The sequence below is a fragment of the Enterobacter sp. MGH119 genome (assembly GCF_001037675.1).
Taxonomy (GTDB): Bacteria; Pseudomonadota; Gammaproteobacteria; order Enterobacterales; family Enterobacteriaceae; genus Enterobacter; species Enterobacter hormaechei_C.
This window is the reverse complement of record NZ_KQ089931.1, coordinates 377,420-474,469: the sequence shown is the minus strand read 5'-3', so window position 1 is coordinate 474,469 and position 97,050 is coordinate 377,420. Positions and strand designations below refer to the sequence as shown.

Sequence of the window (97,050 nt, the reverse complement as noted above, 5' to 3'; positions counted from 1 at the left end):
TCCAGTAGTTATCCCCCTCCATCAGGCAGTTTCCCAGACATTACTCACCCGTCCGCCACTCGTCAGCAAAGCAGCAAGCTGCTTCCTGTTACCGTTCGACTTGCATGTGTTAGGCCTGCCGCCAGCGTTCAATCTGAGCCATGATCAAACTCTTCAATTTAAAAGTTTGATGCTCAATGAATTAAACTTCGTAATGAATTACGTGTTCACTCGTTGAGACTTGGTATTCATTTAGCGTCCGAGGACGTTAAGAATCCATGTCACTTTGAGTGCCCACACAGATTGTCTGATAAATTGTTAAAGAGCAGTTGCGACGCGCTTCAGCGCTCTGTCGCGAGGTGGCGTATATTACGCTTTCCTCTTTCAGAGTCAACCCTGATTTTCAGGATTTTTTCTCTTCAACCGACCGGGTTGTTTGTGAAGTGATTCACATCCGCCGTGTCGATGGAGGCGCATTATAGGGAGCCGCCGAGGAATGACAAGCGGAAAAATGCATTTTTATTTCAACCGCTCACCTTTTCGCCAAAACGCCTATTTTTGGTGCTTTTTAATCTCTTTTGGCAGTTCTGCCAGACTAGTTATCACCCAGTCGGCTGCATTTTCTGCTTCTGGGGTGACCGGTTTACCGGTACGCACTAATACTTTGGTACCTACACCTGCCGCCGTTGCTGCCTGCATATCTTCCAGTTTATCGCCCACCATATAAGATGCGGCCATATCAATGTGCAGGAATTCCTGTGCAGAGATAAACATGCCCGGGTGTGGCTTACGGCAATCGCAGGTCTGACGATACGCCTCTACACTTCCCTGCGGGTGATGCGGACAATAATAGATGCCATCAAGATCGACGCCGCGATCGGCCAGAGACCAGTCCATCCATTCCGTCAGCGTCTCGAACTGCGCTTCGGTAAATTTACCCCGGGCGATACCGGACTGGTTAGTTACCACCACCAGCGCATAGCCCATCTCTTTCAACTGGCGCATGGCATCTATTACGCCCTCGATAAATTCGAACTCATCAATCTCATGGACGTAACCGTGATCCACATTAATAGTGCCGTCACGATCGAGAAAAATTGCGGGTACAGATTTTGCCACCGGTTTGCTCCTGAAAAAGGCTTGTTCAGCTAGTATCTCATGAATCGCAGCGCAATAAAGTGCTCATCGCAAAGAGGTGGATTGATTTAGACGTCTGGATGCCTTAACATCCATTTTGTTTACGGTCATTCCCCGTATCTGGCAGAAGAAAATGCCACGGCTAACTTACTTACGATAAAAATAATCTAATGATTAAACTTTCCAATATCACCAAAGTGTTCCAGCAGGGGAACCGAACCATTCAGGCGCTGAACAACGTCAGCCTGCATGTGCCTGCTGGTCAGATTTATGGCGTCATTGGCGCATCGGGTGCAGGTAAAAGTACGCTGATCCGTTGTGTTAACCTGCTTGAGCGCCCAACCCAGGGCAGCGTAGAAGTTGGCGGCCAGGAGCTTACCGCTCTCTCAGAAAAAGAACTCACCAAAGCGCGTCGCCAGATTGGCATGATTTTCCAGCACTTTAACCTGCTGGCCTCACGCACCGTTTTCGGTAACGTTGCGTTACCCCTGGAGCTGGATAACACACCAAAAGAAGAAATTACGCGTCGCGTCACCGAACTGCTCGATCTGGTTGGTCTGGGTGATAAACATGACAGCTACCCGGCAAATTTGTCCGGCGGGCAAAAACAGCGAGTAGCAATCGCTCGCGCGCTGGCAAGCAACCCAAAAGTGCTGCTGTGCGATGAAGCCACCAGCGCATTAGATCCGGCTACCACGCGCTCTATTCTGGAACTGTTAAAAGACATTAACCGTCGTCTGGGCCTGACTATCCTCCTTATTACGCATGAAATGGATGTAGTGAAACGTATCTGCGACTGTGTAGCAGTCATCAGCAACGGTGAGCTGATTGAGCAGGACACGGTGAGCGAAGTCTTCTCGCACCCGAAAACGCCGCTGGCTCAGCAGTTCATTCAGTCCACACTGCATCTTGATATTCCGGAAGATTATCTGGAACGACTGAAAACAGAAGCCGTTGCAGACAGCGTTCCAATGCTGCGCATGGAGTTTACGGGTCAGTCCGTTGACGCACCGCTGCTTTCCGAAACCGCGCGTCGCTTTAACGTTAATAACAACATTATTAGCGCGCAGATGGATTACGCCGGTGGCGTGAAGTTCGGCATTATGCTGACGGAAATGCACGGCACACAGGAAAAAACCCAGGCGGCAATTGCCTGGCTGCAAGAACATCACGTAAAAGTAGAGGTACTGGGTTATGTCTGAGCCGATGATGTGGCTACTGGTTCGCGGCGTTTGGGAAACGCTGGCAATGACCTTCGTATCGGGCTTCTTTGGTTTTGTGATTGGGCTGCCGGTCGGCGTGTTGCTGTACGTCACGCGCCCGGGTCAAATTATTGAAAACGCGAAGCTGTATCGCACGCTCTCTGCGCTGGTGAACATTTTCCGGTCTATTCCGTTCATTATTCTGCTGGTGTGGATGATTCCGTTTACTCGCGTGATCGTCGGGACGTCGATTGGTTTGCAGGCGGCAATTGTCCCGCTGACAGTAGGCGCGGCACCGTTTATCGCCCGTATGGTGGAAAACGCCCTGCTGGAAATCCCAACAGGCCTGATTGAAGCTTCCCGCGCGATGGGTGCAACACCAATGCAGATCGTTCGCAAAGTTCTGCTGCCAGAGGCGCTGCCTGGGCTGGTGAACGCAGCAACCATCACGCTTATCACGCTGGTCGGTTATTCCGCAATGGGCGGCGCCGTAGGTGCTGGCGGTTTAGGCCAGATTGGATATCAGTACGGCTATATTGGCTATAACGCTACCGTAATGAATACCGTTCTGGTATTGCTGGTTGTGCTGGTTTACTTAATTCAATTCTCTGGCGATCGTATCGTCCGGGCTGTTACGCATAAATAACGTTACAAACAACACAAACTCGACGAGTTAAGGATATAACATGGCGTTTAAATTTAAGACCTTCGCAGCAGTAGGCGCACTGATTGGCTCGCTGGCACTGGTGGGTTGCGGTCAGGACGAAAAAGATCCAAACCACATCAAAGTAGGCGTTATCGTCGGTGCAGAACAGCAGGTTGCTGAGGCCGCGCAGAAAATCGCTAAAGAGAAATATGGCCTGGACGTTGAACTGGTGACCTTCAACGATTACGTTCTGCCGAACGAAGCGCTGAGCAAAGGCGACATTGACGCTAACGCCTTCCAGCATAAACCGTACCTGGATCAGCAGATCAAAGATCGCGGCTACAAACTGGTTGCTGTCGGTAACACCTTCGTTTACCCGATTGCCGGCTACTCCAAGAAAATTAAATCTCTGGATGAACTCCAGCCGGGTTCACAGGTTGCCGTCCCTAACGACCCAACCAACCTTGGCCGTTCCCTGCTTCTGCTACAGAAAGTGGGCCTGATTAAACTGAAAGAAGGCGTTGGCCTGTTACCGACCGTTCTGGACGTAACCGAAAACCCGAAAAATCTGAAAATTGTTGAGCTGGAAGCACCACAGCTGCCACGTTCTCTGGACGATGCGCAGATCGCCCTGGCCGTGATCAACACCACTTACGCCAGCCAGATCGGCCTGACCCCAGCGAAAGATGGCATCTTCGTTGAAGATAAAGATTCCCCGTACGTCAACCTGATCGTGACTCGCGAAGACAACAAAGACGCGGAGAATGTGAAGAAATTCATACAGGCATATCAGTCTGAAGAAGTGTACCAGGAAGCCAATAAGGTGTTTAACGGCGGCGCGGTTAAAGGCTGGTAATCTCCCGGCAGTGTAATATCATCAAGACGGGCATTTGCCCGTCTTGTCATTTGTGCGGTCAACTGCTTCAATATCTGACGTTTTGATTATCCACTGAGGAATTATTATGCGTGCTTTACCGATCTGTCTTTTAGCACTGATGCTGAGCGGCTGTTCTATGCTAAGCAGATCTCCTGTTGAACCTGTTCAAAGCACTGCAACCCCGCCAAAAGCGGAGCCAGCAAAACCGAAAGCGCCTCGCGCTGCGCCGGTACGTATTATTACCAAAGCCGACGAGCTGGTCGGTAAGCCATTCCGTGAACTGGGCGAAGTGAGCGGCGAATCCTGCCAGGCAACGAATCAGGACTCTCCACCCAATATTCCGACAGCCCGCAAGCGTATGCAAATCAACGCGTCGAAAATGAAAGCCAACGCGGTGTTGCTGCACAGCTGTGAAGTCACCAGCGGCACACCAGGTTGCTATCGTCAGGCGGTATGTATCGGTTCTGCGCTTAACATTACGGCGAAATGAGTTCATTTCAGTTCGAGCAGATAGGCGTTATCCGCTCCCCTTATAAAGAAAAGTTCGCCGTGCCGCGTCAGCCGGGTCTGGTCATTCACGGCGGCGGCGAGCTTCATCTTGTCGCGCCGTATAACCAGGCCGATGCAGTGCGCGGGCTTGAGGCGTTCAGCCATTTATGGGTGGTCTTTGTGTTTCACCAGACCATGGAAGGCGGCTGGCGTCCCACTGTGCGTCCTCCTCGTCTGGGCGGAAATGCCAGAATGGGGGTCTTTGCCACCCGCTCAACCTTTCGTCCCAACCCCATCGGAATGTCGCTGGTCGAGCTGAAAGGCATACGTTGTCAGAGAGATCAGGTGATCCTGGAGTTAGGTAGCCTTGACCTGGTTGATGGCACACCGGTCATAGATATTAAGCCTTACCTGCCCTTCGCCGAAGCGCTGCCGGATGCCCGGGCAAGCTATGCTCAGGACGCACCGCAGGCAGATATGCCGGTTCACTTCACATCTGAAATAACGACGCAAATCAGCGAGCTGGAAAAGCGTTATCCACGTCTGCGTGACTTTATCGTTGAAGTGCTGGCGCAGGACCCCCGTCCCGCCTACCGCAAAGAAGAGGAAGCCGGGAAAACGTACGCCGTCTGGCTGCTGGACTTTAACGTGCGCTGGCGCGTGACTGCGGCGGGTTTTGAAGTGTTTGCCCTGGAACCCAGGTAATTTTGTTCTCCTCTCTTTTGGCATCTTTGCCACACTGGTAAACTAAACCACTTTTTTTGTGTCAGGCTGGTGTTTCAGCCTGTTCCAATCGTCGAAATGGAACCGTAACAACATGCGTACTAGCCAATATCTGCTCTCCACTCTGAAGGAGACACCTGCCGACGCCGAGGTGATCAGCCACCAGCTGATGCTGCGCGCCGGGATGATCCGCAAGCTGGCCTCCGGGTTATACACCTGGCTGCCGACCGGCGTGCGCGTCCTGAAAAAAGTCGAAAACATCGTGCGTGAAGAGATGAACAACGCCGGTGCTATCGAGGTGTTAATGCCGGTCGTTCAGCCCTCTGAACTGTGGCAGGAGAGCGGTCGCTGGGAGCAGTACGGTCCTGAACTGCTGCGTATTGCCGATCGTGGCGATCGTCCATTCGTCCTCGGCCCAACGCATGAAGAAGTGATCACCGATCTGATCCGTAACGAGCTGAGCTCTTACAAACAGCTGCCGCTGAACTTCTTCCAGATCCAGACCAAGTTCCGTGACGAAGTGCGTCCACGCTTTGGCGTCATGCGTTCTCGCGAGTTCCTGATGAAAGATGCTTACTCTTTCCATACTTCTCAGGAATCGCTGCAAGAGACCTACGACAAAATGTACGCGGCCTACAGTAAAATCTTCTCCCGCATGGGGCTGGATTTCCGTGCTGTACAGGCTGATACCGGTTCAATCGGCGGTAGCGCCTCCCATGAATTCCAGGTTCTGGCGCAGAGCGGCGAAGACGATGTGATCTTCTCTGACTCCTCTGATTACGCCGCGAACATCGAATTTGCAGAAGCGCTGGCACCAAAAGAACCACGCGGCGCGGCAACGCAAGAGATGACGCTGGTTGATACGCCAAACGCGAAAACCATCGCCGAGCTGGTTGAGCAGTTTACTCTGCCGATCGAAAAAACCGTGAAAACCCTGCTGGTGAAATCGGCTGAAGGTAGCGCTTATCCACTGGTTGCCCTGCTGGTACGAGGCGATCACGAGCTGAACGAAGTGAAAGCCGAGAAGCTACCGCAGGTTGCCAGCCCGCTGACCTTCGCAACGGAAGCGGAGATCCGCGCCGTGGTGAATGCAGGTCCTGGTTCTCTGGGCCCGGTGAACATGCCTGTTCCGGTGGTCATTGACCGCACCGTTGCGGCGATGAGCGACTTCGCTGCGGGCGCAAACATCGACGGTAAACACTACTTCGGCATCAACTGGGATCGGGACGTGGCGACGCCGGAAGTGGCTGACATCCGTAACGTGGTCGCAGGCGATCCAAGCCCGGACGGCAAGGGTACCCTGATGATCAAACGCGGTATCGAAGTAGGCCACATCTTCCAGCTGGGCGATAAGTACTCACGCGCAATGAACGCTGCCGTTCAGGGCGAAGATGGTCGTAACCAGGTTCTGACCATGGGCTGCTACGGCATTGGCGTAACGCGCGTTGTTGCTGCTGCTATCGAGCAGAACTATGACGAACGCGGAATCGTCTGGCCGGATAACATCGCGCCGTTCCAGGTAGCGATCCTGCCAATGAACATGCACAAGTCTTACCGCGTGCAGGAGCTGGCTGAGAAACTCTACGCTGAGCTGAGCGCGAAAGGTATCGACGTGCTGATGGATGACCGTAAAGAGCGTCCTGGCGTGATGTTTGCTGACATGGAACTGATCGGTATTCCACATACCATCGTCATTGGCGACCGTAACCTCGACAGTGACGAGATTGAATACAAGTACCGTCGCAACGGCGAAAAACAGATGATCAAGACGGGCGATATTCTTGATTACCTGGTGAAAGCCATCAAAGGTTAAGAAACAAAAAACCCCGCCAGTGCGGGGTTTTTTAATGGCTATATCTTATTTGCTTTCGCAGTCTTTCCCCGCAGCAAACTTCGCGTCTTTATCAGCCACCAGCGTTTTCACCAGCTCGCCGCTATCCGGGTTTGGCTCCAGCGTAAAATGCCCTTCAACCGTCAGCAACACTGGCTTACTGTCGTTGCCGCGCGCGACGGCATAGTCTCGCTCCAGCTGGGCATTGTTCGCCACGCTGACTTTCTTCCCGGTTGCACAGTCAGTGAAGATCGCCGCATCCGCCATGTAGAAATACATTCCTCGCATCGCCATTGGGGTGGCTGGCAGGGTCGCTTTCACCGGGGCCAACGTGTAGTTGAACTGGGATTCAATCGGATTGCCTTCGCGATCGAGCATCTCCATCCCCTCGCCTTTGGCGCGGAAGAAGGTTTTATCGCCCGTGGTATCCGTCAATACCAGCTTCTCAGCCGTACGCGCCCATGTTCCGTAAGATGCAAAAGAAGACGGTTCTTTCGCCCCCTGGTAACGCTGGTTCATGACCCAGGTGCCATCTTTTTGCAGGAACAGAGAGGTTTCGATGCCCTCGCAATCTGCACACGGTAATACGCCGCGCCAGCTTTGCTGCATCGGCTTTAATTCTTCATTTTGCGTTGGCTGTAGTACCTGCGTTTCCGAACGGTTATTACAGCCAAAAAGCGCAAACAGGCTTGTCACGGCCAGCGCTGATAATAATGCTTTTTTCACAATACTTTCCTTATGAAAAGGGTATCCCTTTCGTCACATTATGGGTGACGGACTTTGCCACGCAGTGATTTTACGGTGGATTTCTGCGCCTTCGATGACAACCGACGTTCTTTCGATGCCCGCGTTGGACGTGTTGCCCGGCGACTTTTTTGTACAGCCGTCAGCTCTTTGATGACCGCGACCAGCCGGGCAATTGCCGCTTCCCGGTTAAGCTCCTGGCTGCGATACTCCTGCGCTTTAATCACTATCACACCCTCGCTGGTGATCAGGTGATGGCTGGCGGCAAGCAGGCTTTCTTTATAATACTCTGGCAGGCTGGAGGCCCGAATGTCAAAGCGCAAATGGATAGCCGTTGAGGCCTTGTTAACGTGCTGCCCCCCTGCGCCCTGGGCCCGGATAGCGGTGATCTCCAGCTCGTTATCAGGGATGCTGACATTTCGGGACAATACAATCATGATGCGGGCTGCCAGGCCGTGAGATGAATTTCCAGATTATTCTGAGAATCGGAAAGCCAGATGGCACCGTCCTGAATTGTTGCCTGTAGCGCCATCGTCCGGCTGGCGAACGCACTCAGCTGCGCCAGCTGTTCATCATCCAGATACCAGACGGTAAGATTTTTGAACTGCGCACATTTATTTTTATTTTGTTGCCACCAGATCTCCGCCGCGCGCTGGTTGTAGGCAAACAACGCCACTTCAGCAGACTGGGTGCAGGCCTTTTTGATCCGGCGTTCATCCGGCAGGCCAAGCTCAATCCATAAATCGATACCCAGATGATCGTTGCGCAACCAGGCTTCCGGTTCATCTTCCGCGCTTAAACCACGGGTAAATTGCAGACGCTCGTCGGCATACTTAATCCACGCCAGCAGGCGCAGCATCATGCGCTCCTGGGTTTCAGAAGGGTGACGCGCCAGCGTCAATGACGCATCCAGAAACTGGTTACGGTCAAGATCCGCCACATTGACCACAGCTTTATAAATAGTCGCTTTCAGCGCCATGAGAGAACTCCTTTTGAATCAGGCGTACATTGTAGCGAAAACCGCGGCAAAAGGCTGTTACGAGGTGGTGGCTCACTCTTATCAAGGCGCTGATATTGCTTAAATGAGTATGGTATAGTCACCTTGCTAAACCGAGTTTAACTTCGTAGGCTTAATGATATCTCACAGTAAGTCAGTACGCTGGCAGGAGGTGATGTGAATAATTATTGTGAGTTGATTCGCAGACGGTATGCGGAGATCGCCAGCGGAGATCTGGGGTACATTCCGGATGCGTTGGGCTGTGTATTGAACGTGCTAAATGAAGTGGCCTCTGATGAGAGCCTTTCTGAATCGGTCAGGGAAAAAGCAGCGTATGCTGCGGCGAATTTACTGGTGAGCGATTATGTCGATGAATGATACTTATCAACCCATCAATTGTGATGACTATGACAACCTCGAACTCGCCTGCCAGCATCATTTAATACTGACGCTGGAGCTAAAAGATGGCGAAGTGCTAAAGGCAAAGGCCAGCGATCTGGTTTCCCGTAAAAATGTGGAATACCTGGTTGTGGAAGATGCAGGTGCAACGCGTGAGCTACGCCTCGACAAAATTGCCAGTTTCAGCCATCCGGAAATCGGCACCGTCGTGGTGAGCGAATCCTGATAACCAACGGGCAGCCAGGCTGCCCGTTACGCTTTCCATTCAAAATTAACACCCGCTTCAGCCCACCCCTCTTCAGTGATGAACACCCCTGCCGCCGCGATGAGCGTGTCGCCGTAAAACAGAAGCGGCGTGGTATCACGTCGCCAGGGCGGAACGTTCTGTTCCTGCCAGATTTTCTTCAGCTTACGCCCGCCGTTACGACCGACGATATGCAGCATGCCGCTGGCCCTGAAGCGTATGGTAACGTTCTCGTCCGGCTCAGGTAGACGCACATTGCCCGAATGACTTAACGCAACGACACCGGCATTCATCGGTAGCGTTAACGCTTTTTCCGGCGACGGCCAGCCGAGCACAACGTCAGCCAGCGACGGCACAGATTTTACCCACCAGAGTTGCCCTTTATAACGCCTGACGTCATAACCATTCAGGTGTATACACGGTGCGGCATCTTCCCTCGCCTGTGCAACTTCCTCCCAGATACGGTTGAGCATCGCCCTGGACGGCATAACCGCACGGTGGTAAGCCAGCCAGCGGCGAATCAGAGCAGCCCGACGCACGGGGCTCATCACCTTCAACGGCGCAACGTTCAGGGCACCGTCAGCGGTAATCAGTGTATTCAGCTCCCCGCTCAGCAACTCATCCAGCAAGCTTTCCTGTTCAGCACACAGCATGGCGCTTCTGGCCGCCGCTTCGGAAAAATGCGCCCAGCGCTCACTCAGCAGCGGTAAGACGCGCAGGCGCAGGAAGTTACGGTCGTAACTGTCGTCCTGATTGCTGTCGTCTTCAATCCAGCACAGATGATGCTGCTGCGCCCAGGCTTCCAGTGATGCGCGCGTCTCACCCAGCAGCGGGCGGATGAGCTCTGTTTCAGCAAAATCAGCGCGCTCAGGCATGGCGGATAAACCCGCAGGCCCGCTGCCCCGCTTGAGCGCCAGTAAAAACGTCTCGCACTGGTCGTCCAGATGCTGCGCGGTGACCAACGCTTCTCCAGGCTGTAATGCGCCAGAAAACGCGGCGTAGCGGGCTTTCCGCGCCTGCGCCTCAATACCCAGCCCCTCATCCTCAAGCGTGACGCGTTCAACGATCAGCGGGATCTCCCACCCTGAGCACACCGCTTCGCAGTGCGCCACCCAGTCGTCGGCATGGGGGCTTAAGCCGTGATGGATATGCATCGCCCGCAGCTGGACGTCAGGCTCACGGTCGCGCCAGAGCTTAAGGCGGTGCAGCAAAACGGTGGAATCCAGGCCACCGCTGAACCCCACCAGCAGCTGGCGGTAGGGTGAAACGGCGTGCGCGATAGCGGGTAAGGTCATAGGAAATTACACATAAAAAATGCCCGAACTGAACGGGCATTATCACACATGACGGCGATTACTGCTGATAAAGCTCCAGCGGCAGGCCGTCCGGATCGTTGAAAAAAGTGAAACGTTTATCGGTAAAGGGATCGACACGAATCGCTTCGCAGGCCACGCCGTGGGCTTCCAGATGTTTTACCGCGCTGTCCAGGTCATCGACGCTGAAGGCCAGGTGGCGCAGGCCGCAGGCTTCCGGGCGTGAAGGACGCGCTGGCGGGAAAGGAAAAGAGAACAGCTCAATCACATATTGACCGTTTAACGCCAGATCGCCTTTCCAGGAGTCGCGCTCCTCACGGTAGGCCTCGCTCAACAGCGTAAAGCCGAGAACGTCGCAGTAGAATGCCTTACTTTTCGCATAATCGGTGGCAATGATCGCAATATGATGAACCGCTTTTAAACCCAGCATAGTTTCTCCTTTTTATGATGTCCTGAACGTTACAACCGACAACCCGCCCCTGGCAAGCGGCCCCTTTTATTTTAGGACTCTCACCCAGTACACGCCGTTATCGTCGCGTTTCGCGCCATGAATATCCGTTTCAAAGCCGGGATAGTGGCGCCCCACCGAACAGAGCATCAGCAGGAAATCGAGCACCGCCCGGCTCTCCTCAGTGATCATTTCACCCGGCATCAGCAGCGGCACGCCCGGCGGATAAGGCAGGATCATGTTGGCCGATACCCGCCCGACCAGGTTCTCCAGCTCAACGGTTTCAACCTCCCCTTTCACCTGGCGCTGCCACGCCCTGTGCGGCGTCAGCTTCATTTCAGGCAGAACATCAAATGCCTGCAACATCAGGCGCGGCAGATCGTGCTGGCGGATCAGCCTGTGAATCCCCTGGGCCAGATCCTGAATACGCATATTGCGGTAGAAGTCAGGATCTTCCGCGTAGAGATCCGGCAGCATGTTCTTCACCCGCAGGTTCAGATCGTATGCGCGCTTAAACTCCATCAGTCCCCGGAGCAGCCCCATCGCGCGGGTTTTATCGATCCCGATGCTGAACAGGAACAGCAGATTATAGGGGCCGGTTTTCTCCACCACCACGCCGCGCTCATCAAGGAACTTCGCCACCAGCGCTGCCGGGATCCCTTCCTCACCCATCACACCCTGCTCATCCATGCCCGGCGTCAGGATTGTCACCTTAACCGGATCGAGGAACATGTGGTCCGCATCAGCATCCCGAAAACCGTGCCAGCTCTCCCCCGGCGCGACGGGCCAGCATTCTGCCTCATCAATCTCTTCCGGCTGCCAGATATCAAAGAACCAGCCGTCCGCTTCATCTTTAAGTCGCTGAACCTCTTTTCGGAAATGCAACGCCCGCTCCACCGAACGATTGATCAGGCGTTTACCCGGATTACCGCGCAGCATCGCTGCCGCCGTTTCGATGGACGCCACCAGCGGGTAGCTTGGCGACGTGGTCGTGTGCATCATGAAAGCTTCGTTGAAGGTGTCCTCGTCGTACTCACCCTTGATGTGAATGAGAGACGCCTGGGAAAACGCGGCCAGCATTTTGTGCGTCGACTGCGTTTCGAAGAACACCTTGCCCGGCACCCGCTCGCCGCTCATCCCACTTTTACCCGAGTAAATCGGGTGGAAATTAGTGTAAGGCACCCACGCGGAGTCAAAGTGAATCGACGGCACGTCCAGCGTCTGCTTGATCCAGTTCGTGTTGTAAAGCAGCCCGTCATAGGTGGAGTTGGTGATCACCGCATGCACAGGCCAGCTTGCCTCGGGGATAGCCGCGATCTTATTCTCAATGGCTTCATGCGCGAACTCACGGCGAGGAATGCCGCCGAGAATACCCAGCGCATTACGAGTAGGCGACAGCCAGAGCGGCACCACATCGCTCATCATCAGCAAATGCGCCAGTGATTTATGGCAGTTTCGGTCAATCAACAGCGTACTGCCGGCAGGCGCGGCATACATCCCGACGATTTTGTTCGAGGTTGAGGTACCGTTGGTCACCATGTAGCTTTGCTCGGCGCCAAAGGTCCGGGCGATGTATTCTTCAGCTTCCAGATGCGGGCCGGTATGATCCAGCAGAGAGCCTAACTCGGTGACCGAAATCGACACGTCCGCCTTCAGCGTGTTACCGCCGAAGAAATCGTAGAACAGGCATCCCACCGGGCTTTTTTGATAGGCCGTTCCCGCCATATGGCCTGGCGTACAGAAGGTGTACTTCCCTTCTTTCACATAGGTGAACAATGCGCGCGTAAACGGCGGTGTGATGTTATCGAGGTATTCACCGGTGTACTGCTGAATGCGGGTCGCAATGTCCTCGGCAACGCCGAGTGAGTATTCGAAGAACCACAGCGCCATACGCATATCGTGCGCACTCACGTCCATGGTCGAGTGAGTGTTGATAAAGGCGTACAGCGGAAGATATTCGTTGAGCTTATTGATATCGCTGCACAACTCCATGTCGTATTCGTCCCAGTCGAATATCACGCCACAGATGCGCGGATTGTGTTCGATAAATTTCAGCAGGTCGGCGCTGTTTTGCGGCCAGATCAGCTGATATCCGCGTGCTTTAAGGGCTTGCTCCAGCTCCTTGATGGGTTCGTCTTTATAAAAGACGCCGTGTGGCCCCATGATGGCAATGATGTTCATGGTTTACCTCCTTGAAAAACATCAGATAAGCATAGTTAAGGTAAACGGCAGGTATAAAAAAAGCCGCAACAATGTGCGGCTTTTAGGATAATTGTGAGGCTTACGCGTAACCGTAGGTCATCAGACGCTGATAACGACGGTTGAGCAGATCTTCTGTGCTCAGCACGTCCAGGTCCGCCAGGTCTGCCAGCAGCTGCGCTTTCAGGGAAGCAGCCATCACTTCCGGCTTACGATGCGCGCCACCCAGCGGTTCAGGGATAACGGTGTCGATCAGCTTCAGCTCTTTCAGACGTGGGGCAATGATGCCCATCGCTTCAGCAGCCAGCGGCGCTTTATCGGCACTTTTCCACAGGATGGAGGCACAGCCTTCCGGAGAGATAACGGAATAGGTACTGTACTGTAGCATATTCACTTTATCGCCCACGCCAATTGCCAGCGCACCGCCGGACCCACCTTCACCGATAACGGTACAGATGACCGGCACTTTCAGGCGAGACATCTCGCGCAGGTTGCGTGCGATGGCTTCAGACTGACCACGCTCTTCGGCACCAACCCCCGGGTAAGCACCCGGCGTGTCGATGAAGGTGATGATTGGCATATTGAAACGCTCAGCCATCTCCATCAGACGCAGGGCCTTACGGTAGCCTTCTGGTGCTGGCATACCGAAGTTACGACGGATTTTCTCTTTGGTTTCACGGCCTTTCTGATGACCAATGATCATCACCGGACGTCCATCCAGACGCGCGATACCGCCGACGATAGCTTTATCGTCAGCGTATGCGCGGTCGCCTGCCAGTTCGTCAAATTCGTCAAACGCCAGGCGGACATAATCCAGGGTGTACGGACGCTGTGGATGTCGCGCCAGCTGGGCGATCTGCCATGCGCCGAGATCGGCAAAGATTTTCCGCGTCAGTTCTACGCTTTTTTCGCGCAGACGATGCACTTCTTCGTCGATGTTAATATCCAGTTTTTCATCCTGACGGCTCACGGCTGTCAGAGAATCGATTTTCGCTTCCAGCTCTGCAATCGGCTGTTCGAAATCAAGGAAATTCAGACTCATAGTATTCCTGTATTAGTCAAACTCCAGTTCCACCTGCTCCGAACCAATGAGGCCACGGAGATCGTTCAGTAAACGATCGCTCGGAGAGACACGCCACGTTGCACCAAAGCGCAACCGCGCGCGTGCATCCGCCCTCTGATAGTAGAGATGTACTGGAATGGTCCCCGAGCGGTGGGGTTCCAGAGACTGACGGAGTCGGTTTAAAAGCTGGTCATCAATTTGCCTGTCCGTCAGCGAGATAGCAAGCCCGCGAGCATATTTTTCCCGGGCTTCGTCAATGTCCATCACTTCGCGGGCGGTCATTTTAAGCCCCCCGCTGAAGTCATCAAAGCTGACCTGTCCGCTGACGATAAGTATGCGGTCTTTTTCCAGCAATTGCTGGTATTTATCCAGCGCGTCGGTGAACAACATCACCTCCAGACGCCCGGAACGGTCATCCAGGGTACAGATGCCGATACGATTGCCGCGCTTGGTGACCATTACCCTTGCAGCAATCACGAGCCCCGCAGCCGTGGTGATTTTACCACGTTCTGTCGGATGCATGTCTTTAAGCCTGTGGCCGCCGACATAGCGCTCAATTTCTTTAAGATACTGGTTGATCGGGTGTCCCGTCAGGTACAGACCTAACGTTTCCCGCTCTCCATCCAGCACTACCTGTTCTGGCCACGGCTGGCAGTTGGAATAGGACTGCTCGATCTGCTCTGGCTCTTCCGCCAGCACGCCGAACATATCCGCCTGGCCAATGGCTTCCGCTTTCGCATGCTGATCGGCCGCCTTCAGCGCATCGCCGAGCGAGTTCATCAGCGCGGCGCGGTGTGGCCCCAGACGGTCAAACGCGCCGGACATGATCAGTTTTTCCAGCACGCGGCGGTTCAGTTTTTTGGTATCGGTACGGGCGCACAGATCGAACAGCTCACGGAAGTAGCCGCCGTTGTTACGCGCTTCAATGATCGCCTCGATCGGCCCCTCACCCACGCCCTTGATCGCGCCGATCCCATAGACGATTTCCCCGTCATCGTTAACGTGAAAATGATACAGGCCCGAGTTAATATCCGGCGGCAGGATCTTCAGCCCCATGCGCCAGCACTCGTCCACCAGGCCAACCACCTTCTCGGTGTTGTCCATATCGGCAGTCATTACCGCTGCCATAAACTCAGCGGGATAGTGAGCTTTCAGCCACAGCGTCTGATACGAAACCAAAGCATAGGCGGCGGAGTGAGATTTGTTAAATCCGTACCCGGCGAATTTCTCCACCAGGTCGAAGATTTTCATCGCCAGTTCGCCATCGATGCCGTTTTTCTTCGCTCCATCTTCAAAGATGGAGCGCTGCTTGGCCATCTCTTCCGGCTTTTTCTTACCCATCGCACGACGCAGCATGTCTGCGCCGCCAAGGGTATAACCCGAAAGTACCTGGGCGATCTGCATCACCTGTTCCTGATACAGGATGATGCCATAGGTTGGCTCCAGTACCGGTTTCAGGCTTTCATGCTGCCACTGAACGTCCGGGTAGGAAATTTCTTCGCGCCCGTGCTTACGGTCGATAAAGTTATCCACCATCCCCGACTGCAACGGCCCCGGACGGAACAGGGCCACCAGCGCGATCATATCTTCGAAGCAGTCGGGTTGCAGACGCTTAATCAAATCTTTCATGCCGCGGGATTCAAGCTGGAAGACGGCTGTCGTCTCCGAGCGTTGCAGCATGTCGAAACTTTTCTTGTCATCAAGCGGGATAGCCGCGATATCCAGCGGCGGTTCGCCGTTCTTCTCGCGACGGGCGTTGATCATCTCCAGCGCCCAGTTGATGATGGTGAGCGTACGCAGGCCGAGGAAGTCAAACTTCACCAGCCCGGCGTATTCCACGTCGTTCTTGTCGAACTGGGTGACCGGATGCTGGCCCGCTTCATCGCAGTACAGCGGCGCGAAGTCGGTGATTTTGGTCGGGGCGATAACCACGCCCCCCGCATGCTTACCGGCGTTACGCGTGACGCCTTCCAGCTTGCGCGCCATGTCGATCAGCGCTTTCACCTCTTCGTCGGCTTCGTAGATTTCCGGCAGCTGAGGTTCGGCTTCAAAGGCTTTCGCCAGGGTCATGCCCGGATCGGGCGGGACCAGCTTAGAGATACGATCGACAAAACCGTACGGGTGGCCCAGAACGCGGCCCACGTCGCGGATAACCGCTTTCGCCGCCATCGTCCCGAAGGTAATGATCTGTGAAACCGCATCACGACCGTACATATCGGCCACGTGCTCAATCACCTGGTCGCGTTTTTCCATGCAGAAGTCGACGTCAAAGTCGGGCATGGAGACACGTTCCGGGTTGAGGAAACGTTCGAACAGCAGGTCGAATTCCAGCGGATCGAGGTCGGTGATTTTCAGTGCGTACGCCACCAGCGAGCCGGCACCGGAACCACGGCCCGGGCCTACCGGCACGCCGTTATCCTTCGACCACTGGATGAACTCCATCACGATCAGGAAGTAGCCAGGGAACCCCATCTGGTTGATCACCTGGAGTTCAATATCCAGGCGCTCGTCATATTCAGGACGCTTCTCTTTACGGACCGCTTCATCCGGGAAAAGGAATTCCAGACGCTCTTCCAGACCCTCTTTCGATTTCATGACCAGGAAATCTTCGGTGGTCATGTCGCCCGTCGGGAACTGCGGCAGGAAGTATTCGCCGAGACGCACGGTGACGTTACAGCGCTTGGCAATCTCTACGCTGTTTTCCAGCGCTTCCGGGATGTCCGAGAAAAGCTCACACATCTCCTCTTCGCTGCGCATGTACTGCTGCGATGAGTAGTTGCGCGGGCGTTTCGGATCGTCGAGGGTGAAGCCGTCGTGGATAGCGACGCGAATTTCATGCGCGTCAAAATCGCCCGCCTCAAGGAAGCGCACATCGTTGGTGGCCACTACAGGCAGGCCACGCGCTTCCGCCAGGGCGACGGCCGCATGCAGATAGCTCTCTTCGTCCGCACGCCCGGTACGGATCAGCTCCAGGTAATAGCGATCCGGGAAATACTCTTCGTAGAACGAGACGCACTGATCCACCAGCGCGTTGTTACCGCGCAGCAGACATTTGCCGACATCCCCCATACGACCACCGGAGATCAGCAGCAAACCTTCGTTCAGCTCTGCCAGCCAGTCGCGGTCAATCCATGGGCCCAGTGCGCCGTAGCCGCGCTGGTAGGCTTTTGAGATCAGCAGAGTGAGGTTCTGATAGCCCGTGTTATTCATGGCTAACACGGAAATTTGCGTCATCTCATCGCCGAGCAGGTCGCTCTGCACATGAAAATCCGCACCGACGATGGGCTTTAATCCTGCGCCATGCGCCGTTCCGTAGAACTTCACCAGGCCACACAGGTTGGTAAAATCGGTGATCGCCAGCGCAGGCATGCCAAGCGAGGCCGCCTTTTTTACCAGCGGCCCGGTCTTTGCCAGCCCATCGATCATGGAGTAGTCGCTATGCACCCGCAGGTGTACGAAACGTGGTTCAGCCATCTTCAAATCCCGCGTTACTTAATTGCTTGCGTCTTGATTCAGGACACCAGTCCCAGCGCGCGTTTCACCGGGCCAAAGCTGCGCCGATGATGTTCAGTTGCGCCATGTTCAGCCAGCTTTTCCAGATGGAAAGCCGTTGGATATCCCTTGTGCTGGGCGAAACCATACGCGGGATAAGTGAGGTCCAGCGCGGCCATTTCAGCATCGCGCGTCACTTTGGCAATGATTGACGCCGCACTGATTTCTGCGACGCGGCTATCGCCTTTAACAACAGCCATGGAAGGCATCGGCAGCGCCGGGCAACGGTTACCGTCGATCAGTACATACTCAGGCACAATCTTCAGGCCCGCAACGGCACGCTGCATCGCCAGCATGGTAGCGTGCAGAATGTTTAGATCGTCAATCTCATGCGGTTCTGCGCGCCCGAGACTCCAGGCCAGCGCTTTCTCTTTAATTTCATCGAACAGCGCTAAACGACGCTTTTCGCTCAGTTTTTTCGAGTCGTTCAGGCCAACGATCGGGCGGGCTGGATCGAGGATCACCGCCGCGGTCACAACGGCACCCACTAACGGGCCACGACCGACTTCATCCACACCGGCAACGAGGTGGGTATGGGGATAAATAAATTCCATCATTGTGCTAACTCCAGCACCGCATCGGCCGCCTGCTCATCAGCATTACAGCGGATCAGTTGATGCAGTTCACGGAAGGTATCATGCATCTGGTGGCTGGTTTTACCGTTGGCCAGCAGCGGCAGCAGCGCATCTGCCAGCGCCTGCGGCTGGCATTCATCCTGCAAGAGCTCTTTCACCAGCTCGCGACCCGCAAGCAGGTTTGGCAGAGATACGTAATCTGTTTTTACCAGACGTTTTGCCAGCCAGAAGGTAAACGGCTTCATGCGATAACCGACCACCATTGGGCATTTTGCCAGCATACACTCCAGCGCAGCCGTGCCGGAAGCCAGCAGTGCGGCATCGCTCGCAAACATAGCTTGCCGCCCTTTTCCGTCCAGCAGGCGGACGTGAAGATCCGGGGCGACGTCGGCTTTGATACGCTCAAACTGCTCCCGGCGTTTGGCATTCACCAGCGGCACGACCACTTCAAGATCGGGGTAAGTCTTGCGAAGAATTTGCGCCGTTTTCAGGAAATCAGCACTGAGCATTTCAACTTCCGCACCCCGGCTTCCTGGCAGCAGCGCCAGACAATGCACATCATGCGGGATGCCCAGTTCGTCACGCGCCGCGTTTTTATCCGGATCCAGTGGCATGGCATCCGCCATGGTATGACCGATAAAACGGCACGGGACATTAAATCTGTCGTAAAACGCTTTTTCGAAAGGCAGAAAAGCCAGCACCAGATTGGTGGACCGTCCGATTTTGAAAACGCGTTTCTGTCGCCACGCCCACACGGACGGGCTGACGTAATGGATCGTTTTGATCCCCTGCTTTTTCAGGTTCCCTTCAAGGGTAATATTGAAATCAGGCGCATCAATGCCGACAAATACATCGGGCTTGAGGTCGGTAAAGCGGCGGGTAAGGTCGGCGCGGATATGCAGCAGGCGACGCAAGCGGCCCAGCACCTCGACGATGCCCATCACAGCCAGCTCTTCCATTTCATACCAGGCTTCGCAGCCTTCGGCCTGCATTAGCGGCCCAGCCACGCCCACAAAGCGGGCGTTGGGTACACGGGCTTTAAGCGCGCGGATAAGACCTGCACCAAGAATATCGCCGGAGGTTTCTCCGGCGACCAGGGCGATGGTAAGCGGACGACTGTCGACCATTAACGAATCAGACCACGGGTTGAACGTTCAAAGAATTCCATGAACGTTTTCACTTCAGGGTGCTTATTCGCCAGCTCGGCAATTTCCGGCTTAGCCTCTTCCAGCGTTTTACCGCTACGGTACAGCAATTTGTACGCGTTGCGGATCGCGGTAATCGCTTCGCGGCTGAAGCCACGACGCTTGAGACCTTCAATGTTCACGCCAAACGGCGTGGCATGGTTGCCCTGCGCAATCACAAACGGTGGGACGTCCTGCGCCACACCGGAGCATCCGCCGACCATCACGTGTGCACCAATGATGCAGAACTGATGGACTGCGGTCATGCCGCCAATAATGGCGAAATCATCGACCGATACGTGTCCCGCCAGCGTTGCGTTGTTGGCGAGAATACAGCGGCTACCCACGGTACAGTCGTGCGCAATGTGCGCATTAACCATAAACAGGTTGTCGCTGCCCACCTTCGTCAATCCACCGCCTTGCGTTGTACCACGATGAATGGTGACGCTTTCGCGAATGCGGTTACGATCGCCGATTTCCACGCGGGTCGGTTCGCCAGCATACTTGAGATCCTGGTTAACTTCGCCGATGGAGGCGAACTGATAGATCTCATTGTTGCAGCCAATGGTGGTATGACCATTCACGACAACGTGAGATTTCAGTACTGTACCCTCACCAATTTCGACATGGGGTCCAACAATACAAAACGGGCCGATGTGGACATTGGCACCAATGATGGCACCCGTTTCCACAATGGCGGTAGGATGAATAAAGGCGGATTTATCAATCACGTATCAGGCCTCCCGGCTACGCGCACACATCATTGTCGCTTCGCAAACAACTTTGCCGTCAACCATAGCTACGCCTTTGAAGCGAGTCAGGCCGCGACGCGTTTTTTCAAAAGTGACTTCCATGATCATTTGATCACCAGGCACGACCGGACGCTTGAAGCGCGCTTCATCGATACCCGCGAAGTAATAGAGTTCACCCGGTTCCAGTTTACCTACGCTTTTAAACGCCAGAATACCGGTAGCCTGTGCCATCGCTTCCAGGATCAATACCCCCGGGAAGATAGGCTTACCAGGGAAGTGCCCCTGGAAGAACGGCTCGTTAACGGAGACATTTTTCACTGCGCGCAGAAAACGACCTTCTTCAAAATCCAGCACACGGTCTACCAGTAAAAACGGATAGCGGTGCGGCAGAAGTTCTAAAATCTCTTCAATATGCAGAGTATGAGTGTCAGTAGTCAAAATACTCTTCCTGTCAAATGTACTAAGTAGCAATAATAACACGGCCTGCCGGTTTATAAACAAAGCCGACAGGCCGGGAAATTTAGCGTTAAACGGATGAACGCTTAGTCTTGTTGATCGATTTTGCGCTCAATCGCTTTGAGTCGCTTGCTCATATCATCAATATTCATCACCAGTGCAGCTGTTTTACGCCAGACCTTGTTCGGTTGCAGCGGAATACCGGAGGAATAAACGCCAGGCTCAGTGATTGGACGCATCACCATGCCCATCCCCGTCACCGTGACTTTGTCGCATATTTCCATATGGCCATTGATCACGCTGGCACCGCCAATCATGCAGTAACGGCCAATTTTCAGGCTGCCTGCCATGATAACACCACCCGCCACTGCGGTATTGTCGCCAATCACAACGTTATGTGCAATCTGGCACTGGTTGTCTATGATAACACCGTTACCAATAATGGTGTCGTCAAGCGCACCGCGGTCGATGGTGGTGCAAGCGCCGATCTCCACACGATCGCCGATAATCACGCGACCCAGCTGAGGGATCTTAACCCAGTTACCCCGATCGTTAGCGTAACCAAATCCGTCAGAACCAATCACCGTGCTGGACTGTACGAGACAATTCTCGCCAATCTCAACCTCATGGTAGACAGAGACATTGGCCCACAGACGAGTCCCTGCGCCAATTTTCGTATTTTTTCCAACAAAGCAGCCTGGGCCAATCACCACGTTATCACCCAGCACGACGCCGGATTCGATAACGGCGTTTGCGCCGACTGATACGTTGTTACCCAGCTGAGCCGTCGGATCAATCGCAGCATTGGCTGCAATGTTCTGTGCCGGCTGCGGCGTGGTATCAAGAATTTGGGCCATGCGCGCATAGGTCAGGTAGGGATTTTTCACTACCAGTGCAGCGCTAGTGGCAAACGGAAGATCGTCCTGCGTCAGAACAACGGCAGACGCCTGGCACTGGGCCAGGTGTTCACGGTACTTAGGGCTTACCATGAAGGTAATAGTGCCTGCTTTAGCAGATTGCATGGACGCAACAGCGGTGATGACGATATCGCCATCACCGTGTAATTCTGCATCCAACTGCTGAGCTAAATCAGCCAGTCGAATTGAAGGCATTACTTATTTAACCTGTTTCAGAACATCAGCGGTGATGTCTTTAACATCGCTGCTGTTGAATGCAACGGCGTTCGAATCAACAACCAGATCGATGCTCTGATCGGCTGCGACTGCTTTAACGGCAGACTGAATACGCGTCACCAGTTTGCCACGCTCTTCGTTAGAACGACGCTGACGATCCTGCTCGAAAGCCTGCGCTTTCTGAGAGAAGGTCTGGCGCTGAGACATGACGTCTTTTTCCAGTTTGCTGCGCTCGCTCGCTTTCATGGTAGAACCATCACGCTGAAGACGCTGCATCTTGGACTGAAGATCACCTTCCATACGTTGCAGTTCGCTCGCACGGCCTTTGAATTCGTTTTCCAGCGTTGCAGAAACACCGGTTTTCTGTGCAACCTGCTGGAACAAATTACCCATGTTGACGATTGCAATTTTATCCGCTGCCTGAGCAGAAGTTGCCATCGCTAAACCGAGACCTGCAGCTAATAACCACTTTTTCACAATTAACTCCTTACCATCCCATTGGCACCCGAGGGGTACCGTTCTTTGCGTGGCAAGGCGATCGTTTTACCGATCGCCGGTTGTCAGCGCTACACTGCCAACGCATTCCATTGCAGCGGATTATTACCAGGTTTTACCAATGTTAAACTGGAACTGCTCCGCTTTGTCTCCATCGTATTTCTTAAACGGCTGGGCGTAAGAGAAGACCAACGGCCCCAGCGGTGACATCCATTGTAATGCGATACCTGCGGACATGCGAATGTTGCTCGGATCGCTGTAGTCCGGAACCCCCGCCGCACGCATCTGGGCGGTGTTCTCCCAGTTGGTGTCCCACACTGTACCTGCATCCATAAAGAAGGAGGTGCGGACAGAGTTTGCGTACTTGTCGCTGATAAACGGCGTAGGCGTGATGAACTCGAGGCTCGCCACGGCCATAGCGTTACCACCTACTGCGTCATCAGAGCTACATACTTGCTTAGGATCACGGCTTGCGCAGTTATCTTCGTCATTACCGCCGTAATAAACCGCTTTCGGACCAATGTTATTGGACTGGAAGCCACGCACGGTGCTTGAACCACCGGCGTAGAAGTTTTCATAGAACGGCAGTTCTTTGCTTCCAATACCGTCACCATAACCCCAACGGGTACGACCCAGAACAACCCACTTGTGATCTTCATCAATTGGGAAGTAGGACGCCGTATCCAGCGTGACCTTGTAGAACTCGTTATCCGAGCCCGGGATAGTCACTTTACCGTTCAGGTTGACACGTGAACCTTCCGTCGGGAAGTAGCCACGGTCAAGACGGTTGTAGGTCCAACCGTAGTTGAAGGTGAAGTCATCCGCGGCGAAACCGTTGTCATCGCTGGACGTACTCGCCGACTGACCGATGGAGTCCAGGTAACGCCACATCGCCACCTGCGGTTGCATGTTGGACAGGTCGTTATGCACGTACCCTAAACCTGCGCGCAGGGTGTTGTATTCGTTAACCGGGAAGCCGAGCGTACCATCCAGACCGTAACTCTTGTTGGTATACGAGGAGAGGTCCGCGTCATCCGCTTTAAAGTCGTTATAGAAGATACGACCGCCCAGGCTTACACCGTCAACGGTGAAGTATGGGTTGGTAACAGAGAACTCAGAGTAGGTCTGGTAGTCGTTTTTCGTCCCGTTGATACCGACAGAGTAGCCCGTACCCAGCCAGTTATCCTGCTGAACGCCGACCTGGAAGCTCACGCCACTTTCAGTGCCGTAACCAATACCGAAGTTGAAGCTACCGGTATTACGTTCTTTAACTTTATAAACAACATCAACCTGATCCGGACGACCTGGTACACGCTGAGTATCGGTATCGACCGTTTCGAAATAGCCCAGACGGTTCAGACGCTCTTTACCCTGGTCTACCAGATCGCTTCCCAGCCATGCCCCTTCCATCTGGCGCATTTCACGGCGCAGAACGGAGTCTTTAGAGGTATCGTTACCTTCGAAGCGGATCTTACGCACATAGAAACGGTTGCCCGCATCAACGTTAACGTGCAGCTTAACGGTTTTATCCGTGTCGTTAATTTCCGGCTGCGTTTGCACACGCGGATACGCATAACCATAACGGCCGAGCAGCTTCTTAATGCTGTCTTCCATTTTGGTGACTTTAGATCCGCTGTACAGATCGCCCGGCTGAATTTTGGTCAGAGATTCAATTTCAGCTGAATGTCCTGCCAGGTTGCCGCTGACTTCAACACCTGAAAGCGTGTACTTATCGCCTTCAGTGATGTTAACGGTAATGTAGATACCTTTCTTGTCCGGAGTCAGACTCACCTGAGTTGAATCGATGTTGAAACGGGCGTAACCGCGATCCAGATAGTAGCTGCGCAGGGTTTCAAGGTCACCCGCCAGTTTCTGTTTCTGGTATTTACGATCGCCCACCACGTTCCACCACGGCACTTCGTCACGCAGCTGGAAGTTGGAGATCAGTTCGTCGGTGCTGAACGCGTGGTTACCCACGATGTTGATCTGCTGGATCTTCGCAGAAACACCTTCCTGGAAGACCAGTTTCAGGTCGACACGGTTACGTGGCAGCGGTGTAACAACCGCTTTAACGCTCGCGCTGTATTTACCGACGCTGTAATAGAAATCTTCCAGACCTTTTTCAATGTCTGCAAGGGTTGTTCGGTCCAGAGATTCCCCCACACGAACACCCGATGCCTCAAGGTTCTGCTTGAGCATGTCATCTTTCACCGACTTGTTGCCGGAGAAAGTGATGCTGGCAATCGTTGGACGTTCTTTTACCTGAACCACCAGCGTATCACCATCGCGCAGGACACGGACGTCCTCAAAGTTGCCAGTGGCAAACAGAGCACGGATGGTGTTACTGATATCTTCATCATTAACCGTATCGCCGGGGCGCACAGGCATACTGAGGAGGGCCGCACCAACGGCGACACGCTGAAGGCCTTCGAAATGAATATCTTTCACTACGAACCCGTCAGCACCGTATACGGTCGCGCTGCTAAACAGCAGCGACGCTATGAGCAACTTTTTCATCGCCATCGTTATTATGCGTTCTTCCTAACTAACTCTCTTACAACCGAGAGAAATCATTGAAAAGTGCAAGCCCCATTAACAGCACCAGCAAAATCGAGCCAATGCGATAACTAAAGTCTTGAACTCGCTCGGATACCGGTCCGCCTTTTAGCTTTTCAATCGCTAAAAACAGCAAATGGCCCCCATCTAGTACGGGAAGCGGGAACAGGTTGATTATCCCCAGGTTCACGCTAATCAGCGCAAGGAACATGAGATAGTAAATCACCCCGAACTCCGCTGACATCCCAGCCCCCTGAGCAATCGAAATTGGCCCACTGAGGTTGTTCAGTTTCACATCACCGGTTATCAATTTCCCCAACATGTTGACCGTAAGCTTCATCAGCTGCCATGTTTTATCCGTGGCCTCAACGATGGCGCTAAACGGCCCATACTGGCGTATTGTCTTGTACTCATCTGGCAGTGGGATCACTTTCGGCACAACGCCGGCAAACCCTTCCGCCTTACCGCCGCCCGATTTGGTATCCGGGGTGAGAGTCAGTGAGAGCGAACTCCCCTGCCTTTCCACTTCCAGCGCGAGCGGCTTGCCTGGATTATCGCGCACCAGAGTAACAAAGGTCATCCATTGTGTTAATGGCTGACCATCGACTTTAACGATCCTGTCACCCGCTTGTAAACCTGCTTTACTCGCTGCCGATTTGGCCTGTACTTCGGCTAATACCGGCTCGATCTGCGCGCCGCGCGGTCGAATCCCGAGTGCGGCGACAGGGTCCTCTTTGTCTGGCTCAAAGCGCCAGTGGCGTAAATCCAGCACTTTTTCCTGCCGCTGGTCGGAACCAAATGGCGATACGCTGACGGTTGTCTGCTCATCACCGATTTTGGCAACCAGTTGTAACCTCACGGCATCCCAATCAGGGGTTTCGATACCATCAATCGCTTTAAGTTCCATTCCCGGTGTAATTTGCGCCGTTGCCGCAATAGAACCCGTGGTGATTTCTCCCACGACCGGGCGCACGCCAGGCACGCCGATGATAAACACCAGCCAGTAGGCGAAGATAGCGAAGATGAAATTGGCTACCGGGCCGGCAGCGATGATGGCAGCACGTTGTCCAACAGTTTTATTGTTAAACGCGCGATGGCGAAGTTCCGGGGCGACAGGCTCAACGCGTTCGTCGAGCATTTTGACATAGCCGCCCAGGGGAATCAGAGCAATGACAAACTCGGTGCCATGCTTATCGGTACGCTTCCAGAGCGATTTGCCAAAGCCAATCGAGAATCGCTCCACCCGCACACCACAGCGCCGGGCAACCCAGAAATGGCCAAATTCATGCACGGTAATCAGTACACCCAGTGCAACAATGAACGCCGCCAGATTCCAGAGAATGCTCAGCATAAAACCTTCCGTTATATCGTCCCAAACACCAGTAAAAGCAGGCAAGCAAATACAGGAACAGCCGCGGTAAGGCTGTCAATGCGATCCAGTATTCCGCCATGTCCTGGAATCAGGTGACCACTGTCCTTAATCCCTGCTTCACGCTTAAACATACTCTCGGTTAAATCACCCAGCACCGATGCCAGCGCCGCGAAAATCGAACATACCAGCAGCGTGGAGGGGGCAACCTCAAGATTCGCCCAGACGCCATAGCCCCAGGAGATAATTGCTGCCGTAAACAGGCCGCCAATGAAGCCTTGCCAGGTTTTGCCCGGAGAAACCTTTGGCGCCAGTTTATGTTTGCCGAACAGTTTACCAAACATATAGGCCCCGGAGTCAGCCCCCCAGACGAGAATCATCACATAAAGCAGCCATATCGCGCCGCTGTAGTGGTTTTCGTCATAGTGCCAGGCGCGCAGCGCAACCATCCCCCAGAAAAAGGGAACAATCGTGAGCAGACCAAAAATAAGGCGCAACACTTTAGAGTTACGCCAGATCGCCGCAGAGCCTGGATAGAAAAGCACTAAAACAAGCGCAGCAATCCACCAGGCCAGCGATATCCATAAGGATCCGGCAACCAGCGGCTGGTGAACATCGTGATGATATTCAGGCAAGGTATACAGCATCAGGGCCAGTAAAAAACCACAGAGTACCGCCAGCCATACCCGCTGAGTGCGCGAGGTAAAGCCGCTAAGCTGCCCCCATTCCCACGCGGCGAGCATACACACCACCAGCGTAACAATAGCGAATCCCACCGGAGGCAGTAAAAACAGCGCTGCGATGACGACGGGTATTAATACAAAAGCGGAAATCAGGCGATACTTCAGCAAAAGCTACCCCCATCAGGCGTTATCGCCACCAGGCTCGGTGCCGCCGAAACGACGCTCTCGATTGGCAAAGGCATGCAGCGCACCTTCAAAGTCTTGTTCATCAAAATCTGGCCAAAGAACATCCGTAAAGTAAAGTTCGGCGTAGGCAATTTGCCACAGCAAAAAGTTACTAATGCGATGCTCCCCCCCTGTCCTTATAACCAAATCCACGGGTGCCAGTTCATTCATGCAGATTTGCTGACTCAGCGCCTCTTCATCAATCTGGTCGGGTCTTAACAGCCCTTCCTGAACCTGCTCAGCCAGATGCCGAACCCCCTGGATAATATCCCAGCGTCCGCCGTAATTCGCCGCGATATTGAGCGTCAGGCCGGTATTATTTTCCGTCAGCGCTTCTGCTTTGCGAATCCGTTCCTGCAAACGTGAGTTAAAACGACTGGTTTCGCCAATAATACGCAAGCGGACGTTGTGGCGGTGCAGGCTTTTTACTTCGCTATCGAGCGCCCACACGAACAGTTCCATCAACGCAGTCACTTCCTGCGCAGGTCGATTCCAGTTCTCACTGCTAAAAGCATAGAGCGTTAACGCATCAATGCCGTTATTGGCGGCAAAAGAAACGGCGCGGCGAACAGATTTCGCCCCAGCTTTATGCCCAAAGGCTCGTATCTTCCCTTGTCTTTTCGCCCAGCGGCCATTGCCATCCATGATGATTGCAACATGGCGACAGCCATGTGCTGGCAAGTTTTCGCTTATTGGTTGATTCGCAGACAACATAACGCGTTTTTAGTCCCTGAAAGGATTTAACGGTACACAGGAATACTGAAGCCTATACATAAAAAAGCCGTGTCAAACCACGGCTTACCTGACCACTTAAAGCCAAATACCTGCGATCAGGTGGCGCAGACTATATCACTGAAGCCCAACGCTAACAAATAGCACGACGACTAGTGCTTGCTTTATCACCAGCTTGCGAGACGTGTCACCTGTTTACGCGCAACAATGCGTGCCTGTTCATCCACGGCCAGCACCTCTTCCACGCTCTGCGGCTCACGCAAATCCATCATCTCCAGCACGGATAAATTCAACGCGGCGATATCAGTAAAGCGGATCTGCTGGTTCAGGAATGCTTCAACGGTCACTTCATTGGCTGCATTAAGCGCCGTTGTCGCCGCCTGCCCCTGATCGAAGGCCGTCATCGCCAGTTTCAGACAGGGATAACGGTCGTAATCAGGCTCGCTAAACGTCAGTGAACTCAGCTTGCAAAAATCGAGAGGCTTAACGCCCGATTTTACGCGGTTTGGCCACGCCATTGTATGAGCAATTGGCGTACGCATATCCGGTTCGCCCAGCTGGGCCAGCACGCTGCCGTCCTGATAGCGCACCATCGAGTGAATCACCGACTGCGGGTGGATCAGCACTTCCATCTGTTTCGCCGACGCATTGAACAGCCAGCGAGCTTCAATGTATTCCAGACCTTTGTTCATCATGGTGGCCGAATCGACGGAGATCTTACGCCCCATTGACCAGTTCGGATGACGACATGCCTGATCCGGCGTCATTGCGCTCAATTCAGACAGTGGCGTTTCACGGAACGGGCCACCAGACCCGGTAAGCAGAATCGACACAACGCCATTCTGCTCCAGGTCAGCGTACCCCAGGTTTTGTTGAAAAGGTTGGGGTAAACTCTGAAAAATGGCGTTGTGCTCGCTATCGACCGGCAAAAGACGTGCCCCACGCTGTTTTACCGCCTCCATAAAGAGGCGTCCGCAGGTGACCAGCGACTCTTTGTTCGCAAGCAGGACATCTTTTCCCGCATCGATCGCGGCAAGCGTCGGCAGAAGACCCGCCGCCCCGACGATTGCCGCCATAACCTGATCGACTTCATCAAGCGCGGCCATATCGCACGCCGCCTGTTGCCCGCTGAGCACCTCGGTACGGCAGCCCTTCTCCTGCAACAGCGCTTTTACCTGGCGGGCGCTCTCTTCATCATCCATCACCGCAAAACGGGGGGTAAACTCCAGGCACTGTTCGACCATTCGCTGCACGTTTTTTCCGGCCACAAGCGCGGCTACGGTGTAGCTGTCAGGATTATGACGTACAACGTCGAGAGTGCTGCAACCGATAGAGCCGGTCGAGCCGAGGAGAGTGAGATGCTTCATGAGATGCCCAAAAGTTAGACCAGATAAAAGCAAAACGCCGCCAGCAAGACTCAATGTCCTTCTGAACGGCGTTTATCAGTGTACAGCGAAAATCAGAACTGCATCAGTTCCGCTTCTTTTTCTGCCAGCGCCGCATCAATTTTCTTGATCGCCGCGTCGGTCATTTTCTGAATGTCGTCCTGAGAACGACGATCGTCGTCTTCGCTGATCTCTTTTTCTTTCAGCAGAGCTTTCACTTTATCGTTCGCATCGCGACGCACGTTACGTACGGAAACGCGACCCTGCTCAGCTTCACCGCGAACCACTTTGATCAGGTCTTTACGACGCTCTTCCGTCAGCGGAGGCAGTGGAACGCGAATATCCGCGCCCGCTGAGCTTGGGTTCAGACCCAGGTCAGATGCCATGATCGCTTTTTCAACGGCCGGGCTCATTGAGCGATCGAACACGTTGATTTTCAGGGTACGGGTATCTTCTACCGTCACGCTCGCCAGCTGACGCAGTGGCGTAGGCGTACCGTAGTATTCTACGATGATGCCATCCAGCAGGCTTGGGGAAGCTCGGCCAGTACGGATTTTGCTGATTTGGTTTTTGAACGCTTCTACGCATTTGTCCATGCGTACTTCAGCATCTTTTCTGATGTCGTTAATCACGTTACGGATCCTTGAAAACTTGTCTCAGGCAGACTATCCGCCAGCACAGCGCTACAGGTGTGCTAAGTATAGTCGCGTTTAATTCATGACAACGCCAAAGGCGCGCCCGGGTAAGATACCACGTCGAAATAAAGCGGAATCTTACCTGTATTTATCGCCGACGGAAATTATTCCGTGATCAAAGTGCCTTCTTTTTCGCCCATAACAACGCGACGCAGCGCGCCAGGCTTGTTCATATTGAAGACACGGATCGGCAGTTTGTGGTCACGAGCCAGCGTAAAGGCGGCAAGATCCATCACTTTTAGCTCTTTTTCCAGCACTTCGCTGTAGCTCAGCTGATCGTACATGGTCGCTGAAGGATCTTTTGCCGGGTCGGCAGTAAACACGCCATCTACTTTGGTCGCTTTCAGCACCACATCGGCTTCGATTTCGATACCGCGCAGGCAGGCTGCGGAATCGGTGGTAAAGAACGGGTTACCCGTACCGGCGGAGAGGATCACCACGCGGTTGTTGCGCAGCAGGCTGATGGCCTCTGCCCAGCTGTAGTTATCGCATACGCCATTCAAAGGAATAGCGGACATCAGGCGAGCGTTCACATAGGCGCGATGAAGCGCATCACGCATCGCCAGGCCATTCATCACGGTTGCCAGCATACCCATGTGGTCGCCCACTACGCGGTTCATCCCCGCTTTCGCCAGACCAGCACCACGGAAAAGGTTGCCACCGCCAATGACCACGCCAACCTGAATACCCAGTTCGACCAGTTCTTTGATTTCCTGTGCCATGCGATCAAGGATGCTTGCGTCAATACCGAAGCCTTCCGATCCTTGCAGCGCTTCGCCACTCAGCTTAAGCAGAATGCGTTTGTACACGGGTTTTGCATTGGTAGCCATGTTTCTTTCCTGAGACTGTCAACGATTAAGATGGGGTTAATTCTGGCGACATGATATGTCGCAAATCAGCACAGCGATACTGGAGCCTGTCTGATTTCGTGAGACGGGTGACAAAAAGAAGCCGCCCTCAGGCGGCTCCTTTTCAATCATTAAGACTGCTTGGACATTGCAGCAACTTCTGCTGCGAAGTCAGTCTCAACTTTCTCGATGCCTTCGCCCACTTCGAAGCGGATGAAGCCAGTTACATCAGCGTTGTGCTCTTTCAGCAGCTGAGCAACAGACTTGCTTGGATCCATTACGAAAGGCTGGCCAGTCAGAGAAACTTCGCCGGTGAATTTCTTCATGCGGCCTTCAACCATTTTCTCTGCGATTTCTTTTGGCTTACCAGACTGCATCGCGATGTCCAGCTGAACCTGGTACTCTTTCTCTACCACTTCAGCAGACACGTCTTCTGGCTTAACGAATTCTGGTTTGCTTGCAGCGATGTGCATTGCCAGCTGTTTAACCAGCTCTTCGTCAGCGCCTTTAGCCGCAACCAGAACACCGATACGCGCGCCGTGCTGGTAAGAGCCCAGAACGTCACCTTCCAGGGAAGCAACGCGACGGATGTTGATGTTCTCACCGATTTTAGCAACCAGCGCAACACGCTCTTCTTCGAACTGTGCTTTCAGAACTTCAACGTCAGTGATTTTGCCTGCAACCGCTGCGTCCAGAACTTTGTTAGCAAATGCCTGGAAACCAGCATCTTTAGCAACGAAGTCAGTCTGGCAGTTAACTTCCAGAATGATGCCGTAGTTGCCGTCGATTTTGGTGATGATCACGCCGTCAGCAGCAACGTTGCCTGCTTTCTTAGCTGCTTTGATCGCACCGGATTTACGCATGTTTTCGATTGCCAGCTCGATGTCGCCGTTCGCTTCGGTCAGCGCTTTTTTGCAATCCATCATGCCTGCGCCAGTACGCTCACGCAGCTCTTTTACCAGGGATGCGGTAATTTCAGCCATTCTTAAATCCTCGGGAGATGTGAACTGCCCGGCCGGGAGCCAAACAGTATAAATTGAAAAAAGGGGCCGATAATGGGCCCCTATTCATACACGGTACTAATAAGGGGTAAAACCTTATTATTCAGCTTCTACGAAGCTTTCTTCCGCCTGAGAAGCCAGATCCTGGGAACGGCCTTCACGAACGGTAGCAGCTACAGCGCTCAGGTACAGGCTAACAGCACGGATTGCGTCGTCGTTACCCGGGATAACGAAGTCAACACCGTCCGGATCGGAGTTGGTATCAACGATAGCGAATACCGGGATACCCAGGTTGTTAGCTTCTTTGATTGCGATGTGCTCGTGGTCTGCATCGATTACGAACAGCGCGTCTGGCAGGCCGCCCATATCTTTGATACCGCCCAGGCTGTTTTCCAGCTTGTCCAGTTCACGAGTGCGCATCAGCGCTTCTTTCTTAGTCAGCTTATCGAAAGTACCGTCCTGAGACTGGGTTTCCAGATCTTTCAGGCGCTTGATGGACTGACGAACAGTTTTCCAGTTGGTCAGCATGCCGCCCAACCAGCGATGGTTCACGAAGAACTGGTCGCAGCTGTTAGCAGCATCTTTCACAGCTTCGCTTGCAGCGCGCTTAGTACCAACGAACAGAATCTTACCTTTACGGGAAGAGATCTTGTTCAGCTCAGTCAGGGCTTCGTTGAACATTGGTACAGTCTTCTCAAGGTTGATGATGTGAACTTTGTTACGTGCGCCGAAGATGAAAGGCTTCATTTTCGGGTTCCAGTAACGGGTCTGGTGACCGAAGTGAACACCAGCCTTGAGCATGTCGCGCATGGAAACAGTTGCCATGTTTAAAACCTCTATATTGAAAGTTGGGGTTATGCCTCCACGTATCCCATATTACCGACCCCGAAGGGCACCCCGGAATATGTGCCGATACGTGTGTGTTGTTACACAAAGTGAGATTTGTCGCTCCCGTCCAGCCTGTGTATCTGAGATGGATCGGAAGTCCGGCGCGCTTTATATCACAAAACACGGCCAGAAACCAATAATTGTTGGCGGAGTGTGCTGTTAATGATTCTCAATTTGGCACGGGGTGCGCCTGACTGATACCATTGACAACACTTACACTAGTATTGTCGAAAAAATCGACACCGATGGACAGATTACATGGCTATCTCTATTAAGACACCTGAAGAAATTGAAAAGATGCGCGTCGCCGGTCGTCTGGCCGCGGACGTGCTGGAAATGATTGAGCCGTTTGTGAAACCGGGCGTCAGCACTGGCGAACTGGATCGCATCTGTAACGACTATATCGTCAACGAACAGCACGCGGTCTCCGCCTGCCTTGGCTATCACGGTTTCCCGAAATCCGTCTGCATCTCTATTAATGAAGTGGTTTGCCACGGCATTCCGGATGACGAGAAGCTGCTGAAAGATGGCGACATCGTCAACATCGACGTGACCGTCATCAAAGACGACTACCACGGCGACACCTCTAAGATGTTCATCGTTGGCAAGCCAACGATTCTGGGCGAGCGTCTGTGCAAAGTAACGCAAGAGAGCCTCTACCTGGCGCTGAAAATGGTGAAGCCGGGCATCCGCCTGCGCACCATCGGCGCCGCAATCCAGAAATTTGTGGAAGCGGAAGGTTTCTCCGTGGTGCGCGAATATTGCGGTCACGGTATTGGTCGTGTGTTCCATGAAGAACCGCAGGTTCTGCACTACGATGCAGACGACGGCGGCGTAGTGCTGCAAAAGGGCATGACCTTCACGATCGAGCCAATGGTCAACGCGGGTGATTACCGCATCCGTACCATGAAAGATGGCTGGACGGTAAAAACCAAAGACAGAAGCTTGTCTGCCCAGTACGAGCATACTATTGTGGTTACAGACAACGGCTGCGAAATTATGACGTTGCGCAAGGATGACACCATCCCGGCGATACTGACGAACATTGAGTGATAAGAAGCCGGCGAATGCCGGCTTTTTTAATGGCGATAGCTTTTTCTTATGGGTGGCGCACGATGAGTAATCTCTTACCCGAACAGTATGCTAACACAGCACTTCCCACCCTCCCCGACCAGCCTGATAACCCGGGCGTCTGGCCACCGCATGAACTGACCTGCGCGCATATCAAAGCCCACATGGAGGTTTTCCATCGCTGGCTGGGAAGCGCATTTGACGCAGGCGTTTCGGCCGAGCAGCTCATTGAAGCGCGCACCGAATTTATCGACCAGCTCCTGCAACGTCTCTGGATCGACTACGGTTTCGGACAGGTGAGCGACGTCGCGCTGGTTGCTGTTGGCGGCTATGGCCGGGGTGAACTGCATCCGCTCTCTGATATCGACCTGCTGATCTTAAGCCGTAAAAAACTGCCGGACGATCGGGCGCAGAAAATCGGTGAACTGTTGACCCTGCTCTGGGACGTAAAGCTGGAAGTGGGCCACAGCGTACGCACGCTGGAAGAGTGTCTGCTGGAAGGGTTATCTGACCTGACCGTCGCCACCAACCTGATTGAAACCCGCCTCCTGATTGGCGACGTGGCGCTGTTCCTCGAACTGCAAAAGCACATCTTTAGCGACGGCTTCTGGCCTTCGGAAAAATTCTTCGCTGCGAAAGTCGAAGAACAAAACCAGCGCCACCAGCGCTATCACGGTACCAGCTATAATCTCGAACCGGACATTAAAAGCAGCCCCGGTGGCCTGCGCGATATCCACACGCTGCAATGGGTCGCCCGTCGCCATTTTGGGGCAACATCGCTGGACGAAATGGTCGGGTTTGGTTTTCTGACCGAAGCCGAACGTAACGAACTCAATGAGTGTCTGCATCTGCTGTGGCGCATCCGTTTTGCCCTGCACCTGGAAGTCACCCGCTACGATAACCGCCTGCTGTTTGACCGACAGCTCAGCGTGGCGCAGCGCCTGAATTACCAGGGCGAGGGCAACGAGCCGGTCGAGCAAATGATGAAGGATTTCTTCCGCGTCACCCGCCGCGTCTCTGAGCTGAACCAGATGCTGTTACAGCTGTTCGATGAGGCGATCCTCGCGCTGACGGCTGACGAAAAACCGCGTCCGATTGATGACGAATTTCAGCTGCGCGGCACGCTGATCGATCTGCGCGACGAAACGCTGTTCATTCGCGAACCGGAAGCGATCCTGCGAATGTTCTATACCATGGTGCGCAACAGCACGATCACCGGGATCTACTCCACTACCCTGCGTCATCTGCGCCATGCACGGCGTCATCTGAAGCAGCCGCTGTGTTACATCCCGGAGGCGCGCTCGTTGTTCCTGAGGATGCTTCGTCATCCGGGCGCCGTCAGCCGCGGACTGCTGCCAATGCACCGTCACAGCGTGCTGTGGGCCTATATGCCTCAGTGGTCGCATATTGTCGGGCAGATGCAGTTCGACCTGTTTCACGCCTATACGGTGGATGAGCACACGATCCGCGTCATGCTGAAGCTGGAAAGTTTCGCTAAAGAAGAGACGCGATCCCGCCATCCGCTGTGCGTTGATCTGTGGCCACGTCTGGCACACCCGGAGCTGATCCTGATCGCTGCTCTGTTCCATGATATCGCCAAAGGTCGCGGCGGCGACCACTCCGTACTCGGTGCCCAGGACGTGCTGAAATTTGCCGAGCTGCACGGCCTGAACTCGCGTGAAACGCAGCTTATCGCCTGGCTGGTTCGCCATCATCTGCTGATGTCGGTTACCGCTCAGCGTCGTGATATTCAGGATCCGGAAGTGATCAAGCAGTTCGCCGAGGAAGTGCAAACGGAGAATCGCCTGCGCTACCTGGTCTGCCTGACGGTAGCCGATATCTGCGCCACCAACGAAACCCTGTGGAACAGCTGGAAGCAGAGCCTGCTGCGCGAGCTGTACTTCGCCACCGAAAAACAGCTGCGTCGCGGGATGCAGAATACCCCGGACATGCGCGAGCGTGTGCGCCATCACCAGTTGCAAGCGCTGGCCCTGCTGCGCATGGATAACATCAATGAAGAGGCGCTGCATCAGATTTGGGCGCGCTGTCGCGCCAACTACTTTGTACGCCACAGCCCAAACCAGCTTGCCTGGCACGCCCGGCATCTGCTGAAGCACGACCTGACGAAACCGATGATTCTGCTTAGCCCGCAGGCCACACGCGGCGGGACGGAGATCTTTATCTGGAGCCCGGACCGGCCTTATTTGTTTGCAGCGGTCTGTGCCGAGCTGGACAGGCGTAACCTGAGCGTTCACGACGCGCAGATTTTTACCACCCGCGACGGCATGGCGATGGACACCTTTATTGTGCTGGAGCCGGACGGCAGCCCGCTGTCGTCGGACAGGCATGAGGGGATACGCTTTGGCCTTGAGCAGGCGATTACGCAGCGCAGCTGGCAACCTCCGCAGCCGCGCCGTCAGGCGGCAAAACTGCGCCACTTTACCGTCGATACCGAGGTCAATTTCCTGCCGACCCATACCGACCGTAAATCGTTCCTTGAGCTGATTGCGCTCGACCAGCCAGGGCTACTCGCCCGCGTCGGCCAGGTTTTTGCCGATCTGGGAATTTCGCTTCACGGCGCCCGAATTACAACGATTGGCGAACGAGTAGAAGATTTATTTATAATCGCGACAGCCGACCGGCGTGCCCTTAATAATGACCTGCAACTTGAAGTGCAACAACGGTTGACAGCAGCCCTCAATCCAAACGATAAAGGGTGACGTGTTTTTTAGTGAAATGGAAAGAGTAAACAATGCAGCAGTTACAGAACGTTATTGAGTCCGCTTTTGAGCGTCGCGCCGACATCACTCCGGCAAATGTGGATACCGTGACCCGTGAAGCGGTAAACCAGGTTATTTCCCTGCTGGATTCCGGCGCGCTGCGCGTGGCAGAAAAAATCGACGGTCAGTGGGTTACTCATCAATGGCTGAAGAAAGCTGTGCTGCTCTCTTTCCGCATCAACGATAACCAGGTTATCGACGGAGCAGAAAGCCGCTACTTCGATAAAGTGCCAATGAAATTTGCGGATTACGACGAAGCGCGCTTTCAGAAAGAGGGCTTCCGCGTAGTACCACCGGCAGCCGTTCGTCAGGGGGCATTCATCGCACGCAACACCGTGCTGATGCCATCCTACGTGAACATCGGCGCCTACGTTGACGAAGGCACCATGGTGGACACCTGGGCTACCGTCGGCTCCTGCGCGCAGATCGGTAAAAACGTTCACCTGTCCGGCGGCGTGGGCATCGGTGGCGTTCTTGAGCCACTTCAGGCTAACCCAACCATCATCGAAGACAACTGCTTCATCGGCGCACGTTCCGAAGTGGTTGAAGGCGTGATCGTCGAAGAAGGTTCTGTGATCTCCATGGGCGTGTACATTGGCCAGAGCACCCGTATTTACGATCGCGAAACCGGTGAAATTCACTACGGCCGCGTTCCAGCCGGTTCCGTTGTGGTTTCCGGCAACCTGCCGTCTAAAGATGGCAAATACAGCCTGTATTGCGCGGTCATCGTGAAAAAAGTGGACGCGAAAACGCGCGGTAAAGTAGGCATCAATGAACTGCTGCGCACCATCGATTAATCGGGTATAACAAAAAGCGGGGGCAACCCCGCTTTTTTTATATCCGAAGGTGGCGAAAATAGATTTTTTCGTTAATTATTCATAGGTTATGTTGAGATCAAGGGTACCGCTATGTACGATAATCTGAAAAGTCTGGGCATTACCAATCCTGATGAAATTGATCGTTATAGTCTTCGCCAGGAAGCCAATAACGATATTTTGAAAATCTATTTTCACAAGGACAAAGGAGAGTTCTTCGCCAAAAGCGTGAAGTTTAAATACCCTCGCCAGCGTAAGACCGTTGTCGCTGACGGTATCGGTCAGGGATATAAAGAAGTACAGGAAATCAGCCCTAACCTGCGCTACGTGATCGACGAACTCGATCAAATCTGCCAGCGCGATCGCAGCGAAGTCGATCTGAAACGTAAGATCCTTGACGACCTGCGTCACCTGGAAAGCGTAGTCACCAATAAGATCAGCGAGATTGAAGCGGATCTTGAGAAATTGACGCGGAAATAAGTTATTCCGGTGCAGTCTGATGCCCTCACCCCGGCCCTCTCCCACAGGGAGAGGGTGAAAACCGTACACAACCTTATCTCTGCTCATCCAGCTGCAACGCCACATACAGCAGTAGCCGGTCGTCAAAATTCCCTAAATCCAGCCCCGTCAGTTCCGAGATCCGGTTAAGCCGATACTCCAGCGTATTACGGTGAATAAACAGCGCTTTTGACGTTGCCAGCGGCTGCACGTTATGCCGGAACCACGCCTGCAACGTGCGGCGCAGCAGCCCGTTGTTGTCCATCGCTTTCAGACGCACCAGCGGGCGCGCCAGCTCGTTGGCCTGCCAGCCACCGCGCAGGCTGTCGAGCAGGACCGGCAGCATCAGATCCTGATAGAAATAACTGCGGCTCTCCGGCATGCGCTGTTTACCCACCATCATGGTGGTGCGCGCCGTTCGCCATGAACGGGCTATACTCCCCGGCCCGGTAAAGTAATTTCCCAGCGCGACGCGAAAACGGAGCTGTCCGTTCTCCTTCATGCGCTCGATGAGCAGCTCAACGCGGCGACGATGATCTTCCGCGTCCCAGCGGCCAAACTGATTAAGCGCAGGCTTGAGCACCACCATTTCCGTTAAAGAGACGATTGCCACCAGGTTGTTACGCTCCGGCGTCGCCAGCATGTTTTGCAGCTGCTGTAGTTCCACCATGGCGCTGTCCACGCCAAGCTGGCCGCTATCCACCTCAATAACGGCAACCACGCGCGGCTGATTCAGGTCGATACCCAGACGCTGCGCCCACTCGCTCAGGGCAGGCGTATGCTCCTCCGCCTGAATCAAATTCATCACCAGCTCTTCGCGCAGGCGGCTGTCCTGGGCGAGCAGGTGCATCAGACGCGACTGCTCCAGCATCATCTCCGCCGTCATGCAGACCAGCTCACCGTATTTACGCAGCGATTCAGGATCGCCGGTCAGACCGATAACGCCAACAATCTCTCCTTCCAGACGCAGCGGCAGGTTGATCCCCTGACGAACCCCGTGCAGATGTTTCGCCACGGCGTCATCGATGTCGACCACGCGCCCCTGAGAGAGCACCAGCAACGCCCCTTCGTGCAATTCCCCAATACGCTCACGATCGCCGCTGCCGATAATGCGCCCACGGGCATCCATTACGTTGATATTGGTATCAATGATGCGCATGGTTCGCGCCACGATATCCTGCGCCATTTTGGTATCAAGATGCCAGCCAGCCATAAAACCCTCCCGTGAGCAGAGCTCAAGCATAGGGAAGTTCAGCTAAGGCTGCATTGTGCAGATGCCCAAAGGCAGAGAGAGATGTATGGAGTTGTGGGAAAGGTCACAGAAACGAGAAAGCCCCTGCGAACAGGGGCTTAAGATGATTACTGCATCAGGAGATAAATAGAAGTATCACCACGCTGAATATTCAGTGCCAGCACGGACGGCTTGCTGTCGAGAATTTTGCGCAGTTCAGCGATGTTTTTCACCGGCTGCTGGTTAGCGCCCATGATCACATCACCTTTTTTCAGGCCGATACGGGCAGCAGGTGAGTTCGCTTTCACGTTGTTCACCACCACGCCTTTATCTGCCCCTTTGTTGCTCATCTCAGCACCTTCAATACCGCTGAAGATGGTGCTGGAATCCACCTGATTCTGACTGCTCTGTTGCAGTTCCAGGCTCACGTTAACCGGCTTACCTTCACGCAGCAGGCCGAGGGTCACTTTACTGCCGATTGGCATAGAACCCACTTCCGCACGCAGGGCGGCAAAGCTGCTGATCGGTTTACCGTTCAGAGAGGTGATCACGTCACCCGCTTTAATGCCGGCTTTCGCCGCCGAGGAGTTCGGCATGACCTGGCTTACGAATGCGCCGCGCTGAGCGTCTACTTTCATCGCTTTCGCCAGCTCGGAGTTCAGCTCGGTACCCATGATACCCAGCTCACCGCGTTTCACCTGTCCATATTGCACCATCTGCGCAGTCAGGTTTTTCACCATGTTGCTCGGGATAGCAAAGCCGATACCGATGTTGCCACCGTCCGGTGCCAGGATAGCGGTGTTGATACCGATCAGTTCACCATTCAGGTTAACCAGCGCACCGCCGGAATTACCACGGTTAATGGCCGCATCCGTCTGGATGAAGTTTTCATAGTTTTCCGCATTCAGGCCGCTACGTCCCAGCGCCGAGACGATACCCGAGGTCACGGTTTCGCCCAGACCAAACGGGTTACCGATGGCGACGGTGTAGTCACCCACGCGCAGCGCGTCAGAGTCGGCAAGCTTAATCGCCGTCAGGTTCTTCGGATCCTGGATTTGAATCAGCGCGATATCGGAGCGCGGGTCTTTACCGACCACTTTGGCATCGAATTTACGGCCATCGCTCATCTGCACCTTAATGGTGTTAGCATTATCCACCACGTGGTTATTGGTCACCACGTAGCCTTTGGCTGCATCAATAATCACGCCCGAGCCGAGTGCCATGAATTTCTGCTGCTGGCCGCCGCCCATGCCGTCATCCCCTGCACCGCCGCCCTGACAGAACGGGGAGCTCTGGAATGGCGAACCGTCCTGGCAGAATGGCGAATTGTCGCCGAAGAACTGCTGGAAATTACGCGGCATACGCGGCGTATTGACGGTTGTGCTGCCCTCAACGTTAATACTCACCACCGATGGCATCACTTTTTCGAGCATCGGGGCCAGGCTTGGCATCTGCTGCGCAGTCGCTGCCGAGGAAGCTGTCTCGGCCGCCGTCGCCAGAGGGGACAGCGCTAAACCTAAACTCAGAGCCAGTGCACTCATTGCTAATGTGGTTTTTTTCATGTTTCTCAATCTCGATTTACCAGATAACGCAAAATTGCTGTGTAACTCAGATTCGTTTTATACCGCTTAGTTCCGGGATTAAGTTTATGGAAAAAGTAAAAATTTATTGGTCGTCTTTACAAAACTCATGGCTTATTCAACGGCCATAAGCTTGCGGTATTCATCCCAGGCATACAAATCTGTCATCCCGCTGATATAGTCCTGGATAAGACGACAGCGATAATAATATTCCATGACTGGCCATTGGGAAGAATGACGATCTAATTTACTGACGGCTTCAATGTATGCCAGCCGGTGGCGCGTTGAAAGCTTCTGATAGAGACGAGATTCAATCGGCAGGCGGCGAACACGTTCATTTTCGACCAGCTCGCTAAAATCATCGACCGTCAGCTGGAGCAGCGGGCCATAAATTTCCAGCAACCCGCTAATAACCCGGTATCCTTGCAGCTCCAGCTGTTCGACATCCGGGTGGCTGAAAACATGGCGGACAGCCACGTTTTTATATAATTCAAGAAGCTGGCTAAAACTGCTCTCATCTTCCAGCAGGGCGTGATTAAATTCCCCGCTAAATATCATCGGCAAATTATCAATGAAACGGGCGGCTGCATACGGCACCAGTTTATTCAGCGTGTTTACTCGCAAATACATAAAGAACTGATCTTCGGTACTGCGGCTCAGCGAATTTGAACGCGATTTATCCCAGGCATTCTCGACGACCTGCGCAAACAGAGAACCTTTTTCATGCTCTCCCCAGGCATCATGAAGATGCTGATACAGCTCCTCGACGCTGAATATTCTTTTTTCCACCGCGTCTTCCAGATCGGCCACGCAATAAGAAATGTCATCAGCCGCTTCCATAATCCATGTCAATGGAAAACGGCCATTGGGGGTCAGAGACAGTTCTTTACGCAACCGCGCGATATATGCTTCTTCCGATAAGTAATAGCCCGGTTTTTTCATCAGGTAGCTATGCGTGGCGGGCGTTTCTCCGGTCCACCACGCGGGACGCGTGTATTTAAGAATACAGCCCACCTGGGCCCAGGTCAGATTCATCCGCATCAGGGAGTGCACCAGACGGATCCCCTGCGCGTTACCTTCGAAATGACACAGATCCTGGCGCACCTTACGGCGCAGCTCGTTCAGGCTATCTTCACCTTCACGCAGGCGTAAATCGCGTACCACACAGCGGTCATCGCTGAGCGGCTGGCTTATGGCATCAGAGGGAAAAAGCCGCTGTTTAAACCAGTCATTGATGGCGGCCTCGCCGAAATGACCAAAGGGAGGATTGCCGATATCGTGCATCAGGCAGGCCATCTCAACGATGCTTTCGAACGGGCCGGTCAGTTCATCCAGTCCGTAGGTTTCCAGCAGACGTTGCTCTTTAAGGCGGCTGAGGATCTCTTTCGCAATGTAGCGCCCCACCTGCTGCACTTCCATGGAGTGCGTTAACCGCGTACGCACCGCGGCGTTACGCTCCAGCGGGAACACCTGGGTTTTTTGCTGTAACCGGCGGATGGCGGGCGAATTGATGATGCGTCCGCGATCGCTTTCAAAAATGCGCAGGATCTCATGTTCGCTCTTATCGCCCTGTGGCGAACGGAAACGTCGGTGCCAGTTAATTTTGGTGCGAAAATCGATTGGTGCCATGTGCTCCCCCGCGTGAGAATGCGTTTCCCCTTAACCGCATGATAGACTATGCATCTTAACAAGGCACATCGCGAGTAAATCTATGAAAATCGGCATTATTGGTGCAATGGAAGAAGAAGTTACGCTGCTGCGTGACAAAATTGAGAACCGTCAGACCCTCTCCCTCGGTGGCTGTGAGATCTACACCGGCCAGCTGAACGGTGTTGACGTGGCTCTGCTGAAATCAGGCATCGGTAAAGTTGCAGCGGCACTGGGCGCGACCCTGCTGCTTGAGCGCTGCAAGCCTGACGTTATCATTAATACAGGTTCTGCGGGCGGTCTGGCGCCGACGCTGAAAGTGGGCGATATCGTGGTTTCCGACGAAGCGCGTTACCACGATGCAGACGTCACCGCATTCGGCTACGAATATGGTCAGCTTCCGGGCTGCCCGGCCGGGTTTAAAGCGGATGATAAGCTGATTGCCGCCGCTGAAAGCTGCATCAACGAGCTGAACCTCAATGCGGTGCGTGGCCTGATCGTCAGCGGCGATGCCTTTATCAACGGCTCTGTTGGTCTGGCGAAAATCCGTCATAACTTCCCGCAGGCTGTGGCCGTCGAGATGGAAGCCACGGCCATTGCGCACGTTTGCCATAACTTCAGCGTGCCGTTCGTGGTCGTTCGCGCGATCTCTGACGTAGCGGACCAGCAGTCCCACATCAGCTTCGACGAGTTCCTGGCCGTTGCGGCCAAGCAGTCCACCGTGATGGTGGAAACCCTGGTGCAGAAACTGGCGCGTGGGTAAGGTGTCATTCAGGGCGCTGGTCGCCCTGCTTCTGTTCGCTCCGGCCTGGCTCATCGCCGCGCCGCGGGTGATCACACTCTCCCCTGCCAATACGGAACTGGCTTTTGCCGCCGGGATCACGCCCGTTGCGGTGAGCAGCTTTTCCGATTATCCACCGCAGGCCGCCCAAATCGAACAGGTTGCCACCTGGCAGGGAATGAATCTGGAACGCATCGTTGCGCTAAAGCCCGATCTGGTACTCGCCTGGCGCGGCGGTAATGCCGAACGGCAGGTAAACCAGCTCTCTTCGCTGGGAATAACGGTTAAATGGGTGGACGCGGTGAGCATCGAACAGGTGTCGCAAACCCTCCGTGACCTCGCGCCCTTCAGCCCTACCCCCCAACGCGCCGGACAGGCTGCACAGCAGATGCTCAACGACTATGCCGCGCTAAAAGCCCGATACGGCACGCAACCGAAACAACGCGTTTTTCTGCAATTTGGCAGCCAGCCGCTGTTCACTACCGGGAAAGGTTCGATCCAGAACCAGGTGCTTGAAACCTGTGGAGGTGAAAATATCTTTGCCGAAAGCCGGGTCCCCTGGCCCCAGGTCAGTCGTGAGCAGGTTCTGGCGCGACAACCGCAGGCCATTGTGGTGGTCGGAAATGCGAGCGAGATTCCTAAAATAGAACAATTCTGGCATCGGCAGCTTAAAATTCCGGTCATCGCACTCAACAGCGACTGGTTTGAACGCGCCAGCCCGCGTATTATCCTCGCCGCAAAACAACTCTGCGCCGAACTGGCAGAGGGTCACTCAAACAGATAAATACCCCCTTCGAGGATTTAACGATGCTCGTGTATTGGCTGGATATTCTTGGCACAGCCGTTTTTGCTATCTCCGGCGTTTTGCTTGCCGGAAAACTACGCATGGATCCTTTTGGCGTACTGGTGCTCGGCGTCGTTACGGCGGTGGGAGGCGGAACGATCCGCGATATGGCGCTGGCAAATGGCCCGGTATTTTGGGTAAAAGATCCCACGGATCTGGTGGTGGCGATGGTCACCTGCCTGTTAACCATCGTGCTGGTTCGTCAGCCTCGCAGACTGCCAAAATGGATATTGCCGGTGCTGGATGCCGTCGGTCTGGCGGTCTTTGTGGGAATAGGCGTGAATAAAGCCTTTATTGCCGGGACTGGCCCGCTGGTGGCGATCTGTATGGGCGTGTTAACCGGCGTGGGCGGAGGGATTATTCGCGACATACTGGCGCGAGAAGTCCCGATGATCCTGCGAACGGAAATCTACGCGACGGCCTGTATCATCGGGGGGATCGTTCACGCCACGGCGTATTACACCTTTGCTGTCCCGCTGGAGAATGCGGCGATGCTGGGGATGGTGGTCACGCTGGTGATCCGTTTAGCGGCGATACGCTGGCACCTGAAGCTGCCGACCTTTGCGCTGGATGAAAATTCAAGATAGGTATCGTTTATAAGCCCGGTAGCGCTTCGCTTACCGGGCCTACAATCTGCATTCAGGCTTAAATACTGAACGAAGAACCACACCCGCAGGTGCTGGTCGCATTCGGGTTAGTCACCACAAAGCGCGAACCTTCCAGACCTTCAGTGTAGTCCACTGAACCGCCCACCAGATATTGCAGGCTCATCGGATCAACCACCAGCGCGACGCCCTGTTTCTCGATAGTCATATCACCATCGTTAACCTGGTCGTCAAAGGTAAAACCATACTGGAAGCCACTACAGCCGCCGCCGGTAATATAAACACGCAGTTTCAGATCCGGATTGTCCTCGTCGGCAATCAGGGTTTTCACTTTTTTCGCTGCTGCTTCGGTAAATTCCAGCGGCAACGCTACGTCATCACTCATCTTATGCTCCCATGAATACTGCGACTGCTATTGGGCAAAAATCACCCAATTCTTTGTGTCATTATCTAATACCCTGGTAATTCATTCAAGTATTCTGCTTCAGGGCCTGTTCAGCTTCCTGTTTCGCCAGGGTACGGGCAAGAATGGTGGAGTATAGCGGTTTTCCACCCAGGAATTGGGCTAATAGTGTCGCGCCGAGACAGGTAATGATCATTGGCAAAATGAGCTGGTAATTGTCGGTCATTTCCAGCACCAGTACGATCCCGGTAAGCGGCGCGCGCAGGGAGGCCGCCAGCAGCGCCCCCATTCCCGCCACCGCAAACGTCCCCGCGTCCAGATGATAGGCAGGGAAGCCAACCGCTGCCGCCATGCCAAACGCCGTGCCCAGCAGCGTTCCCAGCGCCAGCATCGGGGCAAATATGCCGCCCGGTGCGCCGGAGGAGAAGCACAGCACGGTCGTGATAACCCGCGAGATAAACATAAACAGCAGCAGCCCCACGCTGAAATTCCCCGCCGCGGCAATGGGAATCAGGCCGAAACCGCCGCCCGCCGCGTTCGGTTCGATGAAGCCGAGGATCCCGCACACGCCGCCAAGCAGGCCCCCCACCAGCACCCATTTCGTGGTATTTCCGCCATGGATGCGCTGAAACATATCCTGAGCCCGTAAAATCAGGGTGTTAAAAAGCGGGCCAACGACGCCAAAAATCATCCCAAGAACCAGATACAGCCACAAAGTATTGACCGGCGCATTGGTCAGCTTGCCAACTTCAATCACCGCCCCTTCGCCATTAAAGACGCGAAAGACAATGCTCGACATAATCACGCCGGTAAACACCGCTTTAATGGAGATCAGGTTGTAGCGGAACTGGGCGCGCATCTCTTCAATGATAAACAGGATACCCGCCAGCGGCGCGTTAAACGCCGCAGACAGCCCCGCCGCCGCCCCCGTCGCCAGCAACGTATGCCGTGCTTCGGCGCTGCGCATACGGAACAGATCGCCGACCATGCGCCCGACGTTACCGCCCAGCTGTACCGTTGGCCCTTCCCGACCGAGCACCATGCCCGCCCCGAGCGTTCCCATCCCGCCGATAAATTTCACAGGAAGTACCCGCCACCAGCGAACCGGGCGTAGCTCCTCCAGCGCCCCCTCAATTTCCGGGATCCCCGAGCCGCCCGCTTCGGGTGCGAATTTACGTACCAGGAAATAGCCCACCATGGCAAACAGGGCCGAAAGGCCAAAGGCCCACACCCAGACCAGCCATTCCCGATCCGCAAAGCTGGCGACGGTGCCTATGCGCCAGTTGAGCACCGCGTTGACGGCTTTTTCAAACGCGACGCCCACGAGACCGGCCAGCGTGCCCACAACGGCAGCTGCCAGCAGAATGGCCAACGGGGTTTTGTCACGGTTGAGCAGCCGCCGGATGCTGACCCGGCGCTTCGCGCGCGTAAACTGCTGTTGTTCAAAAGACGGAGTGTTCTCGTTCATTACCTTTTCTGTTTCGTCATACAAATGGCCGCAGGGATTTTACCAGAGACAATCCCCTCGTCCCCTGAAAAATACTTAACAATTGTTAAGCCTTCTGAGGGGCAAAAATTTTATAACCTCTTCCGAATCACTTAGAATAGTTGCCTTAACTTATTTCTACGAACCAGGAACGACGCCATGAGCAAGTCTGAAAACCTCTACAGCGCAGCCCGCGAGCTTATCCCAGGCGGCGTAAACTCACCGGTGCGCGCCTTTACCGGCGTGGGTGGCACCCCGCTGTTTATCGAACGTGCGGATGGCGCATATCTGTATGATGTGGATGGTAAAGCCTATGTCGATTACGTCGGCTCCTGGGGCCCGATGGTACTGGGCCACAACCACCCGGCGATCCGCAACGCGGTGATTGAAGCCGCTCAGCGCGGCCTGAGCTTCGGCGCGCCAACCGAGATGGAAGTTAAAATGGCGGAGCTGGTCACCGAGCTGGTGCCAACGATGGACATGGTGCGTATGGTGAACTCCGGTACGGAAGCGACCATGAGCGCCATCCGTCTGGCGCGCGGCTTTACCGGCCGTGACAAGATTATCAAGTTCGAAGGCTGTTACCATGGCCACGCCGACTGCCTGCTGGTAAAAGCCGGTTCCGGCGCGCTGACGCTCGGTCAGCCTAACTCTCCGGGCGTGCCGGCTGACTTCGCAAAACACACCCTCACCTGCACCTATAACGATCTGGACACCGTTCGCGCGGCGTTCGAGCAGTATCCGCAGGAGATCGCCTGCATTATCGTCGAACCGGTGGCGGGCAACATGAACTGTATCCCACCGCAGCCTGACTTCCTGCCGGGCCTGCGCGCACTGTGCGATGAGTTCGGCGCGCTGCTGATCATCGACGAAGTGATGACCGGTTTCCGCGTCGCACTGGCGGGGGCGCAGTCATACTACGGCGTCGAGCCGGATCTGACCTGCCTCGGCAAGATCATTGGCGGCGGCATGCCTGTCGGCGCGTTTGGCGGCCGTAAGGACGTAATGGACGCACTGGCGCCAACCGGTCCGGTTTACCAGGCGGGTACGCTCTCCGGTAACCCGATTGCGATGGCGGCGGGCTTTGCCTGTCTGACCGAAGTGGCGCAGCCGGGCATCCACCAAACCCTGACGGACCGGACGACGCAGCTGGCAAACGGTCTGCTGGAAGCCGCAGAAGACGCGGGTATTCCGCTGGTGGTAAACCACGTCGGCGGGATGTTCGGGATTTTCTTCACCGAGGCGAAAACCGTGACCTGCTATCAGGACGTGGTGAAATGCGACGTGGAACGCTTCAAACGCTTCTTCCACCTGATGCTGGTAGAAGGCGTGTATCTGGCCCCGTCAGCGTTTGAAGCGGGCTTTATGTCCGTGGCGCACAGCGAAGAAGATATCAATAACACCATCGACGCAGCGCGTAAGGTGTTTGCGAAGCTGTAAAATGTGCGGCTTGATGCCCTCACCCCAGCCCTCTCCCACAGGGAGAGGGAGCAAACACTAAAACGGCAATCTAAGGATTGCCGTTTACTTTTATTACCGACTCTGCTTTCTCAACAGATATATAAAGTACGGCGCGCCGATAAAGGTCGACAGCAGGCCCGCCGGGATCTGATACGGGAACAGCACCATCCTTCCGCACCAGTCAGCAAAGACCAGGATCGCCCCGCCCGTCAGCGCAGAGATCACGATATGTGGCAAAGTCCTGCGGAAGCCCATCATACGGGCGATATGCGGCGCCATTAATCCGACAAAACTGAGCGGGCCGATAGTCATGGTGGCCGTCGCCGTCAGGCACGCGGCCAGCAGCAACAGGGCGATGCGCGTTGGCGTCAGCGCCACCCCGACCGCGCGAGCGGTATCCCCACCCAACGGCAGAATAGTCATCCAGCGACGGCACAGCGGCACAATCGCCAGCAGCACGATCATTACAATCCCGGTATACACCACCTGACTGCCGGTGGCGTTGTATGTTGAACCGGAAATCCAGGTCAGGATCTGCGCCATGCGCGGATCGCCGCTCGCCTGCAACATCATCAGCAGCATAGTAAATGCGGTGCTGAGCGCCATCCCGGCCAGCAGCATGCGGTGAGGCGAGAAACCGCCGCGCCCGGAGGCGATCAGGATAATCATCAGCGTCGCCGCCGCACCGATACTCCCGGCAGGCATCAGCCAGCCGAAGGCATTCCCCGGCACGAGAAACAGCATCAACACCACGCCAAACGCGGCGCCGGAACTGATGCCCAGGACTTCCGGGCTTGCCATCGGGTTACCGGTCAGACGCTGGATAATACAGCCCGCCACCGCCAGCATGACGCCCGCAATCAGCGCGGAGAAGATCCGCGGCCAGCGCCACTGCATGAGTTCATGCAGCAAATCCCCCGTCGCCCAATGCCAGCCCGTGGCGTCGCGTCCCAGCGAGAGTGCGGCAAACGAGGCGATAACCAGCACTGCCAGCCCGGCAAGGCTGAACCACACCACCGACTGACGCTCAGCATGTACTTTATCGCCGGCATCCATTGCCGGGGCGCTAATGCTGCGCAGGCGCGGCAAGAGCCACAGCAGCAGCGGCGCGCCGATCAGGGCCGTCACCGAGCCCGTGGAAACTTCCATCCAGACGCGCGCCAGCCAGAGAATGAGCTGATCGGAAAGCCAGAGGATCAGCGCACCAATCAGCGGCGCCAGCATCAGGCGCGCCAGCAGACGGCGTGCGCCGAGCATTTTTGCCAGCAGCGGCGCAAACAGGCCGATAAAGCCGATGATGCCGACGGCGTTAACCAGTAACGCGCTGAGCACAATCGCCAGGGTCAGGGCCGCCAGACGCGCCAGCGACAGCGCCAGCCCGAGATTGCGCGCCACGCCGTCGTCCAGGCCCATCAGCGTGAGCGGACGCAGCAGCAGCAGTGTCAGCACCACGCCGCCAAACAGCTGCGGCCACAGGCGCTGAACGATACTCCAGTCGGTCTGGGTGAGCGTGCCGGTACTCCACATAAACATGCTTTGCAACTGGTCGTGGTGAAACAGCACCAGCAGCTGGTTGATCGCCCCACAGTAGAGGCTGACGACCAGCCCCGCGAGGATCAGCGTGACCGGCGAGAGACGTTTTCCCCAGGCCACGCCAAAGACCAGCGCACCGACCACGCATGCGCCTGCCAGCGCGGCAAACTGCGAGGTTAACGCTCCCGGCAGGGTCCAGAGAGTGGTGATGGTGATCCCCAACTGAGCCCCCGTCGCCACGCCCAGCGTAGTCGGCTCCGCCAGCGGGTTACGTAGCACCTGCTGAAACAGTACGCCCACCAGTCCCAGTCCCGCCCCGACCAGCAGGGAGATAGCCAGACGCGGCAGCAGGCTGTAGTGGAACAGCATTTGCTGAATATTATCGATATCCGGTGCGGCAAACGCGGCTGCCCACTGATCGCGCGGCAACGCCGTGGTCAGGTTAAAGCCGGTTAACGCCAGGGCAGCCAGAAAAATGAGCGCTAACAGTAACATCGGGAAACGGGCCATACGCGTGCTCATGCCTTGCCTCCCAGTGCATTGTCCAGCACGCGGGCAAAATGCATGGCCGACAGCGTCGCGCCGTAGAACCATACCGCTGGCGCGCGCAGGAAGCGCTGCTCGCGGACGAACGGCATTGCCTGCCAGAGCGGGGTCGCCATCAGGGTTTGCATCTCGCGCTCATTGCCGTGGTCAAAGCACAGCACGTCCACATCACGAAACGCCGCCAGACGGTCAATCCCCACGGCGGTACTGCCCCAGAACGTCATCTCGCCTTCCCAGGCATTGCGAATGCCAAAGCTGTCGAGCACTTCCTGGAACAGACAGTTATTTCCAAAGACCAGCATATGGCGGGCATCCAGCAGGGTCACCATCAGCAAAGGCCGATCGCCACGGTGGGCAAAGCGCGGCTTAAGGGAATCAATCAGCGCATCAAATTCATCGAGATGTTTTTTCGCCTGAGCCTCACGGTTGAGGAACTGCGCCATCTCGTGGATGGAATTTTTTGCCATGGTCAGCGGCTTTTTACCGTCGCTAAAGGAAAAGCCCCGTCCGGGCGCAATCTTCGCCATGGTCTCTTCCGACGGACCATACCCCGCAGACCAGAATAAATAAGACGGTTTCATCTGGGTGAGAAGCTCAAGGTTCGGCTCCGTACGCAGACCGATGTCGATGACGGAGTCCGGCAGTTTTGGCTCATTCACCCACAGGGTGTAGTTGGGAATATCGGCCACACCGTAAGGCGTCACGCCCAGCGCCATCATCAGTTCAACGGGCAACCACTCCAGCGCCACGATGCGGTGCGGATCGATAGCGGCAGCGCGGGCCGAGCCCATCTTTAACAGCAGCGGTGAGAGCGCCATGGCCGTCAGCAGGCGACGGCGGCTAATGAATGTTGAATCCAGCATCAGTAGACAAAGCTCACGGGTGCAGCCCCGGCCGGGTGAGGCAGGATGCCCATAGGAATACCGTAGATATGTTCCAGCGTTTCGCTACGCATCAGTTCGGCAGGCGTACCCTGAGCGATCATTTCACCGCCGCGCAGCGCTACCAGATAGTCGCAATAGCGTGCCGCCATGTTGATATCATGCAGAACGGCAATCACCGTCAGGCCGCGCTGCTGACTTAAGCGATGCACCAGCGCCAGGACGTCAACCTGATGAGCAATATCCAGCGCCGACGTGGGTTCGTCGAGCAGCAGGCAGCGGCTGTCCTGCGCCACCAGCATTGCGATCCATGCGCGCTGACGCTCGCCACCGGACAGGCTATCCACCAGACGGTGCGCCAGCGGTTTTAATCCCACCAGCGCGATCGCCTCTTCCACTTTCTCTCTGTCAGCAACGCCAAAACGCCCGAGCGCACCGTGCCACGGATAACGTCCAATCGCCACCAGTTCGCGCACCGTCATCCCCTCCGCCTGCGGCAACTGCTGCGGCAGATAGGCCACCTTGCGGGCAAAGGCCTTACTGCTCCAGCTCGCCAGCGGCTGGTCATCCAGCAAAATGTCGCCCTCGGACGGTGGCTGATGACGGCCCAGCATCTTCAGCAGCGTCGATTTACCGGAACCATTGTGCCCGATTAAACCGGTCACTTTACCTGCGGGAAACGTCAAAGAGAGCGGATGCAGCAAGGTGCGCCCGGGTACGCGAAAGGAGAGATTGTTGAGCGTGAAGGTGGAGTCGGATTGCGTTTTGTTATCCTGCATATCAGCCAACTTAAATAAAAAGGGCACGGCGAACCGTGCCCATAAAGAGGTTAGAAGCGGAAGGTCGCCGTGGCAACAACCTGGCGTCCTGCTCCCCAGTAGCATGCATACTCGCTGTAGCAGCTGGAGACGTATTCACGGTCAAAGATGTTGTTCACGTTGACGCCGACGGAAGAGCCCGGCAGACCGAAGCGCGCCAGATCGTATTTCACGGTCGCATCCGCCAGGGCATAACCCGCGACGTTAAAGGACTCATAGGCTTTAGGCGACGCTGAGGAGTAGTACGTCACCGTGTTACCGATGTAACGCGCGCCTGCACCGACGGTCAGGCCACTCAGCGCCGTCTCGTGGAAGGTGTAATCCGCCCAGAGGGATGCCATGTTGCGCGGTACTTCTGCCGGACGACGACCTTCATACCAGGTATCGTGGGTGTATTCCGCATCGGTGTAGCTGTAGGCCGCCGTCACGTTCACGTTAGCCGACACCGCCGCTTTCGCTTCCAGCTCAAAGCCACGGGAGCGAATTTCACCGCCCTGCACGCTAAAGCCGCTGGTCGGGTTCGCCGGATCGGCGGTCAGGTTATTGTTCTTGGTCAGCTGGTATACCGCTGCCGTCACCACAACAGGCAGATCTTTTGGAACATACTTCACGCCCGCTTCATACTGCTTGCCGCGTGCCGGATCGAACGGTTTACCACCCTGAGTAGTGCCAGAGAGCGGTTCGAAAGATTCACTGTAGCTGAAGTATGGTGTAATCCCGTTGTCGAACAGGTAGTTAATCCCCCCGCGCCAGGTAAATGCCTGATCGTTAATTTCCGCGGTGGTTCCGTTATTACGGTTAAAGGCAGACGTTTTCGCAAAGTCATAGCGGCCACCCAGGGTGAGTACCCACTTATCCCATTCCGCCTGATCCTGCGCATAGAGCCCGGTCTGCTCCTGGCGATTGAGCATGGCATACGGGAAGTTCACATTAACGTTCGCATTGCCGTGCTGCGGATTGTTCATGCTGATCGGATCGGCGGTACCGTAGTCAGCATCAATGTCATTGCGCATACGAAGGTAATCCACACCCGTCAGCAGGGTATGGTCAACGGCGCCGGTCGCGAATTTCGACTGGAGCTGTGTATCAACCGTGAACGAGTTGAGGTCTTCATCTGAGCGCACGTACGCGCGGCTGATCTGGGCCGGGGCGATATAGCCGTTACCGTAAACTGAACGGTAAAGCGTGTTGATTTTGGTATAACGCAGGTTCTGACGCACGGTGAAGGTGTCGTTGAATTCATGCGCGAAGCTGTAACCCACCATTTTCTGACGACGGGAGATTTTATTGTCTTCATCGCCTTCGTTGAAGTCGGTCGGCAGTTTGTGCGCTTTTCCGTTAGCATCATAGTAAGGCACAACGGTACCTTCACGCGGCAGCCAGCCGTAGTAACCCGCATCCGGATCGCTCTGGAAGTTGCTCAGGAAAGTGAAATCGGTTTTATCATCAGGGCGCCAGCTGAAAGACGGCGCAATCGCGTAACGAGTAGACTTCACCATTTCCTGCTGCGCATTTTCACTGCGCCCCAGACCGGTCAGACGGTAGGACCACACGCCGTCATCGTCAATCGCGTCGCTGAAATCAAAACCGGTCTGCCAGAGGTTATCCGTCCCCATTTTGAACTGAATTTCTTTCAACGGTTCCGTGGTTGGACGCTTGCTGACCATACTCACTACGCCGCCCGGATGGCTTTTGCCATACAGTACAGACGTCGGGCCACGCAGCAGCTCTACGCGCTCAAGGAAGTACGGATCCATGGACGCTTCAGAGTAGTTGTCTCCCTGCAACTTCATACCATCCAGATACTGGTTGGTATTCACGGTGCTGGAGGTCGTGAAACCACGAATCGAAACCACATCGTAAGTTGTTGATGCGCCGCGCGTTGCGAAAACGCTTGGGGTATAGGCCAGCGCCTGTTTAACCGTTCCCGGCTGTTTCATGTCCATCTCTTCACGTGTAACCACGGAAATAGACTGCGGGGTTTTCTCGATCGGTGTATCGGTTTTCGTCGCCGTTGCAGTGCGCTTTGCTGCAATCGTCGGTGCAGGACCCCAGGCACTTTCCTGTGCAGCCGGTGCGGCAGTCACGGTGATGGTTTCTTCTTTCTTGGGGGTTTCAGCGGCCTGTGCGTAAGCAGACATGCCGGCAACCGCTGTGGCTACGACGACTGCGAGTTTACGCAGCGACGTGTTAATTGGCTGAGCAGTATTGGAAAGCGCCATGATGGATCTCTGATGGAAAAGGTGAATGATAACGTAAACGAGAATTATTATTATGACCGCAGAATAATATGCGAAACGCTGACGGCATAGCAAGCGATATGCGGCCCTACAAGAATTGAGGGTTTAAGAAATAATCAACGGAAAATGGGTCGTTAATAAGGATTGTAAACAGGGTTAAGGAAATGAGTTACTGAGGTGAAAAAATACCCCCTTCCTGAGAAGGGGGTATCAGTAGGTTAGTTCCCGCCGAACATATCCTTGATCCAGCCGGCGACGCCGTCGCTGTCTTTCTTCTCTTCCTGCTGCTGCGGCTGTTGCTGCTGCGGCTGCTGAGGTTGAGAAGACTGATCGAACGGGTTACCTGTCGGTTCTTCTGGCTGGCTTTGCTGGCACAGCGCATCCGGGTTGGTCGTCCAGACCGGCAGCGTACGCACGCCACCGCCGCAAATGAAGTTACCCGAGCTGTCCACGCCCATATCGACGATATCTTCCGGAGCAACGAGGTTCAGCGGCACCGGAGACTGATTCGCGAGGTAGCGCTGGTAAATCGACATAGCACCGCTCGCGCCATACAGTTTGGTCGGCTGGTTGTTATCTCGCCCCACCCAGGTGATGACCACTTCACGACCATCAATACCGGCGAACCAGGTATCGACATTGTTGTTGGTGGTCCCGGTTTTACCCGCCAGATGCAGACCAGGATACTTCGCCCCCAGCTGACGACCGGTACCGCGCTGAACCACCTGCTGCATGGTCCACAGCGTCATATAGGCCGCCTGTGCCGGAACAGCGCGCTCCGCCTGCGGGAAGCTCTGATACAGCACGGAGCCATCTTCGGCAATCACCGAACGCAGAGCGGAGAGCGGCGCTCGGTTACCGCCGCTGGCGATGGTCTGGAACGCCTGCGCCACTTCGATTGGCGTCAGGTTAAGCGCCCCCAGGATCATCGCTGGCACAGGGTGCAGCTGATCTTTCGGTACGCCCAGCTTCTGCCAGGTGTCGGTGATGGCTGGCAGGCCCAGCGCCATCCCGAGGTTAACCGTTGGCACGTTCATCGAGCGGGTTAACGCATCCACCAGCATCACCTGACCGCTGAACTGTCTGTCATCGTTCTGCGGTGACCATACCTGGCCGTTAGGCTGGCGCAGGGAGATTGGCGCATCGGCAATCCAGGTGTTCAGTCGATAGAGGTTCGGCTGGCTCAGCGCGGTCAGATAAGTCGCCGGTTTTGCCAGTGAACCAATCGAACGACGCGCCTGCATTGCGCGGTTATAGCCCGCATACTGTGGCTCAGCACCGCCCACCATGGCACGAACTTCGCCGGTGTTACGGTCAACCACTACCATCGCGGTTTCCAGATCGCTCAGCTTACGCTGCTTTTTCAGCACCGGAATACCTTCTACCGCCGCTTTTTCTGCCGCATCCTGCGCCACGGAATCAAAGGTGGTAAAGATCTTCACGCCTGAGAGATCTTTCACTTTATCTCCGAGCTTCGACTGCAACTCCTGACGCACCATCTGCATAAAGGCAGGCTGCGGAGAGATCACCCCACCGCGCGGCTGAACGCCCAGCGGACGTGCGCTCAGCATGTCGTACAGCTCCTGGTCAATCACCTGCTGTTGTTGCAGCAGACGCAGCACCAGGTTACGACGCTCCAGCGCCAGTTTCGGGTTACGCCACGGGTTGTAGATCGACGCGCCTTTCACCATGCCCACCAGCAGCGCCTGCTGGTCAAGGCTCAGCTCTTCTACCGGACGGCCAAAGTAGTACAGGCTCGCCAGCGGGAAGCCGCGGATCTCGTTATCGCCGCTCTGACCGAGGTACACCTCGTTCATGTACAGCTCAAGAATACGATCCTTGCTGTAGCGCGCATCCATCAGCACGGCCATGTACGCTTCGTTGGCTTTACGCCAGTAAGAGCGCTCGCTGGAGAGGAACAGGTTTTTCACCAGCTGCTGGGTCAGGGTACTCGCCCCCTGCACCGTACGCCCGGCGGTCAGGTTCGCCAGTACCGCACGACCAATGGAGTAAAGGCTAATACCGTCGTGCTCATAGAAGTGGCGATCTTCGGTTGCCAGCAGGGTATCCACCAGCAAATCCGGGAAGCCGTTACGCGCCACGAACAGCCGCTGTTCGCCGTTTGCGGACGACAGCATGGTGATGAGACGCGGATCGAGACGGAAGAAACCGAACTGGCGATCGTTATCCATGTTCTCAATGGTTTCCAGACGATCGCCGTCAAAGGTCAGACGCGCGCGCACCTGCCCTTCTTTACTGTCCGGGAAGTCGAACGGACGGCGGATCATCTCAATACTTTTCGCCTGGACGGTAAATTCGCCTGGACGGGTCATTTTCGTGACCTGACGATACTGCGTGGCTTGCAGCAGCTTCACCATCTCGTTCTTGCTGATGGACATGTCCGGCTCAAGGTTCACCATGCGGCCGTACACTGCCGCAGGCAATTGCCAGACTTTCCCGTCAATACGGCTGCGGATCTTCTGATCCAGATAAACGCCGTAAATCGCGATCAGGACAACAAAAACAATGAACAGCTTCAGCAGCAGCCAGAACCAGCCGCGCTTACCACGAGGCTTACGCCCTTTGCCTTTCCCTTTACGCGGCATCGGTTCTTCATCCTCATAATCGTCTTCATAGTCATCGTCATACTCCTCATCTCTGAGGCGACGACGGCTTACCTTTTCTTTCGCCGGACGCGTCGGCTTTCCCTTACGTCCTATTGGCTCGCGGTCATTCCCCGCCATGCTTTTTCTCCGCAACATTCAGGCGCAAAGGCCAGATTTTCTTATCTTGCACAGGTCAGTGAAAGAAGAAATCTCTCAAAGTTTATTTCTCCCTCTCCCTGTGGGAGAGGGCCGGGGTGAGGGCATCAGCCCGCACTTTCCCCATTACGAATATTTTTTCGTGCGCCGTGTCGGCGCGGTATTCGCCGGATCGTCCGGCCAGACGTGTTTGGGATATCGCCCTTTCATCTCTTTCTGCACTTCACGATAGCTCCCCGCCCAAAACGCCCCCAAGTCGCGGGTGATCTGCAAGGGACGATGCGCAGGCGAAAGCAGCTCAAGCACTAACGGCACACGGCCTTCAGCAATGGACGGCGTGGTGGCCTCACCAAACATCTCCTGCATCCGAACCGCCAGCGCCGGCGGATTATCCTCATGATAACGAATGGCAATCCGGCTCCCGGTTGGCACAGTGTAATGCCCAGGCAGTTCACTATCCAGACGTTGACGTAACGACCAGTCCAGTAAATTCTGTAACGCTGCCTTAACATCAAGCGCCTTCAGGGCGCGCAGGGAGTGTACGCCGCTCATCTGCGGCAACAGCCACTGTTCAAGCGTCGCGAGCAGCGTCTCATCATCCACCGCTGGCCACCCCTGTTCCGGCAGCCACTTCGCGGCGCAGTGCAGACGTATACGATATTGTTCAGCCTCCGGCGTCCAGTTCAGTACGCTCAGCCCTTTTTCCCGAATGCCATTCAGCATCGCCTGGTGTAACTCTTCCTCCGACGGCTTCGCCAGCGGTTTCGTCCCGAGCGTCAGTTTGCCAATCTGGCTACGACGGAACGCCTTCAGCGTGCCCTGGGTATCATCCCATTCCACGATGTCAGATTGCTGAAGCAGCTGCGGGCAGGCACGCGTCAGGACGTCAATATCCACGGCAACCGCCTGTAAAATACGCGCGTCCGGGGAGTGGCTGCCCTGGAGTAAGAGCGGCGCGATCAGCCATTCATGACGCGTCTGGGCGTCATCGCTGTCCAGCATCGCGCCCATCCCATTTGCCAGCTGATAGCGACCATCCAGCCCGCGACGGCGCGCGATTCTGTCCGGGAAGGCCTGGGCCAGCAGAGGGATAACTTTATCGCTGTCAGGCGAACCGCCCCGGCAATTCAGGCGTTTACACAGCTGCTGCGCCCGCTGTTGCCAGTTTCCCTGATGGCGTGAAAAGGCCTGTCCCAGATCGCTGCCGCCACCGCGCGGCGGCTCCTCAAGAATAGCCGCCAGTTTTGCCGCCGTGGCAATTTCATCGTCGCCCTGTGCTGCTACCAGCATTGCCGCCAGACGTGGATCGTTGCCCAGCGCCGCCATTTTCTGGCCGCGCGCCGTCAGTCGCTCGCCTTCCAGCGCGCCAAGCTGGGTCAGCAGACTGCACGCGGCGGAAAGGTTGACGACAGGCGGAGGATTAAGCCAGGTGAGCTGGTCAGGGTCCGGACAGCCCCACTGCATCAGATCCATCACCAGTCCGGAGAGATCGCTTTGTAAAATCTCAGGCGTGCTCTGGAATGCCGCACGCTCCGCCTGCTCGGCGCTGGTTAAATGCAGGCAAATACCCGGCTCAAGACGCCCTGCTCGCCCTGCGCGCTGCACCATTGAGGCCTGGCTGATGCGCTGCGTCAGCAGCCTGGTCAGCCCGGAACGCGGATCAAAACTGGCCACCCTCTCCAGCGTACTGTCCACCACCAGGCGAATGCCTTCGATGGTCAAACTGGTTTCCGCGATATTGGTTGCCAGCACCACTTTGCGCTGCCCCGCCGGTGCGGGAAGGATCGCCTTGCGCTGGTCAGCCAACGGCAGCGCGCCGTAGAGCGGGCACAGCATAACGTCACTGTTCACCCGGGATGCCAGCTGCTCCTGTACGCGCTGGATTTCGCCTACGCCGGGTAAAAACAGCAGCAGCGAGCCGGGCTCCTGGCGGAGCAATTCGGCGGTGGCGATGGCAACCGCTTCGTCAAAACGCTGATGGGCAGGCAGCGGCTGATAGCGGCGCTCGACCGGGAACGCACGCCCTTCAGAGGAGATCATCGGCGCGTCAGGGAGCGTCTGCCGGAGCCGCTCGTTATCCAGCGTCGCCGACATAATCAGCAGCCGAAGGTCGTCGCGCAGCCCCTGCTGAACGTCGAGCAGCAGCGCAAGGGCCAGATCGGCCTGGAGGCTGCGCTCGTGAAATTCATCAAGGATCACCAGCCCGACGCCGGTCAGCTCCGGATCGTTTTGCAACATACGGGTAAGAATACCTTCGGTGAACACTTCCAGCCGCGTGGATGGTCCAACGCAGGTTTCGGCGCGCATCCGGTACCCTACCGTCTCACCCGGTTTTTCATTCAGCAGTTCCGCCAGGCGCTGCGCCACATTGCGCGCCGCCAGCCTGCGCGGCTCCAGCAGGATAATTTTCCCGCTGATGTTCCCATCGCGCAGAATTTGCAGGGGCAGCCAGGTGGATTTACCCGCTCCGGTGGGCGCGCTGAGCAAAACCTGTGGCGCATGTTCTAAGGCTGCGAGAAGCTCAGGAAGGACGACGGCGACGGGCAAAGAGGACACTTACGGCTCCAGAGGGTTAACATTAATCGGCGTACATTGTAGCATCGGCGCATATCATTACCGAGTCTTGCGCATGTCTGAGTCTAAACGGCTATTCTTCGCCATTGAATTACCCACCACGCTTCAACGGCAGATTGTTCGCTGGCGCGCCAGCCACTTCCCCGCGGAAGCGGGCCGCCCCGTCGTCGCCGCCAATATGCACCTGACGTTAGCCTTTCTTGGTGAAGTAAGCGCTGAAAAGCAGCGCGCGTTAAGCGCAATGGCCGGACGCATTTCGCAGCCGGGGTTTACGCTGCATCTTGACGATGCCGGGCAATGGCTGCGCTCTCGGGTGGTCTGGCTGGGGACGCGGCAGCCCCCTCGCGGACTGCTACAGCTCGCCAACATGCTGCGGGCGCAGGCCGCGCGCAGCGGCTGTTATCAGAGCCCGCAGCCGTTTCATCCCCACATTACCCTGCTGCGCGATGCGGGTCAGGCCGTTGCCATCCCGCCACCGGGCTTTCACTGGTCCTTTCAGGTGAATGAATTTGCGCTGTACGAATCTGCCTTTGTACAAGGACGCACCCGCTATACTCCGCTCCAGCGCTGGACGCTGGGCGACACGTTAAGGAATCCTGATGAAGTTTAGTCCTGCACTCCAGCCCGCCACGCTGATCCAGCGTTACAAACGCTTTCTCGCTGATGTGATCACCCCTGCGGGCGAAACGCTCACGCTGCACTGCCCTAACACCGGCGCCATGACCGGTTGCGCCACGCCGGGTGACACGGTCTGGTATTCCACATCAGAAAATACTAAACGCAAATATCCCCATACCTGGGAAATGACCGAGACGCAAAGCGGGGCATTTATTTGCGTTAATACCCTGCGCGCAAATCAGCTGGTTAAGGAAGCTCTGACAAATGGAATGCTTCCTGAACTGGTGGGTTACGGCACGCAAAAAAGCGAAGTGAAATATGGCGATGAAGGCAGCAGAATTGATTTTATGTTACAGGCGGAAGACCGCCCTGAGTGCTATATTGAAGTGAAATCAGTGACGTTAGCGGAACAGGAAAACGGCTTCTTTCCGGATGCGGTAACGCTACGTGGCCAGAAGCATCTGCGAGAGCTAATGAGTGTAGCGGCGGCGGGCAAGCGCGCCGTGTTGCTGTTTGCGGTTCTGCATTCAGCCATTGAACGGTTTTCCCCGGCCCGTCATATTGATCCTAAATACGCGCAATTGTTGAATGAGGCACAAAAGCAGGGGGTAGAGATTTTCGCTTATAAAGCGGAACTTTCTGCCGATAATATGACTCTGAGATCCTCTCTTCCCATTGTCTTATAAGGGATTAGACGATTGACTAATAAGTGTTCTGGCCGCGTGCGCAAATACGCTTTTCCTCACAGGGTTGTCAAGTGTTACGTTTAGATAATTGCCATACGGAAAAGCATCTGCTATTTATAGCGACCTGATTTTTCCCCCAACACGGGGATCGATAGTGCGTGTTAAGGAGAAGCAACATGCAAGAAGGGCAAAACCGTAAAACATCGTCCCTGAGTATTCTCGCCATCGCTGGGGTGGAGCCGTATCAAGAGAAGCCGGGCGAAGAGTATATGAACGAAGCCCAGCTGTCGCACTTCAAGCGTATTCTTGAAGCATGGCGTAATCAACTCAGGGATGAAGTCGATCGCACCGTTACACATATGCAGGACGAAGCTGCTAACTTCCCGGACCCGGTCGACCGTGCCGCTCAGGAAGAAGAGTTCAGCCTCGAACTGCGTAACCGTGACCGCGAGCGCAAACTGATCAAAAAGATCGAAAAAACGCTGAAGAAGGTCGAGGACGAAGATTTTGGCTACTGCGAATCCTGCGGTGTTGAAATCGGTATTCGTCGCCTGGAAGCGCGTCCAACAGCCGATCTGTGCATCGACTGTAAAACGCTGGCAGAAATCCGCGAAAAACAGATGGCTGGCTAACGCCTGCCCTCTCACTACTCTGCTAAGGCGGGAGTCTCTCCCGCCTTGTTACCGTTGATATGTCTGAATCTCACTATATCGGGCGCTTTGCGCCATCTCCCTCCGGTGAATTACACTTCGGCTCATTAATTGCCGCGCTTGGCAGCTACCTACAGGCTCGCGCCCGTCAGGGTCAATGGCTGGTCCGCATTGAAGATATCGATCCTCCGCGTGAAGTTCCCGGTGCAGCAGAAACTATTCTGCGTCAGCTGGAACATTACGGTCTTCACTGGGACGGCGACGTACTCTGGCAGTCTCAACGCCATGATGCCTACCGTGAACGTCTGGCGTGGCTTGCTGAACAGGGCCTTTCCTATAACTGCACCTGCACGCGGGCGCGAATTCAAAGCGTGGGTGGCGTTTACGACGGCCACTGTCGTACGCGGCACAACGGTCCTGAGAATGCTGCCGTACGGCTGATACAGCGTTCTCCGGTGACGCAGTTTACCGACGTTCTCTCAGGAACCATTCAGGCGGATGAACGCCTGGCGCGTGAAGATTTTATTATTCACCGTCGTGATGGTTTGTTTGCCTATAACCTGGCGGTGGTTGTCGATGACCATTTCCAGGGCGTCACGGAAATCGTGCGCGGGGCGGATCTGGTTGAGCCTACCGTGCGGCAAATATCGCTTTACCAGCAGTTTGGCTGGACGGTGCCGGATTACATCCATCTGCCGCTGGCGGTCAATGAACAGGGAAATAAGCTGTCGAAACAGAATCATGCCCCGGCGCTGCCTGACGGCGATCCGTGCCCGGTTTTGATCGACGCGCTGCGATTTCTCAACCAGAATGTAACGCAGGAATGGCAGGATCTGAGTCTGGATGAATTGCTGAAAACGGCCATTGCTGACTGGGCGCTTATGGCCGTGCCAAAAATCCAGCATTCTCAAATGCGTTGCGCTGAGCTATGATTAGCCGCTTTTTTGATAACAAAACACACTACGAGGTGTACTATTTTTACCCGAGTCGCTAATTTTTGCCGTAAAGTGCTGAGCCGCGAAGAGAGCATGGCGAACGACGCTATTGCACAGCCACACATGTCGGTCATTCCGCGTGAGCAGCACAATATTTCCCGCAAAGATATCAGTGAAAATGCCCTCAAGGTGCTCTATCGTCTGAATAAAGCAGGCTACGAGGCCTATCTCGTCGGCGGCGGGGTGCGCGATTTACTGCTGGGCAAAAAACCAAAAGATTTCGACGTGACGACCAGCGCCACACCTGAGCAGGTGCGTAAATTATTCCGCAACTGCCGTCTGGTTGGCCGCCGTTTCCGTCTGGCGCACGTGATGTTTGGACCAGAAATCATTGAAGTGGCGACCTTCCGCGGTCACCACGAAGCGGGCGTCAACGATCGCACGACTTCCCAGCGCGGCCAAAATGGCATGCTGCTGCGCGACAACATCTTCGGCTCTATTGAAGAAGATGCTCAGCGTCGCGATTTCACCATCAACAGCCTTTACTACAGCGTGGCGGATTTTACCGTGCGCGATTACGTCGGCGGTATGCAGGATCTGAAAGACGGCCTGATTCGCCTGATCGGCACGCCGGAAACGCGCTATCGCGAAGATCCGGTCCGAATGCTGCGCGCCGTGCGTTTCGCCGCCAAGCTGAACATGCGTATCAGTCCGGAAACCGCAGAGCCGATCCCGCGCCTGGCGACGCTGATTAACGACGTCCCCCCTGCCCGTCTGTTTGAGGAGTCGTTAAAGCTGCTCCAGGCAGGCTACGGGTTTGAAACCTACAATTTGCTGCGTGAATACAACCTGTTCCAGCCGCTGTTCCCGACCATTACCCGCTACTTCACCGAAAACGGTGACAGCGCAATGGAGCGGATGATTGCACAGGTGCTGAAGAACACAGATACCCGTATTCATAACGATATGCGCGTGAATCCGGCGTTCCTGTTCGCGGCCATGTTCTGGTATCCGCTGCTGGAAACGGCGCAGCGCATCACTCAGGAGAGTGGTCTCGCCTATTATGATGCGTTCGCGCTGGCGGCAAACGACGTGCTGGACGAAGGCTGTCGCACGCTGGCGATCCCGAAACGTATTACCACGCTGGTGCGTGATATCTGGCAGCTTCAGCTGCGTATGTCCCGCCGTCAGGGTAAACGCGCCTGGAAGCTGATGGAGCATCCTAAGTTCCGCGCCGCGTTCGATTTGCTCTCTCTGCGTGCTGAAGTCGAAAGAAACCAGGAGCTACAGCGTCTGGCGCAGTGGTGGGGAGAATTTCAGGTCTCTGCACCACCAGAGCAGAAAGATATGCTTACGGATCTGGATGACGAGCCGGCACCGCGCCGTCGTCACCGTCGCCCGCGCAAACGCGCACCGCGTCGTGAAGGCACGGCATGACCCTTGCGTATATCGCCATCGGCAGCAATCTGGCCTCTCCGCTGGAGCAGGTTAACGCTGCCGTGCACGCGCTGGGGAAGATCCCGCAAAGCCGCATCGTCGCGCTGTCCTCATTTTACCGTACGCCGCCGCTCGGCCCGCAGGATCAGCCTGATTATCTGAACGCCGCCGTGGTGCTGGAAACGACCCTTGACGCAGAAACGCTGCTGGATAATACCCAGCGTATTGAGCTACAGCAGGGTCGCGTCCGCAAAGCCGAACGCTGGGGACCGCGCACCCTCGATCTCGATATTATGCTTTTCGGCCACGAGGTGATTAACACCGAACGCCTCACCGTTCCGCATTACGACATGAAAAACCGCGGGTTTATGCTCTGGCCGCTGTTTGAAGTCGCGCCCGATCTCACCTTCCCTGACGGCGCCTCGCTGCAAGCCGTTCTGCAAAATCTCAACGCGGATAAACCGACCCGCTGGTAATCCCGCCTCTGCATCGATTAACCATTCCTTATTTGCGGTTAATCGATTGCCTAAAATCATTGTTCCCTCGAATGTTACTGTTAGAATGCGCAAAGATTCGCTATTGGGCCATCAGGAAACAGTATGAAACCAACCACCATCTCCTTATTGCAGAAATGCAAACAGGAAAAAAAACGCTTCGCCACTATCACCGCGTATGACTACAGCTTCGCAAAACTGTTTGCCGAAGAAGGGATCAACGTCATGCTGGTCGGGGACTCGTTAGGGATGACGGTACAAGGACATGATTCCACTCTGCCGGTCACGGTCGAGGATATTGCTTACCATACCCGCGCCGTGCGCCGGGGTGCGCCCGCCTGCCTGCTGCTTTCCGATCTGCCGTTTATGGCGTATGCCACCCCGGAACAGGCCTTTGAAAATGCGGCGACAGTGATGCGTGCTGGCGCCAATATGGTCAAAATCGAAGGCGGCGCCTGGCTGGTCGATACGGTAAAAATGCTTACCGAACGCGCCGTGCCGGTTTGTGGTCATTTGGGGCTGACGCCGCAGTCTGTAAACATCTTTGGCGGATATAAGGTGCAGGGCCGAGGCGATGCGGCGCAGACGCTGTTTGATGATGCCGTGGCGCTGGAAGCCGCGGGCGCACAGCTGCTGGTGCTGGAGTGTGTACCGGTTGAGCTGGCTAAGCGTATCACTGAGGCGCTGTCGATTCCGGTGATCGGCATCGGCGCGGGCAACGTCACCGATGGCCAGATTCTGGTCATGCACGACGCCTTCGGGATCACCGGCGGCCACATTCCAAAATTTGCTAAAAATTTCCTGACAGAAGCAGGCGACATGCGTGCTGCTGTGCGGCAGTATATTGCCGAGGTTGAGTCCGGCGTTTATCCGGGCGAAGAACACAGTTTCCATTAAGGAGTCCAGGTGTGCTAATCATAGAAACTCTGCCGCTGCTGCGCCAGCATATCCGCCGTGCACGTCAGGAAGGTAAACGTATCGCCCTTGTTCCAACCATGGGCAACCTGCACGACGGCCATATGAAGCTGGTCGATGAAGCGAGAGCCCGTGCAGATATTGTGGTAGTCAGTATCTTCGTTAACCCGATGCAGTTCGATCGCGAAGACGATCTGGCGCGCTACCCACGTACCTTGCAGGAAGATTGCGAGAAGCTCAAAAAACGTCATGCGGATATCGTCTTCGCTCCGGCCCCCGCAGATGTATATCCCCAGGGCACCACTGAATCGACCTACGTCGATGTGCCGGGTATTTCGACCATGCTGGAGGGCGCCAGCCGCCCGGGCCATTTCCGTGGCGTTTCTACCATCGTCAGCAAGCTGTTTAACCTGGTGCAGCCGGACATCGCCTGTTTTGGCGAGAAAGATTTCCAGCAGCTGGCGCTGATCCGCAAAATGGTTGCCGATATGGGCTACGACATTGAGATAGTCGGCGTACCGATTGTGCGTGCGAAAGATGGCCTGGCGCTCAGCTCCCGTAACGGCTATCTGACCGCCGAACAGCGTAAAATTGCGCCGGGTTTAAGCAAAGTCATGAATACCATGGCAGAGCAACTGCTGGCAAAAGAGTTAACCGCAGAAGAAATTATCGCTCTGGCTGAACAGGCGCTGAACGAGAAAGGTCTTCGTGCTGACGACGTTCAAATTCGGGATGCCGATACGCTTCTGGCGCTTACAGAGACCAGCAAACGTGCGGTAATTCTGGTGGCGGCATGGCTCGGCCAGGCCCGCCTTATCGATAACAAAGTGGTTGAACTGGCGTAGTTTTACTACCCGGAAGTGAAAGGTAAACGTAATGATTCGCAAAATGCTACAAGGTAAGCTTCACCGTGTGAAAGTCACCCAGGCCGACCTGCACTATGAAGGCTCCTGCGCGATCGACCAGGATTTTCTCGACGCGGCGGGTATTCTCGAAAACGAAGCTATTGATATCTGGAACGTTAATAACGGCAAACGCTTTTCAACGTACGCGATTGCCGCTGAACGCGGATCTAAAATCATCTCCGTTAATGGGGCAGCAGCGCACTGCGCGGACGTAGGCGATATCGTCATTATTGCCAGCTTTGTGATGATGTCTGACGAAGAAGCACGTCGCTGGCAGCCTAAAGTGGCCTACTTTGAAGGCGATAATGAGATGAAACGTACCGCGAAGGCGATTCCGGTGCAGGTTGCCTAAGTCAATAGTACTGTTATAAATTACCCGGCAAAATAGGTTGGGTAATTTATACATAATTAAAATGAATAGCGTTCTTTTTATATTTTTTTATTAATATATTAAAGTCACCCTGCCGAGCACCCGATCATCAAAATGATGAACAATTATTATCACTTACTATTAAATAATCACATTGGCTTAAAGATCGTTTAAGTATTTCTAACATCTTACGGCTTCTCACAACCATTACTCATCACTTAGAATCCTTTTCCCGAAGCATCTGTTCGGAACGAACATAAGCCTTGCTTATGTGCACTTTTCTAGCATTTAAATATGGATATAAAAAATGTCTTTTAATAAATTAGGTCTGGCAACTGTAGTAGCAATGGTTCTGAGTGCGGGTTCTGCAATGGCAGCTGATATTCCTTCAGATACAGGCACTATTACTTTCCACGGTATGGTTTCTAATAACACCTGTAAAGTATCCCTGGATCAGAAGATTGACTAGGATGGTAATGATTTTGACGTTAACCTGGATACCGTGTTTGTAAAAGACTTCGCTAATGCGCTGGGTACCACCAGCACCCTGGGAGAAAAGAAATTCTCCCTCACCCTGACAGGTTGTGATTCTGCTACCGTCAAACAGGCATCCGCTCAGTTTGATTCCTGGGCGGGTTCTTCTTCAACTTCCGGCGGTCTGCTGGTTCCACCATCAAACACTCAAGGCGCCGCTAAAAACGTCAATCTGGTACTGTCAAACGATGGCAACTCCGCTACCGATCAGATCAAACTGGATCAGACCAACAATACCCAGAAAGCAACGATTGATACCACAGGCGCAGGCGCACTTTACTACCGTGTAGCGTATACCCAAGGTCAGAACTGGGATGCGGCCAACAACCCAGTGTCAGCTGGTGTGGTTCAGGCACAAGCTGCATTCACCATGATCTACGAGTAATTTTAAAAGCATAGATAAAATGCTCATATTATCCCCTGACGTACGTCAGGGGACTATTGATATCATTCCAACAGGAAGTGGAAAAATGTTAAGCACATCATTTTATAAAGGATTTAAAGCTGCCTGCTTTACAGTTGCTGCTGTCGCGTCATTCCAGGCAAGCGCAGATATCGTTATTTCGGGAACACGTATTGTTTATCAGCAGTCGCAAAAAGATGTCATCGTTTCTTTAGACAACCGTGGCAAAAAGCCACTATTAGTTCAATCATGGATCGATGACGGTCGCGATGACACCAATCCACAGGAATTAAAACTTCCTTTTATTATTACTCCACCAGTATCCCGAATTGATCCCCAAAAAGGTCAATCCGTTCGGATCTCGTACCTGGGTGGTTCATTGCCGCAAGATCGCGAATCCCTATTCTGGTTCAATGTGCTCGAGATTCCACCGAAGTCAAAAGTGAAAGACGGTGAAAATCCTAACCAGCTCCAGCTGGCATTCCGCACACGTATTAAACTCTTTTTCCGACCTGACGGCCTGAAAGGTACGCCAGGAAATGCAGCAGCCAGGGTAACGTGGTCGCAACAAAAACAAGGTAATACGCTAAACCTGATTGCACACAATGATTCCCCTTACAACGTTTCTATTTCAAATGTAAAGCTGAAATCAGCAAATAAAGAGTACCAGGTTGAGCATAAATCTATTTTACCGTTTAGTACTCAAATAATGCAGGTAAAAGGTTTAGGTAGTACTGCCACCGGCACTGTTGCTTACGAAACCATTAATGACAATGGCGGCTCTGATACTTTTGAAAGCAAAGTAAACTAATAACCGCATCACTGCCACATTATAAATATAATACGTATGAATGATTCATAGCATTCATACGACGACTTGTCTGGATGAAGCATGCTATTTCAACGATCAATTTTATGTCTCGCAATCTGTGCAGCATTTCCTCTGCATGCCAGCGAGACTGAAAAAAAAGCTGTAGACACCTCATCCGAAACAGAATCGGCCATTGAATTTAATGACCAGTTCCTTATCGATAATGGTGGAGGTATCAATGTCGATCGTTATGCTTATGGCAACCCAGTTCTGCCAGGTACTTACCGTGTAAAAGTGAATTTGAATGGCAATTCAAAATCCACGGTCGAGATGGCATTCATTGATAACAAAACGCCACGTGCCTCAGCATGTCTGACTAAACTCACGCTGACACAGGCAGGCGTTGATACCAGCATATTAGGCGATGATGTCAAAGACGACGAAACGTCTTGCGTAGATATCAAAAAATATTATCCCGGTGCTTCTGAAAATTTTGATAGTAGCAAGCAGGAAATGGATCTTAATTTCCCGCAAATCTACGTGCTTAAGCTTCCAGCAGGGTATGTCGATCCTTCATTATGGGATAATGGTGTTCCGGCCGGATTACTTTCATACGATCTTAATACCTGGCACAGCGAGTCAAACGGCACCAATTCAGATACCGCTTATGCGGGCTTGCATTATGGCCTGAACGTGGGGCCGTGGCGTTTACGTTCTCGCGGCAGTCTGAACTGGGACAGTGATAATGGCACACATTATTCCAGCCAGGATATATACCTCCAGCGAGACATCACACCACTTAACGCACAGATGGTAATGGGTGATTCCTACACACGCGGTGATGTCTTTGACTCGGTGAGCCTGCGTGGTGCGCGTATGTATAACGATGACCGCATGCTCCCGCAAGGCACCTCTGGCTACGCGCCAGTAATTCGTGGTGTGGCAAACAGTAACGCCAAAGTTAGCGTTATGCAAAGCGGCAATAAAATCTATGAAACCACCGTTCCACCCGGTGCTTTCGAGATCAATGACCTCAGTACAACAGGCTATGGTAATGATTTGATTGTCACTGTAGAGGAAGCCGATGGAAGTAAACGGACGCTTACCGTTCCGTTCTCCTCAGTTACACAAATGCTCCGCCCAGGCTCCAGCCGCTGGGATGTGGGTATAGGTGAGCTGAATGATGATTCATTGCATGATAAGCCAAACGTTGGCTACGCAACTTACGCGTATGGTCTGAATAATACCTTTACCGGTTACGTGGGTGCGCAATATACGGATATGGATTTCTACGCCGGCCTGCTTGGTCTGGCTATGAATACCCGTATTGGTGCATTCGCTTTAGATGTTACCGGGTCCTATGCCGATATCGACGGGCTGGACACGCTTAAAGGGCAGAGTTATCGGCTGACCTACAGCAAAATGCTTGAAGCCACTAACACATCTCTTAACGTGGCAGCTTATCGCTTCTCAACAGAAGATTATCTCAGCCTTAACGATGCCGCCTCATTGCAGGACAGTATTCACCACGAGGAATATGGCAATCGATCTTATGACAGCAATGCCGAGCTTTATGCTGATTATCAGCGTACCAAAAACCAGATACAGGTCAGCCTGAACCAGCCATTGAATGTTAACGGTGATGAATACGGCTCACTCTATATTAGCGGTACCTGGCAGGATTACTGGAATGATTCCAGCTCCACTTCCGACTACAGCGTGGGTTACAACAATAGTTTTGCTTACGGTAGCTATAGCGTTTCTGTGCAACGCACGTACAACGAAACAGGGGAAAAGGATGACAGCGTTTATTTAAACGTCAGTATTCCATTCAGCATATTCAATAAGGATAACGCGCAGTCAGGCGGATTTAATAACGTCAACATGAGCCTGCGCACTGATTTAAAAGGCGGTACCAGTTTTAACTCTACGGCAAGCGGCAACTCCAAAAACAGCGAAGTGAGCTATTCCGTTAGCGCCTCATCAAGCGGGGGAAACTACGGCAACCTGAACCAGGTCAGTGGCTATAGCTCATGGAACAGTCCTTACGGGCCGCTCGGTGTCTCGGCGTCCTTTGGCGATGACAATAGTAAACAGTATTCCGCGAGTTATAACGGCGGAATGGTTGTTCACTCGGGTGGCGTTGTATTTACATCAGGCAGTATCGGCGAAACGGATTCACTTGCGCTGGTAAAAGCAAGTGGCGCAACGGGTGCTCGGCTGGGTTACGGCCAAAGCCGCATTAACAGTTCCGGGTACGGGATTATGCCGTATATGTCAGCCTACAGAGAAAACCGAGTATCGCTCGATATCAGCACTCTCGAAGCAGACGTTGAAATCAAAAATACAAGCGCAGTTGCCGTACCTCGCAATGGCTCCGTTGTATTTGTGAATTTTGAAACGGATGAAGGCCGTTCGCTTGTTCTGGAATTACAACGTTCTGATAACGGCTTTATTCCGCTAGGTGCTGACGTTCTGAATGAGAAAAACGAATCTATCGGAACGGTAGGCCAGGCAGGACAAGCTTATGTACGCGGTGTGGAAAACAAAGGCGCTCTCCGGGTGGTATGGGGAAGCGATGGTTCCAGCTCCTGCACGGTGCATTATCAGATTCCTGAAAATGCGAAGAAAGCAGGCTTAACCACGATTCTGAGTAATCAACAGTGCCAAATGTAATGATGTTAAAACAGGGAATCACACCCATGGGAAATAATATGAAGAAAAATCATTGCGGTTATTCATTAATCGCATTAGCAATGTTAGCGATGTCAGGTTCTGCTGCGGCAGCCGATCTCAATGTTAACTTTACTGCCAATATCCGCGAAACCACCTGCGATATGAAACTGGTCGGCGATACGGGTTCAGATACGCAGCAAACGCTGACTATCGGTAATAACGGACAGGTACGCTTAGATGATGTCAAAGCCGGAACGGCAAATGCCAATTTCAAAATTGTGCTCGTTGAATGCCCGGCATCACTGACCTCATTGAAAACCAAAGTATCGGGAACAAGATCTGGATATTTGTACTCAGGCCTTATTAACCAAATACAAAAAATCGACGGAGGTGCAGACTACTCTGCTGTTGAGATTGCCAGAGCCAGCGCACCGGATGCCCCGTTTATCATTAACTCTGAGGACGATAACGAGCGCCTGGTCTGGAGTCCGACAGAAATCCAGAATAAGGAAGTTGCTCTGGTGGCCACCTTACGTGAAACACAGGAAAACAGGATGACCATAGGTGATTTACAGGCCGTGGCGACCTTTGAATTTATCTACGAGTGATTAGTGCAGGAAAACGGAGCAACATTATGAAATTCAATTCTACTTTTATCGCCCTGTCCGTTTCTGCCCTTCTGTTCTCGGGAATGGCAAGCGCAGCTATTACAGGCACCCCTAGTGTCGAATTAACGATTAAATCAAAAATTGTATCAGGCACATGTACCGCAAAAGTACTTAACGATGCAGGCACAGCTTCCACTGAAATTGCGTTCGGCGACGTATACAAATCCGATCTGGTGAACAAAACCCGTGTCGAGCCGCTCAAGATTAGTTTCACCAACTGTTCTGGAGTAACCAAGGCAACGGTGTCCGCTGCGAAAGGCGCTGGTGGTGAATGCAGTGGCGTCAACAAGACGGGTGATTCTTACTCCGGCGGCTTAGCAACGGGCTTTGAGATCTGGTCGGGTGTTGTCGATACTGGCGAGCTTATGAGCTGCAACACGCCTCCGGCTGCTAAGGATGTCACCATTACTGATGGTACCGGTGAATTCCCGATGAATTCCCGTATCGTTATCGGACAAGGCCAAACCATTGCTGAAGTAGGCGCGGGGGCGGTTAATGCGCCAGTCACGTTTACTATCACTTATCCATAATACCAGGAACCAGCATGCAACAATCACCGTTTACTTTATACCAGCCCGGTCTTGTGTTGCTTATGGGCTTGGCTGGTGGCATCTTGCCTGGCGTAGGCCAGGCAAGCTCAGGATTAGACGTAAATATTACCGCTAACATTGTTAATAGCACTTGTAAGATGACCGTGGAAAATGACGGCGAAATTTATCTCCCCAATGTAATGCGCAGCTGGTTTTATAACCCGGATGGTAGCGATCGTTTTACTGCAACCGATGATGCAGGCGGTACGCCTTTTAAGATCCATGTAGATGATTGCTATGGAGACAGCAGTACGGCTAAAAAGCTGAGTTTTAGCTTTTCGCCGCAGTCGGGTTTCTGGCCAGGACAAAATCAGCTTTTCAAAAGTGATGATACCGCCGCAGGCGCGGCAAAAAATGTCGGCGTCGTCGTTTTCTCTGAAAGATATAAAAAGAATGTTTTAAACAACGACGGCACGTCAAAAATCACTTATGACGTAAGCGGTCAGGATACTGCATTTTTAACGGATTATCAGTTCTATGCCCGATATCAAAATATTGGCGTAGTGGCTGGTGGTGTCGTTACCAGTAAAGTATTAGTTGACGTCACTTACGAATAATAATCAGAACAGGAAAAAGGATGAGAATGTTCAACTTTATAAGACAGGGTTTCACCGTGAAAGGCACAATGGCGTTTGCCATGGCGAGCGTGTTATTAACCCTCAGCCACTCCTGCTGGGCAGCTGAGTGTCGCATGAATAATGGAAAAGGCGGCACAACCACGCTGATCAATTCCGAATACTCAGGTGGCACCGTACGTCTTCCCCCTCCGGGTAATTATGCCAGTACTCTTTTTAACGTTAACCTGACACCGGGCATTCAGGCCGAATGTGGTCCAGGGAACGATGGTTTTAACCTCGTCTCACAAACAAACTCGACCTTGCTAAAGGGGGGCAGTTATGGCAGGGCTATGTTTGAAACAAATATTCCGGGGATTTATTATTCCGTAAGGGTCCACACCGCAGAAAGCGACGGAGGCATGGGTGGCTATTTCGCTATGAATACTACTGACTGGACTACCGTTGCATCCTCCGGAAATTCTGATCCCTGGGATAATAAATGGATTAACACCTCAGTTCAAATTTATATTGATGAAGGTTATAGAGGCAACCCGAACAAAGAAACCTCAATCAGACCCAAACCCGGCACTCTGGGTAAAATGGCTATTGGTAATCCAAATGATTCTAACAACCAACCATGGACATTTGTGGTCAACGAAGACTCATTCCAGATCCCGATCGTTCTTCCAACCTGCGACATGGCCATGCTTTCAGATGGTACTAATGATGTTAACCTGGGAGAATATTATGTTTCAGACATTAAAAACAATCGGGTTAAGGATATCCCTTTTTCAATTAGCTTAAGCAATTGTACCAGTGTGGCAAATATCACAACCAAACTCACCACCTCAAAGCTAACCGGAAAAAATAATGATCTTCTTGGAAATACGCTTTCGTCCGGAGCTGAGGGCGCAGGCGTGAAAATTATGTATAACGGAACCTCTCAACTCCTGCCGAATAATCCTGACTCATCCTATGTCATAACGGATTACCAAACCCCGGAATCCAAGCAAATTAATTATGTTGCTCAACTGGTAGCAAACGGAAGCACAGTGAAACCGGGGTCGTTTAAAGCCACCGGCGTATTCACCCTTTCATACGACTAACCGCTATCCCTGCGGCTGATTACTGATCAGCCGCGACATCGTCTCCAGTGAGTCCGTTCTTAATATATACAAACGCTTCAACAGGAACGGATTATCCCCCGGCTTCACCTTCCCTTTCACCGTGGTCACCGCCAGATGAAACCCCGCATCGTTCGCCGCTTTAATCGCTTTATTGTCATAGCCGCCAAACGGATACGACACATACAACACGCGCGGGTTGAACTGCGCCAGTGCACGACGTGATCGTTCAAAATCAAACAGGATCACGTGATAGCTACGGCTCAACAGGATGGGGTGTTTATAGCCATCCACGCGATGCAGGAAATGGGTGTGAGACTGAATGTCGAACACATCCTGGATGCCCTTGATTTCCTGAACGCTCATAAACTGTAGCGATTTTGGATCCCACTTCTGCGGATGGCCTTTGATACGTGATGAAATTATAAACGCCGTCGCGTTGAAGCCATATTCTTTCAGAACAGGGTACGCGTAGCGGCTCACCGATTTGAGACCATCATCAAAGGTGATCACCACTGCTTTCGCGGGTAGGTTCATCTTGTTACGCACGTACCCTTCAAGCTGGTACATCGTCAGCGTGGTATAGCCTTGATCGCGTAACCAGGCCATCTGATTATTAAACGCACGTACGCTGGTCGTCGTGGAGGTATGTCGAAAACGGGTGTTCTCTTCATCACGCAAAATATGATGGTAAGTCAGAACCGGTAGCCCGTTATCTTCCTGTGCATCGAGGCTGCTGATCCACGCCAGACGATTACCGATGCGAATTTGAAACCAGGTCTGGTTCAGGCGGTCTTTCAGCTTATTCAGAATCGGATAGCGAAGATTGGCGCTTAAGGTGCCAAAGGGCGCGCTTCCGCTGCTGGGGGCGTTATACACCGGCGTGTCTTTCCAGGTAATGAGGTTTTGATTACTGAGCGGCTTGTTCAAGTCACCCAGGCTATCCTCAACGCATTGTTTGCCCTGAACTTTTTCAAGGTGGTCTTTATCAATAAATCCCGTACCGAATCCAAAACGAAATTCATAGTAATCCGCCGCGGCCGGAAAGACAGCGAGGATCTGCCCGGCGCGGACATTCCCCACATTCACAACGGCATTTCCCACCTGCGCCCAGATGGCCGCATCTTCGGTGGTTTGCATATATTGGGCAGGAAGGCCTTGCTGACTGGTCAGGCTGGCAGACGCACCACCGGAAACCAGCACCAGAAGGATAAAGATAACGCGCATGAGCATGGGATATAAATCGATACGGAAAATCAGTCGCCATTGTAGCAAAAGCGACATCAATACCAATGTTTAATGCTTATACAGATCGTGAAGCAGAACGAAAGGCGGGTTCTTCTGCTGCTGGTGCCACAGGCTGCTCACGCCCGGGGAGCCCTGCGCCACAATGGCGTGGCGAAACTCAGCGCTGCTCAACGTTGCGCGCAGCGGATACATCGCTTCGAGTAAAGGCAGGCTGATACCGGAGATCACTTCACAATTATCATGCTTATGGCTCATTAACGCTGCTGAACGGTAAGGCGCCGCGCCCGATTTGTCGGTGAGAAAAATCACGCCATCACCGGTGTCGGTTTCATGCAGCGCGTCGCACATCATCCGGCTGAGCATGTTGGTGCTCAGCCCTCGCCAGTAATTTACCGCACGACATTGCGCCAGAGGGCCAAATCGGGCCTCCAGCTTCAGGAGCATTTCCTGTGCCTCTTCATCGTGGCAGGTGATAACCCATCCCAGCATAACGTCTCTCCTTAGCAGGCGAGTAGTTTATCCAGGTGAAGGTTAGTTTACGGTGATAACTGTCAAAGAAAGTGCCCGGCAAACAGAACGTCTGCCGGGCAGAAGGTTAGCTACGCAGCCCACGTCCACGCTGGATCAGATACCAGCACAGCAGGTAGAAGGCGATAATGAACACCACCAGCACCACCACCGTGGTAAACAGCGGGACATCGGTAATGCCGAGGAAACCAAAGCGGAAGCCGCTGATCATGTAGACAATCGGGTTCAGGTGCGAGAGTGCCTGCCAGAACGGCGGCAGCAGCGTCAGGGAGTAAAACACCCCGCCGAGGTAGGTCAGCGGCGTCAGCACAAAGGTCGGGATCAGGCTGATGTCGTCAAAGGTTTTAGCGAACACCGCATTCAGCAAGCCGGCCAGCGAGAACAGAATCGCGGTGAGCAGCAGCGTCAGCGCCACGAAAAGCCAGGAGTGAACCTGAAACGGCACGAAGAACAGCGAAATGGCCGTTACCAGGATACCCACGCACAGCCCGCGCGCCACGCCGCCGCCCACGTAACCGGCGATGATGACGTGCGTTGGCACCGGCGCCACCAGCAGCTCTTCAATGTTGCGCTGGAACTTGGCGCTGAAGAATGAGGACGCCACGTTCGCGTAGGCGTTGGTGATCACCGCCATCATGATCAGGCCCGGCACGATAAACTGCATATAGGTGAAGCCGTGCATCTCACCAATGCGGGAGCCAATAAGGTTGCCGAAAATGATGAAGTAGAGCGTCATGGTGATCACCGGCGGCACCAGGGTTTGCACCCAGATACGCATAAAGCGGTTAATCTCTTTCGCCCAGATGCTTTTCAGCGCGACCCAGTAAAGATGCGTCATGCCTTGTCTCCTTGTTTGTCGTGCACCAGAGAGACAAACAGCTCTTCCAGTCGGTTTGCTTTGTTACGCATGCTTAATACCTGAATGCCCTGCGCACTCAACTGTGAGAACACGCTGTTAATACCCTGCTCGCGCAGCACTTCTACCTCCAGCGTCGAGGTATCGACCAGGCGATAGTTGTAGCCCTCCAGTTTCGGCAGCGCGCTTTTCGCCGCCAGATCGAGGATAAAGGTCTCTGATTTGAGCTTGGAGAGCAGATTCTTCATCGAGGTGTTTTCCACCAGCTCACCGTGCTGAATGATGCCGATATTGCGGCACAGCATTTCCGCCTCTTCCAGGTAGTGCGTGGTCAGAATGATGGTGGTGCCTTTGTCGTTCAGATCTTTCAGGAAACCCCACATGGAGCGACGCAGTTCAATATCCACACCAGCGGTCGGCTCATCAAGGATAAGCAGCTTTGGCTCGTGCATCAGCGCGCGGGCAATCATCAGGCGGCGCTTCATCCCTCCGGACAACATCCGCGCGCGCTCGTTACGTTTCTCCCACAGATCAAGCTGTTTCAGGTACTTTTCGCTGCGCTCAAGCGCCTCTTTGCGCTCCACGCCATAGTAACCCGCCTGGTTAACAACAATCTGCTGTACCGTCTCAAACGGGTTAAAGTTGAACTCCTGCGGCACCAGCCCCAGCTGGCGCTTGGCGTTGACCACATCTTTTTGCAGATCGTAGCCAAACACGCTGACGCGGCCCGAGGTTTTATTGACCAGTGAACTGATGATCCCGATGGTGGTGGATTTCCCTGCCCCGTTCGGCCCCAGAAGCGCGTAGAAATCTCCCGCTTCGACTTTAAGATCTATCCCGCGCAGCGCCTGAACGCCCCCCGGGTAGGTTTTTTTGAGCTGTTCAAGCTCCAGTGCAATCGCCATGAATTCAACTTACCTTAAGTTCTGACACACGTTGTGTGGTTTCATTAAAAGTCGGGTTACCCTATAGTAGCGCAACGCAATCACTTGGTTACAGGTCGCTAACCTCCATGAACGACATAGATACACTCATCAGCAACAATGCACTATGGTCAAAAATGCTGGTGGAGGAAGACCCCGGATTTTTTGGAAAACTCGCGCAAGCGCAGAACCCACGCTTTCTCTGGATTGGATGTTCTGACAGCCGCGTCCCCGCCGAACGTCTGACTGGTCTTGAACCTGGCGAACTGTTTGTTCACCGCAATGTGGCTAACCTGGTTATTCATACCGATCTCAACTGCCTTTCGGTTGTTCAGTATGCCGTCGACGTTCTTGAGGTTGAGCACATCATTATTTGTGGTCACTACGGCTGCGGCGGCGTGCAGGCGGCGGTCGAAAATACAGAGCTGGGGTTAATCGATAACTGGCTGCTGCACATTCGTGATATCTGGTTCAAACATAGCTCACTGCTGGGCGAAATGCCGCAGGAGCGCCGTCTCGACACGCTGTGTGAGCTGAACGTGATGGAGCAGGTGTATAACCTGGGCCATTCGACGATTATGCAGTCTGCCTGGAAACGCGGGCAGAAGGTCTCCATCCACGGCTGGGCGTACGGTATTCACGACGGCCTGCTGCGCAATCTGGAAGTGACCGCCACCAACCGCGAAACGCTGGAACAGCGTTACCGCTCGGGAATTGCCAACCTCAAGCTTAAGCACGTTAACCATAAATAACAAAGCCGGGGGTTTTCACCCTCTCCCTGTGGGAGAGGGCTGGGGTGAGGGCATCAGCCCGAAATTATTCGTCAAGAATCACCACTTTCCCAACATACGGCAGATGGCGATAACGCTGTGCGTAATCAATGCCGTAACCCACCACGAATTCGTCCGGGATGGAGAAACCAACGAACTCCACCGGCACCTGCACTTCACGGCGCTCAGGCTTATCCAGCAGGGTACAAATCGCCAGTGATTTTGGTTCACGCAGGCTCAGGATCTCACGCACTTTAGAGAGCGTGTTGCCGGAGTCGATGATGTCCTCAACAATCAACACATCTTTGCCACGAATATCTTCATCCAGATCTTTCAGGATTTTCACATCACGGGTTGTGGACATGCCGCTGCCGTAACTGGAGGCGGTCATAAAATCGACCTCGTGCGGCACCTGCACTTCACGACACAGGTCTGCCATGAACATGAAAGAGCCACGCAACAAACCGACCAGCACCATTTCGCTGCCGCTGTCCTTGTAATGTTCGGTGATTTGACGACCCAGTTCGGCGATACGCGCTTTGATCTCGGCTTCCGGGATCATCACTTCAACAGTATGTTTCATATTACTAACCAAATGATTTTAGTGAAAATCTCTCAATGCGGATGACTCTCGCTCCGGCATCGATACGCAAGCCAGCCATTATACCAGTAAATGGATAAGCCTGGCGTATGAGTTATAAAAAGCAATATTTGTGATTCCGATCACAGTTGTTAATACCTATAATTAATTGCTAGCAAATAATTAACAAAACTGACGAGTACTTTTCTATGGCTGAAACAAAAACTAAACAGCCGCGTCTACTGGTGACATTAACAGCCGCGTTTGCCGCATTCTGCGCGCTGTATTTGTTAATCGGTGGCGTATGGCTGGTCGCGATTGGCGGCTCCTGGTACTACCCGATTGCGGGTCTGGTTATGGTTGGCGTAACCGTCCTGCTTTTACGCAGAAAACAATCTGCTCTGTGGTTGTACGCAGCGTTACTGCTCGCAACCATGATCTGGGGCGTCTGGGAAGTCGGGTTCGACTTCTGGGCGCTGACGCCGCGCAGCGACATTCTGGTCTTCTTCGGTATCTGGCTGATCCTGCCGTTTGTCTGGCGTCGTCTGATTGTCCCTTCCAGTGGCGCCGTGGCCGGTCTGGTCGTTGCTCTGCTGATTAGTGGCGGCATCCTGACCTGGGCCGGTTTTAACGACCCGCAGGAGATCAATGGCACGCTGAACGCGGAATCCACGCCGGCTGCGGCTATTTCGCAGGTGGCGGACGGTGACTGGCCTGCTTATGGTCGTAACCAGGAAGGTCAACGCTACTCCCCGCTGAAGCAGATCAACGCGGACAACGTGAAAAACCTGAAGGAAGCCTGGGTATTCCGTACCGGCGACCTGAAGATGCCAAACGATCCGGGTGAGCTGACCAACGAAGTGACCCCGATTAAAGTGGGCAACATGCTCTACCTGTGTACGGCGCACCAGCGCCTGTTCGCGCTCGACGCGGCCACCGGTAAAGAGAAATGGCACTTTGATCCACAGCTGAACTCCAACCCGTCGTTCCAGCACATCACCTGCCGCGGCGTCTCTTACCACGAAGCGCGCGCAGATAATGCCAGCCCGGAAGTCATTGCCGACTGTCCTCGCCGCATTATGCTGCCGGTGAACGATGGCCGCCTGTTTGCCATCAACGCTGAGACCGGTAAGCTGTGCGAAACCTTCGCTAACAAAGGCATTCTGAATCTTCAGACCAACATGCCGGACACTACGCCGGGTCTGTATGAGCCGACCTCCCCGCCAATCATCACTGATAAAACCATCGTGATTGCCGGTTCGGTAACGGATAACTTCTCTACCCGCGAAACCTCCGGCGTTATCCGTGGTTTCGACGTGAACACCGGTAAACTGCTGTGGGCCTTCGACCCGGGCGCGAAAGATCCTAACGCGATCCCATCCGATGAACACACCTTTACCTTTAACTCACCGAACTCCTGGGCACCGGCAGCGTATGACGCGAAGCTGGACCTGGTTTACCTGCCGATGGGCGTGACCACGCCGGATATCTGGGGCGGTAACCGCACGCCGGAGCAGGAACGTTACGCCAGCTCCATCGTGGCGCTGAACGCAACGACCGGTAAACTGGCATGGAGCTACCAGACCGTTCACCACGATCTGTGGGATATGGATATGCCGTCCCAGCCGACGCTGGCGGACATTACCGTTAACGGTAAAACCGTTCCGGTGATTTACGCCCCGGCCAAAACCGGCAACATCTTCGTGCTGGATCGCAGCAACGGTAAGCTGGTTGTTCCTGCGCCAGAAAAACCGGTTCCGCAGGGCGCGGCCAAAGGCGACTACGTCACCAAAACGCAGCCGTTCTCTGACCTGAGCTTCCGTCCGAAGAAAGATCTCAGCGGTGCAGACATGTGGGGTGCCACCATGTTTGACCAGCTGGTGTGCCGCGTGATGTTCCATCAACTGCGCTATGAAGGCATCTTCACGCCGCCTTCAGAGCAGGGCACGCTGGTCTTCCCGGGTAACCTGGGGATGTTCGAGTGGGGTGGGATCTCCGTTGACCCTAACCGTCAGGTCGCCATCGCTAACCCAATGGCGCTGCCGTTCGTTTCCCGTCTGATCCCACGCGGTCCGGGTAACCCAATGGAGCAGCCGAAAGATGCGAAAGGCAGCGGTACCGAAGCCGGTATCCAGCCGCAGTATGGCGTTCCTTATGGTGTGACTCTGAATCCGTTCCTTTCTCCGTTCGGTCTGCCGTGTAAACAGCCTGCCTGGGGTTATATCTCCGGTCTGGATCTGAAGACCAATAAGATCGTCTGGAAAAAACGTATTGGTACGCCACAGGACAGCATGCCGTTCCCGATGCCTGTTCCAGTGCCGTTCAATATGGGTATGCCAATGCTGGGTGGCCCAATCTCCACCGCCGGTAACGTGCTGTTTATCGCGGCAACCGCAGATAACTACCTGCGCGCGTACAACATGACCAACGGTGAAAAACTGTGGCAAGGCCGTCTGCCAGCCGGTGGACAGGCAACGCCGATGACCTATGAAGTGAATGGCAAACAGTATGTTGTCATCTCCGCGGGTGGTCACGGTTCGTTTGGCACGAAGATGGGCGACTATATTGTCGCGTATGCACTGCCTGACGACGCTAAGTAACGAAAAAGCCCGGTGGCGCTAACGCTTACCGGGCCTACGATTTCCATATGTAGGCCGGGTAAGGCGAAGCCGCCACCCGGCTTTTTTTATACGGTAAAACCGAGCATCATCCCCGTATCTTCATGCTCCAGCAGATGACAGTGGGCCATATAGGCAAACTCTTTCGGTGCCTCGTGGTCGAACTTCACCAGCACCTCGCTGACGCCGCCTTCCACCCTCACCGTATCTTTCCAGCCCGCGCGATGCGGCTCCGGCGCTTTACCATTTTCAGACAGAATACGGAACTGCGTGCCGTGGATATGGAACGGGTGCAGCATCATGTCCCCTTCGCCTGAAATCACCCAGCGTTCAAACTGCCCTTTCGTGGCGGCGAACATGGGCGTGTTCATATCGAACGCTTTGCCGTTGATGCGGTTGGCATTGTGGAAATCGAAACCATGGCCGCCGTGATCCATGCCGCCCATATTGCCGTGGTCCATATTCATATGGCCCATCATCTGGCCGTGATGCATTCCCGCCATGGCCTGATTGCCGTACTTCTTCATCAGCGCCTGCATGCCCATCATGTCGAGCATCGGGTCCATGGAGAGCTGAAGTTTACGCTGCGTAAGCCCATCCAGCGACGGGAGTGCTGGCAGAGTGGTGAGGGTCTCCGGCAGCGTACCGGAGGCGGTGATCTGTAGTGGCTGAATGCGCAGGACCGGATGCGGCTTATCAAACGGCGCAACGGCCATCCCCATCTGGCTGACCGGCAGGGTCACCAGGTCAAACGCTTTGCCATCGCTGATATCCACCAACACCTCGAAGCGCTCGCCCATCAGCATCGGCAGCTCGCTCACCTTCACCGGCTCCGGCAGCAGGCCGCCGTCGCTTGCCACTACGTAAAGCGGGCGTTTATCGCTGGTGGCGAAGTTCAGCGAGCGGGCGTTACAGCCGTTAAGCAGACGTAAGCGCAGCCAGCCTTTTGGCGCGGCATGCTGCGGGTAGATCGCGCCGTTGGTCAGCAGCGTATCGCCAAACCAGCCTACCGCCGCGCTCATTACGTCCAGCTGATAGTCAATTTGCCCGTCAGCGCTGAATTTTTTGTCCTGCACAATCACCGGGACATCGTCGATACCCCACTGTTTCGGCAGGCGCAGCAGGCGGCTTTCATCGTCTTCAATCAGCACCAGCCCGGCCAGCCCCATCGCCACCTGATGGCCCGTTTTGCCATGCTGATGCGGGTGGAACCAGCAGGTCGCCGCGCGTTGTTCCGGGGTAAAGGTTACGCTGCGTTTACCACCAGGCCTGATGACGCCCTGAGGCCCCCCATCCACTTCGCCCGGGACTTCCAGCCCGTGCCAGTGCAGCGTGGTCTCTTCCGCAAGCGTGTTATGAATGTCTACCGTCACCGCCTTCCCTTTGCGTAACTGCAACGCCGGGCCGAGCAGATTGCCGTTATAGCCCCACGTCGTGGCGGCGTGCTGACCGAACGTGGTTTTACCGGCCTGCACCACAAGCTGAATGCGGCTGCGGGCATCTGGGGCGAGTAATTCAGGAATGGGTAAAGCCGTTCTGTCGGCGGCAAAAACGGCGCGGCTCCAGAGAGGTATCGCGCTGGCAACCCCCAGCGCGGCAGAAAATTTTAAAAAATCACGACGTTGCATGTGCATTTCCTTATTTCCAGCAGGCGATCTTTTGAGCATAAACCCTCCCCTTACCGGAAGGTCAAGCACGGCGGCAATAATAAAGATCGTCGGCCTGGCATCAAGTATGCTAACGTTAATTTTCCGTGATGCAGTGGTAAAGGCAATGAAGACGTTTTTCAGAACAATTTTGTTCGCCAGCCTGATGGCGATGTGTGCGAACAGTTACGCGCTAAGTGAAAACGAAGCGGAAGATATGGCCGATCTGACGGCAGTTTTTGTTTTTCTGAAAAACGATTGTGGTTACCAGAATTTACCCAATGGGCAAATTCGTCGCGCACTGGTCTTTTTTGCCCAGCAGAATCAATGGGACCTCAGCAACTACGACAGCTTCGACATGAAGGCGCTCGGTGAAGACAGCTACCGTGATTTAAGCGGTATTGGCATTCCCACTGCTAAAAAATGCAAAGCGCTGGCTCGCGATTCACTCAGCCTGCTCGCCTACGTGAAGTAACCTTCCCGACGCCCCTTGTTGACCCGCTAACCGCCTCTCGGCGGTGTTGTGTTGCGCCCATCTGCCGGATGTAATGGATGTTAACGAAGGAGGTGCTCCCCATGACCGAAAAAACGGTATGGCAAGAAACGCTGCACGACCAGTTTGGTCAGTATTTTGCCGTGGATAACGTGCTCTATCATGAGAAAACCGATCATCAGGATTTGATAATATTCGAAAACGCCGCTTTTGGCCGCGTGATGGCGCTGGACGGCGTGGTGCAAACCACCGAGCGCGACGAGTTTATCTATCACGAAATGATGACCCACGTCCCGCTGCTGGCCCACGGCCACGCGAAGGACGTGCTGATTATCGGCGGCGGCGACGGCGCGATGCTGCGTGAAGTCTCTCGCCATCAGAATGTCGAAACCATCACCATGGTGGAAATCGACGCCGGGGTCGTGTCGTTCTGCCGCCAGTATCTGCCCAACCATAATGCCGGCAGCTATGACGATCCGCGGTTTAATCTGGTTATCGACGATGGCGTCAATTTTGTTAACCAGACCACGCAAACGTTTGATGTCATTATCTCTGACTGTACCGACCCTATCGGTCCGGGCGCGTCGCTGTTTACCTCGTCGTTTTACGAAGGCTGCAAGCGCTGCCTGAAGCCTGCCGGAATTTTTGTGGCGCAAAACGGCGTTTGCTTCCTGCAACAGGATGAAGCGCTTGATAGCCACCGTAAGCTGAGCACCTATTTTGCTGACGTCAGCTTCTATCAGGCGGCCATTCCGACGTACTACGGCGGTATCATGACCTTTGCCTGGGCGACGGATAACGACGTATTACGTCATCTCTCCACCGAAATTATTCAGGCCCGCTTCCATCAGGCAGGTCTACAGTGCCGATACTACAATCCGGCTATTCATACCGCAGCCTTTGCGTTGCCTCAATATCTGCAAGACGCGCTGTCCTCAAAGGAGGTGAACTAATTGAAAAAGCTTAAACTGCATGGCTTTAACAATCTGACCAAAAGCCTGAGTTTTTGTATTTACGATATCTGCTACGCCAAAACAGCAGAAGAGCGCGATGGTTACATCGCCTATATCGATGAACTCTACAACGCCAACCGTCTGACCGAGATCCTGACAGAGACCTGCTCGATTATCGGCGCGAACATCCTCAATATCGCGCGCCAGGATTATGAGCCTCAGGGTGCGAGCGTCACCATTCTGGTGAGTGAAGAGCCGGTTGACCCGAAGCTTATCGACAAAACCGAACACCCCGGCCCGCTGCCGGAAGTGGTGGTTGCTCACCTGGATAAAAGCCACATCTGCGTGCACACCTACCCGGAAAGCCACCCGGAAGGCGGGCTGTGTACCTTCCGCGCGGATATTGAAGTGTCCACCTGCGGCGTGATTTCACCGCTAAATGCGTTGAATTATTTAATCCACCAGCTGGAATCGGACATCGTCACCATTGATTATCGCGTACGCGGTTTTACCCGTGATATCAACGGCATGAAGCACTTCATTGATCATGAGATCAACTCCATTCAGAACTTCATGTCCGAGGACATGAAGTCGCTGTACGACATGATGGATGTGAACGTCTATCAGGAGAATATCTTCCACACCAAAATGTTACTTAAGGAATTCGACCTTAAGCACTACATGTTCCACACGAAGCCGGAAGATTTAAGTGAGGAAGAGCGAAAGGTCATTACCGACCTGCTCTGGAAAGAGATGCGCGAAATTTACTACGGCCGTAACATTCCGACCGTGTAAACGTGACCCGGAGCAGGGACGCTTCGGGAAGTTACTTCTGTTTCATAAAGTCGCGGTAGGCATTCACCACACTCAGGAAGTCTTCCACGCCGCACAGCGACAGGCTCTCTTCGTCGTAGTAGCTCATCCCCTCTTCAATTTCATCACCCGAGAACTCAAGCTGGTTGGCGCGCACCATCACCTCTTCGCCATCCATCCACAGGGTGTATTCGTGCCCGGCGCGTTGCCAGGAGCGTTCACTGCCTTTCACCGTTTCCGCCGCCTGCTCAACTTCATCCAGCAGCGCGAGGTTCTCTTTCACCTCTTCGTTAAACCAGTGTCCAACGGCTTCGTGCCCCATCGACATTCGCACTTTCACCACGCCGGTGATGTCGCGCAGAAATTCGTAATCCATAGTGTTTTCCTCTGCAAAGCCATTAAGGTAATTATCGCAGCAGCGAGGAAGAAAAAAAGCGTGGGAGGTGGGAGGAATGAAAATAAAAAGGTGAGAGCAAGACCCTGCGGCCTGATGCCCTCACTCCGTCCCTCTCCCACGGGAGAGGGTGCAAACACTAAAAACCGTCTCGTAGAGACGGTTTTGCTGTTTATACCGCCGTCTGGAAGATCACCCCGTCTGCCTTCTCGGTGTACTGAGAGAGCTGGTCGAAGTTCAGGTAGCGATAGGTATCCACCGCCGTCTTATCCACCTGAGCCACAAAGGTCTGGTACTCTTCCGGCGTTGGCAGTTTGCCAATCAGCGCCGCAACCGCCGCCAGCTCCGCAGAGGCCAGGAAGACGTTCGCACCGGTACCTAAACGGTTCGGGAAGTTACGGGTCGAGGTGGAGACCACCGTCGCGCCGTCGGCTACGCGCGCCTGGTTGCCCATACACAGGGAACAGCCAGGAATTTCGATACGCGCGCCGCTCTTACCAAACACGCTGTAGTAGCCCTCTTCGGTCAGTTGAGCCGCGTCCATACGGGTTGGCGGCGCCACCCACAGACGGGTTGGCAGCTGGCCTTTGTGGGTATCCAGCAGCTTGCCGGCTGCACGGAAGTGGCCGATGTTGGTCATGCACGAACCGATGAACACTTCGTCGATCTTCTCGCCCTGAACTTCGGACAGCGGACGCGCGTCGTCCGGATCGTTCGGTGCACACAGGATTGGCTCTTTGATATCCGCCAGATCGATGTCGATCACCGCCGCGTACTCTGCGTCAGCATCGGCTTCCAGCAGCTGCGGATCGGCCAGCCATTTTTCCATGCCCTGGATACGACGCTCCAGCGTACGACGGTCGCCGTAGCCTTCTGCAATCATCCACTTCAGCAGCACGATGTTAGAGTTCAGATACTCAATAATCGGCTCTTTGTTCAGCTTGATGGTACAGCCCGCAGCCGAACGCTCAGCGGAGGCATCGGTCAGCTCGAAAGCCTGCTCAACTTTCAGATCCGGCAGACCTTCAATTTCCAGAATGCGGCCAGAGAAGATGTTTTTCTTCCCTTTTTTCTCAACGGTCAGCAGACCCTGTTTGATGGCATACAGCGGGATCGCGTGAACCAGGTCGCGCAGGGTAATACCCGGCTGCATTTTACCTTTGAAGCGCACCAGCACCGATTCCGGCATATCCAGCGGCATCACGCCGGTCGCGGCAGCAAACGCCACCAGACCGGAGCCCGCCGGGAAGGAGATACCGATTGGGAAACGGGTATGGGAGTCACCGCCGGTACCGACGGTATCCGGCAGCAGCATGCGGTTCAGCCAGGAGTGGATAACGCCGTCGCCCGGACGCAGAGACACGCCACCGCGGTTCATGATGAAATCTGGCAGCGTGTGGTGCGTGGTCACGTCAACCGGCTTCGGATACGCCGCAGTGTGGCAGAAGGACTGCATCACCAGATCGGAAGAGAAGCCCAGGCACGCCAGGTCTTTCAGCTCATCACGGGTCATCGGACCGGTGGTGTCCTGAGAGCCGACGGAGGTCATTTTCGGCTCGCAGTACGCGCCAGGACGGATACCAGCGACGCCGCAGGCGCGACCGACCATTTTTTGTGCCAGCGAGAAGCCACGGTTGCTTTCCGCCACGTCTTTCGCCTGACGGAACACGTCGCTGTGCGGCAGACCCAGCGCTTCACGCGCTTTGGTGGTCAGGCCACGGCCGATGATCAGCGGAATGCGGCCACCAGCACGTACTTCGTCGATCAGCACGTCGGTTTTCAGCTCAAAGCTCGCCAGCAGCTCGTTAGTTTCGTGATTACGCACTTCGCCTTTATACGGGTAAACGTCAATCACGTCGCCCATGTTCAGGTTAGAGACATCCACTTCGATCGGCAGCGCGCCAGCATCTTCCATGGTGTTGAAGAAGATTGGCGCAATTTTGCCGCCGAGGCACAGGCCGCCGCCGCGCTTGTTTGGCACGTGCGGAATGTCGTCGCCCATGAACCACAGCACGGAGTTGGTGGCGGACTTACGGGAAGAGCCGGTACCCACAACGTCACCCACGTAAGCCAGCGGGAAACCTTTTTGTTGCAGGGCTTCGATCTGTTTGATCGGGCCAACGCTGCCCGGCTGGTCCGGCTCAATGCCTTCACGGGCGTTTTTCAGCATCGCCAGGGCGTGCAGAGGGATATCAGGACGAGACCACGCGTCCGGTGCCGGGGAGAGGTCATCGGTGTTGGTTTCACCGGTCACTTTGAAGACGGTAACGGTAATTTTTTCAGCAAGCTGAGGGCGGTTCAGGAACCATTCGGCATCGGCCCAGGACTGCATCACCTGCTTCGCATAGACGTTGCCTGCTTTAGCTTTTTCTTCCACATCGTAGAAGTTATCGAACATCAGCAGCGTTGAAGAGAGCGCTTTAGCGGCAATCGGTGCCAGCTTGTCGTTATCCAGCGCGTCAATCAGCGGATGAATGTTATAGCCACCCTGCATGGTGCCGAGCAGTTCAATCGCTTTTTCAGGAGTAACCAGTGGGGAGGTGGCTTCGCCTTTGGCAACGGCGGCAAGGAATCCGGCTTTTACGTAGGCAGCTTCATCTACGCCAGGCGGTACACGGTTGATCAGCAGATCTAACAGGAATTCTTCTTCGCCCTCAGGCGGATTCTTCAGCAGCTCGACGAGCGCGGCCATTTGGGTTGCATCTAACGGTTTGGGTACAATTCCCTCGGCGGCACGTTCTGCTACGTGCTTACGGTATTCTTCTAGCACGACGGTTCTCCTCGCTCTCATTGTCATATGCGGCGGGCGTTCTCTTCACGCTCCTGTGAGACAGCAGTTTGTAGGGTAAATGCCCGATACCGCGTCGGGCAGCATAGCAGGATTTCTGCACAGTGTTAATCTGTTTACAAAAAAGCAACATTAAAAAATTTGCTGAATCGTTAAGCATTATGTAGCACCCCGTCACCGGGCCCGGAAGCAGTTCCGTAAGTCTGTCGCCCCCCCCCCCGGCAACGCGCTGCTGGTCGCTCGCAAGAGCGGCCTTCTGAATTTCCGTCGCCTGCTCAGCCATCCGATATAATTGTGTAATAAATACTCACACTCTTTATCCGGATGCTTCGGAGTTTTTCCCAACAAAAGTCAAAACTGTAAAACACGGGTGAATGATACTCGCGGCAACAGCAACGCCTCACGGCACTGCACTCGTCTCGTTGGAGTCAATCTATGAAGTTGCCTTTTAAACCACATCTTCTTGTTCTGCTTTGCAGTGCGGGGCTGTTTGCCGCCTCAGGCGTCATGTTCGTTAAAAGCCGCGCAACGGAACCCGCTCCCGCACCTGCGCCGGTAGCCCCGCAGCTCCCCGACCCGGCAGCACAGCCTGCCCCGGTGGCCACCCCTGCCTATACCGCCGCGCAGATCGATCAGTGGACCGCGCCCATTGCGCTCTACCCCGACGCGCTGCTGTCGCAAATTCTGATGGCCTCAACCTATCCGGCGAGCGTGATTCAGGCCGCCCAGTGGTCAAAGGACAACCCTAAAATGCAGGGCGATGCCGCCATTCAGGCGGTCAGCGGGCAGCCATGGGATGCCAGCGTGAAATCGCTGGTCGCCTTTCCGCAGTTAATGTCGCTGATGGGGGAAAACCCGTCGTGGGTACAAAGCCTCGGCGACGCCTTTCTGGCCCAGCCAAAGGATGTGATGGATTCCGTGCAGCGTCTGCGCCTGCTGGCGAAGCAGACAGGCACATTGCAATCCACCCCGCAGCAGACCGTCACCACCGTGAAAAAATCTGCGCCAGCCTCCGCCAGTACAGCCGCGACGTCAACGTCGGCTAGTCCGACGGTGATTAAAATTGAGCCAGCCGATCCACAGGTGGTTTATGTCCCTACCTACAACCCTTCCACCGTTTACGGCACGTGGCCAAATGCCAGCTATCCGCCGGTGTATCTGCCTCCGTCTCCCGGCCAGCAGTTTACCAATAGTTTTGTCAGAGGCTTTGGCTATAGCCTCGGCGTAGCCACCACCTATGCGCTGTTCAGTAACATCGACTGGGACGATGACGACGATCATCATCACGATCACCACGGCGGTTATTCGCATAACGGCGATAACATTAATATTAATGTTAATAACTTCAATAAGATCACCGGCGAGCACCGTACCGATAATCACCAGGTCTGGCAGCATAATCCGGCCTACCGCAACGGCGTGCCCTACGCCAATAGCCAGCTTGCCAGCCGCTATCATCAGACTTCAGTGCCGGGCGGGTTGAGCGCTACCCGGCAGCAGCCGGTCAACCGCGATAGCCAGCGGCAGGCCGCGATGGCGCAGGTACAGCAGTCGACGGGCAAAACGCTCACACAGCTACAGCATGGCGACGCGCATTTCCCGCAACATTCAGCGTCCGCGCAGCAACTGAAGCAGCTCTCTCAGCGCAGCAACTACCGCGGCTACGACAGCGTGCGGCCCCACGCACAACAGATGAATAATACTCTTGCGCAAACCAGACGCCCGACGCAGGTTCAGCATCAGCCGCTGCGGGCAAACGCCCTGAGCGGCAACGACAGCCGTTCGGCCAGCTGGCAGGCCCAGCACCAGCGCGGGCTGCAAAGCCGCCAGCACGCGTCGCTGAACAATGAGCAGCGTGCCAGCTTCCGCCAGCAGCTGTCCGAACACCATACCGAACACCATGAATTCCACCGTCGTTAAGGGAGCCGCTATGAACATGAAACCGATCGGTGGAATGCTGTTGTTGATGGTATCCACCTTCGCCTTCGCCCAGCAATCTTTCTCCACACCTGAGCAGGCGGCCAATGCCCTGACGAAGGCCATCAGCGAGCAGAATGAGAGAGCGATGGCCGACCTGCTGGGGGATAACTGGCGCGATTATCTGCCACCTGAAGGGGTTGATCCGGAGGCGGTGGCTCGATTCCTGCGTGACTGGAAGATAAACCATCGTACCGAAATCAGCGGCGATATTGCCCATCTGTCAGTTGGCGATAACGGCTGGCAACTCCCCATACCGGTAGTGAAGAAAAAAGAGGGCTGGCAATTTGATATGCAGAAAGCGGCTGATGAGATCCTGACCCGCGAAATCGGCCGCAACGAACTCGCGGCTATCGAAGCGCTGCACGCCTACGTCGACGCACAGCGGAGCTACTACGCCATGAACCACCGCTATGCACAGAAGATTGTCAGCACGCCAGGGCTAAAAGACGGCCTGTACTGGCCCATCTCGCCGGGCGAAGCGCCAAGCCCGCTGGGTCCCGCCTTTAGCCCGCCGGAGCCTGGTATGGGCTATCACGGCTATCGGTTCCGCATTCTGTCGGATAAAAATGGCTTTGCGATGGTTGCCTGGCCCGTAAGCTATGGTCAGACGGGGGTAATGAGCTTTGTCGTTAACCAGGAAGACAAGGTTTATCAGGCAAATCTCGGCAACGATTCGGCGCAGAAAGCGCAGGCGCTCGCTGCATACCACCCGGATAAAACCTGGCAGCCTGTCACCCCCTGAACGCAGTGCATAAAAAAAGCGGCCTGAGGCCGCTTTTTTCATCTGAAGAAACTTATTTCTTCTTCGCTTTCGCGTTTGGCAGATCGGTGATGCTACCTTCAAACACTTCTGCCGCCAGGCCCACGGACTCGTGCAGAGTCGGGTGAGCGTGGATGGTCAGCGCGATGTCTTCCGCGTCACAGCCCATTTCGATAGCCAGACCGATTTCACCCAGCAGCTCGCCGCCGTTGGTACCGACAATCGCACCACCGATTACACGGTGAGTTTCTTTGTCGAAGATCAGTTTGGTCATACCGTCTGCGCAGTCGGACGCGATAGCACGGCCAGAAGCAGCCCACGGGAAGGTGGCGGTTTCGTAGCTGATGCCTTTCTCTTTCGCTTCTTTCTCAGTCAGACCAACCCATGCAACTTCTGGCTCGGTGTAGGCGATAGATGGGATCACTTTCGGATCGAAGTAGTGCTTCATGCCGGCGATAACTTCAGCGGCAACGTGACCTTCGTGAACACCTTTGTGCGCCAGCATTGGCTGACCGACGATATCGCCGATAGCAAAGATGTGCGGCACGTTGGTACGCAGCTGTTTGTCAACGCGGATGAAGCCACGGTCGTCCACTTCCACGCCAGCTTTGCCCGCGTCGAGGTTTTTACCGTTCGGCACACGGCCGATAGCCACCAGTACGGCGTCGTAACGCTGTGGTTCGGATGGGGCTTTTTTGCCTTCCATGGAAACGTAAATACCGTCTTCTTTCGCTTCAACGGCAGTCACTTTGGTTTCCAGCATCAGGTTGAATTTCTTACTGATGCGTTTGGTGAAGACTTTAACGATGTCTTTGTCGGCAGCCGGGATAACCTGGTCGAACATTTCAACCACGTCGATCTCTGAACCCAGCGCATGGTACACGGTACCCATTTCCAGACCGATGATACCGCCGCCCATAACCAGCAGACGCTTAGGAACGGTTTTCAGCTCCAGCGCATCGGTGGAATCCCACACGCGTGGATCTTCATGTGGAATGAATGGCAGTTCGATTGGGCGAGAGCCTGCCGCGATGATCGCGTTGTCGAAGTTAATCACGGTTTTACCGTTTTCACCTTCCACTTCCAGGGTGTTCGCACCGGTGAATTTACCCAGACCGTTTACCACTTTCACTTTACGGCCTTTGGCCATACCCGCCAGACCGCCGGTCAGCTGAGTGATAACTTTCTCTTTCCAGGTACGAATTTTGTCGATGTCGGTCTTCGGCTCGCCGAAGACGATACCGTGTTCAGCCAGCGCTTTGGCTTCTTCGATAACTTTCGCTACGTGCAGCAGCGCTTTAGAAGGGATACAGCCGACGTTCAGACAAACACCGCCGAGGGTGCTGTAACGTTCTACGATGACGGTTTCCAGACCTAAATCCGCGGCGCGAAATGCTGCGGAGTAACCTGCCGGGCCTGCCCCAAGTACTACGACCTGAGTTTTGATTTCTGTGCTCATCATGACCTCTTAATGTATACCCGTCGTCCACCGGGTCGTTCTATCCGCCCGTATTTTACAAAATTGTTAACAATTTTGAAACAACAAACGGCTCACGAATTATCGCTTTCACCAATAACCTCAAAAACCCCATGAGATTATCAGAAAAAAGCCGGCCGATTGGCCGGCTTTTCGATTACATCACCAGGCGGCGAATGTCGCTCAGCATGTTGTTAATGATGGTGATGAAACGCGCACCATCAGCCCCGTCGATCACGCGGTGATCGAAGGACAGAGAGATTGGCATCATCAGACGCGGTACGAACTCTTTGCCATTCCACACCGGCTCCATCGCGGACTTGGACACACCGAGGATAGCCACTTCCGGCGCGTTCACAATCGGCGCGAAGTGGGTGGTACCCAGGCCGCCGATGCTGGAGATGGTGAAGCAGCCGCCCTGCATTTCGCCGGCAGTCAGCTTACCATCACGCGCTTTCTTGGAGATGGTGGTCAGTTCACGGGACAGCTCTGTGACGCTCTTCTTGTTCACGTCTTTGAAGACCGGAACAACCAGACCATTTGGCGTATCAACCGCAACACCGATGTTGATGTATTTCTTCAGCGTCAGCTTCTGGCCGTCTTCGGACAGGGAGCTGTTGAAGCGTGGCATCTGTTCCAGCGCCGCCGCAACCGCTTTCATGATGAAGACCACTGGGGTGAACTTCACGTCCAGCTTACGCTTCTCAGCTTCGGCGTTCTGCTGTTTACGGAACGCTTCCAGATCGGTGATATCGGTCTTATCGAAGTGGGTAACGTGCGGGATCATCACCCAGTTACGGCTCAGGTTAGCACCGGAGATTTTCTGGATACGGCCCAGTTCCACTTCTTCGATTTCGCCGAACTTGCTGAAGTCCACTTTCGGCCATGGCAGCATACCCGGGATACCGCCGCCAGCGGCTGCCGCAGGTGCAGCTTCGGCGCGTTTCACCGCGTCTTTCACGTAAGCCTGAACGTCTTCGCGCAGGATACGACCTTTACGGCCGGTGCCCTTCACTTTCGCCAGGTTCACGCCGAATTCGCGCGCCAGGCGACGGATCAGCGGAGTCGCGTGGACATAAGCGTCGTTTTCAGCGAACTCAGATTTTTCTGCTTTAGCAGCAGGGGCAGCAGCCGGTTTAGCAGCCTGAGCCGGTGCAGCAGCCGGTGCCGGAGCAGCCGCAGCAGCAGGAGCGGCGGCAGGTGCAGCGCCTTCCACTTCGAAGACCATGATCAGAGAGCCGGTAGAGACTTTGTCGCCGGTGCTGATTTTGATCTCTTTAACGGTACCCGCGAACGGCGCAGGCACTTCCATGGAAGCTTTGTCGCCTTCAACGGTGATCAGTGACTGTTCAGCGGCAACTTTGTCGCCCACTTTCACCATCACTTCGGTCACTTCAACTTCGTCACCGCCGATGTCTGGTACGTTAACGTCTTTCACGCCGCCAGCAGCCGCTGGTGCAGCAGCCGGAGCCGGAGCAGCTTCCGCTTTCGCTGGAGCCGCAGCGCCTTCAGAGCCCGCCACTTCGAAAATCATGATCAGGGAACCCGTAGACACTTTGTCACCGGTGTTGATCTTGATCTCTTTAACGGTACCGGCGAATGGCGCTGGTACTTCCATAGAGGCTTTATCGCCTTCTACGGTGATCAGTGACTGCTCAGCCGCAACGGTATCGCCCACTTTCACCAGGATTTCAGTGACTTCAACTTCGTCACCGCCGATGTCAGGCACGTTCACTTCTTTCGCTGCCGCGGCCGCCGCTGGAGCAGCAGCAGGAGCGGCTTCTTTCTTCTCTTCCTGCGCAGGTGCAGCAGCTGCTGCACCGTCGGCGGAATCGAAAATCATGATCAGTTTGCCAGTCTCGGTTTTATCGCCAACAGAGACTTTGATCTCTTTAACGATGCCAGCCTGAGGAGACGGGACTTCCATAGAAGCTTTGTCGCCTTCTACGGTGATCAGCGACTGTTCAGCTTCAACTTTGTCGCCCACTTTGACCAGGATCTCGGTGATTTCAACTTCATCAGCCCCGATGTCCGGTACATTGATTTCGATAGCCATTATTCTTTTACCTCTTACGCCAGACGCGGGTTAACTTTATCTGCATCGATGTTGAATTTAGTAATTGCGTCTGCAACCACTTTCTTATCGATTTCGCCACGTTTAGCCAGTTCGCCCAGTGCTGCTACAACCACGTAGGAAGCATCAACTTCGAAGTGGTGACGCAGGTTTTCGCGGCTGTCAGAACGACCGAAGCCGTCAGTACCCAGTACGCGATAATCATCAGCTGGAACGTAAGTACGAACCTGCTCAGCGAACAGTTTCATATAGTCAGTAGACGCCACCGCTGGCGCGTCGTTCATCACCTGAGCGATGTACGGAACGCGTGGGGTTTCCATTGGGTGCAGCATGTTCCAGCGCTCACAATCCTGGCCATCACGCGCCAGTTCAGTGAAGGAGGTAACAGAGTACACATCGGAACCCACACCGTAGTCTTTCGCCAGGATCTGCGCTGCTTCACGAACGTGACGCAGGATAGAACCGGAGCCCAGCAGCTGAACTTTACCTTTGCTACCTTCGATGGTTTCGAGTTTGTAGATACCTTTACGGATACCTTCCTCGGCACCTGCTGGCATTGCCGGCATGTGGTAGTTTTCGTTCAGGGTGGTGATGTAGTAGTAAATATTCTCTTGCGCTTCACCGTACATGCGCTGCAAGCCGTCATGCATGATGACTGCCACTTCGTACGCGTAAGACGGATCGTAAGAGATACAGTTAGGGATAGTCAGAGACTGAATGTGGCTATGACCATCTTCGTGCTGTAGACCTTCACCGTTCAGGGTCGTACGACCGGAAGTACCACCGATCAGGAAGCCGCGAGCCTGCTGGTCGCCTGCCTGCCAGCACAGGTCACCGATACGCTGGAACCCGAACATGGAGTAGTAAATGTAGAACGGGATCATCGGCAGGTTGTTGGTGCTGTAAGAGGTCGCAGCGGCCAGCCAGGATGCGCCTGCACCCAGTTCGTTGATACCTTCCTGAAGGATCTGGCCTTTCTCGTCTTCTTTGTAGTATGCAACCTGCTCACGGTCCTGCGGGGTGTACTGCTGGCCGTTCGGGCTGTAGATACCGATCTGACGGAACAGACCTTCCATACCGAAAGTACGCGCTTCGTCGGCGATGATTGGAACCAGACGATCTTTGATCGACTTGTTCTTCAGCATCACGTTCAGGGCACGAACGAAAGCGATAGTGGTAGAGATCTCTTTGTTCTGCTCTTCCAGCAGCTGAGAGAAATCTTCCAGCGCTGGCAGTTCCAGCTTCTCGGTGAAGTTAGGCTGACGAGCAGGCAGGTAGCCTTTCAGCGCCTGACGACGTTCGTGCAGGTACTTGTGTTCTTCAGACCCTTCCGGGAAGGTGATGTAAGACAGTTTTTCTACCTGCTCATCGGTCACTGGAACGTTGAAACGGTCGCGGATATAACGCACGCCGTCCATGTTCATTTTCTTAACCTGGTGAGCGATGTTCTTACCTTCTGCGGTATCACCCATGCCGTAACCTTTGATGGTGTGGGCCAGGATCACAGTCGCTTTACCTTTGGTTTCACGCGCTTTTTTCAGTGCAGCGTAAACTTTCTTCGGATCGTGACCACCGCGGTTCAGCGCCCAGATCTGCTCGTCAGTCCAGTCTGCAACCAGGGCTGCGGTTTCAGGATATTTGCCGAAGAAGTGCTCACGAACGTAGGCACCGTCTTTAGATTTGAAGGTCTGGTAGTCGCCGTCAACGGTTTCGTTCATCAGCTGGATCAGTTTACCGCTGGTGTCTTTACGCAGCAGTTCATCCCAACGACCGCCCCACATCACTTTGATCACGTTCCAGCCAGCACCTGCGAAGATGCCTTCCAGTTCGTTGATGATCTTGCCGTTACCGGTTACCGGACCATCCAGACGTTGCAGGTTACAGTTGATGATGAAGCACAGGTTGTCCAGCTTCTCACGGGTCGCGATGGTGATCGCGCCTTTAGATTCTGGCTCATCCATTTCACCGTCGCCCAGGAAGGCGTAAACGGTCTGCTCAGAGGTGTCTTTCAGACCACGGTGTTCCAGGTACTTCAGGAATTTAGCCTGATAGATCGCACCGATTGGACCCAGACCCATAGATACGGTCGGGAACTGCCAGAACTCAGGCATCAGTTTAGGGTGCGGGTAAGAAGACAGACCCTTACCGTGAACTTCCTGACGGAAGTTGTTCATCTGCTCTTCAGTCAGACGACCTTCCAGGAAGGCACGTGCATAGATGCCCGGAGAGATGTGGCCCTGGAAGTACACCAGATCGCCACCGTCTTTCTCGTTAGCTGCACGGAAGAAGTGGTTGAAGCACACTTCGTAAATGGTCGCAGAAGACTGGAAGGACGCCATGTGGCCACCCAGTTCCAGGTCTTTCTTGGATGCGCGCAGAACGGTCATGATGGCGTTCCAG

General features: G+C 54.5%; 86 protein-coding genes and 1 rRNA gene (2 of these 87 only partly in view). 40 read left to right on the top strand and 47 right to left on the bottom strand.

Going from position 1 to position 97,050, the window contains the following annotated elements:
• Both SK53_RS16935 and gmhB read right to left on the bottom strand, forming a co-directional pair.
• A 16S ribosomal RNA gene (locus tag SK53_RS16935) occupies window positions 1-160 on the bottom strand (it extends 1,382 nt beyond the left edge of the window).
• 371 nt (window positions 161-531) lie between these two features.
• The gene (gmhB, locus tag SK53_RS16930; RefSeq protein ID WP_003856122.1) at window positions 532-1,098 is read right to left on the bottom strand and encodes a D-glycero-beta-D-manno-heptose 1,7-bisphosphate 7-phosphatase; all 567 of its coding nucleotides are present in this window, start codon (window positions 1,096-1,098) and stop codon (window positions 532-534) included.
• Window positions 1,099-1,286: 188 nt separating this feature from the next.
• Between gmhB and metN the strand changes: the two genes are divergently transcribed.
• From metN to proS, 6 genes are all read left to right on the top strand, one after another.
• Window positions 1,287-2,318, top strand: a complete 1,032-nt coding sequence (gene metN / locus SK53_RS16925) for a methionine ABC transporter ATP-binding protein MetN (RefSeq protein ID WP_048209812.1) — start codon at window positions 1,287-1,289, stop codon at window positions 2,316-2,318.
• A complete protein-coding gene (locus SK53_RS16920) occupies window positions 2,311-2,964 on the top strand; it encodes a methionine ABC transporter permease MetI (protein ID WP_003856130.1) in 654 nt (217 codons plus the stop codon). Before metN ends, SK53_RS16920 begins: the two co-directional genes overlap by 8 nt.
• A gap of 40 nt (window positions 2,965-3,004) precedes the next feature.
• Window positions 3,005-3,820: a methionine ABC transporter substrate-binding lipoprotein MetQ gene (gene metQ, locus SK53_RS16915; RefSeq protein ID WP_003856132.1), complete on the top strand. Its 816-nt coding sequence runs from the start codon at window positions 3,005-3,007 to the stop codon at window positions 3,818-3,820.
• Window positions 3,821-3,926: 106 nt separating this feature from the next.
• A complete protein-coding gene (rcsF, locus tag SK53_RS16910) occupies window positions 3,927-4,331 on the top strand; it encodes an Rcs stress response system protein RcsF (protein WP_003856133.1) in 405 nt (134 codons plus the stop codon).
• Window positions 4,328-5,035, top strand: coding sequence for a tRNA (N6-threonylcarbamoyladenosine(37)-N6)-methyltransferase TrmO (gene tsaA, locus SK53_RS16905; protein WP_003856135.1), 708 nt, complete (start codon window positions 4,328-4,330; stop codon window positions 5,033-5,035). The genes rcsF and tsaA overlap by 4 nt, the downstream gene beginning before the upstream one ends.
• A gap of 112 nt (window positions 5,036-5,147) precedes the next feature.
• Window positions 5,148-6,866, top strand: a complete 1,719-nt coding sequence (gene proS / locus SK53_RS16900; protein WP_003856138.1) for a proline--tRNA ligase — start codon at window positions 5,148-5,150, stop codon at window positions 6,864-6,866.
• A 45-nt stretch (window positions 6,867-6,911) separates the two neighbouring features.
• Here the strand turns inward: proS and nlpE are convergent, their stop codons facing one another.
• Genes nlpE through SK53_RS16885 form a run of 3 tightly spaced genes read right to left on the bottom strand, consistent with a single transcriptional unit; the run spans window position 6,912 to window position 8,607 of the window.
• A complete protein-coding gene (gene nlpE / locus SK53_RS16895) occupies window positions 6,912-7,610 on the bottom strand; it encodes an envelope stress response activation lipoprotein NlpE (RefSeq protein WP_017383734.1) in 699 nt (232 codons plus the stop codon).
• A 38-nt stretch (window positions 7,611-7,648) separates the two neighbouring features.
• The gene (arfB, locus tag SK53_RS16890; protein WP_003856142.1) at window positions 7,649-8,065 is read right to left on the bottom strand and encodes an alternative ribosome rescue aminoacyl-tRNA hydrolase ArfB; all 417 of its coding nucleotides are present in this window, start codon (window positions 8,063-8,065) and stop codon (window positions 7,649-7,651) included.
• Window positions 8,062-8,607 (bottom strand): YaeQ family protein, encoded by a 546-nt coding sequence (locus SK53_RS16885; protein ID WP_003856144.1) that lies wholly within the window; start codon window positions 8,605-8,607, stop codon window positions 8,062-8,064. Before SK53_RS16885 ends, arfB begins: the two co-directional genes overlap by 4 nt.
• A 195-nt stretch (window positions 8,608-8,802) precedes the next feature.
• Between SK53_RS16885 and SK53_RS16880 the strand changes: the two genes are divergently transcribed.
• Both SK53_RS16880 and rof read left to right on the top strand, forming a co-directional pair.
• Window positions 8,803-9,003 carry a YaeP family protein gene (locus SK53_RS16880; protein WP_003856146.1) on the top strand — a complete coding sequence of 67 codons (201 nt, stop codon included), beginning with the start codon at window positions 8,803-8,805 and terminating at the stop codon, window positions 9,001-9,003.
• Window positions 8,990-9,250, top strand: a complete 261-nt coding sequence (gene rof, locus SK53_RS16875) for a Rho-binding antiterminator (protein ID WP_003856148.1) — start codon at window positions 8,990-8,992, stop codon at window positions 9,248-9,250. The genes SK53_RS16880 and rof overlap by 14 nt, the downstream gene beginning before the upstream one ends.
• A 26-nt stretch (window positions 9,251-9,276) precedes the next feature.
• On the opposite strand, the gene tilS is transcribed toward rof, so the two are convergent.
• The 20 genes from tilS to rpsB all read right to left on the bottom strand — a co-directional run bounded on the left by tilS (window position 9,277) and on the right by rpsB (window position 32,757).
• A complete protein-coding gene (tilS, locus tag SK53_RS16870) occupies window positions 9,277-10,563 on the bottom strand; it encodes a tRNA lysidine(34) synthetase TilS (protein WP_048209811.1) in 1,287 nt (428 codons plus the stop codon).
• Window positions 10,564-10,621: 58 nt separating this feature from the next.
• Window positions 10,622-11,011 (bottom strand): VOC family protein, encoded by a 390-nt coding sequence (locus tag SK53_RS16865; protein ID WP_003856151.1) that lies wholly within the window; start codon window positions 11,009-11,011, stop codon window positions 10,622-10,624.
• 66 nt (window positions 11,012-11,077) lie between these two features.
• Entirely contained in the window at window positions 11,078-13,210 is a 2,133-nt protein-coding gene (locus SK53_RS16860) for a lysine decarboxylase LdcC (RefSeq protein ID WP_003856152.1), read from the bottom strand.
• 100 nt (window positions 13,211-13,310) lie between these two features.
• A complete protein-coding gene (accA, locus tag SK53_RS16855; protein WP_003856154.1) occupies window positions 13,311-14,270 on the bottom strand; it encodes an acetyl-CoA carboxylase carboxyl transferase subunit alpha in 960 nt (319 codons plus the stop codon).
• Window positions 14,271-14,282: 12 nt separating this feature from the next.
• Window positions 14,283-17,765 carry a DNA polymerase III subunit alpha gene (gene dnaE / locus SK53_RS16850; protein WP_003856156.1) on the bottom strand — a complete coding sequence of 1,161 codons (3,483 nt, stop codon included), beginning with the start codon at window positions 17,763-17,765 and terminating at the stop codon, window positions 14,283-14,285.
• Between the two features lie 38 nt (window positions 17,766-17,803).
• Window positions 17,804-18,400, bottom strand: a complete 597-nt coding sequence (gene rnhB, locus SK53_RS16845; protein WP_003856158.1) for a ribonuclease HII — start codon at window positions 18,398-18,400, stop codon at window positions 17,804-17,806.
• On the bottom strand, window positions 18,397-19,545 hold the full coding sequence (lpxB, locus tag SK53_RS16840; protein WP_003856161.1) for a lipid-A-disaccharide synthase: 1,149 nt from the start codon (window positions 19,543-19,545) through the stop codon (window positions 18,397-18,399). Before lpxB ends, rnhB begins: the two co-directional genes overlap by 4 nt.
• Window positions 19,545-20,333, bottom strand: coding sequence for an acyl-ACP--UDP-N-acetylglucosamine O-acyltransferase (gene lpxA, locus SK53_RS16835; protein WP_003856164.1), 789 nt, complete (start codon window positions 20,331-20,333; stop codon window positions 19,545-19,547). Before lpxA ends, lpxB begins: the two co-directional genes overlap by 1 nt.
• A 3-nt stretch (window positions 20,334-20,336) precedes the next feature.
• Window positions 20,337-20,792 carry a 3-hydroxyacyl-ACP dehydratase FabZ gene (gene fabZ / locus SK53_RS16830; protein WP_003856165.1) on the bottom strand — a complete coding sequence of 152 codons (456 nt, stop codon included), beginning with the start codon at window positions 20,790-20,792 and terminating at the stop codon, window positions 20,337-20,339.
• A 104-nt stretch (window positions 20,793-20,896) separates the two neighbouring features.
• Window positions 20,897-21,922 carry a UDP-3-O-(3-hydroxymyristoyl)glucosamine N-acyltransferase gene (lpxD, locus tag SK53_RS16825; RefSeq protein WP_048209810.1) on the bottom strand — a complete coding sequence of 342 codons (1,026 nt, stop codon included), beginning with the start codon at window positions 21,920-21,922 and terminating at the stop codon, window positions 20,897-20,899.
• A gap of 3 nt (window positions 21,923-21,925) precedes the next feature.
• Window positions 21,926-22,420 (bottom strand): molecular chaperone Skp, encoded by a 495-nt coding sequence (gene skp, locus SK53_RS16820; protein WP_003856169.1) that lies wholly within the window; start codon window positions 22,418-22,420, stop codon window positions 21,926-21,928.
• A 123-nt stretch (window positions 22,421-22,543) separates the two neighbouring features.
• Window positions 22,544-24,961, bottom strand: coding sequence for an outer membrane protein assembly factor BamA (bamA, locus tag SK53_RS16815; RefSeq protein WP_003856172.1), 2,418 nt, complete (start codon window positions 24,959-24,961; stop codon window positions 22,544-22,546).
• A 31-nt stretch (window positions 24,962-24,992) separates the two neighbouring features.
• On the bottom strand, window positions 24,993-26,345 hold the full coding sequence (rseP, locus tag SK53_RS16810; protein WP_003856174.1) for a sigma E protease regulator RseP: 1,353 nt from the start codon (window positions 26,343-26,345) through the stop codon (window positions 24,993-24,995).
• An 11-nt stretch (window positions 26,346-26,356) separates the two neighbouring features.
• On the bottom strand, window positions 26,357-27,214 hold the full coding sequence (gene cdsA, locus SK53_RS16805; protein ID WP_003856175.1) for a phosphatidate cytidylyltransferase: 858 nt from the start codon (window positions 27,212-27,214) through the stop codon (window positions 26,357-26,359).
• Between the two features lie 12 nt (window positions 27,215-27,226).
• Window positions 27,227-27,985: a (2E,6E)-farnesyl-diphosphate-specific ditrans,polycis-undecaprenyl-diphosphate synthase gene (ispU, locus tag SK53_RS16800; RefSeq protein ID WP_003856176.1), complete on the bottom strand. Its 759-nt coding sequence runs from the start codon at window positions 27,983-27,985 to the stop codon at window positions 27,227-27,229.
• Between the two features lie 185 nt (window positions 27,986-28,170).
• Window positions 28,171-29,370 (bottom strand): 1-deoxy-D-xylulose-5-phosphate reductoisomerase, encoded by a 1,200-nt coding sequence (gene ispC / locus SK53_RS16795; protein WP_023315432.1) that lies wholly within the window; start codon window positions 29,368-29,370, stop codon window positions 28,171-28,173.
• A gap of 92 nt (window positions 29,371-29,462) precedes the next feature.
• Entirely contained in the window at window positions 29,463-30,020 is a 558-nt protein-coding gene (gene frr / locus SK53_RS16790; RefSeq protein WP_003856180.1) for a ribosome recycling factor, read from the bottom strand.
• Window positions 30,021-30,187: 167 nt separating this feature from the next.
• Window positions 30,188-30,913: a UMP kinase gene (gene pyrH, locus SK53_RS16785; RefSeq protein WP_003856194.1), complete on the bottom strand. Its 726-nt coding sequence runs from the start codon at window positions 30,911-30,913 to the stop codon at window positions 30,188-30,190.
• A 149-nt stretch (window positions 30,914-31,062) separates the two neighbouring features.
• Window positions 31,063-31,914, bottom strand: a complete 852-nt coding sequence (gene tsf, locus SK53_RS16780) for a translation elongation factor Ts (protein ID WP_003856196.1) — start codon at window positions 31,912-31,914, stop codon at window positions 31,063-31,065.
• Between the two features lie 117 nt (window positions 31,915-32,031).
• Window positions 32,032-32,757: a 30S ribosomal protein S2 gene (gene rpsB, locus SK53_RS16775; RefSeq protein WP_048209809.1), complete on the bottom strand. Its 726-nt coding sequence runs from the start codon at window positions 32,755-32,757 to the stop codon at window positions 32,032-32,034.
• 321 nt (window positions 32,758-33,078) lie between these two features.
• Between rpsB and map the strand changes: the two genes are divergently transcribed.
• The 4 genes from map to SK53_RS16755 all read left to right on the top strand — a co-directional run bounded on the left by map (window position 33,079) and on the right by SK53_RS16755 (window position 37,966).
• Complete coding sequence (map, locus tag SK53_RS16770; protein WP_003856208.1) at window positions 33,079-33,873, top strand: type I methionyl aminopeptidase; 795 nt, start codon at window positions 33,079-33,081, stop codon at window positions 33,871-33,873.
• A 62-nt stretch (window positions 33,874-33,935) separates the two neighbouring features.
• Window positions 33,936-36,611 carry a bifunctional uridylyltransferase/uridylyl-removing protein GlnD gene (glnD, locus tag SK53_RS16765; protein WP_048209819.1) on the top strand — a complete coding sequence of 892 codons (2,676 nt, stop codon included), beginning with the start codon at window positions 33,936-33,938 and terminating at the stop codon, window positions 36,609-36,611.
• A 32-nt stretch (window positions 36,612-36,643) separates the two neighbouring features.
• On the top strand, window positions 36,644-37,468 hold the full coding sequence (dapD, locus tag SK53_RS16760) for a 2,3,4,5-tetrahydropyridine-2,6-dicarboxylate N-succinyltransferase (RefSeq protein ID WP_003856214.1): 825 nt from the start codon (window positions 36,644-36,646) through the stop codon (window positions 37,466-37,468).
• 111 nt (window positions 37,469-37,579) lie between these two features.
• On the top strand, window positions 37,580-37,966 hold the full coding sequence (locus SK53_RS16755) for a DUF3461 family protein (RefSeq protein WP_003856216.1): 387 nt from the start codon (window positions 37,580-37,582) through the stop codon (window positions 37,964-37,966).
• A gap of 73 nt (window positions 37,967-38,039) precedes the next feature.
• Here the strand turns inward: SK53_RS16755 and SK53_RS16750 are convergent, their stop codons facing one another.
• The 3 genes from SK53_RS16750 to dgt all read right to left on the bottom strand — a co-directional run bounded on the left by SK53_RS16750 (window position 38,040) and on the right by dgt (window position 42,424).
• A complete protein-coding gene (locus SK53_RS16750; protein ID WP_003856217.1) occupies window positions 38,040-39,197 on the bottom strand; it encodes a CdaR family transcriptional regulator in 1,158 nt (385 codons plus the stop codon).
• Window positions 39,198-39,343: 146 nt separating this feature from the next.
• Window positions 39,344-40,777 (bottom strand): serine endoprotease DegP, encoded by a 1,434-nt coding sequence (gene degP / locus SK53_RS16745; RefSeq protein ID WP_003856219.1) that lies wholly within the window; start codon window positions 40,775-40,777, stop codon window positions 39,344-39,346.
• A gap of 132 nt (window positions 40,778-40,909) precedes the next feature.
• A complete protein-coding gene (gene dgt / locus SK53_RS16740; RefSeq protein WP_048209808.1) occupies window positions 40,910-42,424 on the bottom strand; it encodes a dGTPase in 1,515 nt (504 codons plus the stop codon).
• An 82-nt stretch (window positions 42,425-42,506) separates the two neighbouring features.
• Here dgt and mtnN point away from each other — a divergent pair, with 82 nt between their 5' ends.
• Genes mtnN through SK53_RS16725 form a run of 3 tightly spaced genes read left to right on the top strand, consistent with a single transcriptional unit; the run spans window position 42,507 to window position 44,654 of the window.
• The gene (gene mtnN, locus SK53_RS16735; protein WP_003856223.1) at window positions 42,507-43,205 is read left to right on the top strand and encodes a 5'-methylthioadenosine/S-adenosylhomocysteine nucleosidase; all 699 of its coding nucleotides are present in this window, start codon (window positions 42,507-42,509) and stop codon (window positions 43,203-43,205) included.
• Window positions 43,198-44,007, top strand: a complete 810-nt coding sequence (btuF, locus tag SK53_RS16730; protein WP_048209807.1) for a vitamin B12 ABC transporter substrate-binding protein BtuF — start codon at window positions 43,198-43,200, stop codon at window positions 44,005-44,007. The genes mtnN and btuF overlap by 8 nt, the downstream gene beginning before the upstream one ends.
• Window positions 44,008-44,030: 23 nt before the next feature.
• Window positions 44,031-44,654 carry a TRIC cation channel family protein gene (locus SK53_RS16725; protein ID WP_003856227.1) on the top strand — a complete coding sequence of 208 codons (624 nt, stop codon included), beginning with the start codon at window positions 44,031-44,033 and terminating at the stop codon, window positions 44,652-44,654.
• 58 nt (window positions 44,655-44,712) lie between these two features.
• Here the strand turns inward: SK53_RS16725 and erpA are convergent, their stop codons facing one another.
• Window positions 44,713-45,057: an iron-sulfur cluster insertion protein ErpA gene (gene erpA / locus SK53_RS16720; protein WP_003856230.1), complete on the bottom strand. Its 345-nt coding sequence runs from the start codon at window positions 45,055-45,057 to the stop codon at window positions 44,713-44,715.
• Between the two features lie 85 nt (window positions 45,058-45,142).
• Window positions 45,143-46,543 (bottom strand): H(+)/Cl(-) exchange transporter ClcA, encoded by a 1,401-nt coding sequence (gene clcA, locus SK53_RS16715; RefSeq protein WP_032608537.1) that lies wholly within the window; start codon window positions 46,541-46,543, stop codon window positions 45,143-45,145.
• Between the two features lie 177 nt (window positions 46,544-46,720).
• On the opposite strand from clcA, the gene hemL reads away from it, so the two are divergent.
• Complete coding sequence (hemL, locus tag SK53_RS16710; protein ID WP_032608536.1) at window positions 46,721-48,001, top strand: glutamate-1-semialdehyde 2,1-aminomutase; 1,281 nt, start codon at window positions 46,721-46,723, stop codon at window positions 47,999-48,001.
• A 93-nt stretch (window positions 48,002-48,094) separates the two neighbouring features.
• On the opposite strand, the gene fhuB is transcribed toward hemL, so the two are convergent.
• From fhuB to hrpB, 6 genes are all read right to left on the bottom strand, one after another.
• Window positions 48,095-50,077 (bottom strand): Fe(3+)-hydroxamate ABC transporter permease FhuB, encoded by a 1,983-nt coding sequence (gene fhuB, locus SK53_RS16705; protein ID WP_048209806.1) that lies wholly within the window; start codon window positions 50,075-50,077, stop codon window positions 48,095-48,097.
• The gene (fhuD, locus tag SK53_RS16700; protein ID WP_048209805.1) at window positions 50,074-50,964 is read right to left on the bottom strand and encodes a Fe(3+)-hydroxamate ABC transporter substrate-binding protein FhuD; all 891 of its coding nucleotides are present in this window, start codon (window positions 50,962-50,964) and stop codon (window positions 50,074-50,076) included. Before fhuD ends, fhuB begins: the two co-directional genes overlap by 4 nt.
• The gene (fhuC, locus tag SK53_RS16695; RefSeq protein ID WP_003856242.1) at window positions 50,964-51,761 is read right to left on the bottom strand and encodes a Fe3+-hydroxamate ABC transporter ATP-binding protein FhuC; all 798 of its coding nucleotides are present in this window, start codon (window positions 51,759-51,761) and stop codon (window positions 50,964-50,966) included. Before fhuC ends, fhuD begins: the two co-directional genes overlap by 1 nt.
• 50 nt (window positions 51,762-51,811) lie before the next feature.
• Window positions 51,812-54,022 (bottom strand): ferrichrome porin FhuA, encoded by a 2,211-nt coding sequence (fhuA, locus tag SK53_RS16690; protein ID WP_003856244.1) that lies wholly within the window; start codon window positions 54,020-54,022, stop codon window positions 51,812-51,814.
• A 236-nt stretch (window positions 54,023-54,258) separates the two neighbouring features.
• Complete coding sequence (gene mrcB, locus SK53_RS16685; RefSeq protein ID WP_032608531.1) at window positions 54,259-56,784, bottom strand: bifunctional glycosyl transferase/transpeptidase; 2,526 nt, start codon at window positions 56,782-56,784, stop codon at window positions 54,259-54,261.
• Window positions 56,785-56,928: 144 nt separating this feature from the next.
• Complete coding sequence (hrpB, locus tag SK53_RS16680; protein ID WP_032608530.1) at window positions 56,929-59,358, bottom strand: ATP-dependent helicase HrpB; 2,430 nt, start codon at window positions 59,356-59,358, stop codon at window positions 56,929-56,931.
• A gap of 73 nt (window positions 59,359-59,431) precedes the next feature.
• On the opposite strand from hrpB, the gene thpR reads away from it, so the two are divergent.
• The 17 genes from thpR (at window position 59,432) to SK53_RS23400 (ending at window position 73,731) form a co-directional block, all read left to right on the top strand.
• Entirely contained in the window at window positions 59,432-59,986 is a 555-nt protein-coding gene (thpR, locus tag SK53_RS16675; protein WP_003856249.1) for an RNA 2',3'-cyclic phosphodiesterase, read from the top strand.
• Window positions 59,976-60,680, top strand: coding sequence for a DNA/RNA nuclease SfsA (gene sfsA, locus SK53_RS16670; RefSeq protein WP_003856251.1), 705 nt, complete (start codon window positions 59,976-59,978; stop codon window positions 60,678-60,680). Before thpR ends, sfsA begins: the two co-directional genes overlap by 11 nt.
• 176 nt (window positions 60,681-60,856) lie before the next feature.
• Window positions 60,857-61,312: an RNA polymerase-binding protein DksA gene (gene dksA / locus SK53_RS16665; RefSeq protein WP_001155232.1), complete on the top strand. Its 456-nt coding sequence runs from the start codon at window positions 60,857-60,859 to the stop codon at window positions 61,310-61,312.
• Between the two features lie 59 nt (window positions 61,313-61,371).
• Entirely contained in the window at window positions 61,372-62,262 is an 891-nt protein-coding gene (gene gluQRS, locus SK53_RS16660) for a tRNA glutamyl-Q(34) synthetase GluQRS (RefSeq protein WP_048209804.1), read from the top strand.
• A 42-nt stretch (window positions 62,263-62,304) separates the two neighbouring features.
• A complete protein-coding gene (gene pcnB, locus SK53_RS16655; RefSeq protein ID WP_071785222.1) occupies window positions 62,305-63,702 on the top strand; it encodes a polynucleotide adenylyltransferase PcnB in 1,398 nt (465 codons plus the stop codon).
• Window positions 63,699-64,178: a 2-amino-4-hydroxy-6-hydroxymethyldihydropteridine diphosphokinase gene (gene folK, locus SK53_RS16650; RefSeq protein WP_048209803.1), complete on the top strand. Its 480-nt coding sequence runs from the start codon at window positions 63,699-63,701 to the stop codon at window positions 64,176-64,178. The genes pcnB and folK overlap by 4 nt, the downstream gene beginning before the upstream one ends.
• A 123-nt stretch (window positions 64,179-64,301) precedes the next feature.
• Window positions 64,302-65,093, top strand: coding sequence for a 3-methyl-2-oxobutanoate hydroxymethyltransferase (gene panB / locus SK53_RS16645; RefSeq protein WP_003856280.1), 792 nt, complete (start codon window positions 64,302-64,304; stop codon window positions 65,091-65,093).
• 11 nt (window positions 65,094-65,104) lie between these two features.
• A complete protein-coding gene (gene panC, locus SK53_RS16640; protein ID WP_003856282.1) occupies window positions 65,105-65,956 on the top strand; it encodes a pantoate--beta-alanine ligase in 852 nt (283 codons plus the stop codon).
• 31 nt (window positions 65,957-65,987) lie between these two features.
• Complete coding sequence (gene panD, locus SK53_RS16635) at window positions 65,988-66,368, top strand: aspartate 1-decarboxylase (protein ID WP_003856284.1); 381 nt, start codon at window positions 65,988-65,990, stop codon at window positions 66,366-66,368.
• A 325-nt stretch (window positions 66,369-66,693) separates the two neighbouring features.
• Window positions 66,694-66,855, top strand: a complete 162-nt coding sequence (locus tag SK53_RS23955; protein WP_242637238.1) for a fimbrial protein — start codon at window positions 66,694-66,696, stop codon at window positions 66,853-66,855.
• Between the two features lie 33 nt (window positions 66,856-66,888).
• Window positions 66,889-67,305 (top strand): fimbrial protein, encoded by a 417-nt coding sequence (locus SK53_RS16630; RefSeq protein WP_242637237.1) that lies wholly within the window; start codon window positions 66,889-66,891, stop codon window positions 67,303-67,305.
• An 85-nt stretch (window positions 67,306-67,390) separates the two neighbouring features.
• Window positions 67,391-68,134, top strand: a complete 744-nt coding sequence (locus SK53_RS16625) for a fimbrial chaperone (RefSeq protein WP_032608525.1) — start codon at window positions 67,391-67,393, stop codon at window positions 68,132-68,134.
• An 81-nt stretch (window positions 68,135-68,215) separates the two neighbouring features.
• On the top strand, window positions 68,216-70,810 hold the full coding sequence (locus SK53_RS16620; RefSeq protein WP_048209802.1) for an outer membrane usher protein: 2,595 nt from the start codon (window positions 68,216-68,218) through the stop codon (window positions 70,808-70,810).
• A 38-nt stretch (window positions 70,811-70,848) separates the two neighbouring features.
• Window positions 70,849-71,418, top strand: coding sequence for a fimbrial protein (locus SK53_RS16615; protein WP_048209818.1), 570 nt, complete (start codon window positions 70,849-70,851; stop codon window positions 71,416-71,418).
• Between the two features lie 26 nt (window positions 71,419-71,444).
• Window positions 71,445-72,008 (top strand): fimbrial protein, encoded by a 564-nt coding sequence (locus tag SK53_RS16610; protein ID WP_048209801.1) that lies wholly within the window; start codon window positions 71,445-71,447, stop codon window positions 72,006-72,008.
• Between the two features lie 14 nt (window positions 72,009-72,022).
• On the top strand, window positions 72,023-72,625 hold the full coding sequence (locus SK53_RS16605) for a fimbrial-like protein (protein WP_048209800.1): 603 nt from the start codon (window positions 72,023-72,025) through the stop codon (window positions 72,623-72,625).
• Window positions 72,626-72,645: 20 nt separating this feature from the next.
• Complete coding sequence (locus SK53_RS23400) at window positions 72,646-73,731, top strand: fimbrial protein (protein WP_048859459.1); 1,086 nt, start codon at window positions 72,646-72,648, stop codon at window positions 73,729-73,731.
• 3 nt (window positions 73,732-73,734) lie between these two features.
• Here the strand turns inward: SK53_RS23400 and SK53_RS16595 are convergent, their stop codons facing one another.
• The 4 genes from SK53_RS16595 to SK53_RS16580 form a co-directional block, all read right to left on the bottom strand.
• Window positions 73,735-74,982, bottom strand: a complete 1,248-nt coding sequence (locus SK53_RS16595) for a polysaccharide deacetylase family protein (RefSeq protein WP_048209799.1) — start codon at window positions 74,980-74,982, stop codon at window positions 73,735-73,737.
• Window positions 74,983-75,045: 63 nt separating this feature from the next.
• On the bottom strand, window positions 75,046-75,486 hold the full coding sequence (locus SK53_RS16590; RefSeq protein ID WP_032608521.1) for a PTS sugar transporter subunit IIA: 441 nt from the start codon (window positions 75,484-75,486) through the stop codon (window positions 75,046-75,048).
• Window positions 75,487-75,592: 106 nt separating this feature from the next.
• On the bottom strand, window positions 75,593-76,363 hold the full coding sequence (locus SK53_RS16585; protein ID WP_023324161.1) for an ABC transporter permease: 771 nt from the start codon (window positions 76,361-76,363) through the stop codon (window positions 75,593-75,595).
• Window positions 76,360-77,286 (bottom strand): ABC transporter ATP-binding protein, encoded by a 927-nt coding sequence (locus SK53_RS16580; RefSeq protein ID WP_003856300.1) that lies wholly within the window; start codon window positions 77,284-77,286, stop codon window positions 76,360-76,362. Before SK53_RS16580 ends, SK53_RS16585 begins: the two co-directional genes overlap by 4 nt.
• Window positions 77,287-77,393: 107 nt before the next feature.
• On the opposite strand from SK53_RS16580, the gene can reads away from it, so the two are divergent.
• On the top strand, window positions 77,394-78,056 hold the full coding sequence (gene can / locus SK53_RS16575) for a carbonate dehydratase (protein ID WP_003856301.1): 663 nt from the start codon (window positions 77,394-77,396) through the stop codon (window positions 78,054-78,056).
• A 64-nt stretch (window positions 78,057-78,120) separates the two neighbouring features.
• Here the strand turns inward: can and hpt are convergent, their stop codons facing one another.
• Window positions 78,121-78,657, bottom strand: coding sequence for a hypoxanthine phosphoribosyltransferase (hpt, locus tag SK53_RS16570; RefSeq protein ID WP_003856303.1), 537 nt, complete (start codon window positions 78,655-78,657; stop codon window positions 78,121-78,123).
• A gap of 206 nt (window positions 78,658-78,863) precedes the next feature.
• Between hpt and SK53_RS16565 the strand changes: the two genes are divergently transcribed.
• Window positions 78,864-81,254 (top strand): glucose/quinate/shikimate family membrane-bound PQQ-dependent dehydrogenase, encoded by a 2,391-nt coding sequence (locus SK53_RS16565; protein ID WP_003856304.1) that lies wholly within the window; start codon window positions 78,864-78,866, stop codon window positions 81,252-81,254.
• Between the two features lie 86 nt (window positions 81,255-81,340).
• Here SK53_RS16565 and cueO read toward each other — a convergent pair whose 3' ends face one another.
• Window positions 81,341-82,900: a multicopper oxidase CueO gene (gene cueO / locus SK53_RS16560; protein WP_048209798.1), complete on the bottom strand. Its 1,560-nt coding sequence runs from the start codon at window positions 82,898-82,900 to the stop codon at window positions 81,341-81,343.
• 145 nt (window positions 82,901-83,045) lie between these two features.
• Between cueO and SK53_RS16555 the strand changes: the two genes are divergently transcribed.
• The 3 genes from SK53_RS16555 to speD all read left to right on the top strand — a co-directional run bounded on the left by SK53_RS16555 (window position 83,046) and on the right by speD (window position 85,159).
• The gene (locus SK53_RS16555; RefSeq protein WP_003856306.1) at window positions 83,046-83,393 is read left to right on the top strand and encodes a YacC family pilotin-like protein; all 348 of its coding nucleotides are present in this window, start codon (window positions 83,046-83,048) and stop codon (window positions 83,391-83,393) included.
• A gap of 101 nt (window positions 83,394-83,494) precedes the next feature.
• A complete protein-coding gene (gene speE, locus SK53_RS16550) occupies window positions 83,495-84,364 on the top strand; it encodes a polyamine aminopropyltransferase (protein WP_023315408.1) in 870 nt (289 codons plus the stop codon).
• Window positions 84,365-85,159 (top strand): adenosylmethionine decarboxylase, encoded by a 795-nt coding sequence (gene speD, locus SK53_RS16545; protein ID WP_032608515.1) that lies wholly within the window; start codon window positions 84,365-84,367, stop codon window positions 85,157-85,159.
• A gap of 31 nt (window positions 85,160-85,190) precedes the next feature.
• Here speD and yacL read toward each other — a convergent pair whose 3' ends face one another.
• Together yacL and acnB are read right to left on the bottom strand one after the other, a co-directional pair.
• Entirely contained in the window at window positions 85,191-85,553 is a 363-nt protein-coding gene (yacL, locus tag SK53_RS16540; RefSeq protein ID WP_032608514.1) for a protein YacL, read from the bottom strand.
• A 190-nt stretch (window positions 85,554-85,743) separates the two neighbouring features.
• Window positions 85,744-88,341, bottom strand: coding sequence for a bifunctional aconitate hydratase 2/2-methylisocitrate dehydratase (gene acnB / locus SK53_RS16535; protein ID WP_023315407.1), 2,598 nt, complete (start codon window positions 88,339-88,341; stop codon window positions 85,744-85,746).
• A 453-nt stretch (window positions 88,342-88,794) separates the two neighbouring features.
• Here acnB and SK53_RS16525 point away from each other — a divergent pair, with 453 nt between their 5' ends.
• Together SK53_RS16525 and SK53_RS16520 are read left to right on the top strand one after the other, a co-directional pair.
• Window positions 88,795-90,279, top strand: coding sequence for a DUF3300 domain-containing protein (locus SK53_RS16525; protein WP_048209796.1), 1,485 nt, complete (start codon window positions 88,795-88,797; stop codon window positions 90,277-90,279).
• 10 nt (window positions 90,280-90,289) lie between these two features.
• The gene (locus SK53_RS16520) at window positions 90,290-91,081 is read left to right on the top strand and encodes a DUF2950 family protein (protein WP_048209795.1); all 792 of its coding nucleotides are present in this window, start codon (window positions 90,290-90,292) and stop codon (window positions 91,079-91,081) included.
• 52 nt (window positions 91,082-91,133) lie between these two features.
• On the opposite strand, the gene lpdA is transcribed toward SK53_RS16520, so the two are convergent.
• From lpdA to aceE, 3 genes are all read right to left on the bottom strand, one after another.
• On the bottom strand, window positions 91,134-92,558 hold the full coding sequence (lpdA, locus tag SK53_RS16515; protein ID WP_003856313.1) for a dihydrolipoyl dehydrogenase: 1,425 nt from the start codon (window positions 92,556-92,558) through the stop codon (window positions 91,134-91,136).
• A gap of 175 nt (window positions 92,559-92,733) precedes the next feature.
• Window positions 92,734-94,632 (bottom strand): pyruvate dehydrogenase complex dihydrolipoyllysine-residue acetyltransferase, encoded by a 1,899-nt coding sequence (aceF, locus tag SK53_RS16510; protein ID WP_023315404.1) that lies wholly within the window; start codon window positions 94,630-94,632, stop codon window positions 92,734-92,736.
• A 14-nt stretch (window positions 94,633-94,646) separates the two neighbouring features.
• Window positions 94,647-97,050, bottom strand: the 3' portion of a protein-coding gene (gene aceE / locus SK53_RS16505) for a pyruvate dehydrogenase (acetyl-transferring), homodimeric type (protein ID WP_003856315.1). It continues 260 nt past the right edge of the window; only the last 2,404 of its 2,664 coding nucleotides appear in the window; its start codon lies beyond the right edge, outside the window; the stop codon is at window positions 94,647-94,649.

Coding starts and splice junctions, on each gene's coding strand:
- metN (WP_048209812.1), top strand. CDS start 1,287: ATGATTAAACTTTCCAATATCACCAAAGTGTTCCAGCAGGGGAACCGA.
- SK53_RS16920 (WP_003856130.1), top strand. CDS start 2,311: ATGTCTGAGCCGATGATGTGGCTACTGGTTCGCGGCGTTTGGGAAACG.
- metQ (WP_003856132.1), top strand. CDS start 3,005: ATGGCGTTTAAATTTAAGACCTTCGCAGCAGTAGGCGCACTGATTGGC.
- rcsF (WP_003856133.1), top strand. CDS start 3,927: ATGCGTGCTTTACCGATCTGTCTTTTAGCACTGATGCTGAGCGGCTGT.
- tsaA (WP_003856135.1), top strand. CDS start 4,328: ATGAGTTCATTTCAGTTCGAGCAGATAGGCGTTATCCGCTCCCCTTAT.
- proS (WP_003856138.1), top strand. CDS start 5,148: ATGCGTACTAGCCAATATCTGCTCTCCACTCTGAAGGAGACACCTGCC.
- arfB (WP_003856142.1), bottom strand. CDS start 8,065: ATGATTGTATTGTCCCGAAATGTCAGCATCCCTGATAACGAGCTGGAG.
- SK53_RS16885 (WP_003856144.1), bottom strand. CDS start 8,607: ATGGCGCTGAAAGCGACTATTTATAAAGCTGTGGTCAATGTGGCGGAT.
- rof (WP_003856148.1), top strand. CDS start 8,990: ATGTCGATGAATGATACTTATCAACCCATCAATTGTGATGACTATGAC.
- tilS (WP_048209811.1), bottom strand. CDS start 10,563: ATGACCTTACCCGCTATCGCGCACGCCGTTTCACCCTACCGCCAGCTG.
- SK53_RS16865 (WP_003856151.1), bottom strand. CDS start 11,011: ATGCTGGGTTTAAAAGCGGTTCATCATATTGCGATCATTGCCACCGAT.
- SK53_RS16860 (WP_003856152.1), bottom strand. CDS start 13,210: ATGAACATCATTGCCATCATGGGGCCACACGGCGTCTTTTATAAAGAC.
- accA (WP_003856154.1), bottom strand. CDS start 14,270: ATGAGTCTGAATTTCCTTGATTTCGAACAGCCGATTGCAGAGCTGGAA.
- dnaE (WP_003856156.1), bottom strand. CDS start 17,765: ATGGCTGAACCACGTTTCGTACACCTGCGGGTGCATAGCGACTACTCC.
- rnhB (WP_003856158.1), bottom strand. CDS start 18,400: ATGATGGAATTTATTTATCCCCATACCCACCTCGTTGCCGGTGTGGAT.
- lpxB (WP_003856161.1), bottom strand. CDS start 19,545: ATGGTCGACAGTCGTCCGCTTACCATCGCCCTGGTCGCCGGAGAAACC.
- lpxD (WP_048209810.1), bottom strand. CDS start 21,922: ATGCCTTCAATTCGACTGGCTGATTTAGCTCAGCAGTTGGATGCAGAA.
- bamA (WP_003856172.1), bottom strand. CDS start 24,961: ATGGCGATGAAAAAGTTGCTCATAGCGTCGCTGCTGTTTAGCAGCGCG.
- rseP (WP_003856174.1), bottom strand. CDS start 26,345: ATGCTGAGCATTCTCTGGAATCTGGCGGCGTTCATTGTTGCACTGGGT.
- ispU (WP_003856176.1), bottom strand. CDS start 27,985: ATGTTGTCTGCGAATCAACCAATAAGCGAAAACTTGCCAGCACATGGC.
- ispC (WP_023315432.1), bottom strand. CDS start 29,370: ATGAAGCATCTCACTCTCCTCGGCTCGACCGGCTCTATCGGTTGCAGC.
- pyrH (WP_003856194.1), bottom strand. CDS start 30,913: ATGGCTACCAATGCAAAACCCGTGTACAAACGCATTCTGCTTAAGCTG.
- tsf (WP_003856196.1), bottom strand. CDS start 31,914: ATGGCTGAAATTACCGCATCCCTGGTAAAAGAGCTGCGTGAGCGTACT.
- rpsB (WP_048209809.1), bottom strand. CDS start 32,757: ATGGCAACTGTTTCCATGCGCGACATGCTCAAGGCTGGTGTTCACTTC.
- map (WP_003856208.1), top strand. CDS start 33,079: ATGGCTATCTCTATTAAGACACCTGAAGAAATTGAAAAGATGCGCGTC.
- glnD (WP_048209819.1), top strand. CDS start 33,936: ATGAGTAATCTCTTACCCGAACAGTATGCTAACACAGCACTTCCCACC.
- dapD (WP_003856214.1), top strand. CDS start 36,644: ATGCAGCAGTTACAGAACGTTATTGAGTCCGCTTTTGAGCGTCGCGCC.
- SK53_RS16755 (WP_003856216.1), top strand. CDS start 37,580: ATGTACGATAATCTGAAAAGTCTGGGCATTACCAATCCTGATGAAATT.
- SK53_RS16750 (WP_003856217.1), bottom strand. CDS start 39,197: ATGGCTGGCTGGCATCTTGATACCAAAATGGCGCAGGATATCGTGGCG.
- degP (WP_003856219.1), bottom strand. CDS start 40,777: ATGAAAAAAACCACATTAGCAATGAGTGCACTGGCTCTGAGTTTAGGT.
- dgt (WP_048209808.1), bottom strand. CDS start 42,424: ATGGCACCAATCGATTTTCGCACCAAAATTAACTGGCACCGACGTTTC.
- mtnN (WP_003856223.1), top strand. CDS start 42,507: ATGAAAATCGGCATTATTGGTGCAATGGAAGAAGAAGTTACGCTGCTG.
- SK53_RS16725 (WP_003856227.1), top strand. CDS start 44,031: ATGCTCGTGTATTGGCTGGATATTCTTGGCACAGCCGTTTTTGCTATC.
- erpA (WP_003856230.1), bottom strand. CDS start 45,057: ATGAGTGATGACGTAGCGTTGCCGCTGGAATTTACCGAAGCAGCAGCG.
- clcA (WP_032608537.1), bottom strand. CDS start 46,543: ATGAACGAGAACACTCCGTCTTTTGAACAACAGCAGTTTACGCGCGCG.
- hemL (WP_032608536.1), top strand. CDS start 46,721: ATGAGCAAGTCTGAAAACCTCTACAGCGCAGCCCGCGAGCTTATCCCA.
- fhuB (WP_048209806.1), bottom strand. CDS start 50,077: ATGAGCACGCGTATGGCCCGTTTCCCGATGTTACTGTTAGCGCTCATT.
- fhuD (WP_048209805.1), bottom strand. CDS start 50,964: ATGCTGGATTCAACATTCATTAGCCGCCGTCGCCTGCTGACGGCCATG.
- fhuC (WP_003856242.1), bottom strand. CDS start 51,761: ATGCAGGATAACAAAACGCAATCCGACTCCACCTTCACGCTCAACAAT.
- fhuA (WP_003856244.1), bottom strand. CDS start 54,022: ATGGCGCTTTCCAATACTGCTCAGCCAATTAACACGTCGCTGCGTAAA.
- mrcB (WP_032608531.1), bottom strand. CDS start 56,784: ATGGCGGGGAATGACCGCGAGCCAATAGGACGTAAGGGAAAGCCGACG.
- thpR (WP_003856249.1), top strand. CDS start 59,432: ATGTCTGAGTCTAAACGGCTATTCTTCGCCATTGAATTACCCACCACG.
- sfsA (WP_003856251.1), top strand. CDS start 59,976: ATGAAGTTTAGTCCTGCACTCCAGCCCGCCACGCTGATCCAGCGTTAC.
- dksA (WP_001155232.1), top strand. CDS start 60,857: ATGCAAGAAGGGCAAAACCGTAAAACATCGTCCCTGAGTATTCTCGCC.
- gluQRS (WP_048209804.1), top strand. CDS start 61,372: ATGTCTGAATCTCACTATATCGGGCGCTTTGCGCCATCTCCCTCCGGT.
- folK (WP_048209803.1), top strand. CDS start 63,699: ATGACCCTTGCGTATATCGCCATCGGCAGCAATCTGGCCTCTCCGCTG.
- panB (WP_003856280.1), top strand. CDS start 64,302: ATGAAACCAACCACCATCTCCTTATTGCAGAAATGCAAACAGGAAAAA.
- panD (WP_003856284.1), top strand. CDS start 65,988: ATGATTCGCAAAATGCTACAAGGTAAGCTTCACCGTGTGAAAGTCACC.
- SK53_RS23955 (WP_242637238.1), top strand. CDS start 66,694: ATGTCTTTTAATAAATTAGGTCTGGCAACTGTAGTAGCAATGGTTCTG.
- SK53_RS16625 (WP_032608525.1), top strand. CDS start 67,391: ATGTTAAGCACATCATTTTATAAAGGATTTAAAGCTGCCTGCTTTACA.
- SK53_RS16620 (WP_048209802.1), top strand. CDS start 68,216: ATGCTATTTCAACGATCAATTTTATGTCTCGCAATCTGTGCAGCATTT.
- SK53_RS16615 (WP_048209818.1), top strand. CDS start 70,849: ATGAAGAAAAATCATTGCGGTTATTCATTAATCGCATTAGCAATGTTA.
- SK53_RS16610 (WP_048209801.1), top strand. CDS start 71,445: ATGAAATTCAATTCTACTTTTATCGCCCTGTCCGTTTCTGCCCTTCTG.
- SK53_RS16605 (WP_048209800.1), top strand. CDS start 72,023: ATGCAACAATCACCGTTTACTTTATACCAGCCCGGTCTTGTGTTGCTT.
- SK53_RS23400 (WP_048859459.1), top strand. CDS start 72,646: ATGAGAATGTTCAACTTTATAAGACAGGGTTTCACCGTGAAAGGCACA.
- SK53_RS16595 (WP_048209799.1), bottom strand. CDS start 74,982: ATGCTCATGCGCGTTATCTTTATCCTTCTGGTGCTGGTTTCCGGTGGT.
- SK53_RS16590 (WP_032608521.1), bottom strand. CDS start 75,486: ATGCTGGGATGGGTTATCACCTGCCACGATGAAGAGGCACAGGAAATG.
- SK53_RS16585 (WP_023324161.1), bottom strand. CDS start 76,363: ATGACGCATCTTTACTGGGTCGCGCTGAAAAGCATCTGGGCGAAAGAG.
- SK53_RS16580 (WP_003856300.1), bottom strand. CDS start 77,286: ATGGCGATTGCACTGGAGCTTGAACAGCTCAAAAAAACCTACCCGGGG.
- can (WP_003856301.1), top strand. CDS start 77,394: ATGAACGACATAGATACACTCATCAGCAACAATGCACTATGGTCAAAA.
- hpt (WP_003856303.1), bottom strand. CDS start 78,657: ATGAAACATACTGTTGAAGTGATGATCCCGGAAGCCGAGATCAAAGCG.
- SK53_RS16565 (WP_003856304.1), top strand. CDS start 78,864: ATGGCTGAAACAAAAACTAAACAGCCGCGTCTACTGGTGACATTAACA.
- cueO (WP_048209798.1), bottom strand. CDS start 82,900: ATGCAACGTCGTGATTTTTTAAAATTTTCTGCCGCGCTGGGGGTTGCC.
- SK53_RS16555 (WP_003856306.1), top strand. CDS start 83,046: ATGAAGACGTTTTTCAGAACAATTTTGTTCGCCAGCCTGATGGCGATG.
- speE (WP_023315408.1), top strand. CDS start 83,495: ATGACCGAAAAAACGGTATGGCAAGAAACGCTGCACGACCAGTTTGGT.
- yacL (WP_032608514.1), bottom strand. CDS start 85,553: ATGGATTACGAATTTCTGCGCGACATCACCGGCGTGGTGAAAGTGCGA.
- SK53_RS16525 (WP_048209796.1), top strand. CDS start 88,795: ATGAAGTTGCCTTTTAAACCACATCTTCTTGTTCTGCTTTGCAGTGCG.
- SK53_RS16520 (WP_048209795.1), top strand. CDS start 90,290: ATGAACATGAAACCGATCGGTGGAATGCTGTTGTTGATGGTATCCACC.
- lpdA (WP_003856313.1), bottom strand. CDS start 92,558: ATGAGCACAGAAATCAAAACTCAGGTCGTAGTACTTGGGGCAGGCCCG.
- aceF (WP_023315404.1), bottom strand. CDS start 94,632: ATGGCTATCGAAATCAATGTACCGGACATCGGGGCTGATGAAGTTGAA.